Here is a 115343-nt window from a genome sequence, read left to right as displayed (position 1 = left end):
GCCATCCAGGAGATTGTCAGGGCTGAAACCCATGAACAGGGAGGAGGCCGTGGAGGAGGCGGTCACCGAGACCCCCTGGGCCCAGGCCGGAACGCCCCAGCAGGACACGACGAGCAACGCGACGGCGAACAGTTTTCTCACTCCCTCTCCTCCCGGTCCGTGCGACCCTATCCAGGGGCGCCGACCCCGTCAATCGACGGGCGTCGATCGAAAGAAGCCGCGCCGGCGCCCCAGGCGGGCATCCGGCGCGGCGCTCATGTTTCGGAACTCCGACCGCCCCGTCCTAGTAACGGTAGTGGTCGGGCTTGTACGGCCCGTCCTGGGACACGCCGATGTAGTCGGCCTGCTCCTTGCTCAGCTTGTCCAACTTGGCGCCCACGCGCTCCAGATGCAGGCGGGCCACCTCCTCGTCCAGCTTCTTGGACAGGATCATGACCTTGGGCTCATAGGTATTGGCGGCTAGGTCCATCTGGGCCAGGACCTGGTTGGTGAAGCTGTTGCTCATGACGAAGCTGGGGTGGCCCGTGGCGCAGCCCAGGTTCACCAGGCGTCCCTCGGCCAGGACGATGATCGAGCGGCCGTTGGGCAGGGTCCACTTGTCCACCTGCGGCTTGACCTCCACCTTCTTGCACTTGGGGTTCTCCTCCAGGAACGACATCTCGATCTCGGAGTCGAAGTGCCCGATGTTGCAGAGGATGGCCTCGTTCTTCATCTTGAGCATGTGCTTGCCGGTGATGACGTGCCAGTTGCCCGTGGCGGTGACGAAGATGTCGCCCAGGGCGGCGGCATCGTCCATGGGCATCACCTCGTAGCCTTCCATGGCGGCCTGCAGGGCGCAAATGGGGTCGATCTCCGTGATCAGGACGCGGGCGCCGAAGCCGCGCATGGACTGGGCGCAGCCCTTGCCCACGTCGCCGTAACCGGCCACGACCACCACCTTGCCCGCGATCATCACGTCCGTGGCGCGCTTGATGCCGTCGGCCAGGGACTCGCGGCAGCCGTAAAGGTTGTCGAACTTGGACTTGGTCACCGAGTCGTTGACGTTGATGGCCGGGAAGAGCAGTTCGCCCTTCTTCTGCATGTCGTAGAGCCGGTGCACGCCGGTGGTGGTCTCCTCGGACACGCCCCGGATCGAGGAGGCGATGCGGGTCCACTTGCCGGGGGCGGTCTTCACGCTCGCGGCCAAACGATCCATGACGATCTGGAATTCCTTGTTGTCCTGCTTCTTCTTGAGCAGGGCGGGATTCTTCTCCACCTTCACGCCCTGATGCACGAGCAGCGTGGCGTCGCCGCCGTCGTCCACGATGAGATCCGGGCCCGAGCCGTCAGGCCAAGTCAGGGCCTGCTCGGTGCACCACCAGTACTCCTCCAGGGTCTCTCCCTTCCAGGCGAAGACCGCGGCGGTCTTGGCCTTGGCGATGGCCGCGGCGGCGTGGTCCTGGGTGGAGAAGATGTTGCAGGAGGCCCAGCGCAGGTCCGCGCCCAGGGCGTGCAGGGTTTCGATGAGCATGGCGGTCTGGATGGTCATGTGCAGGCTGCCCATGATCTTCAGGCCCTTGAGCGGCTTCTTCTTGCCGTATTTCTTGCGCAGGGCCATGAGGCCGGGCATCTCGTTCTCGGCCAGGTCCAGCTCCTTGCGGCCCCACTCGGCCAGGGCGATGTCCCTGACCTTGTGCTTGAGCTTGGGGTCCACGGGCATGATCTCGGTTTTCTTCGCGGGCATGTGCATCCTCCTCGGGTGTTCTCGCGCCGATTGTGCGCCATGACGGCGCGCCGCGGCATTATTTTTTCACGGCTTCGTAGACCACGACGGTCAGATTCCTGTTCACGGGGAAATTTTTGCTCTCGGCCAGCTCGAAACGGGCCTGGGCCAGCCACTGGCGCACGGTTTCGGGCGGGAAACCCAGGCGATGGTCGCCGTAGGCCGCGCGCATATGCTCGTCGGCATGCTCATCGAAATCCGCCACCACGAGGCGGCCGCCGAGCTTGAGCACCCTGGCGGCCTCGGCCAGGGCCTCGCGCGGCTCGGCCAGGTGGTGCAGGACCATGGACATGACCGCGAAATCGGCCTCCCAGTCGCGCAGGGGCAGGTGGGTCAGTTCGCCGATGCGCAGGCTCACCGAGCCGTTGTCGCGGAAGCGGCGGGCCGCGATGTCCAGCATGCGCGGCGAGTTGTCCACGCCGATGGCCTTGGTCGCGCGCGGAGCCAGCAAGGCCAGCAGCTCACCCGTGCCGCAGCCCAGGTCGGCCATGACGCCCCGGCCTGGCATGCGCTTGAGGATCTCGGCGGCCAGATCGAAGTCGCCCAGGATGTCGGCCTGAAGGCGATCCCAGTCCGGGGCGATGGAGTCGAAGAAACGTCGCGTGGCCGAGGCCCGCTCGCGCACCACGGCGGCGGCCTCGTCCAGGTCGCGGGCGGCGTCCTCTCGCTCGGCCAGCAGGGGCCGCACCGCATCCAGAAAGGCCCGGCCGGGCCCGGTCTCGACCGCGCGATAGAAGGACCAGAGGCCTTCCCGGCGCAGAAGCAGCAGGCCGGAGTCCACCAGCACCTTGAGATGGCGCGAGATGCGGGACTGCCCCATGCCCAGAACCTGGACAATCTCGCCCACGTTCAGTTCATGGCGCAGGAGAATGCCCGCCAGCCGAACGCGCGTGGGGTCGCCCAGGGCCTTGCAGAGCGTCACCAGATCCATGGACGGCAACCTATATCTGAATATCTTGATGCAAGCATGAAGCACATGTAGCCAAGCCGGGGCAAGACGTCAAGCCTTCACGAAATCCCCACACCCCCTGCCCTGAAATCCGGCGAAGCCGGGCAAAGCCGCTTGCCCGAAAGAGTCCACCCTATTATAGGAAAGGATGCTCTGTCCGCGCTGACGGAGCGGAGGAACATGTCGGACCGAATTCCCTTCCGCCGCAAGGGCGGCCCCAAACGCATCGGCGCGGCCGTGGGCAAGCTGCTCGGCCGCCTGGACCAAAAGGGCGGCTTGCGGTTGGTGCGCCTCTGGCGAGCCTGGAACGACCTGCTCGGGCCGGAGATGGCCGAAATCATGCGCCCACTGGGGCACAGGGGCCGGACGCTGCTCATCTCCACCGGCGACCCGGTGGTGGCCCAGGAGGCCAGTTTCCTGGCCCCGCTGGTTTTGGAGAAGATCAACGAATTTTTCGGTGAAGAAGTCTTTGACAAAGTGCACTTCGAGCTGCTAAGCGGCAGGATTCCGTTGGGTGAGCAACGAGCCGAGGTGCTTTCGTCGCTCCGGGAAAAACCCAAGCGGCCGGAAAATTTAGGCAATTTGGCACAGCTGCTCAACAGCGACTCGCCCGTGGCCCGCTGCTACCGGGCTTACCTGCGGCTCTTCGCCGCGCAAGAGAACGACCCGACCCCGAGCGGGGCAGGAGGACATCATGAGCGACGACAAGATCATTGAGATTTCCTTCGAGAGCCTGGGCCTGACCAAGCCCCTCGAGAAGATGACCGCCAAGGAGCTGCGCCAGCTCTGCATGGACAAGATCCCGCAGATCCAGGGCGCCTCGGGCATGACCAAGGAAGACTTGGTGACCACCATCAAGACCACCTTCGGCATCAAGGATGAGGAAGGCGCGGTCAGCCCTTACAAGGATCAGGTGCGGACCATCAAGCGCACCATCCGCGAACTGCGGGTGAAGAAGACCGAGCTGAGCGCGCGCAAGGAGAAGGAAATCCTGCGCCGCAAGATCAACAAGCTGAAGAAGCGCACCCGCCGTCTGGCCGCCGCTGCCTAAGGCAGTGAGCGTAAAGGCTCCGTCCGGGACTTGACTTCCGCGCCCGGAGCCGCTAAAGGCTGTGCCTCGCTGCTGGGGGATCGTTCAATTGGCAGGACGGCGGATTCTGGCTCCGCTAATCAAGGTTCGAGTCCTTGTCCCCCAGCCAAGCTTTCCCAGATTCGTCCCCATCGTCTAGCCCGGTCCAGGACGTCGGCCTTTCACGCCGATAACAGGGGTTCAAATCCCCTTGGGGACGCCAACGATTACAAAGGGTTGCAGCTTCGGTTGCAACCCTTTTCCTTTCCGGAAACGGTCCTGGAAACGGTTTCGGAAACGGCTACCGTCCGGAACCCGCTCCAGCACTCTTTTCCCGAAACAACGACACGACCTTCCCGCTTCCGAACACCTCGTCCAGCGCCGCCTTGGTCCCCCGCAGGGAATGCAGGTAGCGCGCGGTCGTGGTGGCCGACTTGTGCCGCAGGATCGCCTGGATCGTGGTCAGGGGCAGCCCCGACTTGTCCAGGATGGAAGCGGTCAGGTGCCTGATGGAATGGATGTCGAACCGGGGAACCCCGGCCCGATCGCAGAGGGTGCGCAGCCAGTGCTGCCGTGAGGTGAACGCCCGTCCGTTCTCGGGCTGGGCGAAGACGTGCAGGCTGCTGGTGCGCTTTTTCAGTTCCAGAAGCGCGGCCCGCAGGTCTTCCGTCATGGGAATCCAATCGGGCTCCAGGGTGCCGCCCAGGCGCTTGCGCGTCCAAAGCCGCACCCGTCCGTCCTCGAAGTCCAAATCATCCCAGCGCAGGCGGAAGATTTCCATCTTGCGGGCCGCCGTGTGCAGGAAGGCCAGAAGCATGATCTTGTCCTGCTCCTGGGCGATCTCGTACACGGCCCAGAAATCCGCCTCCGTGGGAATGTGCCGGGGGTGTCTCTCCTCGGCGAACTTGTCCACGGCCCGGAAGGGGTTGCGCTCGGGAAGCTCCAGATACTTGCGGCCCCACTCCCAGGCGGCGGCCAGGTTCTTTCTGTCCTTGTTCGCCGCGTAGCCGGAACGCTTCACGCTCTGTTCCCGCAGAAGCCGGAAGGCCAGGGGCACGGACACGTCCGCGGCCAGTCCCTTGGAGGACGTGACCCGGAACAGCCGGGCAAAGGCGTCCCGCTTCTCACGGTAGGTCTTCGACGAAAAGCGCTCCTTGGCATAGTCCAGATACTCATTCGCCCAATCCAAGGCCGTGACGATCTTCATCCTCTCTTTCTCGTCCGGCGGGCTCCAGGCCTCGTCCGCCCGCATGGCGGCTTCCCAGGCCAAGGCCTCGGCCTTGGTGTCGAACAGCTTCTGCCGTATGGCTCCGTCCCGCTGGACGCGAGCCATCCAGCGAATCCGGTTGCTCTTCCTTATCTTCGAAGGCATCCCGTATTCTCCTCAGTATTTCGTTTTCAAAGAACACGAGACGTCCGCCCAGGCGGAGGCCCCCCAGCTGGCGAGAGTACTTGAGCACCGTGTTCGGGGCAACCCCGAGCACCTTGCCCACCTCCCGGGCGGTCATGGCTCGTCCCAGCTCCTCAGTCAGGCCCATTCCCGGCCTCCCGGCTTCCGCTACGGTCCAGACGCTTTTCCACGTCCAGCACCATACCGAAAAACCGAGACCTGAAAAGGGCCGGAAAAGCACTTGTCCCACAAAGTGCGTATCCTGCAAAATCGGTATGGTGCTATATTTAACTAATTTTCATAAATTTTTCCTCGAATGCGTTTCGGAGAGCTGTGTCTCCGGCGAACTCGGCTGTGTCTGGGCGGAAAAGGCTTGTGTCCGCGCGGAAATCGGGTGTGTCTCACGGAGAAAAGGCCGTGTCCGGGGCAAAGGGGGCTGTGGCTGAAAAATTTCACGCGCCCCGGGGCACGCTTCCACCGACGCGCGGACAGCGTCAGGACTTGGAACCCTATGCGTTTTAGGATAATCTCCATCCATGAAAACGAATCGGACTTCCATCCACGCCAGAAGCGGCGGGCGAACGACGGACAAAAAGGAAATCGCGCGGCGGCTGCGCGCCTTGGACATGGGCTTTCATTCGAACCGGCTGGAGGGGGTGACCATGTCCGACGCGAAGCTCGCCAGGGCGAGGGACATGGTCCGCCAGGGCATGGACCTTGAAGAGGTCCGAACCGCCATGACCGGAGAATTCCGGGCGGAAACGCAAGGCCGATGAAATACGACGCGGGGTACGACAGATACACGGACCCCGAAACGGGCGTCCTGTTCAACAGGGAAAACATCCGCGAGGCACGGCTGCTGGAAATTTTCGCCAGCGAACAAGCCGCATTCCGCGCCCCGACCCTCCCGGACGGGAATCTGGACGCGCACCATCTCCAGGCGATCCACTTTCATCTCTTTCAGGATGTTTTCGACTGGGCCGGGGAGTTCCGCGACTGCCCCCTGGCGATTGGCGAAACCCTCTTCTGCCAGCCCCAGTTCATCCAGAATTGCCTTGATTCAAGCCTGAAAGACGCCCTCCCCGCCACCTGGGGGCAGCTGGCTCGCGACCAACTCGCCGCGCGTCTGACTCACTATCTCATTGAACTGAACGCCGTTCATCCCTTTCGTGACGGCAACGGCCGGGCGATCCGGGCCTTCATCGTGAACATGGCCGAAAAGGCCGGGTATGCCCTGGGGTTCAGTCACATTGCGCGGGATGCGTGGGTGGAAGCCTCCATCCAGGGGCAGAACGGCGACAACACCCAGATGACCGAACTTCTGAAAAACGGATTGGAACCCCTCACCGAATAAACACGCGAGGCAGTCCATGCGCTATGCCGCCCTGCTCCACAAAGACGAAAACAGCTCCTACGGAGTTTCCTTCCCGGACCTGCCCGGCTGCTTCTCGGGCGGGGAGACTGAGGAAGAGGCCATGCGCAATGCCGCCGAGGCCCTGGCGCTCCATATTCAATGCCTCAAGGAAATGGGACAGGAACCTCCGACTCCATCGACCTCCGCTCACATCGGGAACCAATTCTGGAATTGGTGGGGCTGACGTTTCACGTCGTCGTTGCTTGAATGGGCGCCTTTTCCCAGGCGTCTGAACTCCCGCCTTCTATCTCCTGCAGCTTCGCCGCCGCTGTCTGATCGTTTCACCGATCTGTTCAGGCCCCTCGGAGCCTCGCGCTCCTTCCCCCATGATGGACCGGCCCGTCTCATGGGGTCGTCTGGGTCAGGCACGACGGCGATGCCTTACGGCCTGTATATTCAAAGACATCACCTGGCCGCCCCTAGCCAGACGACTCGCCTTTATGTAACGTACCGCCACTCCCGGAACAGCCGCCTCACGGCTTCTCCGGGCGAATTCCCAGTACGAGGAAGACCACGCTCCATGAACCAACCCGCCCTTTCCGCCTTCATCTGGTCCGTCGCCGACCTTCTTCGCGGCGACTATAAACAATCAGAATACGGCAAGGTCATCCTGCCCTTCACCGTGCTCCGCCGCCTCGACTGCGTGCTCAAAAAGACCAAGCCCGCCGTCCTCGCGGAATACAAGGCCAAGAAGGCGGCGAGGGTGAACCCGGCCCCCTACCTGCTCCGCAAGTCCGGCCAACACTTCTACAACACCTCGCCATTGGACCTGCCCAGGCTCCTGGGCGCGCCGGACGACATCCGCGAGAACCTCGCCAAGTACGTGCAGTCCTTCTCGCCCGAGGTCGAGGACATCTTCACGCGCTTCGACTTCTTCTCCCAGATCGACCGGCTGGCGAAGTGCAACCTGCTCTTCCTCGTCACCGAACGCTTCGCGCAGATCGACCTGCACCCGGACGAGGTTTCCAACGCCCAGATGGGCCTGATCTTCGAGGAACTCATCCGCAAGTTCGCGGAAGCCTCCAACGAAACCGCCGGAGAGCACTTCACCCCGCGCGAGGTCATCCGCCTCATGGTTTCCCTGCTGTTCGCGGAGGACGAGGAGGAACTCACCAACACCAGCGCCGTGCGCACCATCTACGACCCCACGGCGGGCACGGGCGGCATGCTCTCCGTGGCCGGGGAGTACCTGGAGGCGCGCAATCCCAGAGCCCGGCTCACCATGTTCGGCCAGGAGCTCAACGACGAGTCCTACGCCATCTGCAAGGCGGACATGCTCATCAAGGGCCAGGACATCGCCAACATCGTGCCCGGCAACACCCTCTCCGACGACGGGCACCCGGCCAAGACCTTCGACTACATGCTCTCCAACCCGCCCTTCGGCGTGGAGTGGAAGAAGATCGAACGCGAAGTGCGCAAGGAGCACGAACAGGAGGGCTACAACGGACGCTTCGGCCCCGGCCTGCCCCGCGTGTCCGACGGCTCCCTGCTCTTCCTGCTGCACCTCATCAGCAAGATGCGCCACGCGGACCAGGGCGGCTGCCGCTTCGGCATCGTGCTCAACGGCTCACCCCTGTTCACCGGCGGCGCGGGCAGCGGGGAAAGCGAAATCCGGCGCTACGTGCTGGAGAACGACCTGCTCGAAGCCATCATCGCTCTGCCCACGGACATGTTCTACAACACGGGCATCTCCACCTACGTCTGGATTCTCTCCAACCGCAAGGACGCCGCGCGCAAGGGCAAGGTCCAGCTCATCGACGCCGGCTCCTTCTGGCAGAAGATGCGCAAGAGCCTGGGCAGCAAACGCAACGAGCTTTCCGACCAGCACATCGCGGACATCACGGCCCTGTACAGAGACTTCACCGAGGCCAGGCTCGCCACGGTGCTCGACGAAAACGGCAAGGAGACGGCCCGCCAGATCCTCCTGCCGGGCGACGCGGCCCCCGAGGCCCCGACGGGCGGCAAGGTGAAGGCCGCGCCCCTTTCGCGCATCTTCAAGACCCAGGACTTCGGCTACCGCACCATCACCGTGGAGCGCCCCCTGCGCGACGAGGCCGGAAAAGTCGTGCTGGGGCAGAAGGGCAAGCAGAAGGGCAAGCCGCAGCCGGACAGCAGCCTGCGCGACACCGAAAACGTGCCCCTGGCCGAGGACGTCGAGGCCTACTTCAAGCGCGAGGTGCTGCCCCACGCGCCGGACGCCTGGATCGACCAGGGCAAGACCAAGGTCGGGTACGAGATTCCCTTCAACCGGCACTTTTACGTGTTCGAGCCGCCGCGCCCGCTGGCGGAGATCGACGCGGACCTCGCGGCCACGTCCGAGCGCATCGTCGCCATGCTCAAGGGGCTGCGCGCATGAGCTTCCCACGCTACGAAAAGTACAAGGACTCCGGCGTGGAGTGGCTAGGGGAAGTGCCGGAGCATTGGGACTTGAAACGCCTTGGCTACTTCTTCTCGGAAAGACGCGAGAAGGTCAGCGACAAGGACTATGCCCCGCTTTCCGTGACCAAGAATGGCGTTGTTCCGCAGTTGGAGACAGCCGCCAAGACGGATGACGGTGACAACAGGAAAAGAGTCTGTGCAGGTGATTTCGTCATCAATAGCCGCTCTGACAGGAAAGGTTCTTCTGGGCTTGCATCAATTGATGGTTCCGTCTCGTTGATTTGCACAGTCCTTGAACCTCGTACAATAAATGCCGCGTTCACCCACCAGCTATTAAGAAGCATTCCCTTTCAAGAGGAATACTACCGCTTTGGAAAGGGTATCGTTGCCGACCTCTGGAGCACGAACTATTCGGAGATGCGCAACATCACTCTTGCCATCCCATCCGAGGCTGAACAGCAGGCCATCGCCGCCTTTCTCGACCGCGAGACCGCCAAGATCGACGCCCTCGTGGCCGAGCAGGAGCGGCTCATCGCCCTGCTGGCGGAAAAGCGCCAAGCCATCATCTCCCACGCCGTCACCAAGGGTTTGAACCCCGACGCGCCCATGAAGGACTCCGGCATTGAGTGGCTCGGCGAGGTGCCGGAGCATTGGGAGGTGAAGCGGCTCAAGTTCATGGCAACGGTACAAACAGGCATCGCCAAGGGGAAAGATTACGCGGGGCAGACCACAATCGAAGTGCCTTATCTTCGCGTGGCCAACGTGCAAGACGGCCATTTGGACTTGGAAGAAATGGCGACGCTCTCGATCCCGCAAGCGGACCTCCCTCGCTACTTGCTCCAGCCAGGAGATGTGCTCATGAACGAGGGCGGGGATTATGACAAACTTGGGCGAGGGCATATTTGGAGCGGCGAGATTGTCCCCTGCATTCATCAAAACCATGTGTTTGCAGTTCGCCCGCGAGGCGTCTCTGCGCAGTGGCTCAACGCATTTACCAGCTCAAGCGCCGCACAGTTTTATTTCATGAGCCGTTCCAAGCAAAGCACGAACCTCGCGTCAATTTCTTCAAGCAACATCATGGAGCTTTCTATTTCAGTTCCGCCTTCAGAGGAACAAGAGATCATCCTCACATACTTGGGGAGTGAGATCGCCAGAGGCGAAACCCTTACCCAAGAGGCAACCCGCGCCATTGAACTGCTCAAGGAACGCCGCGCCGCGCTCATCTCCGCCGCCGTCACCGGCAAAATCGACGTGCGCGGGCTGGTAGACAAGGAGGCCGCATGAGCGACATCAAGCTGTTCCGCACTGGCCCCAACGGCGTCGCCGAACTCAAGGGACAGTCCATGGCCCTGGAGCGCACCCTTCAGACCCTCATGGAACGGAACCTTGAGACCCTGCTCGGCGTCCGCTTCCTGGCGTCCGAGCACTCCACCGGCGCACAGCACCGGGGACGCATCGACACGCTCGGCATCGACGAGAACGGATGCCCGGTCATCATCGAGTACAAACGGACCAGCAACGAGAACGTCGTCACCCAAGGTCTGTTCTATCTCGACTGGCTGTTGGATCATAAGGCCGAATTCAAGCTGCTCGTGCTCGACAGGCTGGGCAAGAAGGCCGCCGCTGAGATCGAGTGGTCAGGCCCGAGACTGCTGTGCATCGCCGGAGACTTCACGAGGTATGACGAACACGCCGTGCGGCAGATGAACCGCAACATCGAACTGATCCGCTATCGCCATTTTCCGGAGGGCTTTCTCATCCTTGAACGGACGAAGGCCGTCAGCACCGAGCCGGAGGTTCACGAGCGAAAAGGCAAGGAGTCTTCCCCAAAGCACTACAAGAGCGTTTCCGAACATCTCGGCGGCGCGCCCGACGGCCTCAAAGAGCTTTACCAGGCCCTGGAGGACACGTTGCTCGCCCTTGGCGATGATGTGGAAAAGAAAGTGGTCAAGTGCTACATCGCCTTCATGCGGATCAAGAATTTCGCCTGCGTGGAAGCCCGCGTGAAGGAGCAGCGTCTGCTGGTGTACGTCAAATGCCCGCCGACTCCTGAAAACCTCATCGAGGGTTTCACGCGCGACCTGCGCAACATCGGGCACCTCGGCACGGGCGACCTCGAAGTGACCATCCGCAACCGCGACGACATCATGAGGGCGCAACGGTTCTTTGAGCTGAGCTACCAGGAGAACTAAGCCAATGGGCGATCTCCACAAGGAAACCCACCTCGAAACGGAAATCTGCGGGCATCTGGCCGCGAACGGCTGGCTCTATGCCGAGGACGACGCCAAGGGATACGACCGGGCGCTTGCCCTGTATCCGGCGGACCTCATCGCCTGGGTGCGGGAGACGCAGCCAAAGGCCTGGGAAGCCCTCGCCAAGGACAAGGGGGCCGACACGGGCGTCGCCCTGGCCCAGCGGGTCCGGCAAATCCTGGCCCAGCGCGGCGCCCTGGAGACCCTGCGCCACGGCGTGGACATGGTGGGGCTCAAGCAGGCGCTCCCGCTGGCGCAGTTCAAACCGGCCATGTCCATGAACCCCGACACCATCGCCCGCTATGCCGCCAACCGGCTCCGCGTGGTGCGTCAGGTTCACTACTCCCTGCAAAACGAAAACTCCATCGATCTGGTTCTGTTCCTGAACGGCATTCCCGTCGCCACGGCGGAACTCAAGAGCGATTTCACGCAGTCCGTGCAGGACGCCGTGGACCAGTACCGCTTTGATCGCGACCCCCAGCCCAAGGGCAAACCAGCGGAGCCGCTCCTCGGGTTCCCCAGCGGGGCGCTGGTGCATTTCGCCGTGAGCAACAGCGAAGTATACATGACCACCAGGCTCAAAGGGGCCAAGACGCGCTTCCTGCCCTTCAACAAGGGGCACGACGGCGGCGCGGGAAACCCGCCCAATCCCAAGGGGCATCCCACGGCCTACCTCTGGGAAGAAGTCTGGCAGCGCGAAAGTTGGCTGGAGATTCTCGGGCGCTACCTCGTGGCCGAGCGGGACGGCAAGAAGCAGATCAAGGCCCACATCTTCCCCCGCTACCATCAGCTGGACGCCACGCGGAAGCTGCAAGCCGCAATCCTCAAGGATGGGGAGGACGGCAACGGCAAGTATCTCATCCAGCATTCCGCAGGCTCCGGCAAGACTTACTCCATCGCCTGGACCGCCCATTTCCTGTCTGATCTGCACAGTTCCTCGGACAAGAATCTCTTTGACTCCGTTCTTGTCGTCTCTGACCGCACCGTGCTGGACGAGCAACTGAGGGAAGCCATTTTCAGCTTCGAGCGCACCATGGGCGTGGTCGCGTCCATCACCAACGAGGGGAGCAGCAAGAGCAAAGCCCTGACCGCCGCATTGTCGGGCAACAAGAAGATCGTTGTCTGCACCATCCAGACCTTCCCCTTCGCCCTGGAAATGGTGCAGAAGCTGGCCGCCACCGAGGGCAAGCGTTTCGCCGTCATCGCGGACGAGGCCCATTCCTCACAGACCGGTGAGGCCGCCGCCAAGCTCAAGGCCGTGCTCAACGCCGACGAGTTGAAAGACCTGGAGGACGGCGGCGAGGTTTCGACCGAGGACGTGCTCGCGGCGGAAATGGCGGCGCGCGCCGCGAAGAAAGGCATCACCTACGTGGCCTTCACCGCCACCCCCAAGCACAAGACCCTTGAGCTTTTCGGCCAGCGGCCCCGCCCGGATCAACCGGCCGGGCCGGACAACCTCCCCGAGCCCTTCCACGTCTACTCCATGCGCCAAGCGATCGAGGAAGGCTTCATCCTCGACGTGCTCAAGAACTACACGCCCTTCAAGACCGCCTTTCGACTCGCCTATGAGGGCAAGGAATACGACGACACTCAGGTGGAGCGGAGCGAGGCGCTCAAAAGCATCCTGCGCTGGGTTCAACTGCACCCGTACAATGTCTCCGAGAAGGTCCAGATGGTGGTGGAGCACTTCCGCAAAATGGTGCAACCGCTCCTGAGAGGCCGAGGCAAGGCCATGGTCGTGGTCGGCAGCCGCCTTGAGGCCGTGCGCTGGAAGCTCGCGATGGACGCCTACATCCGAAGCCAAGCATACAAGCTCGGTTCGCTCGTCGCCTTCTCCGGCGAGGTGAACGACAAAGAATCCGGACCGGAGCCGTTCACGGAGAACAGCAAGACGCTCAACCCCGCCCTCAAGGGCAGGGACATCCGTCGCGCCTTCGCCACTGATGATTTCTCCATCATGATCGCCGCCAACAAGTTCCAGACGGGGTTCGACCAACCCCTGCTGTGCGGCATGTATGTGGACAAGCGCCTCGCCAGCATTCATGCCGTGCAGACCCTCTCGCGCCTGAACAGGGCGTACCCAGGCAAGGACAACGTCTACGTCGTGGACTTCCGCAACGACCCGGCCGAAATCCTCGCGGCCTTCAAGATTTACCACACGACGGCGGAACTGGAAGACGTCACCGACCCGAACTTGGTTCTCAACCTGCGGGCCAAGCTCGACGCCTCCGGCCACTACGACACGCCGGAAGTGGAGCGCGTCGTTACCGTTGTATTGAACCCGAAAGCGAAACAGAGCGACCTTGTCGTGGCCCTCACTCCGGTGGCGGACCGTCTGCTCCGGCGCTTCAAGGCCGCCAAGGAAGCGCTGGCCGCCGCCCTGGCGGACAAGGACGAGACGGCGGCACGGGAGGCGCGGGATGCGATGAACTCGCTTGCCCTCTTCAAGCGCGACCTCATGACCTACCTGCGCATGTACGCCTTCCTCTCCCAAATCTTCGACTACGGCGACACCGATGTGGAGAAGCGGGCCATCTTCTACAAGCGCCTGCTGCCCCTGCTGGAATTTGGAAGAGAACGGGAGGGCGTGGACTTGAGCAAGGTGGTGCTGACGCACCACAGCCTCAAATCCCAGGGCAAGGTGTCGCTGCCCTTGAACGAAGGGGAGACGCCAAAAATCAAACCCATGACGGAGTCCGGCGACGGTTCGGTGCAGGAGAAGGAAAAAGCCTTGCTGGCAGACATCATTGCCAGGGTGAACGACCTGTTCGAAGGCGATCTCACGGACGACGACAAGCTCGTCTACGTGAACAACGTCCTCAAGGGGAAGTTGCTTGAGTCGGACCTGCTTGTTCAGCAGGCCATGAGCAACACGAAGGAGCAGTTCGCAAACTCGCCGGACTTGGCCCGGGAAATTCTGAACGCCATCATGGATGCCCTTGAGGCCCACACGACGATGAGCACCCAGGCGATCAACTCGGAGAAAGTGAGGGCGGGCCTGAAGGATGTCTTGCTTGGGCCGGGACGACTGTATGAATCTCTTCGCCAAGTTGACGGCGTAGCGTGATCCGAGGCCGAATTTCTTGACCAGAAGAACGCGGAAACGGTTCCGGAAACGGTTTTGGGTGCGCAGGATGCGCAAATGAGGAAAATTTGCGACGTAACTAGCTGATTTTGCGTTTAAAGGGGGGCCTTTCACGCCGATAACAGGGGTTCAAATCCCCTTGGGGACGCCACAACAATTTCAGGCGGTCAGGTGTAGAACCTGACCGCCTGTTTTTTCATACGGCGCGGTCCGAACACGGGGCCGCTCCGTTGAAGCCGGTGCCTTTTTTTCATGCGGCACCTGTTTCAAAGGTCGCGCAGCCTGTGTTGCGGGGCTCATGATCTCCCCTTCCCCATTGCCGTTTTCCATCGTCTTTACATCCCGCAGGGCTCCGACTGGACGAATTCGTCACGGCGAAGTATATCTGGACGCAAACACTTCCGGCGGGATCATTTTCCCGCGCGACGCGTCCCGCCCCGGAGTGTCCAGCCTGAAATCACGCTGAATTCCAGCCGTCGCGCCGTTCGGCCGCCCGCAACATTCTTCGACCGGAGGCGAGTTCCCATGTCCCCTTCGGCTCCTCTGACGCCTCTCGTGAGCAGGGCCTCGCAGGGCGATGCAATCGCTTGGCGGTGCATCATCGACCGGTTCTACCCCTGGACCATGCGCCTGGCGCGGCGTTGGCTGCCCGCCGGCCTGCAGGCGGAGGACGCGGTGCAGGAGGCCTTTCTCACCGCCTTCCGCAAGCTCGGCCAGCTGCGCGTCAACGAGGCGTTTCCCTCCTGGCTGGCGGCCATCGTCCGCTCTCAATGCCTGCGCATGGCGGACGCCCAACCCCGAACCGTCTCCCTGGACCAGGACGACGTCCGCGACCTGCTTCCGACTCCCGGCGCCAGGACGCCGGAAGAGGCCCTCTGCTCCGCCGAAATGCTGTCGGCCTTCGACGCCACGCTGGAAGACCTGCCCGGGCACCTGCGGGACGTCTGCCGACTGCATTACCGGCGGGGCTGGTCCGTCCCTGAAGTGGCCAGAGCCTGCTCCCTGCCGGAAGGCACCGTCAAGAAGCGCCTGTTCAATGCCCGTCCCCTGCTCCAGGAACGCATGGCCGCATTCCGTTGCGAGACGCTCTTCCGCGTGGGCTACATGCCGGTGTCCGACCACCTCTTGGCCATGTGCGCCGACCATCTCAATCAGGGCCGCAGCCTGCCTCTGCTCTCGCGCCGCTACCTCTCCTGGGCCGCCCTGGCGGCGGACCTGGCGCGCGGCCGTCTGGACGCCGCCTTCATCATGGCCCCCCTGGCCCTGAGCCTGCGCGAGGCCGGCGCCCAGTTGCTGTACGTCATGGACGGACACCACGACGGCAGCGCCATCTCCATCTCCAGGCACACGATGCGGCGGCAACGCATCGGCCTGCCCAGCCCGTTCTCCACCCACGGCGTGCTGCTGCACCGCTTCATGAGGGAGCACCCGGAACTTGCCGGCCTGCCCAGTCTGGTCGTCAATCCCTCCTCGATCATCAATTCCCTGCAGCGGAACGAAATCGGCTCCTTTTTCTGCGCCCAGCCTTGGAGCGCGAAATGCGTCCGGGACGGAATCGGCGATACGGTCATGAATTCCCGCGACATCCTCCCTGGCCACCTCTGCTGCATCCTGGTCGTACGGAGGGATTATGCCGCCCGGCAGGGGCAGGTGGTGGCGGATTACCTGCGCGCCCTCTACGCCGCCAGAAACAGACTCCGCCGGAACGCCCGCTTCGGCGCGGCCGTGCAGTCCGACCACACGGGCATTGATCCAGACATCGCCCGACAGGTGTTGGACGAGCGGATCGTCAGTTTTGACGATCTGGAGCCGGACGAAGGCCGCATGAAGACGTTCGCCGACATGGCCCACGAAGCCGGAGTGCTTTCAGCGCCCTGCGACCTGAGCGGGTTCGCCTGCGCGGACTTCCTTCCCCGATCCTCGTCCTGAATCACGTTTTTTTGTAATTTCGCGTCGATTCCGGGAACCTTTTCCCGACTCGGACGCTCTCCTCTTGAGAGGGGACGGCCGCGGGCGACCACGGCTCTTCCCGTGTTCCACACTGTGAACGGAGGGCGGCAGAATGCATGAGAGCAAATGGATTCCGACGGTCTGCTACCAGTGCAAGGCTGAGTGCGCCATCCTGGCCCGCGTGGAGGACGGCGTGGTCAAGGAGGTCAAGGGCAACCCCAGGGCGCGGGGCAAGATGTGCGTCAAGGGCATGGCTGGCATCACCACGCTCTATTCCAACGAACGGCTCAAGCATCCCCTGAAGCGCGTGGGCGAACGCGGCGAGGGCAGATTCGAACGCATCGGCTGGGACGAGGCCATGGACATCATGGAGAAGAAGCTCCGCGCACTCATCGCGCGCGGGGAAGGACACAAGTTCACCTACTCCATGTTCCCGCACTCCACCACGGACCCCAAGTGGCGCTTCGTCAACGCCGTGGGCGGATTCATCTCCACCGGCCTGCCCCATTGCGACTCGGCCAAGATCATGGCCCATCTGCACACCTTCGGCTGTTTTCCCAACCACCACATCGCGCCCATGTACTTCACGGTGCCAAAGGGCGGCATCATGATCCTCTCCGGGCGCCATCCCTTCGGCTGCCTGGACGACGCCTGCGTCCCCCGGGACATCCTCGACGCCAAGGAGCGCGGAGCGAAGCTGGTGGTCATCGACCCCATCTTCCGCACCGAGGCGGCCAAGGCCGACTGGTGGATTCCCATCAAGCCCGGCGGCGACGCGGCCCTGTTCCTGGGCATGTGCCACCACCTGCTGACCAAGGGCCTGTACGACAAGGCCTTCTGCGACAAGTGGGTGCGCGAGGGCGACATGGACGGACTCATGGCCTTCATCAAGGACAAGACGCCCAAGGCCATGAGCAGGATCTGCGACGTTCCGGCCAAGGACATCATCAAGCTGGCCGAGATGTGCGCCGCCGCCCCCAGCGTCTGCGTGGACGCCTTCAAGTCCATCATGTACGGCAACGCCATGGACTGGGGCCAGGCATGGTCCATCTTCCTGGTCATCACCGGCAACCTGGACAACCCCGGCGGCCAGCCCATGCCGGAGATCGCGCCCATGGCCCCGGTGAAGCCGACGCCGCCCGCGCCGGATCTCAAGACGCTGGGCTACCACCGCACCGGCCCCAACCGCGGCAAGTTCGACAACTACACCTTCTTCCTCGAACCGACCTGGTACGCGGCCCAGGCCGTGAAGGACGACGGCCTCAAGGTCTTCTTCGCCTCGGAATGCAACCCGGCCCTGTCGGAGATGGGCTCCGGTGAATGGCGCGAGGCCATGAAGATGAAGAACCCCGACGGCTCCTACAAGCTGGAGCTGTTCGTGCTCACCGAGATTCTGCCCTCGGAGACCATGAAGTGGGCCGATCTGGTGTTGCCGGACCAGACCAACTTCGAACGTTGGGAACTCCTGTACATGCCCTGGTGGTACAACTTCGGACACACGGCGGCGGTCTGCCGGCCCGTGGTCGAACCCATCGGCGAATCGCGCCACGCCAACCGCGTGATGATCGAACTCGGCAAGCGCATGTTTCCGCAGTACTTCGCCTTCAAGGATGATGTCGAATACTACGACATCGAACTCTCGGGCGTGGGCATGTCCATGCGCGAGGTGCTCGACAACGGCGCGCTCTGGTCGCCGGGCACCGTGGGCTTCCGCAAGTACGAGGACGCGGGCAGGTTCAACACGCCCAGCGGCAAGATCGAGCTGGAATGGCGGATGTACGAGAACATCGGCCGCCAATGGCCCAGCCCCGAACTGCCCCTGGAGTTCCGCAAGGACGAGGAGAAGTACCCCTTCATCCTGGTGAACTTCCGTACCATCTTCCTGAACAACACCGGGGCTTGGTCGCAGAACAACGCCCAGCTCCGCGACCCCGTCTCCGGGCTGGACGCCAATCCGTTGATCCTCAACCCGCTCGACGGGGCCAGACTGGGAGTCGCCGACGGGGACATCGTGACCGTGGAGTCGAGCACGGGCAAGGTCCGCGTCCCGGTCCAGTTCACCGAGAAGATCAAGCCGGGCTGCGCCGGGATCATTCACGGATTCGGCCAGACCATGGGCAAGGTCGCGGCGCGGGGGCCGTGGTTCGGAGACAACGAGCTGATCGCCGACGCGGGCTCGCATCTTGAGGAACAGGATCTGCGCGGCGGAGAGGCCCACGTCTCCACCCGGGTCAGAATCTCCAAGTAAAGGGAGGGCGACATGAAACAATTGAGCATCATGGTCGACCTCGACCGCTGCATCGGCTGCAAGACCTGCATCGTGGCCTGCCGCAACCACCACGGCCTGGTGGACCACGAGAAGGCCATGCCCGGCGACATGAGCCACTACCTGCGGGTGGAGAGCGAACTCACGGGCGTCTATCCGGACCTCCGCGAGGACTACTGGGTGGTCATGTGCCAACACTGCAAGAAGCCCCCTTGCGTCAAGGCCTGCGAGGCCGGGGCCATCCGCAAGGATCCGCAGACCGGCATCGTGCTCATCGACCGGGACAAGTGCACCGGCGCCGGGAAGTGCATCGAGAAGTGCCCCTACGACGTCATTCAGTTCGACGCGGCCGGGAAGTTCGCCCACAAGTGCGACCTCTGCCTGAAACGGGTCATCCACGGCCAGGAGCCCGTCTGCGTGGAGGTCTGCCTGGCCGACGCCCTGAGCTTCGGAGAACGCGAAATCCTGCTCATGCGGGCGGACGCCGCGGGCAAGAAGGTGATCAAGAAACGCAGCAGCCAGGCCATCCTCTATGTGAAAAGCTAGCACGCGCCTTGGCCGGGCGGCCGCCACAGAGGGCCGCCCGGCCAAGGGCCGAGACCGCCGGAGGGCGCCATGATCCAGATACGGTTGCGGGCGCCGTGCAGACGGGAGTTTCAAAAGGACGTCTACAGGCCGGGGGTCATTTCCCTGGCCCGCCTGCTCTGGGGTTCCCTGGGGGGAGGGCTGGCCCTGGCCGCCATCGCCCTGTTGTCCGGCCTCTGCGGGGTGGGGGTGCTCTATCCCCCCCTGGCGGCCACCTGCTTCATCAACGCCGCCTGCGTCTACCTTCGGGTGGCCCGCCCACGGCAGGTCATCATCGGGCACATGGTTTCCAGCGTGGCCGGTCTGCTGGCCGTGGCCCTCGGCGACTCCCTCGCGACCCTGCTGAATCCCGGCGCGATCCCGCCGCTCAAGCTGGGCCTGGCCGTGGCCCTGGCCGCGCTCTTCATGCAGATGTTCGACGCCGACCATCCACCGGCCGCCGCAACGGCGGCCATCCCGGTCATCCTGCCGCTGCCGATGGAGCCTCTGCTGCTGCCGCTGCACATGGCCTGGGGCGGCGTCATCGCCGTGCTGGCGGCCCTGCTCTGGAATCGCGTCTGGTTCGACTATCCCGCGCCCGAAGGGGAGGACTGCCCCATGTGCCTGGGGCTGCACCTGGGGCGGATGGAGACGCTGGGGCTCGGGCTGTGCGCCGGAGCGGCCGCTCTCATGGGCCTGCGACCGCTGTCCCTGAAGTTGTACTGGTGCGGGATGGGGGTCATGTCCCTCGGCGGTCTGCTGCTCATGCTCATCCCCTTCACCGAGGCCCGCCTGGTCTCCGGCAGGGAGCCTTCAGGCTGATTCCTGCCCGGAGGCCGCCGCTCCCGCGGGGTGAAACTTTCGCCGCGGACCATCTCCGGCGTTGCGCCCGGGCCCGGCCTGGGCTACAGGAGGCCAACCCGGAGGAGGCCGCATGTTCATCGTCCTGGTCCGCTACGTGAAGCCCCTGCCCGTCATCGACTCCCTGCTGGAGGCCCACATCCGCTTCCTTGAAGAACATTTCCAGGGCGGCGTGTTCCTGGCCGCCGGACGCCAGGAGCCGCGCACCGGCGGCGTCATCCTGGCCCGGGCCGCAAGCCGCGAGGAATTGGAGGCCATCCTGGCCCGCGATCCCTTCGCCGTGGAGGGCGCGGCCACCTACGACATCACCCGCTTCGTGGTCTCGCGCGCCGCGCCGGAGCTCTCCTCCCTGCGGGAAGAGGCGTGAGCCGGGAGGCGGGCGCCTCGCCCGCGCCGCCTCACGAATACGCGGCCTGCGAGCCGGTGCCGCCCCAGGCCAAAAGCATCGGCTTCGGCCACATGCTGGCCATCTGGACCGGGGCCAACGCCAACAACGGCACCTGGTACGTGGGCGGCGTGGTAGCCGGGGCGTCCTTCGGCGGCGCGGCCCTGGCCACGCTCACGGCCAACCCCCTGGCCTACCTCGTCATGGCCCTGGTGGGGCTGATCGGCTTCCGCACCGGCGTCTCGACCATGGCCCTGACCCGTCCGGCCCTGGGGCTCTCGGGCAGCATGCTGCCCTCGCTGCTCAACGTGGTCCAGCTCGTGGGCTGGAACGCGGTGAACACCTTCATCGCGGCCATCTCCGTGACCTACATCCTGCACTACTGGATCGGCACCCCGCCCTTCGGCTCGCCCGGGGACACGGGCCCGCTGCTCGTCGGCCTGGGCCTCATGGCCCTGCTCAACATGCTCTCCATCCTCTACGGGCACCGCTCGGTGAAGGTCATGGAATGCCTGGGCACCGTGGCCATCCTGGCGCTGGGATTGTGGGAGACCGTGCTCGTGCTGCGCGACGTGCCCCTGGCCGCCATCTGGCGCTGGAGCCCGCCCGAGGGCCAGCTCATGCCCGTGGGCCGGGCCGTGGACGCCATGGCCGCCTTCAGCCTGGGCTGGGTGCCGGTGATCGCGGACTTCACCCGCTATTGCAGGACCAGGAGCGCGGCCACGCTGGCGCCCGTCCTGGGGGCCAACCTGGGCCTGTTCTGGTTCGCCTTCGTGGGCATCATCTGCACCATCGCCGCGGCCGTGACCACCGGCGTCTACGACCCCAACCTCTCGGACCCCAGCTCCACGGCCGCGCGCCTGGGCCTGGGGGCCTTGGCCTTCGTCATCATCCTGCTGGCCAGCGTGACCACCAACGCCATCAACATCATGGGCGCGGGCATCTCCATGACCAACTGCCTGCCCCGGCTGCGGGCCATGCCCGCGCTCTGGATCACCGCCCTGCTCTCCGTGGCCCTGAGCCTCGTGCCGCTGTTCCTGGCCTCGTTCCTGGAGTCCTTCATCCTCTTCCTGGACGGCATCGGCATGCTCTTCGGCCCGCTCTTCGGCATCCTGCTGGCCGACTATTTCCTGCTCCGACGGCCCTATCTCGCCGCCGAGCTGACCAACCCGGACGGCCCTTACCGCTACCAACGCGGGGTGCGGCGCTCGGCGGTTCTGGCCTGGGCCCTGGCCGTGGGCGGGTTTCTCGCGTTCAAACAGATTCCGGCCATGACCGACGGACCGGGCTGCATCTTCCCCAGCCTGCTCCTGGCCGCGCTCCTGCATGTGCTGCTGTCCCGCCCCGGCCGGGGTGTTCAACCCTTGGGCCTGAAGTCCGAATAGCCCCAGACACGGTGGCGAGCGTCGGCGTCCGGCCAGAGCTCGGGCCGGGGGGCGATGTCCCAGTCCCAGGCCCTCTCGGGCTCGGGCAGGGCCGCGCCGAAGAGCGGATCCTCGCACTCCAGGACCGTGCCGCCCCGGAGCTTGCGTCGCTCCACGTCGGCGATGAGGCAGACCCGGGCCCGGAAGCCTCCCAGCCAGGCGAGATGCGCCTCCACGATCCGGCGGGCGAAGTCTTCCAACTCCCCGGCGTCGAAGCCGGGAAAACGGCGGCCGACGCGTTCCAGAAACGGCAGGGGCAGCTGCGAAAGAAGGTTGTCGGAAACCACCAGGTCTAGGTCGCGACGGTCCAGGAAATGCGTCGGCGCGGGCACGGCCAAGTCCGGAGCCCGATCCGCGCGCAGATCGGCCCAGACCCGTTCCCCCAGGTCGGTGAGGTCGCGGGCCGCCAGATCCACGTTGGGCAGGCGGCGCGCCCGGCGGCGGATCGCGGGCAGATGCAGGACGTCGCAGAGAATCACCTGCTCGAAGAGTCCGGACAGCTCCTCCAGGGGCACGTCCAAAAGCAGGCCGGAACCGGCCACGAGCGCGGTCCTTCGCGGGGAGCAGTCGCGGGCCGCGTCAAGCATGAGCGCGCGGCAGCGCTCCAGGTGCGGGGCCCAGGCGCGGCGGCAGCGGCGATGGCGCGCGTCCAGGGAGATGAGCCCTGAAAGATGCCCCAGGGCCCGGACCTGACGAGGACAAGGCGTGCAGAGGTAGCGCAGAACCTCGAAGAGCATGAATCCCCCCGGGACGATGTTCCGAGGCGGACCTGTTACGTCATGGCCCCGCCGTTGTCGATGCGGCGTCCAGGGCGTTCAGGCCTTGACCAGCTCCCGCAGCAGCGGCGTGCGTCGGATGACCCAGGCCAAGCCGAAGCTGAGCGGCAGGGCCAACCCGCCCAGAAGCAGGAACTTCGCCAGGGCCGGAGCCTGCACCGGCTCCAGCAGGCGACCGAGCCCGACCACCAGCGGGGAGTGGAACACATAGACCGCAAAGGCGCTGTCGGCGAGCCACTTGAGCAGCGATCCCGTCTTCTCCCACCTGCCGCGCAGCACCGTGACCAGTCCCAGGGTCATGCAGACCCCGGACACGGATTCCCAGGCGGACATGAACAGGCTCTGCCAAGTGGGGCCGCCGAAGTACGGCCCCAGTCCGCCCGCCCCCAGCGCGTTCCAGACCGCCGCGCCGAACACCGGAATCCCGGCCGCGGCCACCAGCAGGCACCGCCCGCCGAAACGGGGGTCCAGGGTCCGCAGCCAGTCGTTCTTGTGAGCCGCCAAACCGAGGGCGAAGAGCAGGATGTACTGGGTGAAGAAGCAGAGTTGCATGTTCAGCACCGCAGTCCCAATGGGCCAGCGCAGGCGGACGAGGAAGGTTCCGGCCGCGCAAAGCAGGGCCAGCCCCACGGCCAGGCCCGGCCGGAAGGCCCGGACCGGCGCCTGGGCCGCCGAAGGACGGACCGCGCGCAGGCCCGCATAGACGAAGCAGAACAACATCAAGGCCAGGGCGAACCACATGGGGCCGCTGCCGCTGAGCACGGACAGGTTCCCCATGTAGACCAGCCAGTATTGCGACAGCGTACATCTGGACTGAATACCGTTCATGTCGGCCAGGGTGTGGACGATGAACGGGTTGATGAGCACCATGTAGAAGAGCGCGGGCGCGCCCAGGCGTCCGAAACGGCCCAGAATGAACTCGCGCGGGCCTTTCCGAACCAGGGAGGCCCGGGCGTAGTATCCGGCCAGGAAAAAGAGCAGCCCCATGAAGAAGGATTGGCTGAACCCTTGAAATACGATGAAGGACAAAAGAGAGACCGGCCCCTGGGGCACGGGGTCCGTAAAGTACCAGTTGCCCACGCCGCTGTAGGTCACGGAGCAGTGGACCAGAACCACAAGGACGATCATGGCCAACCGCAGATTGTCCACGTAAAGCAGTCGCCGCCGCTCAGCCATGCGCCGGATCCTTTCCGCCGTCCGGCGGTCTGGTTCAACGATTTCCCGAACCGTGGCCGCCGTATAGCATGAGCAGGCCTTCGGAAACAAGGCGGTCGACGAAGGGCTTCAAAAACTCCCCGCGGCGCACCGGGCCGCCAGCCGCCCCAAAAGCCGGAGGCCCGCGTCGGCGCGCTCGTCGATGAGCGCCCCGGCGTTGAGGCGGATGTAGTTGCTGAAGCGGTCTTGGGTGGAGAAGACGTTGCCCGGGGAGATGCCGATGCCCTCGGCCCGGGCGCGGTAGAAGAGGTCCACGGAATCCACGCCGCCGGGAAGCTCCAGCCAGAGCACGCAGCCGCCCTGGGGCCGGGTGACGCGCGTGCCCGCCGGAAAGTAGCGCGAGAGCAGATGCCGGATGGTCCGGGTCTGGGCCTCCAGGGCCGAACGCAGGCGGCGCAGATGCCGGTCGTAGCGGCCCTCGGCCAGATACTGGGCCACGGCCATCTGGTTCGGGGTGGCCGTGGCCACGCTGGAGCTGAATTTCACGTCCAGGGCCCGTTCCAGGAAACGGCCCGGGATGATCCAGCCCACGCGCCAGCCCGGGCAAAGTGTCTTGGAGAACGAGGAGCACTGGAGCACGAGGCCCCGGCGGTCCCACTTCTTGAAGCCCGCCGGGCGGGTTGGCCCGAAGTGAAGGTCGCCGTAGACGTCGTCCTCAACGAGGGGGATGTCGCGCTCGGCCAGGATGTCCACGATCTCGGCCTTGGCCTCCTCGGGCAGGAGCGCGCCGTCCGGGTTGTTGAAGTTCGGGGTCAGGATGCAGCAGCGCAGGTCGAAGCGGTCCACGGCCTCGCGCACCTGGGCCGGGCTGATGCCCGTGTCCGGGGAGGACGGGGCCTCGATGACCCGCAGGCCGAGGTTTTCCAGGAGCTGCAGGAAACAGTGGTAGGTGGGCGACTGGACCAGCACGGCGTCGCCCGGCCGGGTCAGGGCCCGCAGCGCGATATGCAGGGCCTCGATGGCCCCGGAGGTGACGAGCACGTCCTCGGGCCGGACTTCCGCGCCCCACTCCTGGGCCCGGTAGGCGATCTGGCGGCGCAGGGCCGTGAGCCCGTGCACCGGGGTGTAGTTCAGGGCCGCCAGGGGATCGTCGCGCAGCACCCGGGCCAGAACGCGGGTGAGATGGGCCTCGTGCAGCAGGCGTTCCTCGGGCCCGGCCACGCCGAAAGGCACGAGGTCGCGGTCGCCGACCACGGTGAGCACCATGCGGATGAGCGCCTGGCGGTTCACCGGCCGGGGCTCCTGGGGCGGGGCCGAGGGCCGCGCCGGAGCCGAGAGCTGGGCCCGACCCTCGCGCAGGAAATAGCCCGAACGCGGCCGGGAGAGGAGCACGCCACGACGTTCCAGTTCCTCGTAGGCGTGGCCCACGGTGGCCAGGCTGACCCCGGCGGCCCGGCTCATGGCCCGCAGCGACGGCGCGCGGCCACCGGGAACGAGCCGCCCGGACTCGATCATGTCCAGGATGCGCCGCCCCACGGCCCGGTAGCGGAATTCTCCGCCCTGCCCCGCCCCGGCCATTCTCCCCTCCAAACTGTTATGGTTGTTTTTTATGAAAACTGTATCTGTTCTGGTGACAGATTTCGTGGTTGAGTGCAAGCCGTGGACGACACTCGACCCCGGAGGAACGATCAGATGGATGACGCCCGCGCCCTGCCCGCCCCGGGCTCATGGCCGGAGATCCTGTCCGGCGCGCGGCAGGCCCTGCCCATCGTTCTGGGCTATCTGCCGGTGGGCTTCGCCTTCGGCGTGCTGGCCCTCAAGGCCGGAATGACTCCCCTGGCGGCGGCGCTCACGTCCGTGTTCGTCTTCGCCGGGTCGGCCCAGCTCATCGCCACGAGCCTGCTGGCCGCCGGGGCCCCGGCCCTGACCATCGTGCTGACCACCTTCGTGGTCAATCTGCGCCATGTGCTCATGTCCGCGGCCCTGTCCCCGCACCTGCGCGACTGGAGCCGTCCGGGAGTGGCCTGGTTCTGCGCCCAGCTCACGGACGAGACCTTCGCCCTGCACGCCTCGCGCTTCGCCCAGGGCCGGACGTCCAAGGCCGAAACCCTGGCCATCAACGCCACGGCCCATTCGGCCTGGATCACCGGCTCGATCCTCGGCGCGTTCTGCGGCGGGCTCATCGGCGACGTGAAGCCCCTGGGCCTGGACTTCGCCCTCTCGGCCATGTTCCTGGCCCTGTTGGCCGGGCAGGTCGGAACCCGCCCCCGCCAGGCCACGGCCGTGGCGGCCGCCGGCTTCTCGACCCTCTTCCTCTCGCTTGGATTCGGCCACTGGGGCGTCATCGCGGCCTGCGTTCTGGCCGCCACCCTCGGCTGCGGAGTGGAGACATGGACCAGAAAGTGATCGCCCTGATCATCACGGGCATGGCCCTGGTGACCTACCTGCCGCGCATGATTCCGGCCATGGCCCTGTCCAGCCGGAGGCTCAACCCCCTGGTGGAGCGCTGGCTCTCGCACGTCCCGGCGGCCATCCTGGCGGCCTTGCTGGCCCCCTCGCTGCTGGCCCCGGAGGGCCGCATCCAGGCCTCGGCCGACAACCTCTTCCTCTGGATCGCCGTGCCCTGCTTCATCCTGGCCATCAAGACCAAGAGCTTCTTCGGCGTGGTGGCCCTGGGCATGGGCCTGCTGGCCGTGGCCCGGCTCTTCATCTGAAAAAAAGGGCGCCCCTTCGGACGCCCTTTCCATCTCTTACACCCCCGCCCCTCCGGGTGGAATCTCGAAGACCGCGTCGTCGTCGCGGTCCTGGATCACCCGGGCCCCGGCGGGCACGTCGCGGGTGAGCCAGACGTTGCCGCCGATGACCGCGCCCTTGCCCACGGTCACCCGGCCGAGGATGGTCGCACCGGAGTAGATGATCACGTCATCCTCCACGATGGGGTGCCGGGGCTGGCCCTTGATGAGCGCGCCGCTGGGATCCTTTGGGAAGCTCTTTGCCCCCAGGGTCACGCCCTGGTAGAGGCGCACGTTCCGGCCGATGACGCAGGTCTCGCCGATGACCACGCCGGTGCCGTGGTCGATGAAGAAGTGCTCCCCGATGCGCGCGCCCGGATGGATGTCGATGCCCGTGGCCGAGTGGGCCATCTCCGTGAGGATGCGCGGGATGAGGTCCACGCCCAGCTCGAACAGTTCGTGGGCGATGCGGTAGTGGGTCAGCGTGGTGATGCTCGGGTAGCAGAAGATGGTCTCGCCCGGGCTGCGTGAGGCCGGGTCGCCGGTGTAGGCCGCCTGCACGTCCGTGGCCAGCAGGGCGCGGATGTCCGGCAGCCGGTCCAGGAACTTCGCGGACAGGGTGTTGGCCCGCTCCTCGCAATCCACGCAACCGCCGCCCTCGTCGCGGTCGCAGAAGAAGCAATGGCCGCGCTTGACCTGCTCGGAGAGCAGCCGGGCCACGATGTCCAGGTTGGCCCCGATGTGGTAGCGCATGGACTCCTGGCTCACGTCCGAGTCCCCGAAGTAGCCGGGGAAGAGCACGGCCCGCAGCCGCTCCATGATCTCCCGCAGGGCCGGGATGGAGGGCATGGGCTGGTCGTGCAGGGGGCGGTGATAGACCGCCGAGTAGGAGGCGGGATCGCAGAGCCGCTCGACCACTTTGGCCAGGGCCGGGCGACCGTTGCCGTTGCCGTTCGTGCTCATGGGTTCAGTCCTGGTCCTGGTAGAGGGCGGTGGAGAGATAGCGTTCGGCCGTGTCGCAGACCACGAAGACCACGAGCTTGCCCGCGTTCTCCGACCGCCGCGCCAGCTCCAGGGCGGCGAAGGCGTTGGCCCCGGAGGAGATGCCGCAGAGGATGGCCTCCTCGCGGATGAGCCGCCGGGCCGTGGTCAGGGCTTGTTCGTTGGTCACGCGGAATATCTCGTCGAGCACCGAGCGGTCGAGCGCCTCGGGCACGAAGCCCGCGCCGATGCCCTGGATGACGTGCGGTCCGGCAGCGCCGCCCGAAAGCACGGGCGAGGCGTCCGGCTCCACGGCCACGGCCCGGATGCCGGGATTGCGGGCCTTGAGCCCCTGGGCCACGCCGGTGATGGTGCCGCCGGACCCAACTCCGGCCACGAAGATATCGATGGTCCCGTCCGTATCGGCCCAGATCTCCTCGGCCGTGGTCGCGCGGTGCGCGGCCGGGTTGGCCGGGTTCTTGAATTGCTGGGGGATGAACGAGCCCGGGATTTCCGCCGCCAGCTCCTCGGCCCGGGACACGGCCCCGGACATGCCCTGGGCCGCCGGGGTGAGCACCAGCTCGGCCCCGAAGCCCTTGAGCAGCACCCGGCGTTCCCGGCTCATGCTCTCGGGCATGGTCAGGATGAGCCGGTAGCCGCGCACGGCGCAGACGAAGGCCAGGCCCACGCCGGTGTTGCCGCTGGTGGGCTCGATGATGGTGGCCCCGGGCTTGATGCGGCCCTCGGCCTCGGCCGCCCGGATCATGTTCAGACCGATGCGGTCCTTGACCGAGGAACAGGGGTTGAAGAACTCCAGCTTGGCCGCCACGCGGGCCACGCAGCCTTCGTTCAGACGGTTCAAAAAGACCAGCGGGGTGTGCCCCACCAGTTCAGTCATGTCCTTGGCGATGCGCATGTCGTGCCCCCCGGTTCAGTGGCTGTGGGTGGAGCAGAAGGCCGCGGCCTCGCCCTCCTTGCCGGAGAACGGGGAGAGTTGGCGCAGCCGCGCGATGATCGGCGGCAGTTCCTTGAGCACCAGGTCGACGTCCGCGTCGCTCGTGTAACGCGAGAGCGAGAAACGGATGGAGCCGTGGGCGAAGGTGAAGGGCACGCCCATGGCCCGCAGCACGTGCGAAGGTTCCAAGCTGCCCGAGGTGCAGGCCGAGCCTGAGCTGGCGCAGATGCCGAAGCGGTCCATGAGCAGGAGGATGGCCTCGCCCTCCACGTACTTGAAGGCGATGGACAGGGTGTTGGGCAGGCGCTCGGCCCCGCCGCCGTTGATCCGGGAGTCCGGGACGGCCTCCAACAGCCCCCGCTCCAAACGGTCGCGCAAAGCCCGCACCCGGGTGTTCTCTTCCTCGATGTGCCCGGTGGCCAGTTCAACGGCACGGCCCAGGCCGACGATGGAGGTGATGTTCTCGGTGCCCGCGCGGCGGCCGTGCTCCTGGTGGCCTCCCACCAGGAAGGGCCGGAACGGCGTCCCCTTGCGCACGTAGAGCACGCCCACGCCCTTGGGCGCGTGCAGCTTGTGGCCGGAGAGGGCCAGGAAGTCCACCGGCAATGTGGAAAGGTCGATGGGCAGCTTGCCCACGGCCTGCACCGCGTCGGTGTGCAGAAGCACGCCCCGCGACTTCACGATCGCCGCGACCTCCGGCAGCGGGAAGATCACGCCGGTCTCGTTGTTGGCGTACATCACCGAGACGATGGCCGTGTCTTTCCGAAGGCTCTTCTCCAGTTCGTCGAGGTCCAGGCGGCCGTCCTCGTCCACGCCCAGATACGTGACCTCGCAGCCCTTGGTCTCCAGGTGCTGGCAGAGGCTCAGCACGGCCGGATGCTCCACCCGGGTGGTCACGATGTGCCGTTTCTCGGGCTGGGACTCCAGGGCCGAGCGGATGGCCGTGTTGTCGGACTCCGTGCCGCAGGCGGTGAAGATGATCTCCGAGGGGTCGCAGGAAAGACCCTCGGCCACCTGGGCCCTGGCCTTGCGCAGGTGCTCGGCCACCGCGCCGCCGAAGGAGTGCATGCTGGAGGGGTTGCCGTACTGTTCGCAGAAGAACGGCAACATGGCCGAAAGCACCTCGGGAGCCACCTGGGTGGTGGCGTTGTTGTCGAGATAGACCGGCTTCACGGGCGCACCTCCTCGATCCGGATGTCCGGGTCCACGGCCTCCTGGAGGCGTTTCTCCACCAGGCCCTTGAGGGTCAGGTGGCTGGACGGGCAGCCCACGCAGGCCCCGCGCAACGAGACCACAACCTTGACGCCCTCGATGTCCACCAACTCAATGTCCCCGCCGTCCTTTTTGAGCGCCGGGCGGATCTCCTCGTCGATGATCCGGGTCACCTGGGTCATACGCTGGATGTTGGTCATCCGCCTGCCGCCCGGTGCGGCCGAGGCCATGCGCGCCCGCTCGTCGGCCAGGATCGACTCCAACTCCGGCGCGCACTCGCCGCAACCGCCGCCCGCCTTGGTGAAGTTGGTGATGTCCTCCACGGTCTTCAGGTCGTTCTCGCGGATGGCCCGGCGGATGGTCTCCTCGGTGACGCCGAAGCACTTGCAGACCAGACGGCCCTCGGCGGCCGGGGACGGGGCGGCCTCGCCGCGCCAGTTCTTCAGCGCGGCGGCCAGGGCCTCCTCGCCCATGACCGAGCAGTGCATCTTCTCCTTGGGCAGGCCGCCCAGGTAGGCGGCGATGTCCTTGTTGGTCAGCTTCTCGGCCTCGGCCACGGTCTTGCCCTTCAATATCTCGGTGAGCACCGAGCTGGAGGCGATGGCGCTGGCGCAGCCGAAGGTCTGGAAACGGGCGTCCTGAATCACGCCCTTGTCGTCGATCTTCAGAAAGAGGCGCAGGGCGTCGCCGCAGGCCAGACTGCCCACCTCGCCGACCGCGCTCGGATTCTCCATCTCGCCCGCGTTGCGCGGGTTGAGAAAGTGGTCCATGACTTTATCGGTATATTCCCACATGCTGATCCTCCGCGCGCGGTTTTGTCCTCCGCGCGTCGTTCCAACATAGTGCGGTCCGGGGAAAAGACAACGACTCAGGTCAAAAAAATCCCGCCCGGGGCACCGCCCTCCCCGTCCAGGGGCCGGGAGCACTCCGGCCCGTCCTGGCGGGGGTTGTTCACAGCCGGCCCCACGTGGTGAGCCGCCAGTTCCGGCGGCGGGAAGGACTCCAGGAGCGCGGTGATGCGCGAGTCGGCCTGGAGGTTCGGGGCCAGCCAATCGCCGTAGGCCGATGGCGGCGGAATCACGGGCATGCGTTCGTGGATTTCCCGGGCGAGGCCCACGGCCTCACGGGTGAGCACCACGCAGGTCTCCAGGATTTCTCCGCCCGGCCCCTGCCAGGACTCCCAGAGCCCGGCCAGGGCGAACAGGCCGTCGCCCTCCAGGTGAAGGAACCAGGGCTGTTTGCGACCGGACAGCGCCCGCCACTCGTAGAACCCGTCCGCCGGAATGAGGCAGCGGCGGTGGCGGTAGGCGGCGCGGAAGGCGGGCTTGGCCGGGGCGGTCTCGCAGCGGGCGTTGATGAGCCGCGCGCCGATCGAGGCGTCCTTGGCCCAGAACGGCACGAGACCCCAGCGGGTCAGACGCATGTGGCGGCGGCCCGAGGCCTCGGCGGCCACGATCTCCACCAGCTGGCCCGGGGCGATGTTGTGGCGCGCGGGAGCGCCGGGAACCTTGTCCAGGCCGAAGTGCTCGGCCAACCGGGGTCTTGGGGCCCGCAGGGCGAATCGTCCGCACATGGCCCGAATGTACGTCCGCCGGGCTTCCCACGCAAGACCGCTTCCTTGACGGGGCGCGCCGATCCTGCAATATCATCAGGCATCGCCCTCAAACCCGCGAGGATGCCCATGACGCCGCAGATCGAGAAAAAGGACGACCCGGGCGGCTGGTTCCTGCCCGAGGACACCCGCACGGCCCTGACCGAACTCTTCGCCACATTTCAGACCCCGGTGGATATGGAGGTCTTCACCGCCTCCGGCGTGAACGACTCGTACAACGATTTCGCGCGCACATTCATCACCGACCTGACCCGGCTCTCGCCCAAGGTCCGGGCTCGCTTCCTCAACCTGGACTCGGACGAGGCCCGGAAACGCGGCGTGGACCGCTCGCCCACGATCCTTCTGGCCCCGAACCGCATTTCCGTGCGCTTCACCGGGGCCCCGGCCGGGGAGGAGGGCCGGACCTTCATGACCGCCCTGATCCTGGCCTCGACGGGCAAGAGCGGCCTCTCGGACCTCTCCCGCGAACTCCTGGCCAAGCTCACGGAAAAGCGCGACCCGCGCGTCTTCGTCACCCCGGCCTGCCCCTACTGCCCGGGCCAGGCACTGGCCGCGATCAAGTGCGCCGTGGAACGGCCGGACCTCGTCTCGGCCGAAATCGTGGAGATCGACGAGAACCCGGACCTGGCCGAACGCCACAACGTGGGCTCCGTGCCCCACACCCTGTTCGGCGAAGACCATGCCGCCCTGGGACTCATGCCCGAGGAGCGCTTCGTGGTCGAGCTGGTGACGCTCCAGGACGCCTCGGAGTTCCTGGGCGAAATGGCGGCCCAGACCCAAGGCCCGACGCCGGAGCGGGTGGACCTGGCCATTGTGGGCGCGGGCCCGGCCGGGCTCTCGGCGGCCATCTACGCCGCCCGTAGCGGCCTGTCGGCCGTGGTTCTGGAGGGCGGCCCCATCGGCGGCCAGGTGAGCCTGACCCCGACAGTGGAGAACTACCCCGGCTTCGCCTCGGTGCCGGGCAAGAAGCTCATGGAGATCATGGCCGCCCACGCCCGGGAATACACGCATATCGTGACCGACGCCCAGGTGGAGGACGCGGCCGAGGAAAACGGCCGTTTCGAACTGCGCACGCGCAAGGGAACCTTCTCGGCCCGGGCCGTGCTCCTGGCCACCGGCGCGGCCTACCGCGCTCTCGGAGCTCCCGGCGAGGACCGCTACCGGGGCTTCGGCGTAAGCTTTTGCTCCTCCTGCGACGGCTACCTCTACAAGGGTAGGCGGGCGGTGGTCGTCGGTGGCGGCAACACCGCGCTCACCGACGCCCTGCACCTCAAGCACCTGGGCGTGGAGACGACCATCATCCACCGCCGGGACGCCTTCCGGGCCGAGAAGCACCTCCAGGACTCCGCGGCGCGCGAGGGCATCGGCGTGCGTTTCAACAGCGAGGTGGTCGAGATCACGGGCGACGACAAGAAGGTCACGGCCGTGCGCGTGCGCGACAACGCCGCGGGGACCACGGCGGACCTGCCCACGGACGCGGTGTTCATCGCCGTGGGGCATGTGCCGAACAACGATCTGGCCAAGAAACTGGAACTGGAGCTGGACGGAGGCGGGTTCGTGAGCGTGGACCGGGCCATGCGGACCAGCAGGCCGCGCGTCTACGCCGCGGGCGACCTCACCGGCGGAAGCATGCAGATCGTCACGGCCGTGAGCGAGGGCTCCCTGGCCGCGCTCTCGGCCTTCGAGGACCTGGGCAAGCCATACTGGAAGGAGGGAGGCGGAGGAGATTCAGCGGGCGATTGAGCGCGTTTCCCACAAGCCGTCCAAATCCGTCAGGGCAGCCAGGCCCGCAGGGCCCGCTCGGCCAGCCGGGAGAATCGGGGCAGCCACTCCCAGACGCCGTAGGCCAGGCCGCCCAGGAGCAGCCCCAGGCCCAGAAGCAGAAGGCGGGTGGAGCCGCGCGGGGAACTCATGGCCGGAACCTACCGCCCGGCGGGGGTTGCGGCAAGCCCCCTTTGACCGGCCCGTGGTTTTGCCGTATGTGCTTGCTTGGCCGAGAGGCCCGTATTCCCAAGACTTCCCCTTTCGAGGTGCCCATATGACCGACGTGATCCAGAAGCCCGAAGCCCCGCTCAACTTCATCCGCGCCATCGTGGAGGCCGACATCAAGGCCGGCAAGAACGGCGGCCGCGTGCAGACCCGTTTTCCTCCCGAACCCAACGGCTATCTGCACATCGGGCACGCCAAGTCCATCTGCCTGAACTTCGGCATCGCCCGCGATTACAACGGCGTGTGCAGCCTGCGCTTCGACGACACCAACCCGTCCAAGGAAGAGGTGGAATACGTCGAGAGCATCGAGGAGGACGCCCGCTGGCTCGGTGCGGACTGGGGCGCGAACCGCTTCTTCGCCTCGGACTACTTCGAGCGAATCTACGCCTGCGCCGAGCGGCTCATCGAGATGGGCAAGGCCTACGTGGACGACCAGAGCGCCGAGCAGATCCGCGAGAACCGGGGCACCCTCACCGCCCCCGGCGTGAACAGCCCTTGGCGCGAGCGCACCCCGGAGGAGAACCTGGACCTCTTCCGGCGCATGCGCGCGGGCGAGTTCGAGGAGGGTTCGCGGGTGCTGCGGGCCAAGATCGACATGGCCGCCGCCAACGTGGTCATGCGCGACCCCGCGCTCTACCGCATCAAGAAGGCCCATCACCACCGCACGGGCGATGCGTGGTGCATCTACCCCATGTACGACTTCGCCCACTGCCTGTCGGACGCCATCGAAGGCGTGACCCACTCCGTCTGCACCCTGGAATTCGAGAACAACCGCGAACTCTATGACTGGGTCCTGGACACCCTGGGTTTCGATCCCCGGCCCCGGCAGTACGAATTCGCCCGCCTGAACCTCACCCGCACCGTGCTCTCCAAGCGCAAGCTCATCCAACTCGTGCAGGAAGGCCACGTGACGGGCTGGGACGACCCGCGCATGCCGACCATTTCCGGCCTGCGCCGCCGGGGCTACACCCCGGAGGCCGTGCGCGACTTCTGTGAGCGCATCGGCGTGGCCCGCTCCGAGAACACCGTGGACGTGGCCCTGCTGGAACACTGCGTACGCGAGGATCTGAACAAACGCGCGGCGCGGCGCATGGCCGTGCTGAAACCCCTCAAACTGGTCGTCGAGAACTACCCCGAGGACCAGGTGGAGGAGTTCGCGCTCCAGAACAACCCCGAGGACGAGCGCGCCGGAACCCGCACCGCGCCCTTCTCCAAGGTGCTCTGGATCGAGCGTGACGACTTCCGCCAGACCCCACCGCCCAAGTACTTCCGCCTGGCTCCCGGCCAGGAGGTGCGTCTGCGCGGGGCCTACTACGTGACCTGCACCGGCTTCTCCGCCGACGACTCCGGCGAGGTCACGGAGGTGCGCTGCACCTACGACCCGGCCACCAGGGGCGGCTGGTCCCAGGACGGCCGCAAGGTCAAGGGCACCATCCACTGGGTCAGCGCGGCCCACGCCGTGGAGGCCGAGGTCCGGCTCTACGACTTCCTGTTCACCGTGGACAATCCGAGCGCGGACAAGGACTTCAAGACCCACCTCAACCCCGACTCCCTGGAGACGCTCGCGGGCTGCAAGCTGGAGCCCGCCCTGGACGAGGCCCGGCCCGGGGACCGCTTCCAGTTCGAACGCCTGGGCTACTTCACGGCCGACGCCAAGGACTGCAGGCCCGGAGCGCTGGTCTTCAACCGCACGGCCACCCTGCGCGACACCTGGGCCAAGATCGAAAAGAAAGGCTGATTGCCGGACCCCGGACGGACAGCCGACGCACACGTGAAGAAGGCGGCCCGCCGCGCCTGGTTTTCCCACAACGGGAGACCGGGGCGGCGGGCTTCTTCGTCCGTCTCGCGCGGACGAAAAAAGGAGCCTCGACCCACGGCACGGCGATTGGCAGGGCGGGACGGGGATGCTATGTTTCCCAAAACATATCGTGTCCCCGGACCCCGAAAACCACAAGGAGGGCGGTCATGAAACGGCTGGCGGCTTCGTTGGCGATCCTGGCGATCCTGGCACTTTCCGCCCGCGCCCAGCCCGCTCCGGGCTCCTTCCTGGCCGACATGGAGCTGAGCGGTCCACTGACGCCGGAACAGGCTGCCTCTCTCGGCATTTCCAAGGACGCGCGGACCTTCCGCCTCTCCCAGGTCAAGGCCGAGTTTCTGTTGCTGGAGATCTTCAGCATGTACTGCCCGCACTGCCAGCGCGAGGCGTCCCGGGTCAACGAGCTGGATGCGGCCCTCCGGTCCTCGCCCTGGGCCGGGCGCATCCTCCTGCTGGGCCTGGGCGCGGGAAATTCGTCCTTCGAGGTGGATGTCTTCCGCGAGCAGTACAAGATCCCCTTCCCCCTCTTCGCGGACCCGGACTTCACCATGCACAAGGCCCTTGGGCAGGTCGGCACCCCCTGCTTCATCCTCGTCGGGCTGCCGGGCGACGAACGCGGATTGCCGGTCCTGGACTCCCTGACTGGCGGATTCGGGGATACCAAAGCCTTTCTGGACCGGCTGGCGACCGCCGCCGGGCTCAAGAAGTGAGGCGCGGCCATGAAAAGAGCGCTCTGCTGCCTGTTGTTGACCGTCTGCCTGGCATCGGCATTACCGGCCCGGGCCGCCCTGCTCTCCCCTGAAAGCGTGTATGGGCTGGGCGAAATGAAACCCCGCGACAGCGCGTTGCGGGTCAAGGTGGGCGACATGGCCCCGGATTTCGCCCTGCCCGCGCTGGGCGGCGCGACGGTCCGGCTTTCGGATTACCGGGGCAAAAAGAACGTGGTCCTGTCCTTCGTGCCTGCGGCCTTCACCCCGGTCTGCTCGGACCAGTGGCCGGGGTACAACCTGGCCCGTCCTCTCTTCGAAAAACGCGACACCGTCCTGCTCGGCATCACCACCGACAACCTGCCCTCGCTGCACGCCTGGACCCTCCAGATGGGCGGCGTCTGGTTCCCGGTGCTCTCCGACTTCTGGCCCCACGGCCGGGTCGCCGGGGCCTACGGGGTGCTGCGCGGCGACGGCATGGCCGAACGGGCCCTCGTCGTCATCGACCGAAAGGGCGTCATCCGCTCCATCGACGTGAACGACATCAACCAGCGGCCCGAACTGGGCGAACTCATCCGCCGACTGGACGCGTTGCGATGAAACGGCTCGCTGTCTCCCTCGGCATCCTGCTGTGTCTTCTGGCGGCGACGGCCCAGGCGACGGGACAACCGCCCCCGCGGCAGATGGACCAGCGACGCCTCGAGGCCTTCCTCAGCGAACCCGTTCCGGCCCGGATGGTCTTCTTCATGGCCGCATGGTGCGCGCCCTGCCGCCAGGAACTGCCCGCGCTTCAGAGTCTCTGGCTCAAGTACGAGGGACGCGGGCTCGACCTCGCCGGGGTCAGCCTGGACATGGACCCCGGAGCCATGCGGGAATTGTTGAAACAGGTCGGGGGCGTGGGGTTTCCGGTCTACTGGGCCGGAGAAGAACCGATCATGCGGTACGGCCTCTCCGGCATACCGCTCCTGCTGATTTTCCAGAACGGTCGCGAGGTGGAACGCATCGCCGGCGCCAAGACCGAGGAGGAGCTGGAAGCCCTGATCCTCAAGGTTCTGAAACAGGCCGGTCGCTGAATCGCACAAAAGACAAGGGCCGCCGGGGGGCAGGGTATCCCCGGCGGCCTCTTGCGAAAGGCTCCTTGCGAAGCCTCAGACGGAGGTCATGCTGCGCACGGGCCGCAGGAGCTGAGCCAGGAGATCACGCCGCGTGGCGAATCTCATCTGCTCGGACGCCTGGGCCATCAGGGTCTTGGCGTAGAACTCCGGTTCCTCCACGGCCAGGAAGATGACCCGCACATCGTCGGCGTTCACCAACTGGGCCTTGGGCCACTTCTTCTTGACGCCGGCCAGCGACTTCTGGGCCAGCTTCAGCATCTCGTCCCGGTCGCCGAAGTTCATGGCGCCGGTGGGACAGGTCTTGACGCAGGCCGGAAGCATTCCGGCCCGAACCCGATCGGTGCACATGTCGCACTTGGACATGACCTTGGTGACCGGATCCTGGCGCGGGATGTCGTAGGGGCAGGCCCCGCGGATGATCTCGAAGTCCTCCTGGGCCGTGAGCGGGGTGAAGACCACCGCGCCGGTGGCCTGGTCGTGCAGGATCGAGCCTTCCACGCTGGAGGCCATCTTGCACGGCGGCTCCACACAGTGTCGGCACTGATCCGGCAGGAAGAACCAGCGCACCTTGCCCTTGTCCACGCGTTCCGAGAAGCGGACCACCTTCAAGGTATTGAAGGAGAGGTCCGCCGGATTCTGATGGGAGCCGGTGTTGACCGTCTTCTCCGCGGGCAGTTTCTTCCACTGCTTGCAGGAGACCTGGCAGCCCCGGCACGCCGTGCACTTGCTCAGATCGACGAAGAAGCTCTTACCGTTCATCTGCGACCTCCTTAGGCCTTCCTGACGTTGACCATGAAGGCCTTGGTCTCCGGGATGCCGGTGTTGGGATCACCGACCGAGGGACTCAGCAGGTTGGCGGAGTCGCCGCCGTCCTTGGGATGAATCCATCCGAAGTGCCACGGGATGCCGACCTGGTGCAGGGTCTGGCCCTGGACCTTGAACGGCTTGAGCCTCGGGGTCACGATGGCCACGGCCCAGAGCGAGCCGCGCAGGCTGGAGACGGTGACCTTGTCGCCGTTGGCGATGCCGCGCAGCTTGGCCAGTTCGGGCGAGATCTCGCAGAACATCTGCGGCTCGGCCTCGACGAGCCACGGCAGCCACCGGGTGAGCACGCCGGTCTGCCAGTGCTCGGTGACCCGGTAGGTGGAGCAGACGAAGGGGTAGCGGGGATCGCAGACCGCCTTGTCCTCGCCCTCGAAGGCGATGGCCGTGGGGTTGTGCAGCTGCTTGGAGAAGGGATGCCCGGACACCGGACACTCCAGGGGTTCGTAGTACTCCGGGAACGGGCCGTCGTTGAGGCCCGGGCCGAAGATCTGGCCGAATCCCTCCTTGGTCATGATGAAGGGATACTTCGCCTCCGGGGCCCAGGGGCCGTCCGGCACGTCGCCGATCCACTTCTTGTCCGCCGCGTTCCAGGAAACCACGGTCTTGGCCTGATCCCAGGGCTTGCCCGTCGGATCGCAGGAGGCGCGGTTGTAGAGGATGCGCCGGTTCACCGGCCAGCACCAGGACCAGTTGGGGAAGAGGCCGATGGCGGCCTGTTCGGGAGTCTGCTTCGTGTCGCGCAGGGCGGCCTTGTTCTTGTCCGTGTAGGAACCGGCGTAGAGCCAGTTGCCCGAGGTGGTGGAGCCGTCGGCCTGGAGCATGGCGAAGCTCGGAACCTGCTCACCCTTCTTGTAGACCTTGTCACCGATCGTCACGTCCTTGAGGAACGCGCCGTTGATCAGCCTGGCCGTGGCGTGCGGGTCGAACTCCCCGTGCTTGTTGGTCTTGTTCCAGGTGGCCTTGAGGATGGGCTCCGACAGAACGCCCTTCTCCTTTTTGTACAGGGCCTGAATTTCCTTGAACAGGTGAGCGATGATGTCGCCGTCCGGCTTGCTCTCGCCGTAGGGCGTCGGCCCGGCGTAGCGCCACTGCATCCAGCGGCCGGAGTTGGTGATGGAGCCTTCCTTTTCGATGGAGGCGGCGCAGGGCAGGAAGAAGACCTCGGTCTTGATGGTCTTGGGGTCCATGTCCGGGCCCTGCCAGAACCAGCCGGTCTCGTTCTCGAAGAGGTTGACGTTGACCATCCAGTCCAGGTTCGCGAGGGCCTTGCGGGTCTTGTTGGCGTTGGCCCCGGAACAGGCCGGGTTCATGCCCCAGGCGAAGAAGCCCTTGAACTGGCCCTTGCTCATCTTGTCGAAGAGCGCCAGCCAGGAGTATGCTCCGGACCCGCCCGGGTCGATCTTGGGCAACCAGGAGTAGGACTGCTCCGGCTCGGTCTCCTCCCACATGGACTTGAGGAAGCTGGCCATGTACTTGGGCCGGTTCTGCCACCAGTTGGCGCTCTTGGGATCCTTGGACACCGGCGTGTTCTTCTCGTTGTAGACCGCCAGACTGTCCAGGGCCGACGCCGGGGTGGGCAGGTAGCCGGGCAGGATGTGGAACAGCAGGCCCTGGTCCGTGGAGCCTTGGACGTTGGACTCGCCGCGCAGGGCGTTGACCCCGCCTCCGGCGATGCCGATGTTGCCCAGCAGGAGCTGGATCATGCACATGGCGCGGATGTTCTGCACGCCCACGGTGTGCTGGGTCCAGCCCATGGCGTAGAGGATCGTTCCGGCCTTGTCCCGTTTGCCCGTGGCCGCGTAGGCCTTGTACAGCTTGACCAGGTCGTCCTTGGGCATGCCGCTGATCCCGGCGACCTTCTTCAGGTCGTAACGGGCGTAGTGCTTCTTGAGCAACTGATAGACGCAACGCGGATCCTGAAGGGTGGGATCCTTCTTGGGCACGCCGTCGGCATCCACCTCGAAAGCCCAGTTGGACTTGTCGTAAGCCCTCTTCTGAGCGTCGTAGCCGGCGAAGAGCCCATCCTTGAATCCGAACTTGCCGGAGACCAGGAAGGAAGCGTTGGTGTAGTTGACGACGTAATCCTTGAAGATCAGGTCGTTGCTCAGGATGTAGTTGATCATGCCGCCGAGCACGGCGATGTCCGAGCCCGAGCGGAGCATGAAGTGCATGTCCGCCTTGGCCGAGGTGCGGGTGAAGCGCGGGTCCACGTGGACCACGGTGGAACCCCGTTCCTGGGCCTTGGTCACCCATTTCCAGCAGATGGGATGGTTTTCGGCAGGGTTGCTGCCCATGATGAGAATGCAATCACTGTTCTGGAAGTCGATCCAGTGATTGGTCATCGCGCCGCGTCCGAACGACTCTGCCAGAGCCGCCACAGTAGCGCTGTGTCAGATACGTGCCTGGTGCTCGATATACACCAGGCCGAGGCTCCGGAGCATGGCCTGGTAGGCCCAGCATTCCTCGTTGTCGAGGGCCGCCGAGCCGACGGAGGCGAGGTTGTTCACGCGGTTGACGATCTCGCCCTTGCCGTTCTTGGCGCTGAAACCGGCCTCGCGGGTGTCCTTGACCAGACGGGCGATGCGCTTGAGCGCCCAGTCCCAGGGCTTGGCCTCGAACTTGTCGGAATAAGGCGCGCGGTAAAGCACGGTCTTGGGCCGCTTGTCGTTCTCGGCCATCTGCCAGATGGCCGATCCCTTGGCGCACAGGGCGCCCTGATTGATCGGGTGATCCGGGTCGCCTTCCGTGTTGACGGCGCGTTTGCTGGAAAGCGAGGTGTTCACGATGAGCCCGCAGCCCACCGAGCAGTAGCAGCACACCGACGTGGTCTGCTTGCTCCACTCCGGCTTCAGGGCCTGGATGCGGTCGGCCGGCAGGGCCACGGGCCCCCCCGCCTTGCCCCGGGCCGCGCAACCGAGGCCCAGGCCGCCGAAGGCCGTGGTCACGGCTGTGGCGGCGCTGATCTTGAGGAAGTCCCTTCGCGTGACTGGCATGATTCCCTCCGGGTATGAAGGTTGCTCGACAACCCCGCGGGCCGCGTTTCCCCTCTTCCGCTCCGCCCACGAGATTCGCCGCGCACGCGCCTCCGCGTCGCGGCAACCGCCAAGGTCTGGTGCCAAAACAAACTCATAGCATCGAAAAGCCCCCATGCGCCCCCTGCGCACGTTAGGCAAGATGCTGTTTTACAAATGCATTCTCAAATTTTCATAAGAACGTATCATGACAATATAGATATTCCCCTTGGAGGCAAGTTTTCCGATCTTCAGCACGTTTTGGCACAAAGGTGAAAAAGAAACGGTCCCGTCGAACAGACGAGACCGCGGAAGCGAGGGGAAACGAAGAACGGGAGGGGGGCCGGTTCCGGCTATTCCCGAGGCTCGTAGATCTCGGCGCAGAGTTCCTTCCACTGGGGCAGATGCCCGGTGAGGCCCATGTGCTCGAGGTATTCCGGATCGGGGGGATGCTGGGCGTATTCCCGGTTGATGATCCGCAGTTCGTGTTCCAGGGCGTTGGCCGCATGCACGGCGGTGAGCGGGCTAAAGTCGCGGCCCACGCCCGCCAGCACGGGCTCGTGGTGGAAGGCCAGGGCGTCGACCACGGCCCCGGGCAGGTTCCAGAGTCCCAGGAGGTAGGCGCCCAACTCGGCGTGGGAGGTCTTCAGCACCTCGCGCTCCACCTCCCAGACCGTGCGATTCTCCCGCTGCACGGTGCGCAGCACGGCCAGGTATTCCTTTTCGAAGCGCGAGGCCAGGATGAGCTTGCCGATGTCGTGCAGCATGCCCGCGATGAAACACTCATCGACCATTTCCGGAGGCATGCCCTCGAACTTGGCGATGGCCGAGGCGATGCGCCCGGTGGCCAGGCTGTGGTCCACCAGCACGTCCATGGAGTAGCGTGGGAACCGGCTGAAATCGAAGACCGAGAAGAGGTGGGCGGAAAGGATCAGGCCCTTGACGATCTCAGTGCCCAGAAGGTTCACGGCCTGGACCGGGTTCGTCACCGGTCGGAAAAAGCCGAAGAAGGAGGAGTTGACCATCTTGAGGATGGCGGCGGTCATGGCCGGATCCTCGGAGATGATCGCCCCGATGCGACCCAGGGAGGAGTCCTTCCGGCGCACCTCCTCCACCACGCGCACATAGAGGTCCGGCACGCTCGGCAGGCTCTCGATGCGCGAGACGATGGCCTTGGCCGCCTCGTTGGTCAGGATGCGGCGCAGGTTGTAGGCTTTCTCCAGGGCCTCGCGAATGACGTCCGTGGAACAGGGCTTGGTCAGGAACTGGTGGGCCTGTTTCACCGACTTCATGACCATGTTGTAGTCAGCATGGCCCGAGAGCACGATGCGCACCACGTCCGGCCGGGACTCCTGGATGACCTTCAACAGTTCGCCGCCGTCCATGCCGGGCATGCGCAGGTCCGTGATGACCACATCCACCGGCTCCTGGGCCAGGACCATCAGGGCCTCGTCGCCGCTGCGGGCGAAATGCATGTCCCATTCCACGGTCATGGGGCGGAGCATGCGGCGCAGGGCGTCGAGCATGTTCTGCTCGTCATCGACGAAAAGAACGCATTTCTTCATGGGCGGCGATCCTCCGGACGGGGAGTCAGGGGCAGACGGATGGAGAAGCGGGTTCCCCGCCCCTCCTCGGAGGTGAAGGTGATGGTCCCGCCGTGCTTGTCCACCACGATGGAATGGGCGATGGCCAATCCCTGGCCCGTGCCGCGCCCCACCTCCTTGGTGGTGAAAAAGGGGTCGAAAACCCGCCCCTGGTCGCGCTTGGCGATGCCCACTCCGGTATCGGCCACCAGGATTTCGACGAAATCGCCGTCGCGGCGGGTGGAGACCGTGATCCGCCCCTTGCCGCCGCGCCCGCGCGCCGACTCCTCCACGGCCTGGGCCGCGTTGACGATGATGTTCAGAAAGACCTGGTTCAGATCCCCGGCCAGACAGCTCACCAGGGGCAGCCCCTCGTCGAAGTCCGTGACCACTTCCGCCACGTACTTCCATTCGTTGCGCGCCACCAGCAGGGCGTCCCGCAGGGCCTGGTTGAGGTCCACGTGGCGGCGCTCCTCCTGCTCGGGATGGGCGAACTTCTTCATCCCGCGCACAATGGCCGCCACCCGCTCCACCCCCTCCATGGACTGGCTGATGGCCAGGGGGATTTCGGACTCCAGGAAATCGAGGTCCGCCGCCGCGATGGCCGCCTCGATGCGCTCCAGGTGCGGGGCCGGATCCTCGCCCCGGCGCACGCCCTCCAGGCAGGCGAGGAACAGGCGCAAGACCCCGTCCATGCCCGCGAAGGACTGTTCCAGAAAACGAATGTTGTCGCCGATGTAGTGGATCGGGGTGTTGATCTCGTGGGCGATTCCCGAGGCCAGGCGGCCGATGGATTCCAGGCGCTGGGCGATGCCCATGAGCCGATCCCGTTTCCGCCGCTCGGACACGTCGTAGAAGAACAGGGCCAGCACCCGGGCGCCGCCGAGCACGTCGGCGTAGACGCTGCGCAAAAGCTGGATCGGCGGTCCATCCGGGCGGGGTATGGAGACTTCCTCGTGCAGCAGGCCGCGACCGTTCTTCGGCAGTCCGGCCAGCCCCCCGGCAGCCCCCAGCAGGGGCTCGAGGAGCTCGGGAAAAGGGCGGCCCAAGGCCTGATCGCGAGACGCGCCGAAAAGAACTTCGGCCCCCCGGGGCCATTCCAGGATGCGCAGGTCGTCAGCCGAGGCCAGGACCATCACCCCGCCGAGAAACTCCACCAGGGAACGGAAAAACCGGCGCGCGCCGCAATCGCCTCGCCCGGGCTCCTCCAGCAGATCCAGCAGTATCCGGCGCAGTTCCGCCGCATCGACGGAACGCGGCAGGTAGGCGCAGCGGCAGGGAAAGACGCGGCCTTGGGCGGACCAGCCCTCCGGCGTCAATAGAAGCACGGGAGGGCAGCCGGGAAGCGCCCTCACGGCCCGGGCCTGTTTCAGGGGCTCGTCATCGGTGGAGGAGAAGATCACGGCCGCGCGCCAGGGCGTTTCGCCCGCCTCCTGGCCGCCGGGAACAGTTAAAACCGCATCGGGCGCGAGATGCAGACCCGCCAGTGCTTCCTCCACGAACTTCAGGTCGGCGGCCTCGCGGGTCACCACAAGCAGACGGGGCGGAAGCGGCGTGGAGGCCTTTATCGGTGGGGCCGGACTGGGCATGCGAAACTCCGAACAGCCTGATCGACTTACGGAAGGCTACACCCGCCCCCTTGCCGCGGCAAGAAAAATGAAGCCGGCGCCACCCCCCGGGGCGCCGGCAGGGAACGGGGCGGCCAGCGCCCCAATCTCTCCCCCGTCCCGGCGATCAGCCCGCGGCCTTGGCGCGGGTTTCACTTCCCTTGACGCTGCAGAACGACAGCTCCGCCCGCGCGGCCTTGGTCACGGGCACGAGCGTGAAGCCCAGTTCCTGGGCCATGTAGCGCAGTGGCGCCTCGTTCTTGGTCAGCTTCATGATCTGCATGAGGGTTTCCACGCCGAGCTTGGCGTTCTTGTCGAAAGGGTTCACCTCGCGCAGCAGCGTGGAGTAGGGCTTGCCGAGATCGGCCGCCAGCTGCTTGGCCGGTCGTTCACCCTCCAGAACCATGTCCTGCACGATCTTGGTTATGTTCTTGCGATACATGGGCAGTCCCCCCTTTGAGCGGCCGACCCGGATTTCGTCCACTCCCGGCCGCATGCGCTTTAGAAAAAAGCAACTGGCGTGCCAACCCGCTCTAATGTCGGGTGTTTGGATAATCATATTTTAAAATCAAATTGTTATATAAATTGTGTCCCACAACGAAACACCGGATGGGGGCCTCGGACAGTGTCCTTGAGACACAAGTGTCGCTACAGATATGTATCAAAACAAGACGACCTCCGGACACACGCCGTCCCGGTGGGATGGCGCGTGGCGACCGGTTCAGCCGGGGAAGCGGGTGATGCCGTATTCCAGAAGCTTGCGGTAGAGTGTGCTGCGGCTCACGCCGAGCAGGCGGGCGGTCTTGGCCTTGTTCCAATCCGTGCGGTTGAGGGCCTCCAGAATGTCGCCCCGGCCCGGTCCCCCGGCCTGCGGGTGCAGGGGGTCGAAGCCCTTGGATTGGGCGAAGGCGGCCAATTCCGGCGGCAGATGCTCGGGCGTGATGTTGCCGTCCCGGCAGAGCACGGCGGCGTGCTCCAGGGTGTGTTTCAACTCCCGGACATTGCCCGGCCAGGGATAGCGCAGAAACAAGGCCAGGATGTCCCCGGTCACGCCGGAGATGGCCCGGCCGAACTTCTCGCTGAAGTGCGTCACGAAGTGCTCGATGAGCAGCGGGATGTCCTCGGCCCGTTCGCGCAGGGGCGGCAGGGTCAGCTCCACGACCCGCAGGCGGTAGTACAGATCCTCGCGGAACAGGCCCTCGCGGACTTTCTGCGGCAAGTTCACGTTGGTGGCCGCCACTACCCGCACGTCGGCCCGGATGGTGGCGTGGTCGCCCACGCGTTCATACTCCTTCTGCTCCAGGAAACGCAGCAGCTTGATCTGCACGGAATGCGGCAGATCCCCGATCTCGTCCAGGAAGAGCGTGCCGCCCTGGGCGGCCTGGAACCGGCCGATGGTGTCCTTGACCGCGCCGGTGAAGGCCCCGCGCACATGGCCGAAGAGTTCGCTTTCCAGCAGGCTCGGGGCCAAGGCCGAGCAGTTCAGCCGTACCAGCGGCTTCTTGGCCCGGGGCCCCAACGCGTGCAGCGCCTCGGCCACCAGTTCCTTGCCGGTGCCGGACTCGCCGGTGACGAGCACGGTGGTCTCCACCCCGGCCAACTGGCGGATGAGGGCGAAGATGTCGCGCATCTTACGGCTCTGGCCCACCATGCCGCCCAGGCCCCCTTGCGTCGCGCCGCGCCCCCCGCCGTCCGGGGCCGGCAGGGGTTCGCGGGACTCCACGCGCAGCCGATGCTGGATCAGGGCGGCGTCCAGAGTCTCCTTGAGCGTGGCCAGAGAGCAGGGTTTGGTCAGAAAACGGTAGACCTGGCCCTTGTTCACCGCATCGATGGCCGTGGACATCTCGGGGTGCCCGGTGAGCATGATCCGCACGGTTTCCGGGGACTTGCGCGCCGCGGCGGCCAGCAGCCGAATGCCGTCCACGCCGGGCATGCGCATGTCGGCCACCACCACGGCGTAGCGCCCGCGCGCGCAGACCTTTTCCAGACCCCGGGCCGGGTCGGCCTCGGTCTCGATGTCCAGGCCGCGCAATGAACGGCGCAACGAGGCCAGGAAGTTGGGGTCGTCGTCGACGAAGAGAATGGTTTCGGCCATGGCCGCGTCGCGCCTACCGGCAGGTCCAGAGAGCGGCCTCGCGGATTTCACGGAATAGGGCCATGCTCACCGAGCCCATGAACAGACGGCCCAGCAGCCCCTCGCCCGCGCCGGTACGGCCCACGGCCACCGCGGCGTAGCGCCGATCCGAGGCCTCGCGCAAAATGGCCGGAGCCACCTTGGCGGCCTCCAAAACCCGTATGTCGATGCGTCCCGAGGCCATGCCGTTGCGCTCCAGCGCCTCCCGGGTGGCGGCGAAGATCGCTGCAGTATCCTCGGAATTGCCGGGGCGGGCCACATGCAGCATGGTCACGTTGTGCTCGGTCTCCTTGGCCAGCATGAAACCCACGTGGTCGGCCATGCGCAGGCTCGGCTCCGAGCCGTCGGCGCAGAGCAGCACGTTGCGACGCCCCCATTCGGGCTCACGGCAGATCCAGAGCGGGAAGGTGACTTCCTCCATGAGCAGGCCCTTGCTCACGCTCTCGTCCAGGATCTCGGCCAGCCGCATGGTGGCGCGCCGGCCCAGGACCACGGCGTCGTACAGCCCTTCCTCGCCCTCGCGCAGGATGGTCATGGCCCTGGACATTCCCTGCGAGCTGTGCTTGGTGTCGATATTGTCAGGCAGGAATCCGTGCTGCACGAGGATGCGCTTGCATTCCGCGAGGGTCTGCAGGCTCCGGTCCAGGTTGCGCTTGGCCATTTCCTCGCCCTGGGCCAGGGTCTCGAAGGACTTTTCCTCGGCCCATACGGCCGGGGCCTCGGCCACCACGTTGAACAGGGTCAGCCGGATGTCCCGCTTGTCCTGGAAGAAATAGGCCACGTAGCGGATGCCGTGCAGGTGCTGGGGATCGTTGCTGATCGTGACGAGAAGATGTCTGTCCATGCCGATCTCCTTCTACCGCGTATGAGCTGACCGTATTAGTTGCCTTTTTTGGATCGTATTGCAAGCTGCAACCGGGGGTGCCCCGCATGAACGACTCCGGAGAGAAGGCTCTGCGCGAAGACTACTGCCTCTATGAAAGCGGCGAGGGGGAATACCGCGTGGCCGTGCTCGGCACGGGTCCGGGCTTCCTCTCCATCGTGGACCTGCTCACCAGCCCGGACTTCCACGATTTTCTTCCCGGGTTCGAGCTGGTGGCCGTCGCCGAGCCGGGCCCGGACCGCTCCCGCCTGCGCGCGGTGGAGGCCGCCGGGGTTCCCGTCTATCCGACCTTCGAGGCCATGTGGGCCGCGCACCCGGACATCCGTTACCTGGTGGAACTGACCGGCAGGTTGCAGCGGATCGACGCCCTGCGCCGCGTCCTGCCGCCCACGGTGTCCCTCGTGGACCACGCCGCGGCCGTATTCTTCTGCGGCCTGCGGGACATGGCCAAGATGAAGACCCACTGCCAGGTCAGCCTGGACCGGCAACGCAACCTGCTGCAGGCCATCATCGACGAAGTGCGCGAGGACATCATCGTCCTGGATCTTCAGGGCCGCGTGGTGGACATGAACCGCAACGTCTGGCAGCGCACCGGCCTGTCCAAGGAGGCCCTGCTCGGCAAGGCCTGCTTCGAGGTCATGACCCTGCGCGACGGCCTGCCCTTCTGCCGGGTCATGGACCGGGACTGTCCTTTCCACAAGACCCTGGCGAACCGCGAGGCGGCCGAAACCCTCATGACCCGGGTCAACGCCGAAGGCCGCCTGCTCTACTTCCGAATCTACTCCTACCCCATCCTGGACGCCCTGGGGGCCATGACCCACATCATGGTCATGCAGCGCGACATCACCTCCCGGACCTACCGCGAGAAACACCAGCAGCAGGCCGACAAGCTGGCCGTCATCGGCGAGATGTCCACCTATCTGGCCCATGAGATCCGCAACCCGCTCTTCGCCATCGGCGGGTTCACCAACGCCCTGCTCCGCTCCACGGAGTTCTCCGGGGCCAGCCGCGAAAAGCTGACCATCATCGCCGAGGAGACCAAGCGCCTGGACCACATGCTCACGAGCATCCTGAACTTCGCCCGGCCCACCGGCGCGCCCACGGGCAGCGTGGACATCCGCCGTCTGGCCGCCGACACGGCGGAACTCATGGAGATCGGCTACGCCCGCCGGGGCTACGAATTTCCGGTGGACTGCCCGGCCGAACTGCCCAAGGTCAGCGGCGAACAGGAGATGCTCAAGCAGTGCCTGGTGAACCTCTACAAGAACTCCATCGAGGCCATGCCCGGCGGCGGAGTCATCGGGACCACCTGCGGGCTGGAGGGGGATTTCGTCTTCCTGCGCGTCACGGACAAGGGCCAGGGCATGTCCGGCCAGGATCTGGAAAAGGCGTGCAGCCCCTTCTACACCACCAAGGAACAGGGCTACGGCCTGGGTCTGGCCATGATCAAGAAGATCGTCGAGGAATTCGGCGGGCGCATCGACATCCAGAGCCGCCTGGGCGAGGGCACCGCCGTGACCCTCTTCCTGCCGCCCATGCTGGCGGTGCGGCCCGAGGCCCGGCCTGCGTCCTGAGGGCGCGGCCTTACTGCTCCACGTCCACGGTGTAGGCCACGGGCACTCCCGGCCCGTCGCCCGTGGGCGGCAGATCCAGCTCGAAACGCAGCACCCCGGCCTCGGGCCGAGAGTGCGGCTTGCCCGCCTCCACCAGCTTCCACTCGCCGGGCTGGATCTCGTCCAGGACCACCCGGCGCTTCTCGGACGAACCGTTGCGCAGGACGATCTCGAAGCTCGCCCGGTAGCGCCGTTCGCCCCTACGCTCGAAAGCGACCGTCCGGCGCTCGGCCGAGACGTCGAAGGAACGGCCCAGGGTCAGGGTCACGTCGCGGCCGCGCGGGGTATGCGCGAGGTGGTCCTCCCCGGCCGGCGCCAGACCTCCCGAGGCGGACTCGAAGACCCGGGCCACGCCGCCCGGCAGGGGCAGGCCCAGGCCGCCGTCCTTGGTGTTGCGGAAGGTCAGCACCGCCTCCAGAGGCTGGGGCCGTCTCCGGCCCAAGTCGCCCGGCGAGGCGTGAACCCGGCTGCGCAGCTCCCGGGTCACCGGCACCTTCCCGGCGTGCAGCAGGCTCACCCGCACGGACTGGCCGTCGGGCAGGTCCACGGTCCCGGGCAGGGTGTAGAGATGGTTCTCCCCCACCGCCTCGGGGGCCATGTTCGCCGCATCCATCGCGACGGCCCCGGCGGCCATCTCCTTGCGCATGGCGTAGGTCATGGGCGCGGCACGGTTCTGGTCCCCGGCCAGCAGGCGCACCTCGGCGGCCCGGAAGTCGCGTCCCGAGCCGTTCTCCAGGGTGATCCAGGCCGAGAGCCGGGCCGAGCGGCCCGAGGCGTCCAGTTCCAGGGCGTAGTCCGCGCCCCAGCCCAGGCCTCCGGTGAGATAGAGCAGCTCCAGGTCGCGAGGGCCGGAGGAGCGGCCCGACGTCTCCAGGGTCAGCAGGGGCCCGGGGGTCGCCGCCACGGCGGGCAGGATCAGGAATTCGGGTGTGGTGAGCTGAATCCGGCCGTCCACCAGCAGGGGAACGGGCGTATCGGCGGAGAGAAGCACGGCCGTGCGCCGAATGCGGCGGGAGGCATCCGCCGGGTCGGGCAGCAGGGCCTCGACCTCCCGGCCCACGAGGCGGCGCAGCAGGGTCCGGGCCTGGAACGGGTCCGCCTCGAAACGCAGCAACTCAATGGCCGGGGCCCCGGAGCCGCTGAAACGGGCCTGGATCGAACTCGGCTCCACGGCCAGGGGCAGGCCGGACACGGTCACGGAACCACGGCCTTTGGCCGGTTCCACGGAACGGACCTCGCGCACCAGGGTCCGGCCGCCGGAAGAGACGGTCAGGGACAGATCGCCGGAGGCCAGGGCCGGACAGGCCAGGGCCAGGACGGCCAGGATCGCGGGCAGGAAAGAAACGCGGCGCATGGCGGCCTCCTTCGGGCGTTCAGCCCTTGGCCGGAGGCTCGTCCTCCAGACCTTCCAGGATGAGTTCGTCGGCGGTCTCGCCCCGATCCGTCTTGAGCTTGTCGATCATCTGCACGAGCTTGGAGCGGTCGCTGGCCGAAAGCGTGGCCGTCTCCTCGGTGACGAGACCCTTCTGGAAAAGTTGGAAAAAACACTGGTCGAAGGTGTTCATGCCGTGCGGGCCGCCCTCTTCGAGCACGCCGTAATAGGTCTTGTCCAGGGTCTCGCCGCCCAGGATGAGTTCCTTGACCCGCAGGGTGTTGCGCATGACCTCGAAGGCGGCCACCCGGCCGTGGCCCTCGGCCTTGGGCAGGAGCCGCTGGGACACGACCCATTTCAGGCTCTCGGCCAGACGCATGCGGATGAGCCGCTCCTCCGAGGGATCGAAGAGCCCGATGATGCGGTTGATGGTCTGGCCGCAGTCCGTGGTGTGCAGGGTGGAGAGCACGAGGTGGCCGGTGGCGGCGGCCTGGAGCGCGATCTCCATGGTCTCGCGGTCGCGGATCTCGCCCACCAGGATGACCTTGGGGGCCTGGCGGAAGGCCGCGCGCAGACCCGAGGCGAAGGTGTCGAAGTCCACGCCCAGCTCACGTTGGTTCACCGTGCCCTTCTTGTGACGGTGGGTGAACTCCACCGGGTCTTCCAAGGTGATGATGTGCACGGCCTGATTCGTGTTGATGGCGTCCACCAGGGCGGCCAGGGAGTTGGACTTGCCCGAGCCCGTGCCGCCGGTGACCAGGATCAGGCCGTACTTCTCCTTGGCCATCTCGCGGAAGGCCTCGGGCAGCCCCAGATCCTCCATGGTCGGAATGCCGGTGGGCAGCCGGCGCAGGATCGCGGCCAGGGTGCCGCGCTGGCTGAAGATGTTCACCCGGAAGCGGGCCTTGCCCGGCAGGGCGTAGGACAGGTCGCAGGAGCCCTTGGCCCCCAGCGTTTTGATCAGCCGGGCGCTGTTATCCATGAGGGCGGCGGCCATGAGCTTGGTCTGGGCCGGGGTCAGGCGGGCGAACTCCGGCCCCAGGTCCACGTCGGCGAGCGCGCCGTCCACCTCGGCCTGCACGGCCCGGCCCGAGGTGATGATCACGTCCGAGACCTTGGGCTGGACGGCGACCAGCCGGGCCATGAGGGCGTCGAAATCCTGGCGCGTCATCTCAGACCTCCTTGCGCGGGCCGCCGTTCTTCATGAAGGGCCGTACCCGGTCCTTGTTCTGGGCGTAGACGTAGGCCGTGTCCGGGTCGATCATGCCCTTCTGGAGGTAGCGCAGGATGTCGTCGTCCACGGACTGCATGCCGTGCTCCCGGCCGGTCTGGATCATGGAGGCGATCTGGTGGTTCTTGCCCTCGCGGATGAGGTTGCGCACCGAGGGCACGCCGATGAGGATCTCCAGCGCGGCCACCCGGCCGGGCCGGTCCACGCGGCGGAAGAGCGTCTGGGACACGACCGCCCGCAGGGAGTCCGCGAAGCTGGCCCGAACCTGAGCCTGCATCTCCTCGGGAAAGACCTCGATGACCCGGTCCACGGTCTTGGCGGCCGAGACCGTGTGCAGGGTGGAGAGCACGAGGTGGCCGGTTTCGGCGGCCTCCAGGGCCAGGGCGATGGTCTCGTAGTCGCGCATCTCGCCCACCAGGATGATGTCCGGGTCCTCGCGCAGGGCCCCGCGCAGCGCGGCCTTGAAGCTCTTCGTGTCGCGGCCCACCTCGCGTTGGTTCACCAGGCAGCTCATGGGCTTGTGCACGAACTCAATGGGGTCCTCGATGGTGATGATGTGGTCCTTGCGGACCTTGTTGGCATAGTTCAGGATGGCCGCCAGGGTGGTGGACTTGCCCGACCCCGTGGGCCCGGTGACGAGCACCAGCCCCTTGGGCAGCAGGGCCAGATCCTGGAGCTTTTCCGGCAGGCCCAGTTCCTCCAGGGTGAGGATCTTCTCGGGAATCTGGCGGAACACGGCCGAGATGCCGTTCATCTGGCGGAAGAAGTTCACCCGGTAGCGGGCCAGCCCCGGCACGTCGTAACCGAAGTCCACGTCCCCGGTCTCCTCGAAGAGCTTGACCTTGTTCTCCGGGGTGATCTCGTAGAGCATCCGCACCAGTTCGTCGTGACCCAGCACCTTGAACTTGAAGCGGTGCAGCTCGCCGCGCAGGCGCATCATGGGCTGGGAGCCGCTGGACAGGTGCAGGTCCGAGCCGCCGTGCTCGTGGAGCATCTTGAAGAAGGCGTTGATCTGGGCCATCGGGCCTCCGCGTGAGAACGAAAGATTCGGATTTCGGATACCTTATCCGCCCGGCCGGACCAAGGCAAGACCGGGCGGAAACGCCATGAAAAAAGGGAGCCCGGAGGCTCCCTTGTCGATTTGCGTCAATCAAACGTCACTTGGGCCAGGGGATGGTGGCGTTGCCGTAGTTTCCCGTGCCGGTCCAGCCATCCCGGGCGATGACGACGAACACGTTGTCGGCATCGGGCGCGGTATAAGTAAACTCATAGTCGCCAACATCAACAGGGCTCACGCCGAGATAATCGTCAACAGCAAGCAAGGGGAGGCCCACCGTGGCGGACGTACCCGGCGTACCATGATCGAGAACATATTTCGCGTACGACATGTTGAACCGGGCGACGGCTTCAGAGGTGGCGCCTCGCCTGGCCGCGTTCTCCGCCTGGGTGCTCATGTCGAAATACTTCGGCGTCAGCACCGCAGCCAGGATGCCCAGGATGATGATGACCGAGATGAGTTCGATGAGCGTGAAGCCGCCCTGCTTCCTCTTGTTTTCGCGGGACATGAAGTCTCCTCCTGTGTGCCCGCCCCCCGGGGCGGATCGTTTTTTTTCAGCCCTGCCAGTGCCTCTTCTCTTACCCAAAGGAGACGCGGGCTTCCAGCAAAAAACTACAAGTTCCGTGCCAGCCGGGCGACATAATCATGGTCCGCCCGCAACCCCTTGCCGTTCTATATCATCCGCCGGATCAAAGGCATTCGCGCCCGGTTCCGCCGAGTCGGTTTTCCGTCACGCTCACATCCCGGCCATGGACTTCTGCATGAGCTCCACCAGAGGCAGGAACACGGCCAGGGCGAAGAAGCCCACCACGCCCGTAAGCCCCGCCACGAGCACCGGCCCGATGAGCTCGCTCATCTTGGACACCGAGTACTCCACCTCGTCGTCATAGTGCTGGGCCGCCTCCTTGAGCATCTCCTCCAACTGGCCCGACTCCTCGCCGATGGCGATCATGGTGATCATCATGGGCGTGAAGTAGCGCGCCGAGCGCAGGGGCTCGGCCAGGCCACGGCCCTGCTCCAGCTTCTCCCGGAGCGTGTCGAACTGGGCCGCGATGGCCGCGTTGCCGATGGTCCCGGAGATGATCTCCACCGACTCCAGCACCGTGATGCCGCTGGCCTGGAGAATGGCGAAGATGCTGGCGAAACGGGCCATGGCCGCCTTGGCGAAGACCTTGCCCAGGATCGGCAGACGCAGGAGCATGGTGTCGCGGAAGAGCCGTCCCCGGGTCGTCCGGAACCAGACCGCCAGACCGAAGAACCCGCCCGCGACCAGGGGCAGAACCAGGGCCCAGTAATGCGTCAGGATCGCGTGGATGCCGATCATGACCCGGGTGGGCATGGGCAGGGACACGCCCGCGTTCCTGAACAGGCTGATGAAGTTGGGAAAGACGAACAGCACCAGGACGAAGAAGGCGATGACCAGGGCCACGAGCACGATGACCGGGTAGGTCAGGGCGCTCTTGATGTCCTTCTTGACCTTGAACTCGTGCTCCACGATGTAGATGAGCCGCCCCAGCACGTCGATGAGCGTGCCCGAGATCTCGCCCGCCCGGATCATGTTGCAGTAGAGCGGCGTGAACACCGCTGAATGCTTGAAGAAGGCCCGGTAGAGCGAAGCGCCCTGGCGGATGTCCTGGGCGATGTCGATGATCGCGGCACGCAGCCTGGGGTTCTCGGTCTGGTTCTCCAGAACCTCCAGGGTCTGGACCACGGCGATGCCCGCCGAGAGCATGGTGCGGAACTGCTTGGTGAAGAGGATCACGTCCTGGGGCTTGACCGCCGTGAACCGGGCCGCCCAGCTCCCGCCCGCCTTGACCTGACCGCCGCTCCGCGCCCGGCGAACCGAGGAGGGAATGAGCCCCTTCTCCGCCACGAGCATGCGCGCGGCCTCGGCGCTCTCGGCCTCCAGGCTGCCGGAGACCCGCGAGCCGCTCTCCGTGATGGCCTTGTAGGTGAAGGACGGCACGCCGGGCTCCCCGTCAGCTCATCACCGCCGTGGCGGCCTCTTCCAGGGTGGTCAGGCCGCGCACGGCCTTGGTCAGGGCGTCGGCGCGCAGCAGGCGCATGCGTTTGGAGACCACGGCGGCTTTGGATATCTCCCGGGCCGAGGCGCGCTTCAGGATGAGGTCCTGGATGGCGTCGTCCACGGCCAGAACCTCGAACAGGGCCATGCGGCCGGAAAAACCGGTCTGCATGCACTTGCGGCAGCCCGTCCCGCGTTTGAAGACGTATTTCCCCGGGGTCAGGCCGAGGGTCCGTTGCAGCTCTTCGGAGGGCGTGTACTCCTCCAGGCAGTGCGGGCAGTTGCGGCGCACGAGGCGCTGGCTCACCGTGACGAGCATGACCGAGGAGACGAGGAAGGGCTCCACGCCCATGTCGATGAGCCGCACGGTGGCCGAGGCCGCGTCGTTGGTGTGCAGGGTGGTCAGCACCTTGTGGCCGGTGAGGGCCGCCTGGGTGGCGATGGAGGCCGTCTCCTGGTCGCGGATCTCGCCCACCAGGATGACGTCCGGATCCTGGCGCAGGATGGAGCGCAGGCCCGAGGCGAAGGTCATGCCCGCGCGGCGGTTGAGCTGTACTTGGCGGATGCCCTGGATGCGGTACTCCACCGGGTCTTCCAGGGTGATGATGTTGATGTCCGGCCGGTTGATGTGGCGCAGGATGGAATAGAGCGTGGTGGTCTTGCCCGAGCCCGTGGGTCCGGCGGAGACGATGAGGCCGTAAGGCTTTTCCACGGCCTTGCGGATCTTGGCCATGTCCGTCTCGGCCAGCCCCAGTTCGGGCAGGGTCAGGCCGTGGGCGTTGCGGTCCAGAAGCCGAAGCACGAGGTTCTCGCCGTGGATGGTGGGCAGCGACGAGACGCGGACGTTGAATTCCTTGTTCTGGGCCTTGAAGGAGAAGCGGCCGTCCTGCGGAATCTTGCTCACCGCGATGTCCATGTTGGCCATGATCTTGATGCGCGAGACCAGGGGCAGGAAGACGTTCTTCGGCGGGGCGGGCACTGCCCGAAGCTTGCCGTCCACGCGGAAGCGCGAGTGGACGTACTCCCGCTCGGGGCTCAGATGGATGTCGCTGGCCTTCTCGCGCACGGCCTGGTTCAGGATCGAGTTGACCATGCGAATGATCGGGGCCTGGTCGGCCTCGTCCTGCAGGGTGTCGACGGCAATGTCCCCGGGCTCCTCCTCCTTGGCCGCCGTCTCCTCGTCCTCCACGCCGTCGTAGACGTCCTCGGACAGTCCCCCCCGGCCGTAAATGGAGTCGAAGAGCAGATCGAAATCGTTCTCCGAGCAGATGACCGGCTCCACCTCGAGGTTGGTGGCGATCTCCACCGTGTCCAGGGCGTTGATGTCCATGGGGTCGGGCATGGCGATGAGCAGCCGGTTGCCCTTGCGCGCCAGGGGCACGAGACGGTTCTTCTGGGCCAGTTCCTCGGAGACCAGGGCCGAGGCCCCGTCCTCATAGGGATACTTGTCCGGGGAATACTTGGGAATCTTGAGCTGGCGGCTGACCAGATCGACGATCTGCTGCTCCTTGAGCAGGCCGGACTGGATGAGGTACTGGCCGAGTTTGAGGCCGGACTCCTTCTGCCCGGCCAGGGCCTGCTCCAGCTGGGACTGGGAGATCATCCCGTTCTCCAGGAGCAGCTCGCCCAGACGCTTGCGCTCACGAATGGCCATGATGTCCTTCCGCCTATCCGCCGTTCTTAACCAGGCGCAGGGTGGTCGCGTCCAGGCGGCCCAGGAATCGCCCATCCTTGCGGGCGAACTGGAGCATGCGGGCCTCGTCCTTCAGGCCGGCAGGCAGTGAGCCGATGAGGGCCAGCGCCGGGGATTCGCTCAAGAACGGGGTCTCCGCGACCACGGAAAACTCGGCGCCCTGCCCCCGGCCGCGCCAGACCAACAGCCGCAGGGGAGTGGAAAGGCGTCCCAGCCTCCGCAGTTCGGCGTAGGCCTTGTCCAGGCTTCCGGCGCGGGCCAGCTGCACCCAGATGAGCCGCTTGAAGGCCGGGTCGCGATTCTCCGGGGGCTCGGGCAGGCGGATTTCCAGTCCGGGCCGGGATTCGTCGGGCGACTTCAGGCTGGGGTTGGCGGCCAGCACGAGGGCCAAAAGTTCGTCACTCGCCGCGCCGTAAACGTCGCGGACCACTTCTCTCGGAAGCTCGCCCTGCTCCAGGCGCAGCGTACCGAGCACGGCGGGTTCCTCCCTGGAGGGAGCGGACGCCGCCGGAGCCTCCTGCTCCGCCGGAGCGGGGACGACCACGGGCGCGGCCGGAGTCTCGGTCACGGGCTCGGCCACGGGACGGCGCACTTCCCTGGCGGGCTCGACGGGCAGGATGCGCGCGGCGGCCTCGGTGAGCCCGGCGATGGTCCGGTTCTGGCGCACGCCGCCCAGATCGAAGCGGTACAGAGCCCAGACCCCGGCGCAGGCCATGAACAGGACGGACAGAGCGATGACCGCGTGACTGAATGCCCGGCGCACCTGGCGCCGCTCCTGCCCCACGCAGGCGCGCACCAGCCGCCAGCCCGCGCGGCCCTTGCGGCGGATGAGCAGCTCCAGAACGACCTTGTGGCAGAGCCGCACGATGCGCCGCGGGTAGCCGCCGCTGGCCCGATGCACGGCCCAGCAGGCCAGGCCGGAGAAAAGGTCCGGCGGGGCGCTCTTGTCCGCGGCGGCCTCGGTCAGCCGGAAGCGGATCATGGCCCGCGTCTCGGCGAAATCCAGGGGCCGCAGGCGGTGGTAGCAGTTGACCCGGTCCAGAAGGTTCCGCATCTCCTCCAGCACAGGCTCGATCTCGCGCTGGGCGAAGACCACGATCTGCAGAAGTTTCTGGGCGTTGGTCTCGTAGTTCAACAGTTCGCGCAGCAGCTCCAGGCATTCGGGCGTGAGCTTCTGCCCTTCGTCGATGATCAGCACCGGCAGGCGGCCTTCACGCACGCCCAGGCGGAAGAGGGCCTTCTTGATGCCCTCCTTGAGCCGCCAGACATCCACGCCGGGCGCGGCCTCGCGGCCGGTGAAGAAGCCGAAGAGCACGCGCAGGAAGGCCTCGCCCGAGGGGAAAAGCGGGTCAAGCAGGAGATGCACGGCGATCTCCGGGCTCTGGGACAAGTGCCGGACGAAGCGGCGGCAGAGCGTGGTCTTGCCCGTGCCGATCTCGCCGGTGACCACGCACAGCCCACGCCGCAGGCGCACCGAAATCTCCAGCTGCTGGAGGCAGGAGGCGTGCTGGACCGAGTCGTAAAGGAAATTGGGGTCCGGCGAGTTGGAGAAAGGCTCTCGGGCCAGCCCAAGGGGCGCGTAATAGTTCACTGACGGGCCTCCGTCGGGCGCGCGCCGGAAGCGGCCTCGATCTCGGCGGCCTCGCGGCGGCGCTTGTCCTCAAGCTCCCGCTCGATTTCCGACAACGTCTTCTGGATCTCTCCCGGCCGCCACTCGGCCAGCACCTCGGGGGTGATGAAGATGAGGTACTCGTCGAGGGTCTCGGTGCTCTCCTTGCTGCCGAAGAGCCAGCCCACGCCGGGCGCGTTCTTGAGTCCCGGAACGCCCGCGCTGGCCTTGGACGTGCGCTGCTTGCTCAGGCCGGAGATGACCACGGTCTCGCCGTCGCGGGCGATGAGCGTGGTCTCGGTCTGTTTCTTGATGATGAACGGGTTGCCGTCCACCTCCCGGGACGTGTCCACCTCGTCCTTCTTGATGAGCACGGCCAGTTTGAGGAAGTCCGCGTCGATGATGTGCGGGGTGATCTCCAGGCGCAGGACCACGTCCTGGAACTCCACGGAGGTGGTCTGGTCCGCGCCCGTGCCCTCGATGGTCTGGTACGGCACCCGCTCCCCGCTCTCGGTGTAGGCCTTCTGGTTGTCCAGGGTGGTGATGGAGGGGCTGGAGATGATGTTCAGCTTGCCCTCGTCCTGCAGAGCCTTGAGCTGGAGTTCCAGGATGTTGCCGCCGATCTTGCCGAACATGAGTCCCAGGGCCGTGGCGCCGGTGCCGCCCTGCTTCGGGTAGTTGCTCGGCGTGAAATCCAGGCCGTAGCCCAGGCCGGACATGCCCGTGCCCAGATTGTACTTGGCCCCGCCCTTCTGGGGGTCCGTGGCCGAGGTGTTCGAGCCGCCCGGGACGACCCAGGCCTTGTTGCCGGAGCGCACGTCGCCGGCGAAGGAACCGCCCCACTGCACGCCCAGGGCCCGGGCGGTGTCCTGGGTGGTCTCCACGATGTAGGCCCGCAGCTTGATCTGGGAACGCGGCCGGTCCAGGTTCTCCACCAGCCGGAGGAACTTGTCCTGGTCCGTGGCGATGGTCTGGACGATGACCGAGTTGGTGTTGGCGTCCACGTCGATGGAGCCGAGCACCTTGCCCTCCGGATCCTTGGTCAGAAATTTCTCCAGGCTGTCCTTGAGATTCTTCACATCCGCGAACTTGACCTTGATCACGCTGGTGGTCAGGGGCGAGGTCTTCTCCATGGACAGGCGCTCGGTGAGGCGCTTCTTGCGCAGCACGTCGAACTGGAGGTCGGACTCCATGTCCTCCAGGGTCATGACCCGGATGATGTCGCCCTCCCAGGCGAAGGCCAACTTGTTGGAGCGCAGCACGCCCCGGAAGACTTGATCCCAGGGCATGTCCTGGATGTTCACGCTGACCGCGCCCTCGACCTTGGGGCTGACCACGATGCTCTGACGCGCGGCCCGGGCCAGGGCTTGGAGCAGGGCCACCACATCGGCGTTGTGCATGCGCAGGGAAACCTTGACCGTCGGCAGGGGGCGCTCTGTCTCCTCGGTGGGCCGGGCCACGATCTTCTGCTGGTGGACCACCTCCCGGCGTTCCGGGTCCACCCCGGCGGACTTGGGCACGGAATGCCCCTGGGACTGCTCGGCCATGACCTTGTACTTGTCCATGCCCGGGTCGGTTTCAGGCGCCTTCTTCTCGGCGCAGGCCAGGGGAAGCAGGCACAGGAGCAGCGCGGCGGCTCGAAGTACGCGGTGTCGGATGAAGAATCCCATGCCCTCTACCTGCCCACCTTCACATCCACGGTTTTGACGGGATCCTCCACCAACGGCAGCTTGCGTGCGCCAACGCGGCCGCCGCCGTCCTTGCGCACCAGCTCGACGTAGCTCGGCTGGATGCTCGAAACCACGAAGCCCGTGCCCTCGATCTCCTCGCCCACGGCATATTCGACGCCGCTGATCACGGCCAGCAGACGGTCCCCCGCGCGCACGAACCCCTTGTAGCTCAAGCCGTCACCCTCGGCCACCCCCGACGAGCCGGGAAAAAAGAACTCCCCCTCCGAGGCGTAGAACGGCGAGAGCGGGGGCTCCCGGCGCAACAGGTCCACACGGTGCTGGTCCACCTCGGTCATGGGCGTCTTTTCCAACATCTGCCGGGCAGCCTGCACGGTCCTGGCCGCCTCCTGACGGGCCTCCTCGACGCTCGGGCGACCGGCCGCCTGCTTTCCGGGCTTGCCGGAAAGCAGATCGAACGCCGCGTACCCCAGGGTCAGGAGCATGAGCCCCACCAGTATGGCCTGCCTTTTCTGCAACACGCACCAGCACCTTTGCTCACGTCAGGGCGAAACGCATCTGAACGAAAAATTCCAGCCCCTCGGGCACTGCCCGAACCTCCACACGCTCCACCCGGTTGAGGCTCGGCAGACTTTGCAACTCCAGGTAGAACAGCCGGAACTGCGCGAGCTGACCGGAAAAAACCCCCTGAAGCATGACCCGCGAACGATCCAACAGCACCGAGTTCACGTCCAGGGTCATTTCCAGGACGCTCAGGCCGGCGGCCTGCGCCTTGCCCTGCACCAACCCCGGCAAATCCTGAAGTTTCTGCCGGTCCAGCGGAGCATGGGCCGGGAAACCGAAGCTCAGGCCCGCCTCCCGCTCGGCCGCCCGCCGCAACTCGGCGAACATCGGCGCGAAAGCTTCCTGGCGGGCGATCTTCTCCTGGACCCCGGCGATGGCCGTGTCCAGATCCGCGAGCCGCGCACGCGAGGGAATCACCAGCACGGCGGCCACTATCCCGATGATCGCCAGGGCTAACAGCGACTTGAGCAGGAGCCGGGTGTCCTCGGGTTTGAGCTTCCATTCCACCGCCGCCCCCTAAGCCAGCCCGATGTGCAGGACCACATGCATGACCTTGCCCTCGGGCACGAAATCCTGAACCGCGTTGGAATGGATCACCGGGGCCCCGAACAGGGGCGAGGCGTCCAGTTCGATGAGAAAACGCGACAGCGTGGTGTCGAACTCGCCGGGATCGCCCAGAATCATGGCGTCCACGACCATGAGCCGCGTGGGGCCGTTCTTGACCGCCGCCCCCTGGGCGGGCTGTCTTCCCTGCGGCTGCGGCGCGGACGCCTTGCCGAAATCCAGGGTCAGGTTGAGAACCTTCACGTTCGGCGGCAGGATGTTGGACAGCTCGGCCAGCACGGCCAGGGTTTCCAGGCGCTCCCCGGCGTCCTTGAGATCACGCCGCAGAACCCCGACATCCGCAGCCAGCTTGAGCAGGGCAGGCGCCTCCAACGGCGGCTGAAAACGCGCCAGTGTCTGTTCCATCCTCCGCAGTTCAGCCTCGCGGCCGCGCACCTGGGTCTGGCCGAGGAAGTACAGTCCGCCAGCCACGACGATGAGCAGAGCCGCGGCCGCGGCGACCAAGTCGTTGAGCCGCGCCCGGCGGCGCGCCGCGGCCCGGCGGCGGTAGTTCTCGTGCAGATTGAGCGTGAACGCTCCGTCGGAAAAAGCCAAGGCGCCCGCGAGAGCCATGTCCAGTCGATCGGACTCCTCGGCCAGGGCCCAACGAGCCAAGTCGCCTCGGTGGAGCAGCGGATCGAAGGTCTCCTCGCGCAGTCCCAACTGACCGGCCATGAAATTGCGCACCTGGGCGCAGGCGAAGAGCTCCCCGGAAAACACGATCCGTTCCACGCGCTGGCCGAAGTTGGCGAAGAAGTAGTCCAGGGTGCGCTCCACTTGGCGCGCCAGGCGTCCCATCGCCGGCTCCACGATCTGAAAGACCGCCTCGGGGTCCAGGCACTCCCCGCCGGCGGCGGACTCCTGGCAGAGCAACTTGGCCGACAACAGCCTGCGGGACGCGGCAAGGTCCAGGGACTGGACACGCAAGGCGTCCGGCATGGACTCCAACAGCGCCTCGGCCATGCTGTTGGCTCCGGATTTGATGGTCCGGCAGAAGAGCACCTTGCGGCCCTCGCAGATGGTGATGCAGGAGAATCCCGCGTCCATGTGCAGGATCGCGGCGATGCCCCCAGGGTCGGTCCCGGCGCGGCGCAGGGCGTTGAGTTGGACGCCGGGGATGGTGGTCACTCCGGCCAGCTGCACCCCGGCGCGGGAGAAGAGCCGCGCGACGGCCTCCACGTCCTCCCGCCTGGCCAGGCAGGCCAAAACCTCGATCTTGTCCACGCCCTTGTCGCTCACCGGGCCTTGGGACCGCAGATCAAGCATCGACTCTTCGTCGGAAAACTTGCGCTCCTTCTGGAGCTTCCAGTAGGCGCTCTCCTCCACCCGCCGGGGAGACACCTTGGGGATGAGCACCGGGACCAGGTCGAAGTCGCTGGAACGGATGAGGGTCCAGATTTCGGCCTGCCCCAGACCACCGTTCATGCGCCGCAGACAATCGCCAAGGAAGGCGGAAAAATCGGGAGAATCGGGGGTCAGGCCGTCCGGATAAGGCATGCGCGCGGCGTCCAGCACACGCGGGGAATCCCCGCGCGACATCTTGACCATGCACAGGCTGTCCTCGCGCAGATCCACACCCAGCGCGGCCCCGCGCCGCAGGCCGCCGAAGCCGAGGGAAAACCGGGGTCGGCGGAAGCGCACCTTGCGGAGCGGAGCGGCGGATTCGGCCGCCGAAGACACGGGGCCGGGCGCGCCTTGGGGAGAAGCGCCTTCCCGGATGACCTGCAACAAGGCTTCCGTGGAGTCGAGTCTGTCCCGCTTCTTCACCCGATGTCCTTCCGCGTTCCGGCCGCCGCTTCAGGCGTCACCGTGGCCCATCCCTCCGGAAGACCTGAACCGCTTCCACCCGTCCAAGCGACTGTTTTTCCCAGTCATTATAATGGCTTTCACCTGGATTGTCATATTTCGTCATCGTTGTCGTTTCCGCCCCGCGCGCCTCGCCGCCACAAGGGGTCCGGACAATCTTTAGACATTTTTTAGTGCATAGCCAATTTCACAGGAGAAGAAAAGGCCGAATCGCTCAGATTATAACGGCGTTACGGCTTCTTCACCTGTGTCAACGGTTTGCGGTCGGCAGAGCGGGGAAATCGGCGCTGGTCGAGAGTCGCGGGGCGCAGTCCAAATCGCTCCAGCGTTCAGAAAAATGACTCACCTGGCGCACCGCGTCAGGAGTACAGGTCCGGGCCGCCGCGACGGAGAAACGGCCCGGACCTTGCGAGAGGGAGAGGGAGCGGAAAAAAAGACTTTCGCCGAAAAAAATTATCGCAGGGAGTGGATGTCCAGTCTGCGGCCGCAGCAAGGGCAGACGGCCAGACTGCGACGCTCCACGGCTCCTTGCCCCCAGAAACGGGTTTCCCAGGGACGGGCGCTGTTGAGCTTGTACTCCACCAGAACCGGCGCGCCGCAGGAACAGAATCTCTTTTGCATGGACGTTCTCCTTGCCTCGAAGTTCTGAAAGGCGAAACCGCGATACCCCGTGCAATCACCATCAATGGAAATGTTGTTCATAACTAAACCCATGCCTGGTTTTTGTCAATATAAAATTGACATCGGCGACAAAAAAAACTACCGGTATTCCCGCGAAACCCAAAGCACCCGCCCGATGACCCGCACGCTGTCAAGCTGATCGCCCGCCAGATGCACGGGATCATAGTCCGGATTGTCGCTGCGCAGCACGAGCTGGCCGGGAAGCTTCTCGATGCGCTTGACCATGACCGTGTCCTCGACGCCCACGGCGTAGATGCCTCCGGCCAGGATGTCGGAACGGGACTGGTCCACGAGCACGGTGTCGCCCTCGCGGATTTCAGGCTCCATGCTGTTGCCCACCACGGACATGAGCACCATGCTCACGGGGTTGCCCCGGGCCCGCAGCCAGTCCGCGCGGAAGGCGTACCAGCCCTCCACCTGCCCATCGGTTTCGAAGGAACCGCCTCCGGCGCAGAGCCGGGCCCGCACCTTGGGCACCCTCTCGAAGCCGTCGCCCTCGGGAACGGCCGGTGCGAACCTCGGGGTTCCGCGACCTCCCCCGAGCCAAGCCGGGTTCAGTCCGTTGGCCTGGGCCAGATCGAGAACCCAGCGGGCCGGAACCTGGTCCTTGCGTTTGGCCAGGGACACGGCGGCCCGCCCCAGGCCCAGGGCCCGGGCCAGATCGGACTGGGAGGCGATATCCGTCTCCTCGGTCAACCGCTGAAAAAACGCCTCGAAACCATCCCGACGGCCCATGCGGCCTCCTGTTGTCATTCGCTTAACTTTTCTTAAACACTCTGTCAATGATTCAGACAAAGGATTATTATTTTCGTTCCTCGCCCCCTTTCCATTTACATTCGGAATGATCTTCCCTAGCGTGATAGATGAGAAAAATGCGGCGGATACGCCGAGGGGGGACGTCGGCATGGCCCAGACCAACATTTTGCTGGAATCCGGCACCAACGAGCTGGAACTGGTCGAATTCTACATAGACGAGGAAAACCCCGAGGGCGGTGAGCCGTACCGGGGCTTCTACGGCGTGAACGTGGCCAAGGTCCTGGAGATCATCCGCATGCCCGCAGTCACCCGTATGCCCGGTCGTTCCAATCCGGCGGTGCTCGGCACCTTCAACCTGCGCTCCAAGGTCATCCCCCTGGTGGATCTCTCGCGCTGGCTGAAGAAGACCATCAAGGCCTCGGACGACGCCAAAGTCATCGTTTCGGAATTCAACCGCACCATTTCGGCCTTCATGGTCTCGGGGGTGACCCGCATCCACCGCATCAGCTGGCAGGAGGTCGAGCCGCCTGATGCCCACATCACCTCCTTCTCCAACGACTCGGTGACGGGCGTGGTCCGCTTCGAGGACCGCATCCTGCTCATCCTGGACATGGAAAAAGTCCTCGGCGACCTCAACCCCAGCCTGGCCATGCGCCTGAACCCGGAAGAGATGCGCCGTGAACGCCCGGCCAAGGAGTGCCTCAAGGCCCTCATCGCCGACGACTCGGCCTCCATCCGCCGCATGATCGCGGGAATGTTGGAGAAAGCCGGATTCCAGGTCACCAGGACCACCACCGGCAAGGAGGCCTGGGATACGCTGGAACAGATCAAGGCCCAGGCAGCGCGAGACGGCAAGGCCCTCTTCGATTACGTGGACATCGTGGTCTCGGACATCGAGATGCCGGTCATGGACGGCCACAACCTGACCAAGCGCATCAAGGACGACCCGGTGCTCAAGGAACTGCCGGTGATCCTGTTCTCCTCGCTCATCACCGACCGGCTGCGCCACAAGGGCGAGTCCGTGGGCGCGGACGACCAGGTCTCCAAACCGGACATCACGACCCTGACCAATCGGGCCTACGAACTCATCGAGGCCCGTCAGGGACCGCTGGGACTGGAAAAGAAGGCCTGCTAGCGGCGACGCGACCGCCGCCGGAGCCACAGCCCCAGGCCCAAAACGACCGCCAGGCCGAAGGCGGCCAACTCGGCCACGCGGGCGTTCTCCAGGAACACGTTCACGGCGTTGCCCAGCAGGTAGCCGCCGCTCCCCACGACCACGGCCCAGACCGCCGCGCCCGCCGCGTTGCACACGGCGAAACGCCAGGCCGGGACACGGCTCAGGCCGATGACCACCGGCGTGACCACCCGAATGCCGTAGACGAAGCGGAAGCCGAGCATGATCAGGAGTTGGCGCCGTTCCAGGTGGCGATGCACGGCGTCCACCTTGGAGCGCCAAGCATCCAGCCGTCGCAGGAGCCAGCCCGCGTGCCGCCGGGCCATGAGAAAAAAGAACTGGTCGCCCAGGAGGCTGCCCGCGAAGGCCACCAGAATGACCAGCCGCAGGTCCAGATAGCCGCGATGCGCGGCCACCCCGGCCAGAACCAGGATGGTCTCGCCCTCCAGGAAGGCGCCCAGGGTCAGGGCCCAGTAACCGTGGGCCGCGATCAGGCCCGCGAGCTCCACTTCCCTCCCCGGCGCGGCGATTTTCCGCCCGCGCCCCGGGCCAGGACCAGATTGACCTCCAGCCGCTCCAGGTTCACGTCCTCAAGCACCACCTCCACGGCTTGCCCCAGACGGAAGATCCGCCCTGTGCGGCCGCCCACGATCATCTCCCGGTCGGACATGTAGGTGTAGTAGTCGTCGTCCAGGCTGGAGAGGCGGACCATGCCCTCGGCCAGGACGTCACCCAGCTCGACCCAGAAGCCGAAGTCCATGAGCGAGGAGATGACGCCGGAGAAGGTCCGGCCCACCTTGTCCTTGAGGAAGAGCACGGTGACGCGCTTGAGGATCTCGCGTTCGGCTTCCATGGCCGTGCGCTCGCGACGGCTCAGATGCGTGCCCAGGGCGGCCAAGGCCTTGTGCGCCGGAATGGGGTCGCGGGTCTGGCCCGCCCCGGACAGGGCTGTCTTGACCAGCCGGTGGACCACCAGGTCGGCGTAGCGTCGGATGGGCGAGGTGAAGTGGCAGTAGCACTCCGAGGCCAGACCGAAGTGTCCCTCGTTCACCGGGGAGTAGCGGGCCTGCATCATGGAGCGGAGCATGAGCCGGTTGACCAGGAACTCCCGCTCCGTGCCCTCCACCTCGTCCAGCAGGGCCTGAAGGTCGCTGGGCGTGATCTCCTTGGGCAGGGCGCGCTTTCCGGCGTTCTCGCCGTCCGTGCGGGCCAGGAGCTGAAAGAGATTTTTGAGCTTGTCCGCGTCCGGCTCGGGATGCACGCGGTAGAGACAGGGCAGTTCGCGCTCGGAGAGGAAGGTCGCCACGGCCTCGTTGGCGGCGATCATGAACTCCTCGATGATCTGGTGCCCGAAGTGGCGGACCTTGGGCCGGATGTCCTCGGTCTCGCCGGAAAGATTGAAGAGGATCTCCGGCTCGGGCAGGTCGAAGTCCAGACTGCCGCGTTCGCTCCGGCGGGCGTTCATCAGCCGGGCCAGACGCTCGGCCTTCTCGAGCATGGGCAGGAGCGGCCCCAGGCCCTTGCGCTCCTCCTCGTCCTTGTCCAGCAGGGCCCGCTTGACCTGGCCGTAGGTCAGCCGCCCGTGGCTCTCGATCACCGCGGGAAAGACGTTGAAGTCGCCGGGCACTCCTTTGGCCGAGCAGTCCAGGCGCACGGCCATTGCCAGCCGGGGCGTGTTCGGGTTCAGGCTGCACAGGCCGTTGGACAGCCGCTCCGGGAACATGGGTTCCACCGAACGGGGGAAATAGTAGGAATTGCCCCGTTCCTCGGCCTCGCGGTCCAGGGGCGTTCCGGGCCGGACGTAGTGGGCCACGTCCGCGATGGCCACCCAGAGTCGGAAAGCCCGACCGCGCGACTCCACGAAGACCGCGTCGTCGAAGTCCCGGGCCGTGGCCCCGTCGATGGTCACGAAGGGCAGCCCGCGCAGGTCCTCGCGGCCCCGGAAGTCCGCGGGACCGGGGGCCTCGGGCAGGGCCTCGGCCTGGTCCAGGGCCGGGGACGGGAAGCGCGTGGGGACGGCGTGGTTCGTCTTGACCAGGGCTTCCTGGACCGCCACGTCCTCCTCCGGGCCCAGGACGTCCAGGATCTCGCCCTCCCAGAGCCGGAATTCCACCTGCTCGCCCGGTTCCAGGGTCACGATCAGGCCCGGGGCGGGCTTGAGCCCCTTGTCCCTGGGCGCGGCCATGACCCCGAAGTCCAGGCGCGGGTCCGTGGGGCGGCAGAGAAAAACCTGGCCCATGCGCTTGAGCACCTTGGCAGTGAGGGTCTTGCGGCCGCGCTCCAGGATGCGCACCACCCGGCCCTCGGCCCGGCGGTCCTTGCGCTCGCGCACGATGGCCACCACCACGCGGTCGCCGTGCCAGGCGCCAGCCATGTCGTGGGCCGGAACGAAGACGTCCTTGCGCCGGGGGTCGTCGGGCAGGACGAAGCCGATGCCGCCCCGGTGGACCTCCATGACGCCGGTGACCAGCCGCATCCGCTCGGCCAAGCCGAAGGCGTTGCGGATCTGGATGATGGTCCCGGACTCCAGGAGTTCCGTCAGCCCGTCGCGCACACTGGCCCGGCCGGACCGGTCCACGCCCAGGGCCTTGAAGATTTCCCGCCCTGAGAGGGGCTTCCTGCTCTCGCGGAAGAGCGCCAGCAGTTCCCTGGTCTCCACGCTCGCGCGGCGTTCCTTCTCCACCTTCTTCCCACGCCTACGTCCCATGCTCCCCTCCCGCGGTTGCGCCCCGTCCGGGCTTCGCGCGGCGCGCGGCCCGGGCCAGGCGTTCGTCCCGGCGCACCTCCAAGGCCTCCCAGCGACGTCCGAACCAGTCGTCGAAGCGGGCCGGGGTGAACAGCGACGGCCCGAAGGCCAGCCGCAGGTCCAGGGCCGAAAAGCTCTCGTCGGCCAGGGGGCCGAGCTTGACCGCGTCCTTGGGCGTGCAGATCACCCGCGAACAACACAGGCTTCCGGCCTCCATCTGGATGCGGGTCACGTCCCGCTTGGTGAAGAAATGGTGGTCCGGGAAGACGAGGTGTCGGGCCGGTGGCCGCCCCAGAAAGACGGCGGCCGTGCGCTCCACCTGGGCCGGATTGCCCACGCCCGAGACCAGGAGGTAGTCGCCCTCCACGGGCTCGGGCTGCCCGCCGCCGGACACGGAACGCAGGCCCACGGGAGTCAGGGAAAAACTGAATACCGGCTTGCCCAGCGGCTCCAGACGTTCGCGGAGCAGCGGCTCCAGGGCCTGGAAGGTCTTGGGGCCGACCTTGAGCAGAAAGGCCGAGGCGCTGGACAAGGCCGAGCGCCCCTCGCGCCAGGATCCGGCGGGCAGCACGCGATTCCATTGGTCGCCCAGATCCTCGGCCCGCAACAGCACGAGGTTCATGTCCCGCTCCACGGCCAGGTGCTGAAAGCCGTCGTCCAAGACCAGGAAGCGGGGGTCGAAGCGTTCGCAGGCGAAGCGACCGCCCCGGGAGCGTTCCGGGTCCACCACGACCACGGCGCGCGGATGCTCGCGGGCCAGGAGCAGGGGTTCGTCCCCGGCCTCCTCGGCCAGTGCTCCGGGCTGAACGTGGTAGGGATAGGACTTGGGCCGGGCGCGGTAGCCCCGGGTCAGCAGGGCGGCGCGCAGGCCGCGCTCCTCGGCCCAGGACAGGAGCCAGCCCGCCAGGGGCGTCTTGCCCGTGCCGCCCCAGCCGATGTTGCCCACGGCCACCGTGGGCGCTGGCGGGGACCAGGACGGCAGCAGGCCGTGTTCGTACCCCTGGCGGCGCAGGGCCATGAGTCCGGAGTAGATCGCTCCAAGGGGCGTCAGCATGGGCCGCAAGGCCTTCTGTATGGAGAGGAGCCGCTGCATGGGGCTCGGAAAGGGGCCCGGCATGGCCGGGCCCCCCGAACTGCTACTCGCGGGACTGGCCCATGAAACGCAGGAGCATGAGGAAGAGGTTGATGAAGTCGAGGTAGAGGGTCAGCGCGCCCAGGATGGTGCCCCGTCGCAGGGCCGTGGCGTCGCCGTAGGCGGCCACCTCGCCCATGTCCTTCAGACGCTGGGTGTCGTAGGCCGTGAGGCCGGTGAAGATGATCACGCCCAGCACCGAGATGACGAAGTCGGCGGCGGCGCTCTGAAAGAACATGTTCACCAGCGAGGCCAGGACGATGCCGATGAGTCCCATGAACAGGAAGCTGCCCATGCCGGTGAGGTCGCGCCGCGTGACCAGCCCGTAGACGCTCATGGCCCCGAACATGCCCGAGGCCACCAGGAAGGTCTTGGCGATGGAGCCCAGGGAATAGACCAGGAAGATGGACGAGAGCGTCACGCCGGTAAGCGCGCTGTAGGCCAGGAACAGGCCGGTGGCCATGCCGCCGGACATGCGCTGCACGGCTCCGGAAAGGGCGAAGACCAGGCCGAGCTGGGCGATGACCAGCACCCAGAAGAGCATGCTCGGTCCGGCGGCGCCCGTTGCCGGGTTCACGCTGAACACGAGGCTGAACAGGGCCGGGCTGGTGGCGGTGAGCCAGGCGACCACGGCGGTGACCAACAGGCCGGCGCTCATCCAGCCGTACACCCCGCGCATGAAGGCGCTGAGCACTTCGGTCCGGGCGCGGGCGGTCTGGGTCGAATAAGGAACCATCACGATCCTCCTTGGACGTGTTTTCTCCCGTTCATCGGGATGAGACTAAGCGGGAGAATAAGGCCTTTCCGATGAGCTGGCAAGGGAAAGCGGTCAGCGCTCCGCGCGGGAGGCCTTCCACTCGCGCAGGAAGTCCGGAGTGGGCTCGGTCCAGCCGAGCGGCGTGGAGCGTTCCGGCTGGACCACGACCTGGGCCAGGCGACCGTCGCGGGTCAGCCCCACCTCCACCGGCCCGCCGACGCGCACGGCCTTGGGCGAGAAGGAGGCCGTGAAGGCGGCCGCGTCGCGCACGGCCTCGGGATCCCAGGTTCCCGAGCCGCCCCGTCCCAGAACCAGGGGGCCGGGAAAATTGCGGGTCTTGAAGAGGATGTCCCCGGGCTCGGCCAGGGATTCCAGGCGCCGGTTGTCCGATTCGTTGCGACCCACGGACAGCCAGAGGTCACCGGCCCAGTACTGGCGGCCGATGCCCGCCAGGGCGCAATCGGCGGGCGAGGGCGAAGGGCGGTGGGCGTAGACCTTGCAGATGCGCGCGGCGGCCTCCGGCTCGGTGAGGCAGCACCCTCCCGCCGGGGTGGGGATGTCCACGATGCCGTACTCCCGGGCCAGGGCCAGCTGGCGTTTGCGGCCGCGACCGCCGATGTCTAACAGCCGGGAGCGGTCCACGAAGCCCGCCTCCTCCACAGCCGTGGGCTCCACGAGCAGGGCGCTGAGCGGCCGCACGAGCACGCCCCGGACTCCGGCGTCGCGGCTGATGATGTTCAGGGCGTCCCGGCGCTGGGACATGGGCCGCTGGCCCACCACCTCGCCGCTGGCCAGGGCCTTGGCCCCACAGGCGGTCATCATCGCGCGGGCCCGGGAAAGCATGAGGATCTTGCAGTCCACGCAGGGGTTCATGGCCTTGCCCCACCCGTGGACCGGGGCGGCCAGCATGCGCACGTACTCCTCGGAGACGTCCACGGCCTCGATATCCAGGCCGTAGGTCTCCCGCCACAGGGGAAGCTTGCGCGGCTTGCCGAAAAAGGGCGTGACGAAATGCAGGCCGAGAACCCGGAGCCCCTGGTCCTGAAGAACCTTGCAGGCCAGGATGCTGTCCAGGCCGCCGGAAAACAGGACCAGAACGTCGGTGCGGGAGTTCATTCGGGGGCCCTTACCCGAGGACGCCCCGGCAGGCAAGCGCATTCGCGCCGGGCGGAGCATCAGGGCTGTCGAGGAAACTCCAGGAGGCAGGCGGCCCCGGTCTCGGCCTGGGACCGGCGGAACCAGCCGCCCAACTGCTCGGCCAGGGCCGAGATCAGTTCCATGCCCAGCCCCTCGTGGCGAGATCCGCCCCTGGAGGAGAAACCCACGCCGTCGTCGCGGACCTCCAGGCGCACGGAGTCCCCGCTCCCGCGCAGGGAGACCATCACCGCGCCCTCGCCGCCGTCGGGGAAGGCGTGCTTGAAGACGTTGGTCAGCAGCTCGTTGAGCACCAGGCCGCAAGGGATGGCCTGGGCGGCCGGCAGCCGCAGGTCGTCGGCCGCCAGTTCCACCCGGACCCGCGCGGCCGCCGGGCCGAAGACCTGGACCAAGGCGCGGATGAGCCCTTCTAGGTAGCCGCGGCAGTCCACGGTCTCGTCCTCGCCCAAGCCGTGCAGGTGCTCGTGGATCTTGGCCAGGGAGAAGACCTGCCCGGCGGCCTCGCCCAGACAGCGACGGGCCTCCTCGGAATCGACCTCCTCCTGGCGCAGGCGCAGCAGGCTGTGGGCCAGCATGAAGCTGTTCTTGGCCCGGTGGTGGGTCTCGCGGACGCGCAGACCCTGGGCCCGGGACGAGGCGCATTCGTTGCGCCGCCGGGACAGGGCCACCTCCACGGCGGCCAGGATCTGCTCATCGGCATAGGGCTTGAGCACATAGCCGTAGGGCGCGACCCCGCGCACCCGGCTCAGGTAGGGCTCGAAGCCGTAGGCCGTGACCAGGATCACCGGAATGCCCAGCTCCTCCTGGATGATCCGACAGGCGTCCAGGCCGTCGGTTTCGCCGGGCATGACGATGTCCATGAGCACCAGGTCCGGGGCCAGCTCGCGGGCCCGGGCCACGGCCTGTTCCGCCGTGGCCGCCGTCCCGGCCAGACGGTGGCCGGCGGCCTCCAGAATCTCGCCCAGCTGGACGCAGATGAGGGCCTCGTCGTCCACCACAAGAACGGAATGGACGCGCCGTTCCGCCGACACGTCCCTCCCGCCGCCGACATCCGGCCGACCAGCGAAAAACGCGGCGTCCCCGCTCCGCCATCCTGTACCGCTCACGCCGTTCATGCCGCGTCGCCTCCACTGCGCCCCTGATCCGGCAAGGCTTTTCCGATCCAAGGACATGACATTTCCATTCATTCTCATCTAGCTCCCGGGTGTCGCGCCTGTCAAACCGGGCCGGGCTCAAGGCCTTCCGGCCCCGGCTCCGGGCAGAACTCCACGGCCACCTCCAGGCCCGGCCCCCCGCGCAGTTCCAGACGGCCGCCCAACTGATGCCCGGCCAGTCCCCGCAGGAGCTTGAAGCCCATGCCGCCGGACGGCGTCTGCTCACCTCCCTCGGGCAGGCCCACGCCGTCGTCGACCACGAACAGCCGCACCCGACCCGGGGCCGGAGAGGTCCACCCAACCCGCACCTCGCCCGAACGGCCACCCGGATACGCGTGGCGGAAGACGTTGGTCAGGGCCTCGTTGAGAATCAGGGCGCAGGGCACGGCCTTGACCAGGGGCAGTTCCAGGGGCGGCATGAGGAAACGCGCCGAGAGCCGCCGGGCCGCCTCCGGGTAGAGGCTGGAGACGTGCCCGTACAGGTCGGCGGCGTAGGCCGCGAAATCCACACGGTCGAAACGCGGGCCGCCGTAGAGCCCGGCATGGATCAGGGCCATGGCCCGGACCCGCTGGCGCACGTCGCCCAGGGCCTCGGAAGCTGGCCCGGGAGCCAGCCGCCGGGCGGCCATGTCCAAGAGGCTGGAGACCACCTGGAGGTTGTTCTTGACCCGGTGGTGCACCTCCTGGAAGAGGGCCTTCTGCTCGTCCAGGGACCGCCGCAAGGCCCGCTCGACATGGCGGCGCTGGATGGCCCCGCCGATGATGCCCGCGGCCGTGGCCAGGGCGTCCACTTCGGCCGAGGACCATATCCTCGCGCGCTTGCAGTCGTCGAAGCCGATGAAGCCCCACCACGTTCCGGCCACGAATATGGGCACGGCCAGCAGGGCCTTGATCTCCTGGGCCTCCAGGACGGTCCGTTCCTTCTCCGGGAAGTCCGCCACCAGGCCGTGCAGGGGAATTCCCCGCCCCAGGACGCGAGCCCAGCGGGGACAGACTTCGGCATAGCGCACGCCCTGAAGGTCGGGATTGCCGATCTGGGCCCGCACTCCGGGAGCGCACCACTCGAAGGCGTGGTCCATGACCAGCGTGTCGTCCGGCGCCAAGCGATTACGGAAGATGTACGCCCGGCAAACCCCCACGGCCCGCCCCAGAGCGGCCAGGACCATGTCCATGTCCCGGCCCCAGTCCGTCCCGCGCAGCAGGGTCTCGGCGGCCAGGCTCACGGCCTGAAGCACGGCGTCGCGGGCCTGGAGCGCGCTCTCGGCCTGGCGGCGTTCGGTGATGTCCAGACAGATTTCCAGGCGCACGTCGCGGCCGTCGGGCCAGCGGATGACCCGGTCCATGAGCAGGGCGTGCCTGCCGACGAGCGGATTGCCGTATTCCCAACGGTAGATGCCGCCCTTCAGGGTCCGGATGATGTCGTTGGTGCAGAACGGGCAGGGACTGTCGCGGTCCTGGAGCTCCCGGTAGCATATCCCCCCGGTGAGCGGCTTGCCGAACAGGCGGCGCATGTGCTCGTTGGTGTAGAGGATTTCATGGGTGTCCATATCGGCCACGTAGAGCGAGAGATCCAGGCCGTCGAAGAGCGTGGTCATGAGCCGGTGGGAGCCGAGCACGGCCAGCTCGAAGCGCTTGCGCTCGGTGACGTCCTGGAGCGCGCACTGGTAGCGCACGGCGCGGCCCGCACCATCGCGTTCGATGACGGTGTGGTCCTCGACCCAGCGGACGGCGCCGTCCGGCAGGAGAATGCGGTATTCCTGGACGAAGCAGTCCCGCCCCCGCGACTCCTGCTCCCCGAGGAAGCGCTCCACACGGGCGCGGTCCTCTGGATGGATCAGCTCGGCGAACGGCGCGCCGTCGAGAAATTCGCCGGGGCTGCGGCCGGTGACGCCCCTCACGTTGCCCATCGCGGCCTCCACGGGCCAGCCCGGGCCCGGGCCGCACCGAAAGACCACCCCCGCGCCGCCCGCGAACAGGCGGCGCTCCTCATCCAGAAGGCGCTCCAGAAGTGCGACCCGCTCCCGCAGGGCGGCGTTCTCGGCGGCCGGACCGCCGGTCTGCTGCTCGGACATGCGCGAATCCCCCGTCCCCCTTCCTGTACTCCGGCGGCCGCCCCGCGAACAAGAAAAAACACTGCGGGGGCCCCACCCCCAACCTCCCGACCGGTTGCCGCCCGCTCCCCGATCTGCTAAGCAGGCGTTCTTCGCGGCATTCAACCCCTGGAGGGAGGAGCACATGGCCAAGAAGACCGCCGCCCCCGAAGACCTGCGTAAGGAAGCCCTGAATACGGCTCTGACGAGCATCGAACGCAAGTTCGGCAAGGGCTCCATCATGCGCATGGACGATCAGGCCGACCATGTGATCCCGGTCATCCCCACCGGCTCCATCGGCCTGGACCTGGCCTTGGGCGTGGGCGGCATTCCCAAGGGCCGCGTCTCGGAAATCTACGGCCCGGAATCCTCGGGCAAGACCACCCTGGCCTTGCACGTCATCGCTGAAATCCAGAAACGCGGCGGCACGGCGGCCTTCGTCGACGCCGAGCACGCCCTGGACATCAGCTACGCGCGCCGCCTGGGCGTGAAGACCGACGAACTGCTCATCTCCCAGCCCGACTACGGCGAACAGGCCCTGGAGATCGCGGACCTGCTCGTGCGCTCCGGCGCGGTGGACGTGGTGATCATCGACTCCGTGGCCGCGCTCATCCCCCAGGCCGAACTGGAAGGTCAGATGGGCGAGACCCAGGTGGGCGGACAGGCCCGGCTCATGTCGCACGCCCTGCGCAAGCTCACCGGCACCATCCACAAGTCCCGCGCCGCGGTCATCTTCATCAACCAGATCCGCATGAAGATCGGCATGACCGGCTACGGCAACCCCGAGACTACCACCGGCGGCAACGCCCTCAAGTTCTACGCCTCGGTGCGCATGGACATCCGGCGCATCCAGAGCCTCAAGGACAAGGAGGAGGCCTACGGCTCCCGGGTGCGCATCAAGGTGGTCAAGAACAAGGTCGCCCCGCCCTTCCGCGAGGCCCTGGTGGACATCCTCTATGGAACGGGCATGTCCCGCGAGGGTGAACTCATCGACATGGGCGTGGAGCACGGCATCATTGAGCAAAGCGGCTCATGGTTCGCCTTCGGCTCCGAGCGCCTGGGCCAGGGCAAGGAGAACGTCCGCGCCCTGCTGGCCGACAACGCCGAGCTGCGCCAGAAGGTCGAGGCCAAGCTCCTGGAGCACCTGGGTCTGACCCGCCAGGAGGAAGCCCCGGCCGAGCCCGAGGAATAGATCCTCCCGTCCGCGCGACGCAACCAAGGCCCCGGGCGTCCCGGGGCCATTTTTTCGAGAAGACACCGATCCAAACGAGCAACCCCATGAAAGCAGCCGAGATCCGCAAGCGTTTCCTGCAGTACTTCGAAAAGCACGGCCACACCGTGGTGCATTCCTCCCCCCTGGTGCCCAAGGACGACCCCTCGCTCCTGTTCACCAACGCGGGCATGGTCCAGTTCAAGAAGGTCTTCCTGGGCCAGGAGAAGCGCCCCTATTCCCGGGCCACCACGACCCAGAAGTGTCTGCGCGTGGGCGGCAAGCACAACGACCTGGAGAACGTGGGCCGCACCGCGCGCCATCACACCTTCTTCGAAATGCTCGGCAACTTCTCCTTCGGCGACTACTTCAAGGCCGAAGCCATCAAATTCGCCTGGACCCTGCTCACCGAGGATCTCGGCCTGGACAAGAGCCGCCTCTACATCACCATCTACCGCGACGACGACGAGGCCTTCGATCTCTGGCAGAAGGTGGCCGGGGTCGAGCCCTCGCGCATCTACCGCCTGGGCGAGAAGGACAACTTCTGGTCCATGGGCGACACCGGCCCCTGCGGCCCCTGCTCGGAAATCCACATCGACCAGGGCGCGGACATGGCCTGCGGCCCCAACTGCGGCATCGGCGCCTGCGACTGCGACCGCTTCCTGGAAATCTGGAACCTGGTCTTCATGCAGTATGACCAGACCGAGGACGGCAAGCGTGTGCCCCTGCCCCGGCCGTCCATCGACACCGGCATGGGCCTGGAGCGCATCGCCGCCGTGCTTCAGGGCGTGCGCTCCAACTACGAGTCCGACCTGTTCACCCCGATCATCGACTTCGCCTGCAAGAAGGCCGGACTCGAGTACCACGCCGACAAGGACGCGGACACCGCCCTGCAGGTCATCGCGGACCACAGCCGGGCGGCGGCCTTCCTCATCACCGACCAGATCCTGCCCTCCAACGAGGGCCGGGGCTACGTCCTGCGCCGCCTCATCCGCCGGGCCTCGCGCTTCGGCCGGCTCATCGGCCTCACGGATCCCTTCCTGCACGAAACCGTGGGCAAGGTCATCGACGAAATGGGCGAGGCATTCCCCGAGCTGACCGCCGGGCGCGACTTCCTGCTCAAGGTGGTGCGCGAGGAGGAAGATCGCTTCAGCCACACCCTGGACAAGGGCCTGGCCCTTCTCGAAGAGGAAATGGCCGTTCTTCGCAAGGCCGGAACCCCGGCCATTTCCGGCGAACTGGCCTTCCGGCTCTACGACACCTACGGTTTCCCCCTGGACATCGTCAACGACGTGGCCGAGAAGCAGGGCTTTTCCGTGGACGAGGCCGGATTCCGGGCCTGCATGAAGCAGCAGAAGGAACGGGCCAAGAAGGCCTGGAAGGGCTCCGGCGAGAAGGACGTGGCCTCGCTCTTCCAGACGTTGCTCGAGGCCGGGACCAAGAACCGCTTCGTGGGCTACGAAACCCTGGAGGCCGAGAGCCCGGTCGTGGCCGTGCTCGACACCGAGGGCCGGAGCGTCCCCCGGCTGATCCAGGGCCAGGGCGGCTTCCTGGTCACCGAAAGCACGCCCTTCTACGGCGAGTCCGGCGGCCAGCTGGGCGACACCGGCCAGGCCCTGACCCTCACCGGCGCGGCCGACGTGCTGGACACCCTCAAGCCGTCGCCGGAACTGACCGCGCTCAAGGTCTTCGTCAGCGAGGGCGAGCTGCTGCCCGGGCAGGAGGCCAAGCTCGCGGTGGACGCCGAATCCCGCGCGGCCACGGCCCGCAACCACACCTGCACCCACCTGCTGCACGCGGCCCTGCACGAGGTGCTCGGCCCCCACGCCAAGCAGTCCGGCTCCCTGGTGGGCCCGGACCGGCTGCGCTTCGACTTCACCCACATCGCCGCCATGACTCCCGAGGAGATCGCGGCCGTGGAGGACTTCGTCAACCGGGCCATCCTCGACGACCGGCCGGTGTCCACCCGGGTCATGAGCCAGAAGGCCGCCGCGGCCAAGGGCGCCACCGCCCTCTTCGGCGAGAAGTACGGCGACGAGGTGCGCGTGGTGGAGGTGCCGGGCGTGAGCATGGAGCTCTGCGGCGGCACGCACATGAGCGCCACGGGACAGGCCGGGAGCTTCGTCATCCTGTCCGAATCCGGCGTGGCCTCCGGCATCCGGCGCATCGAGGCGGCCACGGGCCTGAACGCCCTGGCGCATTTCCAGGCCCACAAGCAGGAGGTTCTCAAGGCCGCGTCCCTGCTCAAGGCCAAGCCCGAGCAGTTGGCCGAGAAGATCAAGGCCCTCCAGGGCCAGGTCAAGGACGCCCACAAGGAAATGGAGCGCCTCCAGGCCAAGATGGCCTCCGGCGCGGGCCGCGACCTGATGGACGACGCGCGCGAGGTGAACGGGATCAAGGTCCTGGCGCTCAAGAGCGAGATCGGCAACGTGAAGGCGCTGCGGGAGCAGATGGACGCCCTGCGTTCCAAGCTTCCCTCCGGAATCGTCTGTCTGGCCGCAGCCGAGGGCGGCAAGGCCACGGTGATCCTCTCGGTGAGCAAGGATCTGCATGGGCGCTTCACGGCGCCGGCGCTCATCAAGGAAGTGGCCGCCGAGGTGGGCGGTTCGGGCGGCGGGCGGCCGGACATGGCCCAGGCCGGAGGCACGGACCCCTCGGGCCTGGACCGGGCCCTGGCCAAGCTCCTGGAGCTGGTGGCCGCGGGATGACCGAAGCCCCGGCGCGGAAAATAATTTTCCGAGTTGTTGACAGATGCGATAAAAATCCGTAAACGTCCTGGTTCCCAGTTTCGAGCAAGGAGCACGTTGATGAAGACATATACGCCCAAGGAAAGCGAGCTCAACCGCGAGTGGTTCGTGGTGGACGCCTCGGACAAAATCCTCGGCCGCCTGGCCTCCCGGATCGCCCACCGGCTGCGTGGAAAGCACAAGCCGGAGTTCGCTCCGCACATGGACAACGGCGATTTCGTCGTCGTGGTCAACGCGGAGAAGGTGGCCGTGACCGGCAGGAAGCTCGACAAGAAGATGTACTACAAGCACACCAATCACCCGGGCGGCCTCAAGGAGCGCACTCTGCGCCAGATGCTGGACAAGAAGCCCGAGGAAGTGCTGCGCGCCGCTGTGAAGGGCATGCTCCCCAAGAATCGGCTTTCCCGCCGCCTGCTGAACAAGCTCAAGGTCTACGCGGGTTCCGAGCATCCCCATGCCTCGCAGCAGCCCAAGCCCCTGGACCTGTAGACGGACCTACTAATCCCTTTCGGGAGTCAGCGAATGAGTGATTTCAATTACGGCACCGGCAAGAGGAAGAACGCTGTGGCCCGGACGCGCCTTTACAAGGGCTCGGGCAAGATCACGGTCAACGAACGGCCCTTCGAGGAGTACTTTCCCCGCAAGGCCCTGCAGATGATCGTGCAGCAGCCGCTCAAGATCACCCGCACCATGGACAAGCTCGACATCGCCATCAACGTGAACGGCGGCGGCGTGGCCGGTCAGGCCCAGGCCGTGCGGCACGGCATCGCCCGCGCTCTCATCGAGCTGGATCCCGAGCTGCGCGGCGTCCTCAAGAAGGCCGGTTTCCTGACCCGAGACGCCCGCGAGAAGGAACGCAAGAAGTACGGTTTGAAGAGCGCCCGCGCCCGCTTCCAGTACTCCAAGCGTTAAGCCGGGTTTTCAATCAGGTTGCTTCAAGGCCGGCGCCGCCAGCGGCGCCGGCCTTTTCCCTTTCCACTCACGGGATCGACCAATGAGCCTTTGGATTCACGCCTTGATAGGAGGCCTCGCCCTTCTGGGGTTGGCCGTGATCGTCGCCCTCCTCGCCCGACGCCGCATCAAGCCGCCCAGCGATCTGCCCAACTTCGACTTCGACAAGAACAAGAACTACGAGAAGGAAGGCCGCAAATTCCCCTTCTCCTACTGAACGCCGCCCCGGCCGCCTTGCCAGGATCATCCGTTCGCCGTATGTTCCGGCCCATGCCGACAGTCACGCGCCTCGTCCTGGCCGCCCTGTTCTTTCTGGCGGCCTCCACCAGCCATGCCGCGGCCTGCGGCTCGGAAGCCTTGCTGCGCGGCATCTGGAACGACGCCCAACTGGCGGGCTCCCCGGCCGACCGCGTGGTGACCAAACCCTGGGCCCAGCCCCCGGACCACAGCCCGCCCGCGCGCCTGACCCCGGAAACCATCCTGCCGCCCGTGCCCGACGGCCTGCGCGAGGTCATCCGCCGCGTGAGTCCGGCCAAGGGCGAACGCCTCGTGGCCCTGACCTTCGACCTCTGCGAACGGGCCACCAACGTGGCCGGCTACCAGAACGAGATCATCAATCATCTCCGCGCCCAACGCATTCCATCCACCTTCTTCGCGGGCGGCAAGTGGATGCGCTCCCACCCGGAAAAGGCCATGCAGCTCATGGCCGACCCCCTGTTCGAGGTGGGCAACCACGCCTGGACCCACGCCAACATGGCCGTGGTGGACGACGCCGAGGCCCGTCGCCAGGTGCTCTGGACCCAGGCCCAGTACGAACTGCTGCGCGGCGAGCTGGCCCGCCGGGCCGCAGACCGGGGCCTCTCGGCCGAGATGACGGCGGTGCCGCCGGTTCCCCGGCTCTTCCGCCTGCCTTACGGCCGCAACTCCGCGCGGACCCTGGATCTCCTGGCCGACCTGGGTCTGCCGGTCATCCAGTGGGACGTGCTCGGGGAATGGGACGACGGATCGGGGTCGCCGCGAAAAAGCGCCGAGTACGCCATGAAGCGCGTACGCCCCGGCTCGATCATCCTCCTGCACGCCAACGCCGTGCCAAAGAACACCCAACTGGTGGTGCCCATCCTGACCCGGCTGCTGGCCGCGGAAGGCTACCGCTTCGTCACGGTGAGCGACCTGCTCCAGGCCGGAACCCCGGAAACCGTCCGCGACGGCTACTTCGCCAAGCCCGGCGACAACGTCCAGTACGACACTCTTTTCCTGGGCGGAGGCACCCAGCACCCCCGACCTACGGACGCGAAACACCAATGAGCGCGCACAAGAAAACCCCTCCCAGCCTCGTCTTCGCCGGACCCGACGGCAGCATCTACGATCACCCCGACCTGCTCATGCTCTGCTCACGCGGGGACGAACTCACCCTGCCCCGGCCGGACGAGTTCATCCCCCTGCCGGAGGAAAGCGAATTTTTTCTCCTGCCCGGCCGCAGGGCCATGGGCCTGAACCCCGAGACCGGACAGGTGGAGGTGCTGGAGGAGACGGCCGTGGCCGCTTTCGTGACCCCGGCCTACACCCTCACGGCGCACCCGGCCTTCGAGAAAGAGGCCGACGCCCCGGTCCTGCCGCTTTTCGCCTACGGAGCCGTGGGCTTCGCCGAAGACCGCTTCTGGGTCTGCGCCAAGCGGGTGGACGAGGACACACGCCAGGTCTTTTGCGGCATTCCGCGCGAGCGCATCGAGAGCGGCGCGCGCGGGCTGCTGGCCGCCATGCCGGAAAACCGTCTGGTCCGCCACCTGACCCACTGCGCCCTGACCTACGGCTGCCCGGCAGCCAAGAATCTGGCCCTGGGCCGCTACGAGGCTCCCCTGCCCACTTCCCGGACCTGCAACGCACGTTGCGTGGGCTGCATCTCGCAGCAGCCCGAGAACTCGGGCTTCCCGGCCACCCAGTGCCGCATCGCCTTCACGCCCACGGCTGGGGAGGTCTCGGAGATCATGCTCCATCACGCCTCCCGCGAACGCCGCCCGATCCTCTCCTTCGGGCAGGGCTGCGAGGGCGAGCCCCTGACCGAGGCCGCGCTCATCGCCGAATCCACGGCCCGCTACCGGGCCAAGGGCGGCCCGGGCACGGTGAACGTGAACACCAACGCGAGCCTGCCCGCGACCATCCCGGACCTGGCCCGGGCCGGAGTCAGCTCCATCCGGGTCAGCCTGAACAGCGCCCGCAAGGATCCCTACGAGGCCTACTACCGGCCGCACGGCTACGCCTTCGAGGACGTGCTCGAAAGCATCGCCGCCGCCCATGCCGAGGGCCTGTTCGTCTCCCTGAACCTGCTGTTCTTCCCCGGCTTCACCGACGGCGAAGCCGAATTGGAGGCCCTGACCGGGCTGGTCCGCTCACGCGGAGTGAACTTCATCCAACTGCGCAACCTGAACCTGGACCCGGACCTGTACCGGAACCTCACCCGACCCTTCGACCCGGGCCCGACCATGGGCTTCCTGAACTTCCGCAAGCGCCTGAAAAAAGCCTGCCCGGAGCTGGGATTCGGCTACTTCAACCCCTACGTGGAGCGATGAGCCCACACCGGAGCATGCAGCAATGATCGAAAAGAACGACCGGATCGAGTGCGAGATCACGGCCCTGGCCCTGGGCGGCCGGGGCGTGGCCCGCGTGGACGGCCTGGTGGTCTTCGTGGAGCGAAGTCTGCCCGGCCAGCGCGTGCTGGCCCAGGTGGACCGCGTCAAGAAACGCTTCGCCGAGGCGCGGGCCGTGGAGGTTCTGCGCCAGTCCGAGCACTGGCGGGCGCCCTTCTGCCCCCACTTCGGAACCTGCGGCGGCTGCCTCATGCAGGATCTGGATTACGCCGAGCAGTTGCGCTGGAAGAACCAGCACGTGGCCGACGCCTTGGCCCGCATCGGCGGCGTCTGGAGCGTGGACCAGCGGCCCATCCTGGGGTCGCCGGAGGTCGTCCACTACCGCAACAAGATGGAATACGCCTTCGAGGGCGATGGCGCGGGCCTGCGCCTGGGCCTCAAGGAACGCGGCGGCAGCCGGGTGGTGAACCTCACGGATTGCCGCCTCCAGTCCCCGGAGAGCGCGCGCCTGCTGAACGCCGCCCGGGAGTTCTGCCGGGCCTCGGGCGTGGCCGCCTGGAACGGGCGGCACCGAGGATTCTGGCGTCATCTCGTGATCCGCCAATCCACGGTCACGGGCCAGATCCTGGCCCACTGCATCACCAGCCCCGATTCCCGCCACTACAAGACGGCAGCCGCGCTTGGACAGGCTCTCAAGGAGGCCGTGCCCGCGCTGACCGGCTTCGCCCATTCCACCAGCTCCAACCGCGCCTCCCTGGCCGTGGGCGAGGAAGGCATCCTGGCCCTGGGCGCGGACCATATCGAGGAAGAACTGGGCGGGCTGCGCTTCCGCGTCTCGGCCAACGCCTTTTTCCAGACCAACACGGCCGCCGCCGGGCTGCTCTACGCCGAAATCCTGGACATGGCCGGTCTGACCGGCGCGGAAGTGGTCTATGACCTCTATTGCGGCGTGGGCGGCATCAGCCTGACCCTGGCCCGCCACGCGGCCCGGGTCTACGGCTTCGAAATTTCCGAGGAGGCCGTGGCCGACGCCCGCGAGAACGCCGCCGCCAACGGCCTGGACAACTGCCTGTTCACCGCCGGTCGGGTGGACGCCGACCTGTTCCGCGACCTGCCCCATCCCGAGGTTCTGGTCTGCGACCCGCCGCGCGCCGGACTGGACGACGCGGCCCGCGAGGCCATCCTGGAGCTGGCCCCCCGGCGGCTGCTGGCGGTGTCTTGCGACCCGGCCACCCTGGCCCGCGACGTGGCCTTGCTGGCCCCGAATTATTCCCTGGCCGCCGCGCGGCCCGTGGATCTGTTCCCGCACACGGCCCACGTGGAGACCGTGGCCCTGCTCACGCGTCTGGCCTGAGGACCGCCGAGGAGGACGAGGCCCATGTACACGATCATCCGCAAGAGCCTGCTGGAGCTGGTTTTCTCCGGTTCGTTCATGAAGCGCTGGAACGACAAGTTGCGGCCCATGGAGCTGGTGGAGGTGGACAAGCAGGGCCACAAGATGATCACGGCCTGGCTCCTGTTCATGCTCAGCTCCCGGAACCTCTCCCTGGACGAGCGTCTGCGCCTGGGCGACGAGATCGTGGAGGGCGGCCTCTTCGACTATTTCTACCGTTTGGTCATCACGGACATCAAGCCGCCGGTCTTCTATCAGATCAAGGCCAACCCGGCGGACTACCGCAAGCTCACCGCCTGGGTTCTGGACCAGCTTCGCCCCCGGGTCACGCCCCTGGGCGAGGAAACCTGGGAACGCATGACCAGGCACCTGATGAACCCCGTGGACGACACTCCGGCCCGGCGCATCCTTCTGGCGGCGCACCTCTTCGCCAGCTATTCCGAATTCAAGCTGCTCAAGACCCTGAACCGCGCCGACGACGAGATGGCCGAGATCGAGAAGAGCTTCGTGGACCGCCTGCGCGGCCTTGAAGACCTGCCCGGCGTCACGGACCTGCTGGCCGGAAGCGAGAGCGTCCTCGGCCGCTTCGCGGGCATCTGCGGGCACCTGCGCTTCCAGAAGCGCTGGTCCCAGACCCCGCGCATCCCGGAGACTTCGGTGCTCGGCCACGTCTTCGTGGTGGCCGCCTTCGCCTGGTTCTTCAGCCTGGAGGTGGGAGCCTGCCGCGCCCGGCGGCAGAACAACTTCTTCTCCGGCCTGTTTCATGACCTGCCCGAACTGCTCACCCGCGACATCATCTCGCCGGTGAAGCTCTCGGCCCCGGAAATCGCGGATCTCATCAAGGCCTACGAAAACCGCGAACTGCAACGCCTGGTCATGGACCCCCTGCGCACCAACGGATTCGCTGACGTGGCCGGCCGCCTGGGCTACTACCTCGGCCAGGAAACCGGCTCGGAATTCACCGCCGCGGTGGTCGAGAACGGCCACGCCCGGGCCATGAGCAGCACGGAGCTGAGCCGGGACTGCAACCACGACGAGCTGGACCCCAAGGACGGCGAACTGCTCAAGATGTGCGACAAGCTGGCCGCCTTCATCGAGGCCTACACGGCCCTGCGCACCGGCATCACCTCGGATCAGCTGACCCAGGCATGCTGGCGCATCCGCCAGCAGTTCCACGAGGATCCCGTGGTCGCCGGGGTGCATATCGGAGCCTTGCTGGCCGACTTCGCCTGAACGGGGATGTTGCCACCAAGTTCAAAAATGTGCTACGAAACGCTCCTCATACGACCAATCGTAACAAGGAGCGCCCCATGAACCGTCACGCGGCCCGCATAGCCCTCGCGGCCCTGCTTGTCCTCTGCGCGGCCCTTCCGGCCCTGGCCCACAAGGTGAATATCTTCGCCTACGCCGAGAACGGCGCCATTCACACCGAAAGCAGCTTCGGCGGTAAGCGCGCCGTGAACCAGGGGGGCGTGGAGGTCCGCGACACGGCCACGGGCGCGGTCCTGCTCAGCGGCGTCACGGACGACGACGGCAAATGGTCTTTCCCCATCCCGGCGGAATTCCGCGAGAAGCGGCCGGGGCTGACGCTGGTGGTCAAGGCTGGAGAAGGCCACCAGGGCCAGTGGGAGATGAAGCCCGAGGACTATCTGGAGTCCGGGCCGGGAGCCGTCACGACCACTGCTCCGCCCGCCGGGGCGCAGGACTCCGCGCCCCAGGCTCAGCCTTCAGCCCCGGCAGACGCCGCCGCCCTGGAACAGACCGTGAACCGCATCGTGGAGGCCAAGCTGGCCCCCCTGCGCAAGCAGATCGGCGAGGCCGAAACCGGCGATCCCGGGGCGGCCGAGATCCTCGGCGGCCTGGGTTTCATCATGGGCCTGGGCGCGCTGGTCATGGCCGCGCGGCGGCGCAAGGGCTGAGGTCTCACCCGAGAGAATGAAAGAAGCGCCCCCATCCTGCCGGACGGGGGCGCTTCTTTCATCGCGGCGCGGCCGCTTCACTGTTTCATGTTCACGAACTGCACCGGCACGTCCAGGTCCATGCCACGCACGAGCTGGATGACGCCCTGCAGATCGTCGAGCTTCTTGCCCGTGACCCGCACCTGTTCGTCCTGAATGGCCGCCTGCACCTTGGAAAACGGCGAACCCTTGATCGCCTTGACGATCTTCTGGGCGGTCTCCTTGACGATGCCCTCGCGGATCTTGACCTCGGCCTTGACGCGGCCCTGGGACGTGGGCTCGTGCTTGCCGAACTCCAGACACTTGGGGTCCACCTTGCGGCGCACGCAGTGGCCCATGAGCAGCTCGCGCACGGACTTGAGGTGCGTTTCGCTGCCGGTGGTGACCTGGATGCGCTTGTCCTTCTTGTTCAGCTCGATCTCCGTGGGCACGTTCCGAAAATCGAAGCGCGTGGCGATTTCCTTGCGCACGTTGTTGCAGGCGTTGTCCACTTCCTGCAGGTCCACCTGACTGACGATGTCGAACGAGGGCATGCTGCCTCCTGTATATTCTTGCCGTGGCTTCTTATGCGCTCGTTCCAATCTTGGCAAGCATCGCCGCTCTCCTTATTGTCCGGCCTCGCTCTTGAGTTGGTTGATCAGCCCGGAAAGCGCCGTGGCCTGTTGCCCGAGGGCCTCCAGGCTCTCCAGCGACTCCTCCACGTTGTTCGAGGTGGCCAGAGCGATGGAGTTGATCTCCTCGATGGAGCGGTTGATCTCCTCCGAGGCCGCCGCCTGTTCCTCGGCCGCCGTGGCGATGCTCTGGATCTGCCCGGCCGAGGCTTCGGTGTTGGCCACGATCTCCGTGAGCGCGCCGCCGGAATCCCGGGCCAGGCCCGTGGCCTTGGACAGGTCGTCCAGGGCCCCCTGCATGGAGGAGATGTTCGCCGCGGCCACCTTCTGGATCGACAGGATGGACTCGCCGACCTCCTTGGTGGCGGTCATGGTCTTCTCGGCCAGCTTGCGCACCTCGTCGGCCACCACGGCGAAGCCTCGCCCGGCCTCGCCCGCCCGGGCCGCCTCGATGGCCGCGTTGAGCGCCAGGAGGTTGGTCTGGTCCGCGATATCCTCGATGACGGTGATCACGCTGCCGATGGCCCGGGCCCGGTCGTCCAGCTGGGACATGTTGGCCTGGAGCACCTCGGCCTGCCGTTGGGTGGTGTTCATGGCCTCGATGGAGTGCTCGACCACGGTGGCGCCCTCCTGGGCCTTGTCCTTGGCCAGCTTGCCCTGCTCGGCCGCGTTGCTGGCGTTCTTGGCCACCTCCAGCACCGTGGCGTTCATCTCCTCCATGGCCGTGGCCGTTGCCTGAATGCGGTCACGCTGGGTCTCGGTGCCGCCCTGGATGTCCCGGGACTTGGAGGTGATGCGCTCGGAGGCCTCGCCGATGCGCCGGACGACCTCCTCCAGGCGTTGGGCCGCGTGCAGCATGCCCTCGGCTCTGGCCCGCTCGGCCTTGGTCCGGGCCTCCTCGGCGGCGGCGGTGGCCTGTTCGGCTGCCCGGGCCTTGTCCTCGGCCTCGCGGCTCTTGGTCCGAATCTCCTCGATATTGTCCTGAAGCACCTGGGCCGTGCTGTTCAGCGAATCGTAGATGTGCCCGATCTCATCCGTGCGGGAATGGCTCAGGCGGTGGTCGTAGACGCCCTTGGCGATGGCCCCCAGGAAGTCGGCCACGCGCATGAGCGGCCGGATGATGGTGGTGTTGGCCAGGAACCAGATGGCCGCCGCCAGCAACGCCAGGGCGACCAGGCAGGCCCCGCCGAGCATGACCAGCGTCTGCCTCACCGGAGCCGTGATCTCGGCCCGTTCGATGAGGCCTACCAGACGCCAGCCGGTCTTCTTGGAAGTCAGCACCAGCCCGAGGTAGTCCTTGCCGTCGACCACGGCGTCGGTGTTGCCCGAGCCGATTTTGAACATCTTCTCCAGAGATTTTTCCTTCAGTTCGCTGACATTCTTGAAATTCTGATCCTCATGGCGCGGATCGGCCAGAATCACGCCGTCGTCCTGGATGAGCACCATGTAGCCCGTCTGCCCGAGGCGGATGGATTTGACCAAATCGGTCAGACGCTTGAGAGAAATGTCCACGCCGACCACGCCCAGGACGTCCCCGTTGCGGACTACGGTGCGCATGACGCTGGTGACGGCCTCGCCTGTGGTGGAGACGTAGGCCTTGGACAGCGAGGCCCTATCCCGAATCGGCAAGGCCTCCTTGTACCAGGGGCGTTTGCGGGGGTCGTATCCGGCCGGCATGTCGCTCTCCTCCAGCGCGGAGACGAAGGCGCCCTTCTCCGTGCCGAGGAAGACCTCGACATAGGCCGGATGCGTATTCTGCACCGCCGTGAAGAAATCCACCACTTCGCGCCCCACGGCATCGTCCGGTGCGACCCGGGCCTTGCGCTTCTCCGTGGTGTTCACATGGCTGGTGGTGATCTCGCCGAGACGCGCGGTCAAGGGATGCCGCGCCATCATCTCGGCGTTCATCATGCTTTCATCCAGAAAGAGATTGATGGCGTAGTCCACCTGGGACATCTCGCCCGTGGCCGAACGGATGAAGGCGTCGATGGACTGGGAGCTGAAGTTCAGGCCGATGACGGCGAAGATGCCGAGCATGATGATCGTGACGACGGCCAGGAGTCCCGCGATGAGTTTCACTTTTATCGACATGCGCATTTCGGCCTCCAATATCGTTTCTACTTCTTTTTATGACACAATTGCATGTCTGCAGCATAACATCCGGGCCGCGGAAAAGAAAAGACGAAACTCATTTTTTATAACGCAACTCGAAAACTCCGCAGCCCAGGAGCTTAATCATGTCGTCCGCCGCCACGGCGTGTCATGCTGAATGAAAAGCCGGAGGCCACCATGGACGACGACTGCGCTCACGCCCCCAGCGGGCGGCACTGCTGGCACAACGATCCCAAGCCCGACTATTCCAGACCCAAGCCGTACCGGCGCTATTGCTGCTGGTGCGGCAAGGAAGCCTTCGAAGGCCCCCTGGACAAGGCGCCGGACCACGGTCCCTGCACCGACGCCGCCTGCCGGGAGAAATCCCGCGCCTGACCGCCGCAAGCGAAACGGAAAGAGCCCCTCCCGCATAACGGGAAGGGCTCTTCCTCAATACCCGCCGCGGGGGATCAGGCCAGCAGGGTCCGTCCCCGCTCCCAGCCCTCCACGCAGGCGTCCAGGCTGGTGAAGGCGCCCTCGTCGGCCGCGTAGGGCAGGACCTCCAGCACGTCCTGGAGCTTGCGCACCTGACGGATCATCTGCTCCAGGCGTTCGTCCTCCTGGACCAGGAGCCAGATCCGGCTGATGGCCCCGCCGCCCAGCGGCGTGCAGAGGATGCCCTCCACGTTGAAGGCCCGGCGGGCGAACAGGCCGCAGATATGCGACATGACGCCGGGATGGTTGTTCACCGTGAGCCGCAGGGCGGTAAGCGCGCGGGCGGGACGGGTTCCGTCTTCAGGCGTGAGCATGCGCATGGGCTTCCCCTCCGATCATCTCGATGTTGGCCGCTCCTGGCGGCACCATGGGGTAGACGTTCTCCTCGGCGGCCACGGGCACGTTGACCAGACAGGGGCCTTCGCGCAGCAGCGCCCGCTCCAGGTCCGCCAACGGATCGCGACTGCTTCCCAGGTCCACGGCATGCACGCCGAAGCCCTCGGCCACGCGCGGGAAGTCCACCCGCAGCCGGTAGCCCGAGCCGAAGATGCGCCGTCCGTAGAACAGATCCTGTTGCTGCTGCACCAGGCCCAGGCCGTTGTTGTTGGCCAGGACGATCTTCACGTTCACGCCGGTCTCGGCCGCCGTGGCCAGCTCCTGGATGTTCATGAGCAGGCTGCCGTCGCCGGTGAAGCAGACCACGGGACGATCCGGATGGGCCAGGGCCGCGCCGATGGCCGCGGGCAGGCCGAAACCCATGGTGCCCAGGCCGCCCGAGGTCAGCCAGCGGCGGGGGCGCAGGCCCGGATAGGCCTGGGCCGCGCGCATCTGGTGCTGGCCCACGTCCGTGGTCACGATGGCCTCCGGGCCGAGGATTTCGCCGGTGCGGCGCACCAGGCCGTAAGGCGCGCGCGGGTCATCCGAGCCGGACAAGAGCAACGGATGGGCGGCCTTGCACTCGGCCACGCGGGCCAGCCACTCCCGCCTCTCGGAGAGGGCCACGAGGCCCGCCAGGGCCGTCAGAGCCGTGCCCGCGTCGGCCATGATCCCCAGATGGGCCTGCTTGAGCTTGTCCAGTTCGCTTTGGTCGATGTCCATATGGATGAGCTTGGCCTTGGGACAGAAACGCTCCACCTGGCCCGTGGCCCGGTCGTCCAGGCGCGCCCCGGCCACCAGCAGCAGGTCGCACTCCTCCATGAGCATGTTCACGCAGCGCGCGCCGTGCATCCCGAGCATGCCCAGATGCAGGGGATGATTCTCGGGCATGGCCCCGAGCCCAAGCAGGGACATGGTCGTGGGCAGTCCTGCCCGCTCGGCCAGACGGAAGGCCGCCCCAGATGCACCCGAGGCCGCCACTCCGCCACCCAGGAGCAGGATGGGCCGCTCGGCCTCGTCGATCATGCGCGCGGCCCGGGTCAGGGACTCGGCGTCCGGGGGCTCCACCGGGTCCGGCCCGGCGGGCTCGGGCAGAGTCGAAAGGACGATGGTCGCGGTCTGGACGTCCTTGGGGATGTCCACCAGCACCGGGCCGGGACGCCCGGAGGCGGCGATGCGGAAGGCCTCCGTGATGACGCGCGGCAGGTCCTCCACCGAACGCACCAGAAAGTTGTGTTTGGTGACCGGGATGCTCATGCCGTAGATGTCCACCTCCTGGAAGGCGTCCGTGCCGATGAGCGGACGCGACACCTGGCCGGTGATGCAGATCACCGGCACGGAGTCGAGCTTGGCGTCGGCCAGGGCCGTGAGCGTGTTGGTGGCTCCCGGTCCGGAGGTGGCGAAGAAGACGGCGGGCCGCCCCGTGGACCGGGCCATGCCCTGGGCGATGAAGCCCGCGCCCTGCTCGTGGCGGGCCAGGACGTGACGAATGGCTGGACTTTTGGACAGGGCGTCGTAGAGAGGCAGGTTCGCGCCGCCGGGAATCCCGGCGATGCACTCCACTCCTTGACGCTCCAGCAGGCGGATGACCAGTTCCGCTCCGGACATGCTCTGCATGGACACTCCTCCTCTCGGGGTGCCCCCTGACGCCGCCGGCGCTGGTCCTGTTCTCCACGGGCGCGGAAAACGCGAACCCCCCGCCGACGCGCGCCGACGGGGGGTTGGTTGCCTGATGTGACCGGACCCGCTACGACGCGCAGACGCCTACGAGGCGTACGACGACCACGACGGCGGATAGGGCCTGGAAGCCCTGGGCGGCGGTGGCGGCGTGAATGCGGTTCATGCGGGTTCTCGCTGGTTGCGGTTTCCGGTACTGATTCGAGCTGTAGCCTTTCCCAAGTCGAAAGGTCAAGGCCGAATCGCCATCCGGGTTGACTTGATCCGGCTTCCGCCCATAGGGAAGGGGGCGCGCCCGGGAGCCGGGCCAGGAGGATCATGCAGCAGATCACCAAGCCTCAAGGACTGGAACGTCATTTTCCGCTCATCGCCGCCGGGCTTTCGGGCCTGGCCCTGCTCCGACCGGAGCTGTTCTCCTGGGCCGGGGCCTTCATCGCCCCCGCCCTGGGCCTGATCATGTTCGGCATGGGCATGACCCTGGACTGGGAGGACTTCAAGGGCGCGGCCGCGCGCTGGCCCTCGATCCTCATCGGCCTGAGCCTGCAATACTCGGTCATGCCCCTGGCGGCCGTGACGCTGGGCGCGGTCCTCGGACTGCCCCGGGATCTGCTGGTGGGGCTGGTCCTGGTGGGCGCGTGCCCCGGCGGCACGGCCTCCAACGTCATCGCCTATCTGGCCCGGGCCGACGTGGCCCTGTCCGTGCTCCTGACGCTCTGCTCCACCGTGCTCGCGCCCCTGGCCACCCCGGCCCTGGTGGAATGGATTCTCGGCCACCGCATCGAGATCGACTTCTACGGCATGATGCGCTCGGTGTTCTGGATCGTGGTCTTCCCGCTGATGGACGGCCTGATCCTGCGCCGTCTCCTGCGCCGCCATCTGGCCCCGGTGCAGCGCGCCCTGCCATCGGTCTCGATCCTGGTCATCTCGCTGGTCATCGCCTGCGTCATGGCCCTCAACCGCGAGGCCATCCTGGCCTTCCCCGGCCTGGCGCTGCTGGCCGTGACGGCCCACAACCTCCTGGGCTTCGGCCTGGGCTACGGCCTGACGCGGCTCTTCCGGCGCAACACGACCGAGGCACGGACCATCGCCATCGAGGTGGGCATGCAGAACTCGGGGCTGGCCGTGGCCCTGGCGGTCAAACACTTCACGGTCCTGGCCGCCCTGCCCGGCGCGCTCTTCAGCCTGATCCAGAACATGACCGGCGCGGTCCTGGCACGCCGCTGGAGCGCGCGGCAGGCCTCGGACAGAAAAAACGAAGGGCTAAGGGGTCCGTCCTGAACCGACGGGTTTCCGCACCGAGCTGATCCGTCAGGCGCGGAGACGCGGCAGAGAAAGCCCGTCCTCATCAGGCCTCTGACCGATCGGCGGCGGGCACTGCGAATCGTACAGCCGGTCCACGATCCAGCAGAACAGCCCCACCCCCGCCGCGGCGCAGAGGCCGTGCGGCAGCGGCTTGACGAGGAGGTCCGTCCCCTCCTGGCCGAGCAGCACGCGTACTGCCGACTCGCCGAGAAAGACGAGCAGAAACGCGGCCCTGGGCAAAGGGTTTCCGACTTCCAGCTCACTGGCCCGCAAGGCGGTCAGGGCGAAGGGCGAACGCATTTCCGCGCGGATGGACTTGAGCAATCCCATAGATCTTTCAGTAGCAGGAGATGAATGAGGAACGCAATCCGCCCAGGGAGGAACCGGCAGCGTACGCGTCCAGCGGGCGCCGGTCACAGGCGGAAGCCGCACTTGGCCATGTACTGGAACAGTTGGGCGTTGTTCTTCAGGCCGAGCTTCTTCATGGCCCGGATCTTATACGTGCCGACGGTCTTGGGGTTCAACCCCATCCGCTCGGCGACGTCGCACAGCTTCTCGCCCTGGGCCAGCAGGATGAGCACCTGTTTCTCGCGTTCCGACAGGGTTCTGTCAGCCGCCTTGCCGTACTGGCTGACCTTCTCGTCCAGCAGATCCGCCGTCAGCGCCGGGCTGATGTAGCGCTTCCCGTCCAGCACGTCCGAAATGGCCGTGACGAGTTCCTCGGCCGCGAAGCTTTTCGGCAGATAGCCGTTGGCTCCGGCCCTGAAGGCGGCCACGACGTACTCACTTTCCAGGTGCATGCTGAGGACGAGTACGGGCAGCTCCGGGCGCACGTTGCGTATCTTCCGCATCGTCTCCAACCCGGACTCGTCCGGGAGGGACAAGTCGAGCAGGACCAGTCCGAAGGCCTCGGCGGCTATCTTGCGCATGGCCTCCTGCGAGGTCGAGGCCTCCTCGAACTCGAGGTCCGGGGAGTACTCCTGCGCGACCTCCCTGATCCCGCAGCGGACGATTCCGTGGTCATCGACGAGGAGAATCTTCACGCGATCCGCTCCTCTGGATGAATGGGCACCAGAAGCCGAACGCGCGTCCCCTGTCCGCGCACGGAGTCTATATCAAGCTCGCCGTCGAGCGCGTAGGCCTTTTCCTTCATCCCGATGACGCCGAACGAGCCTTTCTTGATCAACTCCTCGGCCGTGAACCCGGTTCCGTCGTCTTCGACGATCAGCTCGATGGACTGGCCGACGCGCCGGACCTGGACGGTGACGGCCGTCGCCGCCGCATGGCGGACCACGTTGGTCAGCGCCTCCTGGAAGATGCGGTAGATGGCGATCCGCTGTTCGCGCGTGAGATTGAACCGCTCGGTCGTGCCATTGAAATGAATCGGTATGTTGACGACCTTCGAGAAATTCATCGCGTGCCATTTCACGGTCGCGGCCAAGCCCAGATCGTCCAACTGCTTCGGGCTGATGTCGTTGGAGATGCTCCGGACGGACACCAGCGCGCCGTTGATCAAATCGATCAGGAGCGACAGCTTCTCCCGCGCCTTTTCGCCGGGCGACTCCAAGAACTTCCCCAGGAAAACGAGATTGATCTTGATCGCGGTCATGGTCTGCCCCAGGTCGTCATGAACCTGATGGGCGAAGCGGCGCCGCTCGTCCTCCAACTCCTTCTGCTGATGGACGATCAGACGGCGGATCTGGTCCCGCGAGGCGGTGAGGGCCTCGTTGGCCTCCACGAGCTTGGCCGTCCTGAGCGTCACCTGCCGTTTCAGGATGACGCTGAGGGACAACAGCAGCGCCGCGGCGGCGGCACATCCGCCGATCGTGGGCCAAAACCAGGATGGGAGGGTCCAGTCCGGCTTCGGGTTGAACCACTTGTTGAATGAGGCGTAATAGACGGAATTCTTGTCGGCCTTCATCGCCGCGATATGGCGATCCAGAAGGCCGATGATCCATTCGCCGCCGTCCTTCGGCGCGGCGTAACGGACCTCGCAGGGGTTGAAGACGAAAGGGATCGCCTTCAACCTGTCTTTCCTGCCCTTCAGAAACCCGGCGTACCTCCCGACGATCGCGGCGTCGACCGTTCCACGCTCCAGTTCCGAGAACAATGCCGTATGCTCGTCGAACTCGACGACGGTGCAGGAGATCCTGAAGCTCTCGAGCAGCCCCAGAAACGGCTGCGTGAAAGCGTTGCCCCGGACGACTCCCAGGCTCCCGCCTTCAAGGTCGAAGATGGAATTGACCGAAGAGTTGTCGCCGGTCCAAAGCTGTCCCCAGTCCATCAGGAGGTAGTCGGCGGTGAACAGAAACTTCCGCGCCCGCTCCTTCGTATAGTAGGTGGCCGGCAGCAGGTCGATCTCGCCCCGGTCGAGCTTGTCGAGCAGGTCGATCCAGGTGCCGTAGACGTACTGGATGTCGATGTGCTCCTTCGCGGCGATGTCCTCCAGGACGTCGACGAACAGCCCTTGCTCCCGACCTTTTTCATCCAGGAATATTTGCGGCTGGTCCTCGAAGATGCCGACCAGGAGTTTTTCGGCGTCCTGCCGCGCCCGGGCGTTCCCGGCACAGGAAAGGAGGATCAGCAGGACGGCGCACATCTGGAACAGAATGCGCGCGCCGCCGTCTTTTTTCCCGCCATCGGCTGTTTTCATGAGAGTCCCTTCACCAGAGCGTCTCCAGTTCCTCGCCTCCGGGCCCGAACGCCCCCGTCGCCGCCCCATATACCGCGCCGAACCTCCCACCGTCCAGGCTCGAACAGGGACGCCGCCGGAGGGCGGCGCATCATCGGCCTCCTTCTAGGTCCGGATTCCTATCCGCACTTTTTTGTCGCAGATGGCGCAGAGGCCGTCCTTCGACAATTCCTTCGATGAGGAGTTGCACCGGACGCATTTCAGGCACGCGAAGTCCGCGACGACTTCAGTTCCGTCAAGAAGCGGTAGGGAATATCCGTCGCAGTTGAACGTGATGCACTTTTTCCCGCATACGCTCACGCAAAGGGTGCAGCGGAGACATTTCGACGGCGTATGATCCACCCGGAAGCGGTCTCCCCCTGCTGAACACTGCAGGGCCCCGGTCGGGCACACCGCGCCGCACGCACCGCAGGCGTTGCACGTGTCCGCGATCTGAACCGGATGCCGCCCAGGCTCCGGGGCGATCGGATGGTTCCGGCGGATGCGGCGCAACTGCCGCACGAGATTCTCGTGCTTGTCGGGCGCGGCGTCGGCGGGCAGCGGACTCTTTTCGGACATGGAACCGCCCGGCTCCCTCCTCCCGTTGAAAAACGCGGACAAGAAATTGCGCCTGGAATGATCGACCCGGGCCTGCCGCCCGGCGGCCTCGGGGATGCGGCGTCGTTCAAGACGCACGCCGTCCCGCAGGCCGAACACCGAGAGCCAGTTCGCCGTCTCCTCCAGCATGCGTTCGAAGCCGCGCAGCCTGTCGCCTTCCGTGCAGCCCGCGCAATCTCCGTGAGCGAAGACGACGCTTGCAAATCCCAGGGCCACGAGCCCCATCAGGGCATCAGCCCCCAGCGCCGAGAAACAATGTTCGATGCCGACCACATCCGAACCCGGTCCCGCGACCATCTTGCATCCCAGCACGATCGACGCGCTTTTCGGCAAGCGGCGGACCCTCCCGAGAAAGCGCCCGGAGTCGAAAGCCGCGAGCGCGTCCGTCGGGCATATGGCGGCGCATGCGCCGCAGTCATTGCAGGACAGGCGGTCGATCGAGGGCATGCCGCCCAGGCGGATCGAATGGGAATGACAGATGTCGGCGCACCGGGAGCAGACGGTTTTTCTCGCATTCACGCATCGCGCCGCGTTGACGATGACCCGGGGCATGACGGTTCATTCCCACTCGCCCAAGAAACGGCGCAGGGTCGTGATGGCGTCCGAGCACAGCAGGGAACACCCGGCATAGTAGCGGCTTCCCGTCCTTTTCAACACCTCGGACAGGAAGGCGTCGGCCCATTGCAGCACATGTTCGTCCACAAACCGGTCGAGTTCCGTGACGATGCGGCGGGCGTTCGCGGCGTCGCCCCTGTCCATGCAGGCGTGAATGTCGTTCGACAAGCTGGAGACGAACAGCAGCTCGAAACCGAAATGGTCGGCAGGCTCGTTGCATGTCCTGGGAAAAGTGAATCCATTCGCCTCGTAGCGGCGCGACACATCAAGGCTTGTCTTCTGAAACAACAATCCGTCGCCGTTCACCCAGGCCGATTCCCAAATCGGCACCGGACGATCGGAACAGACGAAGAGGCCGTCGAAATCCCGCCGCACCGCGACGAGCCCGGAATCATCGTATCCGGCCGCGAATTCCCGCAGCATCGCGAGTCCCTTCCGGCCCCCGTCCGTCTGAATCGGCAAAACCCAGTCGTCGAACAGGCGGTCATCCCGCAATGCACTCAGCAATTCCGCCCGCGGGGGGAATGCATAGCCGTTCCCGAGGAAGAAGAACGCGACGGCGAGTCGTGAAAAGCGGATGTCGTCGTTCATGATTTTTCTTCAGGGCGGCCCGGCGCGATCGCCGGGCCGCCGATTGTCATTCCTACAGGCCTATCCTGGCATACGCCCCGAAGAACATCGCGCGGTCCAACAGTTCACCCATGACGACCAGCAGAGCGGCGCACGCGCACAGATTCATGCGCGGCGTCCGCCCATCCCCCTGGACGCCGAGAACGACCTTGCAGAACAGGCCCACGCCGACGATCAGCAGAAGCAGCCTCGTGATGAACAGGGCCGTTCCCGCGCCGGCGATCGGTGAATAGGACGACAGGCCGAGTTGCGACAGCGAGGAGAATGCGGCCGTCGACATCGGAATGCCGATGAGTTTCAAGGCGAACCCGACGGCGAAGATGATGGAGAAGACCTTGAACATCGGCCGCGCATCGACGTCCGAAGCGCCCTTCGCCTGGTAGAGGAACACGGTTCCGGCGATCATCGGCCCGACAAGCAGCATCGTCCCGAGAAAGCCGAGCCAGGTGGCGGAGTTGTTCCACACGGGCACGGTGGACACCATGTAGACCCGGGTCATGGACAACACGGCGACGATGCCGAGGATCGCGGCCACGATGCCCAGCACCTTCGCCTCATTGCCCTTTTTCAGACGCAGGTACGCGAGGGCGATCGCGGCGGCCAGCAGGAGCCCGACGGCCACGATCTCCCTGCTCAAGGGCGAATGCGGCACGTTGAAGAGCGTGAACAGGCTGTGCATCGGCGACCCGAGATGCGCGCCGGAGAAGATGAACCCGAGCGCGACCAGGCCGCACGCGATCGGGGCCTGAAGCCGCAGCAGGCCGCCCGTCTCAAGACGCACGGTCGTTTTCGCGGTTTCGGCGGCGAGCAGCATGCCGGCGGCCACCTGCACGATGACGGTGAAGAAGACCAGACTCCATTCTGCTGTGAGCATGACTACACCTCTTCGGGGTTTTGAATCTTTCCGTTGCTCGCCCCGAGCTGCCGCGCGTTCTTGTTCGCGGTGAGGAACAAACGGGGCTTCGTGATCGCCGGATCGGGAAGCGGCGCGAACGTCTGCGCTTCTCCGTACCGCTTCTGAAGCGTCTCATAGTCGCCGAAGGTGAGCGCGCGGGTCGGACAGGCGGCGACGCAGGCCGGGGGGCGTCCCTGCTCGAGATAATCGCGGCAGAAGTCGCACTTCGTCATCTTTCCCAGGCGGGCGTCGATCTGCGGAGCGGAATAGGGACAAACCAGCTCGCAATATCTGCACCCGACGCACTTTTCATGGTCGACGCTCACGATGCCGTTCTCGTCCTTGTGCATGGCGGTCGTCGGGCAGGACTTCACGCAGATCGGATCCTCGCAATGATTGCAGGCCATCGACACATAATACGCGAAGATGTTCTGCTCATACGTGCCGTCGGCATTGCGGACCCAGCTTCCGCCAGAATATTCGACGACACGCCGGAACAGTATGTTTTCGTTCGTATTGTTCTTGTCCATGCAGGCGATCATGCATGTCTTGCACCCGGTACACTTGTTCAAGTCGACGTGAAACGACGGTTTCTTCATGGCGTGTCCCCACTAAGCCTTTTTGACTTCCACAAGATTGGTATGCTGGGCATTGCCCTTCGCCAGTGGCGAGGGACGCAATGACGTGAGGACGTTGACGCATCCGCCATGGTCATTGCCGCCCGAATCCGGCGTGAACCACGCGCCCTCGGGAAGAGACAGGACGCCGGGCATGATCCGGGGCGTCACCTTCGCCGTGGTGAACACGACCCCCCGGTCGTTGGAGACCTTGACCTCGTCCCCGTGCGCGATGCCGCGGGCCTCGGCGTCGACCGGATTGATCCAGAGTTCCTGCGGAGCGACCTTCTTCAGCCAGTCGACGTTGCCGTATGTGGAGTGCGTCCGCTGCTTGTAATGGTGCCCGATGAGTTGCAGCGGATACTTCGCCCGCAACGGATCGGCCACGCCTTCCCAGGTGGCGTTGTATTCGGGCAGGCCGGAAATCCGGTCCCCCTGCGGGAGATCCCATTCCCTGCCGATCTCCCAGAGGCGCTTGGAGAAGATTTCCAGCTTTCCGGACGGCGTCTTGACGGGGTTCTTGACCGGATCGTCGCGGAAGTCCTTGTAGGGGATGCCCGGAAGATCCGTTATCCGCTTCTTGAAGATCCCCATGGCGAAGGCGTCGTCCAGTTTCTCCGGCAATTCCGGAAGCTTGATGCGGGATTGGTCGAGAAGGTACTGCATCCACTCCCGGCGCGTCCGTCCCTCGGTGAACTGCCGCTCCACGCCGAAGCGCTTCGCGATGTCGGCGCACATGTCGTACACGGACCGCGACTCGAACAACGGCTCGATGGCCTTCTGGGCGAAGATCACGTAGCCCATCTCGGAAACGAAGCCGTGCTGCGCGAAGTCGTCTTCCTCCAGGTTGGTCACGGCGGGGAGGAGAATGTCCGCGAACTTGGCGCTCGGGGTCATGAAGTTGTCGATGACGACGATCGTTTCGCACTTGGTGTCGTCGGCCAGTATCCGCGCGGTCTTTCCCGAGTCCGCGTGCTGGTTGACCAGGCAGTTTCCGGCGTAGTTCCAGATGAACTTGATCGGAACCTGCAACTTGTCCCGGCCCCGCACGCCGTCCCGCTTGGCGGTCATCTCCGGGCCGCGCTCGATGGCGTCGGTCCACAGAAAGCAGGAGATCGAGGTGGACACCGGATTCTTCAGCACGGGGAAACGCGTGAACGGAAGCCAGTAGCCGTCTTCCCGGGCGCCCGTATTGCCGCCGCGCACCCCGACGTTGCCGGTCAGGATGGGCAGCATGCACACGGCGCGGCAGTTCTGCTCGCCGTTGGCCTGGCGCTGCACGGACCAGCCCTGCGCGATGTAGCACGGCTTCGCGCCCGCGATCTCACGGGCGAGCTGCACGATGCGCCGGGCGGGAATGCCGGTGATGGACGCGGCCCATTCGGGCGTCTTGGGGGTTTTGTCCTCGCCCAGGCCCAGGATATAGGACTTGTAGGAGTTCCCGGCGGGCACGCCCTCGGGCATGGAGTCCTCGTCGAACCCCACGGTGTATTTCCTGATGAAATCCTTGTCCTCAAGGCCTTCCGTGATCATGACGTGGGCCAGGCCGCAGACGAGGGCGGCGTCGGTCCCGGGACGGATGGGGATCCATTCGTCCGCCATGGCGGCCGCCGTGTCCGTATAGCGGGGGTCGACGACGATGATCTTCGTGTCGCCCTTCTTCCGCGCGGTCAGGATGTCATGCAGCACGCCGCCGCCGCTCATCCGCGTCGCGCCGGGGTTGTTGCCGAAGAACACGACCAGCTTGCTGTAGGCGATGTCCGAGAAGGCGTTGCCCTCGACCCAGCCGTCGCCGAAGGTGTACGGCAGGGCCATGTCGATCATGGCGTCGCTGTACGTGCCGTACTGGTTCAGGTAGCCGCCGAGGCAGTTCATGAGGCGGGCGACCGGGGTGGAGCCGGTGGGCCAGGACTTGGACATGACGGCGCCGAGGTTTCCCGTGCCGTAATTCAGGTAGACGGCTTCGTTGCCCCACTTGGCGATGGTCTTCTTCAGTCGGGCCGCGATCTCGTCCAGGGCCTCGTCCCAGCTGATGCGCTCGAACTTCCCTTCCCCGCGCCTGCCGACCCGGCGCATGGGATATTTCAGCCGTTCCTTGGCGTAGACCCGCTGCCGCATCGAACGGCCGCGCAGGCAGGCGCGCACCTGATGGTCGCCGTACTGGTCGTCGCCGAGGTCGTCGGTCTCGATGCGCGTGATGATTCCGTCGGAGACGTGCGCGCGCAGGACGCAACGGCTCCCGCAGTTGACGTTGCAGGAGGTCCAGACGACTTTCTCGCCCGGCTTCGCGCTGGAGGCGGCCGCCCGCTTCCCGCCCGCGAGCAGACCGGCCCCGGGGAGCGCGCTCACGCAACCGATCGCCGCGGCCCATTTCAACAGCGATCTTCTCTTCTCGTCCGTCCGCATGGTTTCTTTTCCGCTATCCATGTCATCCTCCTCAACGTGTTTTGCTTACTTGCCGAACGGGCACTTGGGGAATGTGCAGGACTTGCATCCCAGACAAAATCCTCCCTCCGCATAGTCGGCGAGATCGTTCCGCGTGATGGGCAGTCCGGCGACGACGCGCGGCAGAATGAGGTCGAAGCCGGTCGCCTTGAAGAAGATCGCGCAGGCGGGGACGCCGATGATGTCCACGCTCCCGATCTTCCCCACCAGGCTCATGGCTCCAGGAAGCGCGGGCATGCCGTACAGGGCGTCGCTCATGCCCACGTCGTGCAGCGCGGCCCGCGTCACGTCGTCGGGATCGACGGAAAGACCGGCGGTCGTGATGATGATGTCGGCGCCGTCGGCGATCATCCGCTCGGCGCTGTCCGCGATGCGCTTCCTGTCGTCAGGCTGGATCTCGCCGCCCACGACGGTGCAGCCGAGCTTTTCCACCTTGGCCCTGACCACCGGGATGAACTTGTCCTCGATCAGGCCGGTGAAGACCTCCGTGCCGGTGACGATGATTCCGACCTTGGCCTCGCGGAACGGGACGACGTTGAAGATGGGCTCCGTGCCAAGGACATGCTGCGCCTTCGAGAAGTCCGCGCGCGAAAGATACAGCGGAATCGCGCGACACCCCGCGATGGGCTTGGCCTGTTCGACCATGGCGTCGCCGTGGCGCGAGGCGCACATCACGCCGGGAACGAGGTTGAAGGCCTTCAGCTTGTCGCGATCCAGGGTCAGCAGGCCGTCGATCTTCGCCGTGAAGACGACCTTCCCCTCGTCGGCCTCGCCGAACTAGACGTTCCGGCCCGCCATTCTCCGCGCGAATTCCCGCGCGGCGTCATTTTCATGAACCCACTCGGAGCCGACACCGGCGGCGTCCTCGACGAACACGTTGTTCTTGCCCATCTGCTGCAGACGGCACACGTCGCCCGCGCTGATGACCTGCCCGGCCTTGAAGGCCGCGCCCTTCATCTTCCCCGGGACGATCTGCGTCATGTCGTGCAGCGCCGTCTTCCCGACCGCGGCGGCCACGGGCATGGAGCGCAGCGAGGGGCTCTCGCGCGCGCGATCGTCGTCCCTCGTGTCGTATATGGCCTTCTCCTGGCAGCCCCGGCAGACGGCGCCGTCATTGACGGGAAACGCCTCGCCGCAGATGGGGCAATCGGAAATCCTGCTCGACGGAAGCTTGCCGAGGAATTTCCGCGCGACGCGGATCGTTTCGATGCCGCAGATCGTGTCGCCGGCGGCTTCGATCTCCCGCAGCAGGCGATCCGAATCCTGTTCCTTCTTGGGCTTCAGTTTGTAGAACCAGCCGGACAGCTCGGGCCACTTCCTGATCTTTTCGGAATCGACGAAGACGCGGAAGCCCGTTCCCTCATACTTGTCGTACAGGGCCAGGGCGTAGCGTCCATAGTTGACGATCTTCATCCAGCCGTTGCCGATGCTGCACGGCGTGAGAAGTTGGACCGCGTCGGGCAGGCACTTCGGGGTTTCGACGATGGCCTCGAACAATATTCCGTCCGGAAGCTCCCTCCTCGCCCGCTCGACCATGTACCCGCCCAGCAGAAGACCGGGCGCGGGGTAACTGTGGAACGCCGCCGCGAGATTCTTGAATTCGCTGAAGCTGTAATTCCCGATATCCATTTCGACCTCGATTGCGGCCGCCGCGATTCGTCCGCTGAATCGCGGCGGCCGGTCAGTTAAAACAGATGTCCGATGTTCTGGTAGGTCGCGGCCGTGCCGACGAAGAACGTCAGGCGGCCGAGCAGCTCGGCTGCGAGAACGGCCACGAACATCCACGGCTTCAACGCCTTGCTCTTCAGCAGGAAGGGAATCGGCGCGGCGAGCAGGACGATGTGCAGCCAGAACACGGGCGAGGCGAACCAGGCCTGCCCCGTCTTCATCATCACCGCGCCGCCGGAGGACCAGATGCTCGGCAGGATGATCCTGACGGCGATCGACGCGATGAGCACGAAGATCAGCCACTGGGCCACGAAGCCGTCATCGTCCTTCGGGCCGAAGAAGCTCTTCGAGGCCAGGCCGATGCTCGCCGCCGTCAGGAGGAACAAGGCGATCGGCGAGGCGTTGTTGAGCGCGGGGAGGCTCGGGGGCGCGTACGCGGCCCCGGACACGACGAGGGACACGACGCCGAGGATCGCCGTGCCGAGCATCAAGGACGCGGGCAGGCTCTTGCGCATCGCGACGATCGTGTACGCCGTCAGCGCGCCGAACAGGCAGACGGCGATCACCTCACGGCTCAGCCAGGACGTCGCCACGTGGGTGAGCGCCGCCGCCGCGCCGAAGGGATGCCCGATGTGAAACAACGAAGCGGTCAGGCCCGCCAGAAGCAGCACTCCGGCCATGATCCATTCGCGCCGGATGTGCGGCATTTCACCCCGCCCCGCCAGCCGGAAGCACAGGTAGCTCGTCACGATCATCCCGACGGAGCCTTGGGCGAGCACGGTAAACAGCACGAGGGAGTAGTTCGCGTCGTTCATCAGCCATTCCTCCTGACAACATGGGGATGCCGGGGCAGTTTGAAGCGGACGGACGGGTTGAGACTCTCGAAACGCGGGAATCCGGGAGGATAATGCAACGCCTCGGCGTCATCGAACTCGGACAGGTCGATGATCCGCAGCGCCTTGACCGGGCAGGCCTGCACGCAGGCGGGCTCAAGCTTGGCGTCGATGCGTTCCCAACACATGCTGCACTTTTCGGCCTTCTTCAGCTTCGGGTTGTACTGCGGCGCGCCGTACGGGCAGGACCGCACACAGTTGCCGCACCCGATGCACTTGTCCTGGTCATGGACGACGATGCCGTCCTCCCTCTTCGTGTAGGCGCCGACGGGACAGCACTCCAGGCAGGTCGGATGCTCGCAGTGGTTGCAGGCGAGAGAATAGAAGGCGCGTTCGTGATGCGGATAGATGTCTTCCGAAAGAGGATAGACCTGACGCCATTTCACTCCCGGCTCGGGATGATACATGTTCTTGCATGCCATGGCGCACGAGAAGCATCCGATGCACTTCTGCGAGTCTACGTAAAAAGCAAGCTGCTTGCTCATCATTCACCCCGCTACATTTTTTCCACGTTCGCGAACTGTTCCTGGATCGCCGGACCGCGATGACCGCCGAACTGATAGGCGCCCATGTCCGCTACGGCGTCATCCAGGACGTTCTGGACATTGAATTTCTCGTTCTTGAACCAGGCTTCATACATGAGCAGCGTGTCTTCAGGCACGTTGTCGGTGACCTGGGCCTTCACCGCGACCTCGCCGAACTTGTTGTAGACGCGGACCATGTCGCCGCTCACGATGTTCTTGCTCCGCGCGGAATTCGGATTGATGTAGACGCACGGCTCGGGATTGAAGTCCCGCATCCAGTCGAGATTGATGAACTGCGAATGGAGACCGAACTTCGTATGCGGCGTGAGGACGACGAACTTGTCGTGATTCGGGCGGCGCGAGTGATACTCGGGCAACGCGGGATGGCCGTATTCCGCGGCCTTCGCCGACAGGAACTCGTATTTCCCGGAGGGAGTCTTGAACTTGCCCTCAGCCCAGGAGACGGGATTGCGCTTCGCCTTCACGGGACCCTTCAGGAGATCTTCCCAGGAGGAGATCCCGTTCAGCTTGTGGATCGTGTCGTTGAAGTTGCGGATCATGCACTCTTTCGGCGTGAGATCCTGCTGATAGGTGCATGATCCAGGGCTCAGCTCGTTCATCCTCTTGGAGACGAGCGCGGAGATGACGGTGTTCGGCTTCGCCTCGAACAACGGCTCGATGCACTGCTCGTTGATCGCCAGCCAGTAGTGCCAGTACGACACGTTGACCTGCCATTCCTCGAACTGCGTCGTGGTCGGCAGGACGATGTCCGCCAGTTCGGCGGTCTGGGTGAAGAACTGGTCGACGACGACGAGCATGTCGAGCCCGCGGTACATCTTCTCCATTTCGTTGCGGTTGGGATACTGGCTCATCGGATTGCTGCAGGACACCCACAACATGCGGATCTTCGGATCCGCCTTCCGCATCTCCCTGGCGGCCTGATTGCGGTTGAGCGAACGGTTGGAATACACCGTCGGCTCACCGGGCTTCTGCTTCGCGGGATTGACGAATCCGATGGAGCCGGCCGGGGGGCTCATCTTGCTCTTCGGCCAGTACTCGAAGTCCCAGGTGAATTCCTGACCGTAACGCGCGCCGCCGCCCTTCTTGCCGACGTTGCCCGTCATCGCGACCAGGGCGTCGATGGAACGGACCGCGCGACCGCCGTTGGTGTGCCGCTGCAGGCCGTAGCCGATCCAGATCGTCGCGGGCTTGGCTTTCGCGAACTCTTCCGCGATGCGGGCGATGGTCTCGGCGGGGATGCCGGTCTCCTCGGCGGCCCACTGCACCGTCACCTTCTCCCGGAGGTACTGTTCGAACTCCGGGAATCCCAGGGCATTGTCCGCGACCCAGCCCCGGTCAGCGAGGCCCAGGTCCAGGATGTGGCGGGCCATGCCGAGGGCCAGGGCGCCGTCCGTGCCCATCTTCGGGGCGAGGTATTCGTCGCACTTCGCCGCCGTCTGGGTCAGCACGGGATCGATACAGACCACCTTCGCGCCGCGTTCCTTCGCGGCGTAGATGAACTTCATGGTGTGAATGGAGGTCCAGGCCGGATTCACGCCCCAGAGGATGATGTATCCGGCGTTGGCCAGATCCTCGGGGTCGTTGCAGACCATGTCGCCGAAGTCGAAGTACTGCGCGTCGTAACCGGCGGGCCAGCAGTTGCTTCCTTCAAAGCGGGTCGTGTAGCCCAGCCCGGTGAACAACCCCTGGATGACGGCGCAGTTGGTGATGCCCTCGCTGCCGGAATTCTTGTCCAGGGCGAGCCCGAGAAGATGACCATCCTCTTTCTTGATGCTCAGGATCTTGTCGCAGATGCTGTCGATCGCCTCTTCCCAGGAAATGCGCTTCCAGTTGCCGGTGCCGCGCCCGATCTGCTTCATCGGATACTTGATGCGGTCCGGGCTGTAGACCCGCCGGGGATAGCTGTAGCCCTTGACGCAGAGACCGCCGTTCGTGAACGTCGACTGTTTGTCGCCCTCGACGTACTTCAACACGCCGTCGTCGACATACGACAGCATGGCGCACGTGTCGTAGCAGTTCCGCTGACAGGCGCTGTGGAAGGCCTTGCAACCGCCCGCCGTCTTCGCCGGTCCGGCGAAGGCCTTCGGCGTGAGCAGGCCTCCGTGCAGCATCGCAGCCGCTCCACCGGCCGTCAGCAGCTTCACGAAGCTCCGCCTCGACATCTCATTGAGCAACGAGCTGTTCATCAATTTTCTCTCCTTCTCCATCTTTCCTTCCTCCGGGTAGAGAAACGGCTAGAACCTGCCCTTCGACTCGGCGACCGACTCCACGCACCGCTCCACGGCGTCCGCCATGAAACGGATGATCGTATGCTCGGGCGCGACCATCCTGACCTGCCTGGCGAAAAGCGGAACCCAGACGTTCAGGTGTTCGTGAACGAAACAGTCCCGCAACTCCTTCAGCGGCTCCGATGGCGTGTGGGACAGAACCCCCTGCATGATGCGCAACGCGTCGAGCTCGAGACTCAGATGGTCGTCCGGGAGCCGGGCGTCGAACGGGGATTGCAGGCCCAGGGCCGCGTAGATCCTCCGGGCCTCAAGGGCCGCCTCGCCCATGACCTGCGGCTCGGGGGACAGATAGACGGAAGCATAGGGGGGGGCGGCCAGGATGCGGGGGCCGACGAAGAAGCGGTTGAAGTCGAACTCGGCGGCATCCCAGTCCGGCACGGCTGGAACGGCGGACTTGAGATCCTCGGGGAGCCTCCCGACGGCGGCCTCCAGCTCGGCTCCGTCCTGAGCGATGAAAAAATCTCTCAGGGACGCGAGCGTCTGGGCTTCGTGTTGAGATTCCTGCATACGCCTCCTTTTGGAGCGCCCCGGCCGGCGCCGGTCGGCGGCCGGCCGGGGATGGGGGGGATCGGCGAAGGTCCATCCTTCGCGAGGTGAATCCTTGCGATCATCGATTATGGAAAAGGCGTGAGACCCACAAATTTGTAGGAAAGCCCTCACGCCTTGTAAGAATGGGACTACACGCCGACGCCGGGCACATTGCGCGACGCAATGCGCCGCAGGTGGCTCAGAGGCGCGCGGAACGGACGCACGGAACAGCCATCGTGGAGACTTTCAATCGGGGCCGAGGACAGCAAAGGGAAGGGCGGACCGAAGCCGGTCCGGAAACGAAAACGGGTACGCCACGACGTGCCCGTTCTTCTTCATGATCTTGGTCGGGGTGAAAGGATTTGAACCTCCGGCAACCAGCTCAGAGGAGTGACTCTCCGTACCGCAGAACTCTCGGCTGTTTTCCGTGAGGATGACTGGATCGGGAGTCTTTTCCGGCGTAAAAGACCGCACGTCATTGTGCTGGATCGGCTCTGCGGGGCTCCTTTTGCCTAATTCTCATCGAGGCTTCCCTTCTGGATGCTTGTATACCGCAAACGTTCAGAAGGCTGGCCTAGTAAATCAGTTTATGATGGATTTAGCGGCGTGATGATATGCAACTTTTGAGTTGCTCATTTTGAATCGAAATTCTTCCATTTTCATGGCTCGTTATGCTGCAAATTAATGGTTGAACTATCGCTGCATGATGTGTCCATATGCTCTGGTGTTCTCGAGTGGCAATTGTTTTTTGGGGATAATGAAGTTGCCCCTTCGCGTATCGCACTCTCCGACCACGGCCAGTGCGCTTTCCTTGCTCTTTTTTAGCCCTTCCGATAATATATAAATTATTTATTTATTTTCAAGCCTACAGTAAAGGGACATCGCCGCTATGGCAGCACCTCCCCTGATCGACACCCCCTGGGGCATGGCATCTCCTATGCTTGCCTGGTTCCCAAGCCAAGCCGTTCAACTCGGCATCACTCTTGTCTGCAGCTTCATTGCCGTGGCCGCGCTTGCCGTGCTTCTTGCGCAGCGAAAGCGCTACGAGAAGCAACTGGCCGCGAAGGCCGCCAAACTTGGCAAGTCCATTGAGCTGCAACAGGATCTGATCAGGCGAGATACAGGACTGCGCACCATCCTTGACCACACCAACACCATCTTTTTCATCCTTGACCGCGAGGGCACGGTGCTGCTCTCCGAAGGCATGGGTCTGAATCTAATCAAGCGCCCGACAGGGGGTAGCCTGGGCAAGAAATTCCAGGACGTGCATCCGAACCGGGCAGACTTGCAGGAATACTTCAAGAGAACCTTGGGCGGAGAGACTGTTCAGGAATATGTCCCCTTTTCAGGCGGCACGTTCCAACTCCTGACCAGTCTCCTCCCTGACCACGAAGGCGAGGCAGGAGGATTGGCGGGCATCCTTCTCGACGTCACCGAGATTGAGCAGGCTCGCCGTCGCGCCATGGAAAGCGAGGAGCGGCTCAGCGCGATCTTCAACAACGCCCCCCTTGGCATTTTTCTCTCTACGTTCGGCGGACAGATCGAGGAGGTCAACCCGGAACTGGTACGGATGTCCGGCTACGAAAGCCGTGACGAATTCCTCCGCGTTGACCCGCGCTCCCTGTATGCGCAGACTGGTACGCGCGAGGAGATGTTGAAAGAACTGTTGTCCTCCCCGGCTGGAGTGCGCAGGGAATTGATGCTCCGCCGCAAGGACGGCAGCCAGCTGCCTGTCGTTGTCAGTATTTCGCTCGGCTTTGACGACGAGGGGCGTCCTGCTCGGGTGCATGGCGTCGTGGAGGATCTCAGCCAGCGCAAGGAGCATGAACGCGAACTGCTGTTCTGGACACAGCGCTTCGAGATAGTGAACGCTGCTGCCCAGCACATCTTTTACGATTATGACCTGTTGGCGGGCAACATGCAGTGGATCGGAGCCGTGCGCGAGGTGTTGGGTTTCGAGCGACAAGAGCTGGACGGTCCCATACAGCTCTGGGAAAACCTGTTGCATCCCTACGACGCGCCGGAGGTTTTGTGGAAATTGAATGAGGTCTGCGCGAGCGGCGAAAAGTTCGACATGGAATACCGCATGCGGCACAAGACCGGCCACTATGTCTACGTGCACGACAGCGGGGTTTTTCAGGCGGGAGACAACGGACGGCCGGTGCAGATGCTGGGCATCATCCAGAACATCAATGCCCGGAAGCAGGCGGAACTGGCCCTTGCTGCCAGCGAACAAATGTATCGTACCCTCTTCGAGTCCGCCCAGGACACCATCCTGGTGATGGACGGCCCGACCATAGTGGACTGCAACCCCAGCGCAACCGCCCTCACTGGTCGCACGCGGGAAGAAATTATCGGCCGGACTCCGGCGGACTTCGCCCCGCAGGTGCAGACGGGTGGGGCTGACACGAGACAGATGATGGAACGGATACTCAAGCAGGTCGAGTCCGGTGAACGGCTGCACTTCGAGTGGCTGTGCCAACGGATGGACGGCGGTATTGCCGAGATTGAGACCTCGCTGACGCCCATGCATGTGGGCGGAACACGCTATTTTCTGGCCTTCACACGGGATATCTCCAAACGCAAGGAGGCCGAACGCAGCCTGCGCCTCTCGGAAGAAAAATTCTCCAAGATCTACAATCTGGCGCCATACAGCATCTCAATTGCACGGCTGAGAGACAGCATAATCCTGGATGTGAACGCCGCCTTCGAACTCCTCACCGGCTACTCCAAAGAAGAGGCCGTAGGTAGGAACGGTGACGAACTGCGCCTGTGGAACGACCCTGCAAGCCGCTTGGTGTTCCTGGACCAGCTGCGGCGCGGCGGGATGGTGCTGGACTATGAGTTCGTGATGCGCCGCAAGGACGGTGCCCTTCGCACCGCCTTGAATTCATGCCAACATATAGAAATTAACGGGGAACGCTGCTCACTGAACATCGTGCGCGACATCACGGAAACAAAACTGGTGCAGCAGGCCATGGTGCAGACGGAAAAGATGATGTCCCTTGGCGGCTTGGCCGCCGGCATGGCGCATGAAATCAACAATCCCCTGGGCATCATCTCTCAATCCGTGCAGGGAGTGCAGCGACGCCTCGATCCCGCACTGCCGGCCAACAGGGAGGAAGCCACCGCGCTGGGCCTGGATTTGGAGACGCTCCAAGAATTCATGCGCCGCCGCAATATTTCCCGCTACCTGGACAGCATCCTCGAGGCCGGACAGCGCGCCGCAGGCATCGTGCGGCACATGCTGAACTTCAGCCGCCGCAGTGACTCCGGCATCGTGGACCAGGACATGGCCGCCTTGGTGCGCCAAGCCGTCTCCCTGGCGAAGCAGGATTACGACCTCAAGAAGAAGTACGACTTCCGTCAGGTCGATGTACGTCTGGAACTCTCGGACGCGCTCCCCTCCATTCCCTGCATCCCCTCCGAGATTGAGCAGGTGCTTCTGAACCTCTTGCGCAACGCCGCGCAGGCCATGGCAAGGGCTGGCACGGCAAATCCGACCATCATCGTGCGCACAGCCAGGGAGGATGCCGAGGCCCTCATCGAGGTGGAGGACAACGGTCCGGGCATCCCAGCCGACCAACTGAACCGAGTGTTCGAACCATTTTATACCACCAAAGCAGTGGGAGAGGGCACAGGGTTGGGTCTCTCCGTTTCCTACTTCATCATCACCACCACCCACGGGGGCAGCATGAGCGTGGTGAGCGTCCCGGACCAGAACACACGCTTCAGCATCCGCCTCCCCCTGAAGCGCCCCGCCACAACGGCGAAAGCCTGAATGAAAAGCCCCCGCCGGACCAGGTTCCAGCGGGGGCTGAAGCCGCATCTTCGCGTCAGTCCTAGGCGCCGCTCTTCATGTTTTCGATGATCGTACGCAGAGTCTGCGCCTGGCTCGCCAAGTCTACCACGGCCTGGGCGGACTGGTTCATGGCGCTTGCGGTCTCGCCGGAGATGCGGTTGATGTCCTCTATGCTGTGGTTGATCTCCTCGCTGGCGGCGGACTGTTCCTCGCTGGCGGCGGCGATGGAGCGCACCTGGTCGGTGGACACCTCCACCAGGGCCACGATCTCCTTCAGGGCCGCGCCGGACTCGTTGGCCAGGCTGGTGGCCTTCTCGATGGTGACCACGGAGTGCTCCACGTTCTCCAGATTCTTGCGCGCGCCCTGCTGGATGCCGCTGACGGCTTCGCCCACCTCCTTGGTGGCGGCCATGGTCTTTTCCGCCAGCTTGCGCACCTCGTCGGCCACCACGGCGAAGCCGCGCCCGGCGTCTCCGGCCCGGGCGGCCTCGATGGCGGCGTTCAAGGCCAGCAGATTGGTTTGATCCGCGATGTCGCTGATGACGTTCATGATCTGGCCGATGCCCTCGGCCTGCTTGCCCAGCACGGCCATGTCGTTCTTCAAGGTCACTGACTTGTTCTGCACGTCGGTGATGCTCTCCACCGCGTGGGCCACGACCTTGGCGCCCTCGAGCGCCTTGGCGCGGGCGTTGCCCGAGGAGTCCGCCGCCTGGGAGGCGTTCTTGGCCACCTCAAGCACGGTGGCGTTCATCTCCTCCATGGCCGTGGCGGTCTCGGCCACGCGCTGGCTCTGCACCTCGGTGCCTCGGCTGGACTGCTCGATCTGGGCGGAGAGCTCCTCGCTGGCGGAGCTGACGGCCTCCACGATCTTCTCCAGCTGCTGTGCGGCGGCGATCATGCCCTCGGCCTTGGCCCGTTCCGCCCTGGCCTTGGCCTCGTTGGCTTCGTCCGTGGCGATCTGCGCCAGCCGGGCCTGCTCGGCGGCCTCGGCGGTCTTCTGTTCGGCCTCGGCGATCTTGCCCTTCATGGTCTGCACCATGTCCTGCATGACGGCATACACGCCACCCCGCTTCTGCTGGACACGGAAGGCCACGTCCAGATCGCCGCCGGCGATCTTGCCCGCCACCTCGCCCAGGTAGCCCGGATCCTCGCCCAGCTGGGCGGAGACATTGGAAGTGAGCAGCACCCCCAAGCCGATGGAGGCGATGAAGGACAGGGCCATAACCGCGTACATCATTTTCGAGGCCGTGTTGGCGCTGACGGTGTCGGCGTCGGAGATGACCTTGGCGTCGGCAAGGTTGAGGTCCGTGAGCTCGTCGATGGTGGCCTGGTATGCGCGTCCGGTCTTGCGCGCTTCGCCAGCCACAAGGGCGGCCGCCTCGGCTTCCTTGCCGTCCTTGGCCAGGGCCATGACCTTGTCCAGTACGGCGATGTAGAGCTGGCGGCGTTCCAGCAGTTGCTCGTAGAGGGCGCGCTCCTTGTCAGAAGTTATGCCGTTCTTGTACGTTTCGAGGTTGTCCTTGATGACGGCCCGGAACTTCAGGATATTCTCCACGGCATCGTCCAGCTCGGCCTTGTCCTTGGCATGAGCGGCCATGACCAGATTGGCGCGCATGCGCTGAAAGTGGATGGACACCTCGGCGATCTGGCCGAGGGGAACCATGCTCTTCTCGTAGAGCTTCGTCTCGTTATCGCTGATCTCGTTCATCTTGATGCTGCCGTAAAAGCCCACCGCAAGGGTGAGCAGCGAGACGACGAAAAAACTGGCGAGCAGCTTGGTGCGGAGTTTCAGGTTGCGCAGGGTGTTCATCGTGGCCTCCTAGGCTAATTTGGTGTTGGTGCGCCGAGCCCATGCCCGGCGCCCTATTGTCCGGATCACTGAGCGCTTGCGGCTTGCCCATGGAGGGCGTCCATCTCTTCCACGGTCAACATCTGGCCGGAGTCCAACAGGATGAGCAGGCGGCCGTCGCGTTCGCTCCCCAGCCGCCCAACTCCGCGGATGTATTTGGAGTCCACCCCGGAAACGACGGCCGGAGCGGCTTCCACCATGGAGGAGGGCAAGCGCAGCACCTCGGAGACCGAGTCCACCAGGCAGCCGATGACCCCGCTCTCCAGGGCGAAGACCACGATGCGTGTCTGTGGGTCAGGCTCCTTGGACACAAGGCCGAAGCGCTTGCGCATGTCGACGATGGGGATGACCTTGCCGCGCAGGTTCAAAATGCCCTCAACAAAGACCGGCGCGCTGGGCACTTTGGTGATGCCCGTATGGCGGATGATCTCCTGCACCGAGAGAATGTCCACCCCGTACTCCTCCTCTGCCACCTTGAAGGTGACGAGCTGAAGCAGGGACTCCGTGGTGCTGCTGATGGTCGTTTCGGCGTTCATGCTGCCTCCTTCCGGGCCTGCGGGCCCAGGGCGATGAGTTGTTGCAGGGCCAGGATGCTGATGTCGATGCAGGAGCTGAAGGCGAGGCCCGCCTCGCGGCCATTCATCCAGGACACCTCGCAAGGGGTTGGAGAAACAGGCTGGTCGTCGAGACGAAGATCCAGATGCAGCAGGCAATGCTCCCCGAAGCGTAGCAAGCCTTCAGCCATGGCGCACAGGCGCACGCGGGCTCCACGCGCGCCGATGGAGATGAGCTCGGCTTGATACTCCTTGGCACCGGTGAGGCGGCAGGCCTGATTATTGCCATACGCGAGCAGGCTGAACGGAGGTTTGGTGTGTTGCAAGTCCATGTCATTCTCCTTCAGGACTGGTGCTTGGAAATATACTGTCCGAATGCGTCAGCGCAGTGGGGGCAAAAATGTGTGCCGGCATTCGTGAGGATATGGCGAGCAGCATCGGCTGGGCTAAGCCCTGCCCGGTAGGGGCGGTCGGAGGTCAGGGCTTCGTAGACATCGGCGACGGCGAGGATGCGCGCTTCCAAAAGTATGGCCTCCCCGACCAGCCCTTCAGGATAGCCGGTGCCATCGAAGCGCTCGTGGTGTTGGAGCACCACCTGGGCCACTGGCCCGTCGAAAGGAATGCTGCGCAGGATGCGGTAGCTCCCTCGCACGTGAGTCTTGATCTGCTCGAATTCATGCGCGCTCAATGTGCCGCGTTTGTTCAGAATGGCCTCAGACACGCCAATCTTGCCGATGTCGTGCAACCGCCCGGCCAGCATGAGCGTCTCCTGCATCTTGCTCCCCAGTCCCATGGCCGCCCCGATGTCTACGGCGATGCTGGCGACGCGCTCGTTATGTCCGGCGGTATACGGATCCTTCTCGCGCAGGGCGATGTTGAATGAGTTGATGCTCCTCTTGAGAGCCGATTCCAGCCGTTGCACAGTGTCCTGGTGGCTGCGGGTCCAGTCCAGCAGTTCCCGCTCCAGTTCGCGGGTTCTGCTCTCCAGTCGCAGATGATACTGGTCGGCAGCCATACGCTCTTGGGCCTTCTTAAGCACCCGCTCCACGGTCTGCCCCAGAAGATTCATGTCGTGCAGGGGCTTTGTGAGGTAATCCCAGGCGCCCATGCGCAGAGTCTTGACCGCTTTGTCCACGGTGCCCGTGCCGGAGATGATGACCACTGGCGTCTCTGGGGACTCCTCCGCCAACTGGGTCACTACGAGGAAGCCGTCTCCACTCGGCATGCTCAGGTCCGAGAGCACGATGTCCGGCCGATGCCGGCGGAACATGGCCACCCCTTCGGCGCCGCTGGCCGCCTCCAGCACTTCATGCCCCATGTCCATCAGGTAATCCCTGGTAGTCATACGCATGAGGGGTTCGTCGTCGATGCATAGAATCTTCGCCATCCCGGAACCTCCTGCGCTGGCGATCATTGCCCGGGATTACTCAAGAGCCGTGCCAGTAATAGCGCCTTGGTTGAAGCGAACTATTACAGCAGGATGCGTGCTAATATGCACTCTGCGTAGACTGGTGCCGCTCCAGATTTCTTGAGCGGAGCTTGTGTGGCTGGATTGTTTATTCTGGGGAAACAGACTGTTACAGAAAAATAAAGAAAGACTGAGGCGATCAGGAAAACCTGATTGAGACCTTAGCCGCGTTTCAAGCGTTCACTTAAGGCCTGGGGGCTGATGCCCAGAAGAACGGCGGCTGTCTTCTGCACGCCCTCGGCGCGGCGCATTGCTTCGATAACCAAGGCGTCGGCTGCGGCGCGAAGAGTGGGCAAAGAAGGCAAATCGGCAAAAGGATTTTTATGCGCGTTGCGGCAGTCATGGGCATCTGGCAGCACGGCAAGGGCTGGAAAAGCCTCCGGCCCAAGAAGACCTCCAGTGCTGCGACCGAGAGCGTCATGGGCCATGGCCTTCAGCTCGCGCACGTTGCCGGGAAAAGAATAGGCCTTAAGCCGAGCCAGCAAAGAAGGTGGGCAGGCCGGCACGGGCCGTCCAAGTGGGACGCAGGCCTCGGTCAGGAAGTGCCTTATAAGAAGGGGAATGTCCTCGGACCGTTCCCTCAGAGGCGGCAGGGTCACGGCATGGGTAGCCAGCCGGTAGAAGAAGTCGCTCCGGAAGCCTCGACCACCACGCAGTTCGTCGATCTGCCTGTTGGTGGCGGCGAGAACCCGCGCCCGCAGCGGCCTGAGAGTGTCGCTGCCCAGCGGATGGTATTCGCGCTCTTGCAGTACCCGGAGCAGGCGCACCTGGGCCTGCTGGCCCAGGTCACCCACCTCGTCCAGAAACAACGTTCCCCCCGCAGCCTTTTCCATAAGGCCTTCTCGCGGGCGATCCGCCCCGGTAAAGGCACCGCGCACATGGCCGAAGAGCGTGTCCGAGAAGGCTTGGTCATCCAATCCGGCCACGTTCACCGCAACAAACGGCCCAACGCGGCGGCTGGAACGGTGCAGGGCACGGGCCAGCAGTTCCTTGCCCACGCCCGTCTCCCCTGTGATAAGCACAGGTTCAAGGCTTTGGGCCACGGCTTCACAGTATCGAAAGATGTCCCGCATGCGTTTGTTTGTGGTGAGCAACAGCGCGAAGTCCTCGGGGCGTTGGGGGCCTTCGGCTAAAAAAGAGCGCGAGAGTCTGGCGTTGCCGCGCTTCAGAGCGCTGCGCTCCAGGGCGCGGTCCAATGCGTGGTCCAGGATGGCCATGTCGAAGATCGGCTTCTGAAGGTAATCGAAGGCCCCGGCGCGCAGGGCCAGAATGACGTCATTCATCTGCCCTTGCCCGGAGATGATGATCACAGGAACATCCTGGTCTTCCTGGCGGATTGCGGCGAGAACCGCATGACCGTCCAACGGAGTCATGCGCAAATCCAGAGTGACAAGGGAGGGGTGCTGCGTACGGAAAAGGTCGAGGCCGGTCTGGCCATCCCCAGCCTCAAAAACCTCAAAACCTTGATCGCGCAGATGGTCGCCTAAGGTGAGCCTCAACATTGGCTCGTCCTCGATGATCAGGATGCGGGTCGGGTCAGAAGCATTCATTTTGCACAACCCACGCGGTCAAGGATGTCTAAGAAATCTTGCAACCGGCCCACGGGCTTGGTGAGCACAGCCTCTATCCGGTTCGCTGCCCCGTGCTGCAGTCTGTCATTTGCGCAGTCAAGAGAACCCGTGTGGATGATGTACCGCAGTTCAGGATTGATGTGACTGGCACGCTCAATAAAAGCGAATCCACCTATATCAGGGAGGCGGATATCGACGATGGCGACTGTGAAGTCAGAAGTGGGTCCGGTTTTTGGACCACTCGGCGGCAAAACTAAGGTGGACAGGTTCATGGGCTATGCCGCCTTTTCTGGGCAAGCCAGAGGGGGTACCCCCTCTGGCTTGAGCACTTGATATATCTCCATCGGCTTTCTGCCGTCAAAGGTCTTATGCGGGCGGCGGTTGTTGTAGAAATCGAACCACCAGGACAAGGCCTGCCGCAGCTCGCTTCCCGTTTCCAGTTCGCGCAGATACACGCATTCGTATTTCAGTGAACGCCAAAGACGTTCGATCATCACGTTATCCATCCAACGGCCTCGGCCGTCCATGGAGATGCGGACTCCGG

General features: G+C 65.5%; 101 protein-coding genes and 2 tRNA genes (1 of these 103 running past the window's edge). 38 read left to right on the top strand and 65 right to left on the bottom strand.

All coding sequences use genetic code 11. From position 1 onward, the window contains the following. The 3 genes from H587_RS0105680 to H587_RS0105670 all read right to left on the bottom strand — a co-directional run. Positions 1–141, bottom strand: the start of a protein-coding gene (locus tag H587_RS0105680; RefSeq protein ID WP_027175442.1) for an NADase-type glycan-binding domain-containing protein. Its footprint begins 951 nt before the window's first position; 141 of the gene's 1092 nt are visible here — the first part of the coding sequence; the start codon lies at positions 139–141; its stop codon lies beyond the left edge, outside the window. 142 nt (positions 142–283) lie between these two features. Continuing rightward, positions 284–1723, bottom strand: a complete 1440-nt coding sequence (gene ahcY, locus H587_RS0105675) for an adenosylhomocysteinase (RefSeq protein ID WP_034608627.1) — start codon at positions 1721–1723, stop codon at positions 284–286. A gap of 58 nt (positions 1724–1781) precedes the next feature. Continuing rightward, positions 1782–2693: an ArsR/SmtB family transcription factor gene (locus H587_RS0105670; protein WP_027175440.1), complete on the bottom strand. Its 912-nt coding sequence runs from the start codon at positions 2691–2693 to the stop codon at positions 1782–1784. A 198-nt stretch (positions 2694–2891) separates the two neighbouring features. On the opposite strand from H587_RS0105670, the gene H587_RS17440 reads away from it, so the two are divergent. The 4 genes from H587_RS17440 to H587_RS0105650 all read left to right on the top strand — a co-directional run bounded on the left by H587_RS17440 (position 2892) and on the right by H587_RS0105650 (position 4003). After that, a complete protein-coding gene (locus H587_RS17440) occupies positions 2892–3428 on the top strand; it encodes a DciA family protein (protein WP_084630439.1) in 537 nt (178 codons plus the stop codon). Further along, positions 3406–3762, top strand: a complete 357-nt coding sequence (locus H587_RS0105660) for an ATP-binding protein (RefSeq protein ID WP_051202473.1) — start codon at positions 3406–3408, stop codon at positions 3760–3762. Before H587_RS17440 ends, H587_RS0105660 begins: the two co-directional genes overlap by 23 nt. A 73-nt stretch (positions 3763–3835) precedes the next feature. Continuing rightward, positions 3836–3910: transfer RNA gene (locus H587_RS0105655), tRNA-Gln, on the top strand. 15 nt (positions 3911–3925) lie between these two features. After that, a tRNA-Glu gene (locus H587_RS0105650) sits at positions 3926–4003 on the top strand. A gap of 78 nt (positions 4004–4081) precedes the next feature. Here the strand turns inward: H587_RS0105650 and H587_RS17435 are convergent. Further along, positions 4082–5113 carry a tyrosine-type recombinase/integrase gene (locus H587_RS17435; RefSeq protein WP_051202472.1) on the bottom strand — a complete coding sequence of 344 codons (1032 nt, stop codon included), beginning with the start codon at positions 5111–5113 and terminating at the stop codon, positions 4082–4084. Between the two features lie 829 nt (positions 5114–5942). On the opposite strand from H587_RS17435, the gene H587_RS0105635 reads away from it, so the two are divergent. The 12 genes from H587_RS0105635 to H587_RS17420 all read left to right on the top strand — a co-directional run bounded on the left by H587_RS0105635 (position 5943) and on the right by H587_RS17420 (position 21711). Next, positions 5943–6524 (top strand): Fic/DOC family protein, encoded by a 582-nt coding sequence (locus H587_RS0105635; RefSeq protein WP_034608626.1) that lies wholly within the window; start codon positions 5943–5945, stop codon positions 6522–6524. A 16-nt stretch (positions 6525–6540) separates the two neighbouring features. Then, a complete protein-coding gene (locus tag H587_RS17430; RefSeq protein WP_051202471.1) occupies positions 6541–6768 on the top strand; it encodes a type II toxin-antitoxin system HicB family antitoxin in 228 nt (75 codons plus the stop codon). Positions 6769–7104: 336 nt separating this feature from the next. Beyond that, complete coding sequence (locus H587_RS0105625; RefSeq protein ID WP_027175436.1) at positions 7105–8940, top strand: type I restriction-modification system subunit M; 1836 nt, start codon at positions 7105–7107, stop codon at positions 8938–8940. Then, positions 8937–10247: a restriction endonuclease subunit S gene (locus H587_RS0105620; protein ID WP_027175435.1), complete on the top strand. Its 1311-nt coding sequence runs from the start codon at positions 8937–8939 to the stop codon at positions 10245–10247. The genes H587_RS0105625 and H587_RS0105620 overlap by 4 nt, the downstream gene beginning before the upstream one ends. Then, the gene (locus H587_RS0105615) at positions 10244–11155 is read left to right on the top strand and encodes a DUF5655 domain-containing protein (RefSeq protein WP_027175434.1); all 912 of its coding nucleotides are present in this window, start codon (positions 10244–10246) and stop codon (positions 11153–11155) included. Before H587_RS0105620 ends, H587_RS0105615 begins: the two co-directional genes overlap by 4 nt. Before the next feature lie 4 nt (positions 11156–11159). After that, on the top strand, positions 11160–14282 hold the full coding sequence (locus H587_RS0105610; protein ID WP_027175433.1) for a type I restriction endonuclease subunit R: 3123 nt from the start codon (positions 11160–11162) through the stop codon (positions 14280–14282). Between the two features lie 573 nt (positions 14283–14855). Then, on the top strand, positions 14856–16229 hold the full coding sequence (locus H587_RS0105605) for a sigma-70 family RNA polymerase sigma factor (protein ID WP_245560827.1): 1374 nt from the start codon (positions 14856–14858) through the stop codon (positions 16227–16229). 133 nt (positions 16230–16362) lie between these two features. Next, a complete protein-coding gene (locus H587_RS0105600) occupies positions 16363–18498 on the top strand; it encodes a molybdopterin-containing oxidoreductase family protein (protein WP_027175431.1) in 2136 nt (711 codons plus the stop codon). Between the two features lie 12 nt (positions 18499–18510). Next, positions 18511–19062: a 4Fe-4S dicluster domain-containing protein gene (locus H587_RS0105595; RefSeq protein WP_027175430.1), complete on the top strand. Its 552-nt coding sequence runs from the start codon at positions 18511–18513 to the stop codon at positions 19060–19062. 69 nt (positions 19063–19131) lie between these two features. Beyond that, complete coding sequence (locus H587_RS17425; protein WP_034608624.1) at positions 19132–19902, top strand: HPP family protein; 771 nt, start codon at positions 19132–19134, stop codon at positions 19900–19902. Between the two features lie 112 nt (positions 19903–20014). Next, positions 20015–20308 carry a YciI family protein gene (locus H587_RS0105585; RefSeq protein ID WP_027175429.1) on the top strand — a complete coding sequence of 98 codons (294 nt, stop codon included), beginning with the start codon at positions 20015–20017 and terminating at the stop codon, positions 20306–20308. Then, complete coding sequence (locus H587_RS17420) at positions 20305–21711, top strand: cytosine permease (protein WP_051202470.1); 1407 nt, start codon at positions 20305–20307, stop codon at positions 21709–21711. The genes H587_RS0105585 and H587_RS17420 overlap by 4 nt, the downstream gene beginning before the upstream one ends. Here H587_RS17420 and H587_RS0105575 read toward each other — a convergent pair. The 3 genes from H587_RS0105575 to H587_RS0105565 form a co-directional block, all read right to left on the bottom strand. Continuing rightward, positions 21684–22487 (bottom strand): hypothetical protein, encoded by an 804-nt coding sequence (locus tag H587_RS0105575; protein WP_027175428.1) that lies wholly within the window; start codon positions 22485–22487, stop codon positions 21684–21686. The genes H587_RS17420 and H587_RS0105575 overlap by 28 nt on opposite strands. Positions 22488–22565: 78 nt before the next feature. Further along, entirely contained in the window at positions 22566–23702 is a 1137-nt protein-coding gene (locus H587_RS0105570) for an acyltransferase family protein (protein ID WP_027175427.1), read from the bottom strand. A 108-nt stretch (positions 23703–23810) separates the two neighbouring features. Next, positions 23811–25259 (bottom strand): aminotransferase-like domain-containing protein, encoded by a 1449-nt coding sequence (locus H587_RS0105565; RefSeq protein WP_027175426.1) that lies wholly within the window; start codon positions 25257–25259, stop codon positions 23811–23813. A gap of 114 nt (positions 25260–25373) precedes the next feature. On the opposite strand from H587_RS0105565, the gene H587_RS0105560 reads away from it, so the two are divergent. Then, positions 25374–26087 (top strand): AzlC family ABC transporter permease, encoded by a 714-nt coding sequence (locus tag H587_RS0105560; protein ID WP_027175425.1) that lies wholly within the window; start codon positions 25374–25376, stop codon positions 26085–26087. Then, positions 26072–26395 (top strand): AzlD domain-containing protein, encoded by a 324-nt coding sequence (locus H587_RS0105555; RefSeq protein WP_027175424.1) that lies wholly within the window; start codon positions 26072–26074, stop codon positions 26393–26395. Before H587_RS0105560 ends, H587_RS0105555 begins: the two co-directional genes overlap by 16 nt. Before the next feature lie 36 nt (positions 26396–26431). Here H587_RS0105555 and epsC read toward each other — a convergent pair whose 3' ends face one another. From epsC to H587_RS17410, 5 genes are all read right to left on the bottom strand, one after another. After that, positions 26432–27376, bottom strand: a complete 945-nt coding sequence (gene epsC / locus H587_RS17415) for a serine O-acetyltransferase EpsC (RefSeq protein ID WP_051202469.1) — start codon at positions 27374–27376, stop codon at positions 26432–26434. Between the two features lie 4 nt (positions 27377–27380). Next, positions 27381–28310: a cysteine synthase A gene (gene cysK, locus H587_RS0105545; RefSeq protein WP_027175423.1), complete on the bottom strand. Its 930-nt coding sequence runs from the start codon at positions 28308–28310 to the stop codon at positions 27381–27383. 15 nt (positions 28311–28325) lie between these two features. Further along, a complete protein-coding gene (gene nifS / locus H587_RS0105540) occupies positions 28326–29522 on the bottom strand; it encodes a cysteine desulfurase NifS (RefSeq protein WP_027175422.1) in 1197 nt (398 codons plus the stop codon). Beyond that, complete coding sequence (gene nifU / locus H587_RS0105535; RefSeq protein WP_027175421.1) at positions 29519–30355, bottom strand: Fe-S cluster assembly protein NifU; 837 nt, start codon at positions 30353–30355, stop codon at positions 29519–29521. Before nifU ends, nifS begins: the two co-directional genes overlap by 4 nt. 74 nt (positions 30356–30429) lie before the next feature. Then, positions 30430–31134, bottom strand: a complete 705-nt coding sequence (locus H587_RS17410) for an SOS response-associated peptidase (protein ID WP_051202468.1) — start codon at positions 31132–31134, stop codon at positions 30430–30432. Between the two features lie 108 nt (positions 31135–31242). Between H587_RS17410 and H587_RS0105525 the strand changes: the two genes are divergently transcribed. After that, the gene (locus tag H587_RS0105525; protein WP_156904463.1) at positions 31243–32916 is read left to right on the top strand and encodes an FAD-dependent oxidoreductase; all 1674 of its coding nucleotides are present in this window, start codon (positions 31243–31245) and stop codon (positions 32914–32916) included. A gap of 29 nt (positions 32917–32945) precedes the next feature. Here the strand turns inward: H587_RS0105525 and H587_RS20535 are convergent, their stop codons facing one another. Further along, positions 32946–33086 (bottom strand): hypothetical protein, encoded by a 141-nt coding sequence (locus H587_RS20535; protein ID WP_156904462.1) that lies wholly within the window; start codon positions 33084–33086, stop codon positions 32946–32948. A 125-nt stretch (positions 33087–33211) separates the two neighbouring features. Between H587_RS20535 and H587_RS0105515 the strand changes: the two genes are divergently transcribed. The 4 genes from H587_RS0105515 (at position 33212) to H587_RS0105500 (ending at position 36758) form a co-directional block, all read left to right on the top strand. After that, a complete protein-coding gene (locus H587_RS0105515; RefSeq protein WP_027175419.1) occupies positions 33212–34900 on the top strand; it encodes a glutamine--tRNA ligase/YqeY domain fusion protein in 1689 nt (562 codons plus the stop codon). A 227-nt stretch (positions 34901–35127) separates the two neighbouring features. Beyond that, positions 35128–35688, top strand: coding sequence for a peroxiredoxin family protein (locus tag H587_RS17405; protein WP_034608623.1), 561 nt, complete (start codon positions 35128–35130; stop codon positions 35686–35688). Between the two features lie 9 nt (positions 35689–35697). Beyond that, positions 35698–36285, top strand: a complete 588-nt coding sequence (locus H587_RS0105505; protein WP_027175418.1) for a peroxiredoxin — start codon at positions 35698–35700, stop codon at positions 36283–36285. Beyond that, on the top strand, positions 36282–36758 hold the full coding sequence (locus tag H587_RS0105500; RefSeq protein ID WP_027175417.1) for a TlpA family protein disulfide reductase: 477 nt from the start codon (positions 36282–36284) through the stop codon (positions 36756–36758). Before H587_RS0105505 ends, H587_RS0105500 begins: the two co-directional genes overlap by 4 nt. 75 nt (positions 36759–36833) lie before the next feature. On the opposite strand, the gene H587_RS0105495 is transcribed toward H587_RS0105500, so the two are convergent. The 7 genes from H587_RS0105495 to H587_RS0105460 all read right to left on the bottom strand — a co-directional run bounded on the left by H587_RS0105495 (position 36834) and on the right by H587_RS0105460 (position 46804). Continuing rightward, positions 36834–37559 carry a 4Fe-4S dicluster domain-containing protein gene (locus H587_RS0105495; protein WP_027175416.1) on the bottom strand — a complete coding sequence of 242 codons (726 nt, stop codon included), beginning with the start codon at positions 37557–37559 and terminating at the stop codon, positions 36834–36836. 11 nt (positions 37560–37570) lie between these two features. Beyond that, a complete protein-coding gene (fdnG, locus tag H587_RS0105490; RefSeq protein WP_084630435.1) occupies positions 37571–40618 on the bottom strand; it encodes a formate dehydrogenase-N subunit alpha in 3048 nt (1015 codons plus the stop codon). Positions 40619–40989: 371 nt separating this feature from the next. After that, on the bottom strand, positions 40990–42201 hold the full coding sequence (locus tag H587_RS0105480) for a response regulator (protein WP_027175413.1): 1212 nt from the start codon (positions 42199–42201) through the stop codon (positions 40990–40992). Beyond that, entirely contained in the window at positions 42198–43808 is a 1611-nt protein-coding gene (locus H587_RS19560) for a sensor histidine kinase (RefSeq protein WP_051202467.1), read from the bottom strand. The genes H587_RS0105480 and H587_RS19560 overlap by 4 nt, the downstream gene beginning before the upstream one ends. A gap of 145 nt (positions 43809–43953) precedes the next feature. After that, on the bottom strand, positions 43954–44268 hold the full coding sequence (locus tag H587_RS0105470) for a phage regulatory CII family protein (protein WP_027175412.1): 315 nt from the start codon (positions 44266–44268) through the stop codon (positions 43954–43956). 279 nt (positions 44269–44547) lie between these two features. Then, positions 44548–45921, bottom strand: a complete 1374-nt coding sequence (locus H587_RS0105465) for a sigma-54-dependent transcriptional regulator (protein ID WP_027175411.1) — start codon at positions 45919–45921, stop codon at positions 44548–44550. A 13-nt stretch (positions 45922–45934) separates the two neighbouring features. Then, entirely contained in the window at positions 45935–46804 is an 870-nt protein-coding gene (locus H587_RS0105460) for a universal stress protein (RefSeq protein WP_027175410.1), read from the bottom strand. Between the two features lie 86 nt (positions 46805–46890). On the opposite strand from H587_RS0105460, the gene H587_RS0105455 reads away from it, so the two are divergent. Further along, entirely contained in the window at positions 46891–48417 is a 1527-nt protein-coding gene (locus H587_RS0105455; RefSeq protein ID WP_027175409.1) for a two-component system sensor histidine kinase NtrB, read from the top strand. 10 nt (positions 48418–48427) lie between these two features. Here the strand turns inward: H587_RS0105455 and H587_RS19555 are convergent, their stop codons facing one another. The 13 genes from H587_RS19555 to H587_RS0105390 all read right to left on the bottom strand — a co-directional run bounded on the left by H587_RS19555 (position 48428) and on the right by H587_RS0105390 (position 63518). Further along, a complete protein-coding gene (locus H587_RS19555; RefSeq protein WP_051202466.1) occupies positions 48428–49810 on the bottom strand; it encodes a DUF4139 domain-containing protein in 1383 nt (460 codons plus the stop codon). A 19-nt stretch (positions 49811–49829) separates the two neighbouring features. Beyond that, the gene (locus tag H587_RS0105445; protein WP_027175408.1) at positions 49830–50999 is read right to left on the bottom strand and encodes a type IV pilus twitching motility protein PilT; all 1170 of its coding nucleotides are present in this window, start codon (positions 50997–50999) and stop codon (positions 49830–49832) included. A gap of 1 nt (position 51000) precedes the next feature. Next, positions 51001–52080, bottom strand: a complete 1080-nt coding sequence (locus H587_RS0105440) for a type IV pilus twitching motility protein PilT (protein WP_027175407.1) — start codon at positions 52078–52080, stop codon at positions 51001–51003. A gap of 136 nt (positions 52081–52216) precedes the next feature. Beyond that, positions 52217–52624, bottom strand: coding sequence for a type II secretion system protein (locus H587_RS19550; RefSeq protein ID WP_051202465.1), 408 nt, complete (start codon positions 52622–52624; stop codon positions 52217–52219). A 228-nt stretch (positions 52625–52852) separates the two neighbouring features. Then, on the bottom strand, positions 52853–54082 hold the full coding sequence (locus H587_RS0105430) for a type II secretion system F family protein (RefSeq protein WP_027175406.1): 1230 nt from the start codon (positions 54080–54082) through the stop codon (positions 52853–52855). A gap of 13 nt (positions 54083–54095) precedes the next feature. Then, positions 54096–55793 carry a GspE/PulE family protein gene (locus H587_RS0105425; protein ID WP_034608621.1) on the bottom strand — a complete coding sequence of 566 codons (1698 nt, stop codon included), beginning with the start codon at positions 55791–55793 and terminating at the stop codon, positions 54096–54098. Positions 55794–55806: 13 nt separating this feature from the next. Continuing rightward, positions 55807–57423 carry an ExeA family protein gene (locus tag H587_RS19545; RefSeq protein ID WP_051202464.1) on the bottom strand — a complete coding sequence of 539 codons (1617 nt, stop codon included), beginning with the start codon at positions 57421–57423 and terminating at the stop codon, positions 55807–55809. Continuing rightward, positions 57420–59111, bottom strand: a complete 1692-nt coding sequence (gene pilQ, locus H587_RS17380; protein WP_084630432.1) for a type IV pilus secretin PilQ — start codon at positions 59109–59111, stop codon at positions 57420–57422. Before pilQ ends, H587_RS19545 begins: the two co-directional genes overlap by 4 nt. 5 nt (positions 59112–59116) lie before the next feature. After that, a complete protein-coding gene (locus tag H587_RS0105410) occupies positions 59117–59650 on the bottom strand; it encodes a hypothetical protein (RefSeq protein ID WP_027175404.1) in 534 nt (177 codons plus the stop codon). Between the two features lie 16 nt (positions 59651–59666). Next, entirely contained in the window at positions 59667–60200 is a 534-nt protein-coding gene (locus H587_RS0105405) for a hypothetical protein (RefSeq protein ID WP_027175403.1), read from the bottom strand. Between the two features lie 9 nt (positions 60201–60209). Continuing rightward, positions 60210–62063: a type IV pilus biogenesis protein PilM gene (locus tag H587_RS0105400; RefSeq protein ID WP_027175402.1), complete on the bottom strand. Its 1854-nt coding sequence runs from the start codon at positions 62061–62063 to the stop codon at positions 60210–60212. Between the two features lie 492 nt (positions 62064–62555). Continuing rightward, positions 62556–62723, bottom strand: a complete 168-nt coding sequence (locus H587_RS20530; protein ID WP_156904461.1) for a hypothetical protein — start codon at positions 62721–62723, stop codon at positions 62556–62558. 138 nt (positions 62724–62861) lie between these two features. Further along, complete coding sequence (locus H587_RS0105390) at positions 62862–63518, bottom strand: LexA family transcriptional regulator (protein WP_027175401.1); 657 nt, start codon at positions 63516–63518, stop codon at positions 62862–62864. A 169-nt stretch (positions 63519–63687) separates the two neighbouring features. On the opposite strand from H587_RS0105390, the gene H587_RS0105385 reads away from it, so the two are divergent. Next, a complete protein-coding gene (locus H587_RS0105385; protein ID WP_027175400.1) occupies positions 63688–64674 on the top strand; it encodes a chemotaxis protein in 987 nt (328 codons plus the stop codon). On the opposite strand, the gene H587_RS0105380 is transcribed toward H587_RS0105385, so the two are convergent. The 7 genes from H587_RS0105380 to H587_RS19535 form a co-directional block, all read right to left on the bottom strand. Then, positions 64671–65222 carry a DedA family protein gene (locus tag H587_RS0105380; RefSeq protein ID WP_027175399.1) on the bottom strand — a complete coding sequence of 184 codons (552 nt, stop codon included), beginning with the start codon at positions 65220–65222 and terminating at the stop codon, positions 64671–64673. The two genes, H587_RS0105385 and H587_RS0105380, sit on opposite strands and share 4 nt — an antisense overlap. Beyond that, entirely contained in the window at positions 65204–67420 is a 2217-nt protein-coding gene (rnr, locus tag H587_RS0105375) for a ribonuclease R (RefSeq protein ID WP_034608619.1), read from the bottom strand. Before rnr ends, H587_RS0105380 begins: the two co-directional genes overlap by 19 nt. Then, positions 67410–68513, bottom strand: a complete 1104-nt coding sequence (lpxK, locus tag H587_RS17375) for a tetraacyldisaccharide 4'-kinase (protein ID WP_245560826.1) — start codon at positions 68511–68513, stop codon at positions 67410–67412. The genes rnr and lpxK overlap by 11 nt, the downstream gene beginning before the upstream one ends. A gap of 82 nt (positions 68514–68595) precedes the next feature. Beyond that, positions 68596–69327: a Bax inhibitor-1/YccA family protein gene (locus H587_RS0105365; protein ID WP_027175397.1), complete on the bottom strand. Its 732-nt coding sequence runs from the start codon at positions 69325–69327 to the stop codon at positions 68596–68598. Positions 69328–69420: 93 nt separating this feature from the next. Further along, positions 69421–70464, bottom strand: coding sequence for a DUF814 domain-containing protein (locus H587_RS0105360; RefSeq protein WP_027175396.1), 1044 nt, complete (start codon positions 70462–70464; stop codon positions 69421–69423). Positions 70465–70523: 59 nt separating this feature from the next. Then, positions 70524–71534, bottom strand: coding sequence for a sensor histidine kinase (locus H587_RS19540; RefSeq protein WP_051202463.1), 1011 nt, complete (start codon positions 71532–71534; stop codon positions 70524–70526). Positions 71535–71719: 185 nt separating this feature from the next. After that, positions 71720–73729, bottom strand: a complete 2010-nt coding sequence (locus H587_RS19535; protein WP_051202462.1) for a sensor histidine kinase — start codon at positions 73727–73729, stop codon at positions 71720–71722. 163 nt (positions 73730–73892) lie between these two features. On the opposite strand from H587_RS19535, the gene recA reads away from it, so the two are divergent. The 10 genes from recA to H587_RS0105300 all read left to right on the top strand — a co-directional run bounded on the left by recA (position 73893) and on the right by H587_RS0105300 (position 84552). Further along, entirely contained in the window at positions 73893–74939 is a 1047-nt protein-coding gene (gene recA, locus H587_RS0105345; protein WP_027175395.1) for a recombinase RecA, read from the top strand. Between the two features lie 86 nt (positions 74940–75025). Next, on the top strand, positions 75026–77665 hold the full coding sequence (gene alaS, locus H587_RS0105340; protein ID WP_027175394.1) for an alanine--tRNA ligase: 2640 nt from the start codon (positions 75026–75028) through the stop codon (positions 77663–77665). 99 nt (positions 77666–77764) lie between these two features. Beyond that, entirely contained in the window at positions 77765–78193 is a 429-nt protein-coding gene (gene rplM / locus H587_RS0105335) for a 50S ribosomal protein L13 (protein WP_027175393.1), read from the top strand. Positions 78194–78226: 33 nt separating this feature from the next. Further along, positions 78227–78616 (top strand): 30S ribosomal protein S9, encoded by a 390-nt coding sequence (gene rpsI / locus H587_RS0105330; RefSeq protein WP_027175392.1) that lies wholly within the window; start codon positions 78227–78229, stop codon positions 78614–78616. Positions 78617–78698: 82 nt separating this feature from the next. After that, complete coding sequence (locus tag H587_RS20525) at positions 78699–78872, top strand: hypothetical protein (RefSeq protein ID WP_156904457.1); 174 nt, start codon at positions 78699–78701, stop codon at positions 78870–78872. A gap of 53 nt (positions 78873–78925) precedes the next feature. Then, positions 78926–79960, top strand: a complete 1035-nt coding sequence (locus H587_RS0105320) for a polysaccharide deacetylase family protein (protein WP_156904456.1) — start codon at positions 78926–78928, stop codon at positions 79958–79960. Further along, on the top strand, positions 79957–81222 hold the full coding sequence (locus H587_RS0105315) for a radical SAM family protein (protein WP_027175390.1): 1266 nt from the start codon (positions 79957–79959) through the stop codon (positions 81220–81222). Before H587_RS0105320 ends, H587_RS0105315 begins: the two co-directional genes overlap by 4 nt. A gap of 22 nt (positions 81223–81244) precedes the next feature. Continuing rightward, positions 81245–82594 carry a 23S rRNA (uracil(1939)-C(5))-methyltransferase RlmD gene (gene rlmD, locus H587_RS0105310; RefSeq protein WP_034608618.1) on the top strand — a complete coding sequence of 450 codons (1350 nt, stop codon included), beginning with the start codon at positions 81245–81247 and terminating at the stop codon, positions 82592–82594. A gap of 24 nt (positions 82595–82618) precedes the next feature. Next, positions 82619–83866, top strand: a complete 1248-nt coding sequence (locus H587_RS0105305; protein ID WP_027175388.1) for an HD domain-containing protein — start codon at positions 82619–82621, stop codon at positions 83864–83866. Between the two features lie 77 nt (positions 83867–83943). Beyond that, positions 83944–84552: a hypothetical protein gene (locus tag H587_RS0105300; protein ID WP_027175387.1), complete on the top strand. Its 609-nt coding sequence runs from the start codon at positions 83944–83946 to the stop codon at positions 84550–84552. A 77-nt stretch (positions 84553–84629) separates the two neighbouring features. Here the strand turns inward: H587_RS0105300 and H587_RS0105295 are convergent, their stop codons facing one another. Next, positions 84630–85124, bottom strand: a complete 495-nt coding sequence (locus H587_RS0105295) for a YajQ family cyclic di-GMP-binding protein (RefSeq protein WP_027175386.1) — start codon at positions 85122–85124, stop codon at positions 84630–84632. Between the two features lie 72 nt (positions 85125–85196). Then, entirely contained in the window at positions 85197–87293 is a 2097-nt protein-coding gene (locus H587_RS21045; RefSeq protein WP_027175385.1) for a methyl-accepting chemotaxis protein, read from the bottom strand. 198 nt (positions 87294–87491) lie between these two features. On the opposite strand from H587_RS21045, the gene H587_RS0105285 reads away from it, so the two are divergent. Further along, positions 87492–87689 carry a hypothetical protein gene (locus H587_RS0105285; protein WP_156904455.1) on the top strand — a complete coding sequence of 66 codons (198 nt, stop codon included), beginning with the start codon at positions 87492–87494 and terminating at the stop codon, positions 87687–87689. A gap of 74 nt (positions 87690–87763) precedes the next feature. Here the strand turns inward: H587_RS0105285 and ilvN are convergent, their stop codons facing one another. Both ilvN and ilvB read right to left on the bottom strand, forming a co-directional pair. Continuing rightward, on the bottom strand, positions 87764–88108 hold the full coding sequence (gene ilvN, locus H587_RS0105280; protein ID WP_027175383.1) for an acetolactate synthase small subunit: 345 nt from the start codon (positions 88106–88108) through the stop codon (positions 87764–87766). Beyond that, positions 88089–89780 (bottom strand): acetolactate synthase large subunit, encoded by a 1692-nt coding sequence (gene ilvB, locus H587_RS0105275; RefSeq protein WP_027175382.1) that lies wholly within the window; start codon positions 89778–89780, stop codon positions 88089–88091. The genes ilvN and ilvB overlap by 20 nt, the downstream gene beginning before the upstream one ends. Positions 89781–90158: 378 nt before the next feature. Between ilvB and H587_RS0105265 the strand changes: the two genes are divergently transcribed. After that, positions 90159–91118 carry a bile acid:sodium symporter family protein gene (locus H587_RS0105265; RefSeq protein ID WP_027175381.1) on the top strand — a complete coding sequence of 320 codons (960 nt, stop codon included), beginning with the start codon at positions 90159–90161 and terminating at the stop codon, positions 91116–91118. A gap of 30 nt (positions 91119–91148) precedes the next feature. On the opposite strand, the gene H587_RS0105260 is transcribed toward H587_RS0105265, so the two are convergent. From H587_RS0105260 to H587_RS17340, 14 genes are all read right to left on the bottom strand, one after another. Beyond that, complete coding sequence (locus H587_RS0105260) at positions 91149–91472, bottom strand: hypothetical protein (protein WP_027175380.1); 324 nt, start codon at positions 91470–91472, stop codon at positions 91149–91151. An 83-nt stretch (positions 91473–91555) separates the two neighbouring features. Then, on the bottom strand, positions 91556–92185 hold the full coding sequence (locus H587_RS0105255; protein ID WP_027175379.1) for a response regulator: 630 nt from the start codon (positions 92183–92185) through the stop codon (positions 91556–91558). Continuing rightward, complete coding sequence (locus tag H587_RS19530; protein ID WP_051202460.1) at positions 92182–93795, bottom strand: transporter substrate-binding domain-containing protein; 1614 nt, start codon at positions 93793–93795, stop codon at positions 92182–92184. Before H587_RS19530 ends, H587_RS0105255 begins: the two co-directional genes overlap by 4 nt. Before the next feature lie 144 nt (positions 93796–93939). Further along, positions 93940–94983 (bottom strand): 4Fe-4S binding protein, encoded by a 1044-nt coding sequence (locus H587_RS0105245; RefSeq protein ID WP_027175378.1) that lies wholly within the window; start codon positions 94981–94983, stop codon positions 93940–93942. Positions 94984–94989: 6 nt separating this feature from the next. Then, on the bottom strand, positions 94990–95637 hold the full coding sequence (locus H587_RS19525; protein WP_051202459.1) for a TorD/DmsD family molecular chaperone: 648 nt from the start codon (positions 95635–95637) through the stop codon (positions 94990–94992). 52 nt (positions 95638–95689) lie between these two features. Next, positions 95690–96550, bottom strand: coding sequence for a dimethyl sulfoxide reductase anchor subunit family protein (locus H587_RS19520; RefSeq protein ID WP_027175377.1), 861 nt, complete (start codon positions 96548–96550; stop codon positions 95690–95692). 2 nt (positions 96551–96552) lie between these two features. Next, on the bottom strand, positions 96553–97170 hold the full coding sequence (locus tag H587_RS0105230; protein ID WP_027175376.1) for a DMSO/selenate family reductase complex B subunit: 618 nt from the start codon (positions 97168–97170) through the stop codon (positions 96553–96555). Between the two features lie 12 nt (positions 97171–97182). Then, entirely contained in the window at positions 97183–99615 is a 2433-nt protein-coding gene (locus H587_RS0105225) for a DMSO/selenate family reductase complex A subunit (RefSeq protein ID WP_034608617.1), read from the bottom strand. Positions 99616–99639: 24 nt separating this feature from the next. After that, the gene (locus tag H587_RS21365; RefSeq protein WP_425387179.1) at positions 99640–100278 is read right to left on the bottom strand and encodes a molybdopterin-binding protein; all 639 of its coding nucleotides are present in this window, start codon (positions 100276–100278) and stop codon (positions 99640–99642) included. 132 nt (positions 100279–100410) lie between these two features. After that, positions 100411–101262, bottom strand: coding sequence for an FmdE family protein (locus H587_RS21360; protein ID WP_425387178.1), 852 nt, complete (start codon positions 101260–101262; stop codon positions 100411–100413). Between the two features lie 56 nt (positions 101263–101318). After that, a complete protein-coding gene (locus H587_RS0105215) occupies positions 101319–102116 on the bottom strand; it encodes a dimethyl sulfoxide reductase anchor subunit family protein (protein ID WP_027175374.1) in 798 nt (265 codons plus the stop codon). Beyond that, positions 102116–102679 carry a 4Fe-4S dicluster domain-containing protein gene (locus tag H587_RS0105210; RefSeq protein WP_027175373.1) on the bottom strand — a complete coding sequence of 188 codons (564 nt, stop codon included), beginning with the start codon at positions 102677–102679 and terminating at the stop codon, positions 102116–102118. The genes H587_RS0105215 and H587_RS0105210 overlap by 1 nt, the downstream gene beginning before the upstream one ends. Positions 102680–102690: 11 nt before the next feature. Next, positions 102691–104925, bottom strand: coding sequence for a molybdopterin-dependent oxidoreductase (locus H587_RS0105205; protein WP_245560825.1), 2235 nt, complete (start codon positions 104923–104925; stop codon positions 102691–102693). Between the two features lie 48 nt (positions 104926–104973). Next, positions 104974–105534 (bottom strand): TorD/DmsD family molecular chaperone, encoded by a 561-nt coding sequence (locus H587_RS17340; RefSeq protein ID WP_027175371.1) that lies wholly within the window; start codon positions 105532–105534, stop codon positions 104974–104976. 958 nt (positions 105535–106492) lie between these two features. On the opposite strand from H587_RS17340, the gene H587_RS19515 reads away from it, so the two are divergent. Further along, positions 106493–109336 (top strand): PAS domain S-box protein, encoded by a 2844-nt coding sequence (locus tag H587_RS19515; RefSeq protein ID WP_051202458.1) that lies wholly within the window; start codon positions 106493–106495, stop codon positions 109334–109336. Positions 109337–109397: 61 nt separating this feature from the next. Here H587_RS19515 and H587_RS0105190 read toward each other — a convergent pair whose 3' ends face one another. From H587_RS0105190 to H587_RS20515, 7 genes are all read right to left on the bottom strand, one after another. After that, entirely contained in the window at positions 109398–111167 is a 1770-nt protein-coding gene (locus tag H587_RS0105190) for a methyl-accepting chemotaxis protein (protein WP_027175370.1), read from the bottom strand. Positions 111168–111232: 65 nt separating this feature from the next. Further along, positions 111233–111742 (bottom strand): chemotaxis protein CheW, encoded by a 510-nt coding sequence (locus H587_RS0105185; RefSeq protein ID WP_051202457.1) that lies wholly within the window; start codon positions 111740–111742, stop codon positions 111233–111235. Continuing rightward, the gene (locus H587_RS0105180) at positions 111739–112092 is read right to left on the bottom strand and encodes a hypothetical protein (RefSeq protein WP_027175368.1); all 354 of its coding nucleotides are present in this window, start codon (positions 112090–112092) and stop codon (positions 111739–111741) included. Before H587_RS0105180 ends, H587_RS0105185 begins: the two co-directional genes overlap by 4 nt. Before the next feature lie 11 nt (positions 112093–112103). Continuing rightward, complete coding sequence (locus H587_RS17330; protein ID WP_051202456.1) at positions 112104–113147, bottom strand: HD domain-containing phosphohydrolase; 1044 nt, start codon at positions 113145–113147, stop codon at positions 112104–112106. A 242-nt stretch (positions 113148–113389) separates the two neighbouring features. Further along, positions 113390–114778, bottom strand: a complete 1389-nt coding sequence (locus H587_RS0105170) for a sigma-54-dependent transcriptional regulator (protein WP_034608616.1) — start codon at positions 114776–114778, stop codon at positions 113390–113392. Further along, positions 114775–115071, bottom strand: coding sequence for a response regulator (locus H587_RS20520; RefSeq protein WP_156904453.1), 297 nt, complete (start codon positions 115069–115071; stop codon positions 114775–114777). Before H587_RS20520 ends, H587_RS0105170 begins: the two co-directional genes overlap by 4 nt. Positions 115072–115074: 3 nt before the next feature. Then, positions 115075–115343: integrase core domain-containing protein (locus H587_RS20515; RefSeq protein ID WP_034608615.1), on the bottom strand; the 269-nt coding region annotated here is incomplete at its 5' end.

The organism is Desulfovibrio aminophilus DSM 12254, from assembly GCF_000422565.1.
GTDB lineage: Bacteria > Desulfobacterota > Desulfovibrionia > Desulfovibrionales > Desulfovibrionaceae > Aminidesulfovibrio > Aminidesulfovibrio aminophilus.
This window is presented reverse-complemented; position numbering and strand designations above follow the sequence as displayed.

Bases quoted from the DNA above. Each gene is read 5' to 3' on its own strand.
- ahcY (WP_034608627.1), bottom strand. From the start codon at position 1,723: ATGCCCGCGAAGAAAACCGAGATCATGCCCGTGGACCCCAAGCTCAAG.
- H587_RS0105670 (WP_027175440.1), bottom strand. From the start codon at position 2,693: ATGGATCTGGTGACGCTCTGCAAGGCCCTGGGCGACCCCACGCGCGTT.
- H587_RS17440 (WP_084630439.1), top strand. From the start codon at position 2,892: ATGTCGGACCGAATTCCCTTCCGCCGCAAGGGCGGCCCCAAACGCATC.
- H587_RS0105660 (WP_051202473.1), top strand. From the start codon at position 3,406: ATGAGCGACGACAAGATCATTGAGATTTCCTTCGAGAGCCTGGGCCTG.
- H587_RS17435 (WP_051202472.1), bottom strand. From the start codon at position 5,113: ATGGCTCGCGTCCAGCGGGACGGAGCCATACGGCAGAAGCTGTTCGAC.
- H587_RS0105635 (WP_034608626.1), top strand. From the start codon at position 5,943: ATGAAATACGACGCGGGGTACGACAGATACACGGACCCCGAAACGGGC.
- H587_RS17430 (WP_051202471.1), top strand. From the start codon at position 6,541: ATGCGCTATGCCGCCCTGCTCCACAAAGACGAAAACAGCTCCTACGGA.
- H587_RS0105625 (WP_027175436.1), top strand. From the start codon at position 7,105: ATGAACCAACCCGCCCTTTCCGCCTTCATCTGGTCCGTCGCCGACCTT.
- H587_RS0105620 (WP_027175435.1), top strand. From the start codon at position 8,937: ATGAGCTTCCCACGCTACGAAAAGTACAAGGACTCCGGCGTGGAGTGG.
- H587_RS0105615 (WP_027175434.1), top strand. From the start codon at position 10,244: ATGAGCGACATCAAGCTGTTCCGCACTGGCCCCAACGGCGTCGCCGAA.
- H587_RS0105610 (WP_027175433.1), top strand. From the start codon at position 11,160: ATGGGCGATCTCCACAAGGAAACCCACCTCGAAACGGAAATCTGCGGG.
- H587_RS0105600 (WP_027175431.1), top strand. From the start codon at position 16,363: ATGCATGAGAGCAAATGGATTCCGACGGTCTGCTACCAGTGCAAGGCT.
- H587_RS0105595 (WP_027175430.1), top strand. From the start codon at position 18,511: ATGAAACAATTGAGCATCATGGTCGACCTCGACCGCTGCATCGGCTGC.
- H587_RS17425 (WP_034608624.1), top strand. From the start codon at position 19,132: ATGATCCAGATACGGTTGCGGGCGCCGTGCAGACGGGAGTTTCAAAAG.
- H587_RS0105585 (WP_027175429.1), top strand. From the start codon at position 20,015: ATGTTCATCGTCCTGGTCCGCTACGTGAAGCCCCTGCCCGTCATCGAC.
- H587_RS0105575 (WP_027175428.1), bottom strand. From the start codon at position 22,487: ATGCTCTTCGAGGTTCTGCGCTACCTCTGCACGCCTTGTCCTCGTCAG.
- H587_RS0105570 (WP_027175427.1), bottom strand. From the start codon at position 23,702: ATGGCTGAGCGGCGGCGACTGCTTTACGTGGACAATCTGCGGTTGGCC.
- H587_RS0105565 (WP_027175426.1), bottom strand. From the start codon at position 25,259: ATGGCCGGGGCGGGGCAGGGCGGAGAATTCCGCTACCGGGCCGTGGGG.
- H587_RS0105560 (WP_027175425.1), top strand. From the start codon at position 25,374: ATGGATGACGCCCGCGCCCTGCCCGCCCCGGGCTCATGGCCGGAGATC.
- H587_RS0105555 (WP_027175424.1), top strand. From the start codon at position 26,072: ATGGACCAGAAAGTGATCGCCCTGATCATCACGGGCATGGCCCTGGTG.
- epsC (WP_051202469.1), bottom strand. From the start codon at position 27,376: ATGAGCACGAACGGCAACGGCAACGGTCGCCCGGCCCTGGCCAAAGTG.
- cysK (WP_027175423.1), bottom strand. From the start codon at position 28,310: ATGCGCATCGCCAAGGACATGACTGAACTGGTGGGGCACACCCCGCTG.
- nifU (WP_027175421.1), bottom strand. From the start codon at position 30,355: ATGTGGGAATATACCGATAAAGTCATGGACCACTTTCTCAACCCGCGC.
- H587_RS17410 (WP_051202468.1), bottom strand. From the start codon at position 31,134: ATGTGCGGACGATTCGCCCTGCGGGCCCCAAGACCCCGGTTGGCCGAG.
- H587_RS0105525 (WP_156904463.1), top strand. From the start codon at position 31,243: ATGACGCCGCAGATCGAGAAAAAGGACGACCCGGGCGGCTGGTTCCTG.
- H587_RS20535 (WP_156904462.1), bottom strand. From the start codon at position 33,086: ATGAGTTCCCCGCGCGGCTCCACCCGCCTTCTGCTTCTGGGCCTGGGG.
- H587_RS0105515 (WP_027175419.1), top strand. From the start codon at position 33,212: ATGACCGACGTGATCCAGAAGCCCGAAGCCCCGCTCAACTTCATCCGC.
- H587_RS17405 (WP_034608623.1), top strand. From the start codon at position 35,128: ATGAAACGGCTGGCGGCTTCGTTGGCGATCCTGGCGATCCTGGCACTT.
- H587_RS0105505 (WP_027175418.1), top strand. From the start codon at position 35,698: ATGAAAAGAGCGCTCTGCTGCCTGTTGTTGACCGTCTGCCTGGCATCG.
- H587_RS0105500 (WP_027175417.1), top strand. From the start codon at position 36,282: ATGAAACGGCTCGCTGTCTCCCTCGGCATCCTGCTGTGTCTTCTGGCG.
- H587_RS0105495 (WP_027175416.1), bottom strand. From the start codon at position 37,559: ATGAACGGTAAGAGCTTCTTCGTCGATCTGAGCAAGTGCACGGCGTGC.
- H587_RS0105480 (WP_027175413.1), bottom strand. From the start codon at position 42,201: ATGAAGAAATGCGTTCTTTTCGTCGATGACGAGCAGAACATGCTCGAC.
- H587_RS19560 (WP_051202467.1), bottom strand. From the start codon at position 43,808: ATGCCCAGTCCGGCCCCACCGATAAAGGCCTCCACGCCGCTTCCGCCC.
- H587_RS0105470 (WP_027175412.1), bottom strand. From the start codon at position 44,268: ATGTATCGCAAGAACATAACCAAGATCGTGCAGGACATGGTTCTGGAG.
- H587_RS0105465 (WP_027175411.1), bottom strand. From the start codon at position 45,921: ATGGCCGAAACCATTCTCTTCGTCGACGACGACCCCAACTTCCTGGCC.
- H587_RS0105460 (WP_027175410.1), bottom strand. From the start codon at position 46,804: ATGGACAGACATCTTCTCGTCACGATCAGCAACGATCCCCAGCACCTG.
- H587_RS0105455 (WP_027175409.1), top strand. From the start codon at position 46,891: ATGAACGACTCCGGAGAGAAGGCTCTGCGCGAAGACTACTGCCTCTAT.
- H587_RS19555 (WP_051202466.1), bottom strand. From the start codon at position 49,810: ATGCGCCGCGTTTCTTTCCTGCCCGCGATCCTGGCCGTCCTGGCCCTG.
- H587_RS0105445 (WP_027175408.1), bottom strand. From the start codon at position 50,999: ATGACGCGCCAGGATTTCGACGCCCTCATGGCCCGGCTGGTCGCCGTC.
- H587_RS0105440 (WP_027175407.1), bottom strand. From the start codon at position 52,080: ATGGCCCAGATCAACGCCTTCTTCAAGATGCTCCACGAGCACGGCGGC.
- H587_RS19550 (WP_051202465.1), bottom strand. From the start codon at position 52,624: ATGTCCCGCGAAAACAAGAGGAAGCAGGGCGGCTTCACGCTCATCGAA.
- H587_RS0105425 (WP_034608621.1), bottom strand. From the start codon at position 55,793: ATGGCCATTCGTGAGCGCAAGCGTCTGGGCGAGCTGCTCCTGGAGAAC.
- pilQ (WP_084630432.1), bottom strand. From the start codon at position 59,111: ATGGGATTCTTCATCCGACACCGCGTACTTCGAGCCGCCGCGCTGCTC.
- H587_RS20530 (WP_156904461.1), bottom strand. From the start codon at position 62,723: ATGCAAAAGAGATTCTGTTCCTGCGGCGCGCCGGTTCTGGTGGAGTAC.
- H587_RS0105390 (WP_027175401.1), bottom strand. From the start codon at position 63,518: ATGGGCCGTCGGGATGGTTTCGAGGCGTTTTTTCAGCGGTTGACCGAG.
- H587_RS0105385 (WP_027175400.1), top strand. From the start codon at position 63,688: ATGGCCCAGACCAACATTTTGCTGGAATCCGGCACCAACGAGCTGGAA.
- rnr (WP_034608619.1), bottom strand. From the start codon at position 67,420: ATGGGACGTAGGCGTGGGAAGAAGGTGGAGAAGGAACGCCGCGCGAGC.
- lpxK (WP_245560826.1), bottom strand. From the start codon at position 68,513: ATGCTGACGCCCCTTGGAGCGATCTACTCCGGACTCATGGCCCTGCGC.
- H587_RS0105365 (WP_027175397.1), bottom strand. From the start codon at position 69,327: ATGGTTCCTTATTCGACCCAGACCGCCCGCGCCCGGACCGAAGTGCTC.
- H587_RS0105360 (WP_027175396.1), bottom strand. From the start codon at position 70,464: ATGAACTCCCGCACCGACGTTCTGGTCCTGTTTTCCGGCGGCCTGGAC.
- H587_RS19535 (WP_051202462.1), bottom strand. From the start codon at position 73,729: ATGTCCGAGCAGCAGACCGGCGGTCCGGCCGCCGAGAACGCCGCCCTG.
- recA (WP_027175395.1), top strand. From the start codon at position 73,893: ATGGCCAAGAAGACCGCCGCCCCCGAAGACCTGCGTAAGGAAGCCCTG.
- alaS (WP_027175394.1), top strand. From the start codon at position 75,026: ATGAAAGCAGCCGAGATCCGCAAGCGTTTCCTGCAGTACTTCGAAAAG.
- rplM (WP_027175393.1), top strand. From the start codon at position 77,765: ATGAAGACATATACGCCCAAGGAAAGCGAGCTCAACCGCGAGTGGTTC.
- rpsI (WP_027175392.1), top strand. From the start codon at position 78,227: ATGAGTGATTTCAATTACGGCACCGGCAAGAGGAAGAACGCTGTGGCC.
- H587_RS20525 (WP_156904457.1), top strand. From the start codon at position 78,699: ATGAGCCTTTGGATTCACGCCTTGATAGGAGGCCTCGCCCTTCTGGGG.
- H587_RS0105320 (WP_156904456.1), top strand. From the start codon at position 78,926: ATGCCGACAGTCACGCGCCTCGTCCTGGCCGCCCTGTTCTTTCTGGCG.
- H587_RS0105315 (WP_027175390.1), top strand. From the start codon at position 79,957: ATGAGCGCGCACAAGAAAACCCCTCCCAGCCTCGTCTTCGCCGGACCC.
- rlmD (WP_034608618.1), top strand. From the start codon at position 81,245: ATGATCGAAAAGAACGACCGGATCGAGTGCGAGATCACGGCCCTGGCC.
- H587_RS0105305 (WP_027175388.1), top strand. From the start codon at position 82,619: ATGTACACGATCATCCGCAAGAGCCTGCTGGAGCTGGTTTTCTCCGGT.
- H587_RS0105300 (WP_027175387.1), top strand. From the start codon at position 83,944: ATGAACCGTCACGCGGCCCGCATAGCCCTCGCGGCCCTGCTTGTCCTC.
- H587_RS0105295 (WP_027175386.1), bottom strand. From the start codon at position 85,124: ATGCCCTCGTTCGACATCGTCAGTCAGGTGGACCTGCAGGAAGTGGAC.
- H587_RS21045 (WP_027175385.1), bottom strand. From the start codon at position 87,293: ATGTCGATAAAAGTGAAACTCATCGCGGGACTCCTGGCCGTCGTCACG.
- H587_RS0105285 (WP_156904455.1), top strand. From the start codon at position 87,492: ATGGACGACGACTGCGCTCACGCCCCCAGCGGGCGGCACTGCTGGCAC.
- ilvN (WP_027175383.1), bottom strand. From the start codon at position 88,108: ATGCGCATGCTCACGCCTGAAGACGGAACCCGTCCCGCCCGCGCGCTT.
- ilvB (WP_027175382.1), bottom strand. From the start codon at position 89,780: ATGCAGAGCATGTCCGGAGCGGAACTGGTCATCCGCCTGCTGGAGCGT.
- H587_RS0105265 (WP_027175381.1), top strand. From the start codon at position 90,159: ATGCAGCAGATCACCAAGCCTCAAGGACTGGAACGTCATTTTCCGCTC.
- H587_RS0105260 (WP_027175380.1), bottom strand. From the start codon at position 91,472: ATGGGATTGCTCAAGTCCATCCGCGCGGAAATGCGTTCGCCCTTCGCC.
- H587_RS19530 (WP_051202460.1), bottom strand. From the start codon at position 93,795: ATGAAAACAGCCGATGGCGGGAAAAAAGACGGCGGCGCGCGCATTCTG.
- H587_RS0105245 (WP_027175378.1), bottom strand. From the start codon at position 94,983: ATGCCCCGGGTCATCGTCAACGCGGCGCGATGCGTGAATGCGAGAAAA.
- H587_RS19525 (WP_051202459.1), bottom strand. From the start codon at position 95,637: ATGAACGACGACATCCGCTTTTCACGACTCGCCGTCGCGTTCTTCTTC.
- H587_RS19520 (WP_027175377.1), bottom strand. From the start codon at position 96,550: ATGCTCACAGCAGAATGGAGTCTGGTCTTCTTCACCGTCATCGTGCAG.
- H587_RS0105230 (WP_027175376.1), bottom strand. From the start codon at position 97,170: ATGAAGAAACCGTCGTTTCACGTCGACTTGAACAAGTGTACCGGGTGC.
- H587_RS0105225 (WP_034608617.1), bottom strand. From the start codon at position 99,615: ATGGATAGCGGAAAAGAAACCATGCGGACGGACGAGAAGAGAAGATCG.
- H587_RS21365 (WP_425387179.1), bottom strand. From the start codon at position 100,278: ATGGTCGAACAGGCCAAGCCCATCGCGGGGTGTCGCGCGATTCCGCTG.
- H587_RS21360 (WP_425387178.1), bottom strand. From the start codon at position 101,262: ATGGATATCGGGAATTACAGCTTCAGCGAATTCAAGAATCTCGCGGCG.
- H587_RS0105215 (WP_027175374.1), bottom strand. From the start codon at position 102,116: ATGAACGACGCGAACTACTCCCTCGTGCTGTTTACCGTGCTCGCCCAA.
- H587_RS0105210 (WP_027175373.1), bottom strand. From the start codon at position 102,679: ATGAGCAAGCAGCTTGCTTTTTACGTAGACTCGCAGAAGTGCATCGGA.
- H587_RS0105205 (WP_245560825.1), bottom strand. From the start codon at position 104,925: ATGAACAGCTCGTTGCTCAATGAGATGTCGAGGCGGAGCTTCGTGAAG.
- H587_RS17340 (WP_027175371.1), bottom strand. From the start codon at position 105,534: ATGCAGGAATCTCAACACGAAGCCCAGACGCTCGCGTCCCTGAGAGAT.
- H587_RS19515 (WP_051202458.1), top strand. From the start codon at position 106,493: ATGCTTGCCTGGTTCCCAAGCCAAGCCGTTCAACTCGGCATCACTCTT.
- H587_RS0105190 (WP_027175370.1), bottom strand. From the start codon at position 111,167: ATGAACACCCTGCGCAACCTGAAACTCCGCACCAAGCTGCTCGCCAGT.
- H587_RS0105185 (WP_051202457.1), bottom strand. From the start codon at position 111,742: ATGAACGCCGAAACGACCATCAGCAGCACCACGGAGTCCCTGCTTCAG.
- H587_RS0105180 (WP_027175368.1), bottom strand. From the start codon at position 112,092: ATGGACTTGCAACACACCAAACCTCCGTTCAGCCTGCTCGCGTATGGC.
- H587_RS17330 (WP_051202456.1), bottom strand. From the start codon at position 113,147: ATGGCGAAGATTCTATGCATCGACGACGAACCCCTCATGCGTATGACT.
- H587_RS0105170 (WP_034608616.1), bottom strand. From the start codon at position 114,778: ATGAATGCTTCTGACCCGACCCGCATCCTGATCATCGAGGACGAGCCA.
- H587_RS20520 (WP_156904453.1), bottom strand. From the start codon at position 115,071: ATGAACCTGTCCACCTTAGTTTTGCCGCCGAGTGGTCCAAAAACCGGA.